The following is a 113,284-nucleotide window of genomic DNA, read 5'->3' as shown; positions in this document are numbered from 1 at the left end:
GATGAAGCCGATTTCGCGATGTTCGCCATCGGCACGGACAGGCTTGTGCCGGAAGCCCGCGCGTTGCTCTCGCAGGTCGCCGAGGCGGTGTCCGAAGTGCCGAACGATGTGATCGTGCGCGGTCACACCGATGCGCTGCCTTATGCCGCCGGGCGCAACATGAATAACTGGCTGCTCTCGTCGTCCCGCGCCGAAGCCACTCGCGCCGTGCTCGCACAGGGCGGCATCGGAGCGGATCGCTTCGCGCGCATCGAAGGCGTGGCGGATCGCGAGCCCTTCGTCGCTGACAACCGGTACGATCCGCGCAACCGGCGCATGTCGGTGATCCTGGCGTGGAGCAAGGACTCTCCCGCCGGGGGGGCGGTCGCCAATGCCGCAGACGCGCAGCCCGCGGCGCCGGCTCCCAAAAGCCCCGAGCAGGCCAAGATCGACCGCCGCATCCTCGTGCGCGATCAGCGCGTCGCTATGGCGGAATCCGAAGTGCGCAAGCTGGACCTCGGCCGAACCGCGCTGCCCCAAGGCGCGACGGTGATCAATGCGGACTCGATTCCAAAGCGCAGTTCCAACACCCCGCCGGGCAAGACCGATCTCACGGCCCGCACGACGGGGCTGATGGACCAGCATTGATGCGGTGAGGGTGCGCTTCACGCCACACGGTTCCGCCCGGTTTGCGATCATGGATAGAGTGGGACGCGACCGATCGGCAGATCGGTCAAACAAAAAGGGCGCCGGGGACGGCGCCCTTTCAAACAGCTATCCGAAGCGCGGGGAAACCGCTGTGCAGCTTCCCCGGCGGGATCAGGCGAACTGCACTTTGGCACTCTTACGGCGCATCGCTGCCCCCGCCAAACCAAGCCCCGCGATCATCATCGCCCAGGTCGTGGGTTCAGGCACCGGTGCCTGGCTGACGCCTTCCACGCGGAACTGACGCGTGCTCGTCACGCCGGGATTGAACGTGAAAGCAAGGCTGGTGATGCCCGTGCCGCTCAGCGTGAACTGGTTGTTGCCATTGCCAATCGTGCAGATGTTGCACGCGGGGCTCGAGAACAGCGCCGAGCCATTGACCAGCAGGTTGAACGTCCCGGTGTCGCCGGCGAAATTGAACGTCACATTGTCCCAGCCCTTGGCGAAGAGGACGCTCAGATCTTCAAGCAGCGGATCGCCATTGATGGTGGCTTCTCCGTTGCCGGTGATGCTCATCGAGCCCGTGCTCGTGCTGAACGTGACACCCGATCCGTCCTGATTGACATAACCGTTCAAGGTCGAGCCAGACTGCGAACCGGACGAATGAACGCCGGTCTGCGCGCCAAACGTACCAGTGTTGAGCGTGAACCCGCTGACCACGACGGCTGCATTGGCAGGCAGAGCCGCAAATGAGGTTCCGCATGCCAGCAGCGCCACTGTCAAAAACTTACCCATGGAAGTGCCCTCTGCATCTCGCAAATCGACAATACCCCAAGCCGATCTGCCTCCCACGACTCAAATGTCGCTGATGCAAACATACCGCTCCTCAGAGGCCGTTTCCATTTTGTTAACTTTGGCTTCCCTGTTGCATCCTGTTCTGGGACATGTTCCCAGCAGGCAGGAATCGGCGTCGATGGCAGGGGCGTCCGGCCATCGCTGACCACCATTTGTCGGTCACCAGTGTGTCTGAGGTCAACGCATAACCAAACGAGAGCGGGTCTTCACGCCAGCGGAAAGCTCAGCTCCGCGACCAGCCCGCCCTCAGGCCGATTGCGCAGTTCCAGTCGGCCCGATTCCGCTGACGCGACCGCGCGAACGATGGCCAGGCCAAGGCCGGTGCCGCCGGTGTCGCGGCTGCGCGACGCTTCCATGCGGGTAAAGGGCTGCAGCATGTCCTCGATGCGGTCCTCCGGGATGCCGGGGCCTTCATCGGCGACGCAGAGCGTGGCGCGTTGGCCTTCGATCCGGAGCGAGACGTGCGCGCGTGCGCCATATTTGACGGCGTTCTCGATCAGGTTGGTGAGCGCTCGCCGCACGGCGCGGGGATGGACGTTGACGATGGCGCGCGGCATGTCGCTTCGCTCTACTGGCACGCCCATATCCTCGAAATCGTCGATGGTCGCATCGGCCAGCGCGGCCAGGTCCATGCGCTGCGGTGGTTCGCGGTCCCGGCCGACGCGCGCCAGCGAGAGGATGTCGTCGAGCATCTTCTGCATGTCTTCGATGGTCGCGACCATGCGCTCGCGATCCGCCCCCTCGGCGACCGATTCCACGCGCACCCGCAGCGCCGTGAGGGGTGTGCGCAGATCATGGCCGATGGCGCCGAGCATATGGTCCTTCTCCTCCAGCATGGAGCGGATGCGGTCCTGCATGGCGTTGAAGGACGCCGCGAGGCGCCGCAAATCCTCCGGCCCGGTTTCGATGACCGGGGAGGCGCCCTCCGGCGTGCCAACCCGAGCGGTGGCCTGGGTGAGCGCGTGGAGCGGCCGGGCTAGGCGTCGGGTGAACCAGACGAGCGGCATCAGCACGATGCCATAGAGGAACAGCGACTGCATCACGATCTGACGCAGGATTGGCTGGGCCACCGGTGCGGCGCGGGTGTAGACGGTGATCCAGCGGTCGGGTCGGAGTTGCACGCTCAATTGCACCTGCAGACGCGGTGCGCGGCGGTTGGGCGGCTGGAGAAGATCGCGCGCCCGCTCGCGCCCGTCCGCGCCGGGCCGGGCTTCCGCAATGGCGACCCGCACCGCGAGCGGCACCAGCCCGGCCGAGCGGAACAGCTCGTTGGCACGCACGGCTACGCGCGGCGAGTCGGCGCCCTCACGGCGGGGCGGCGCGTCGGTGACGACGATGCCGCGGGCCGCCCGCGCGCGATGCCAGGGGGAGGGTGCGTCTCGCTGATCGAGCGCCTCAAGGATGCGGATGACGCCCGGGGCGGCAGCAATCGTCACCCACTGATTGCGCTGCATCATATAGTAGAAGCTGAACCCGATGAGCTGCACGGCAAACAAGGAGGCGGCCACGACCAGGATCGTCTGCCCCGCCAGCGTTCTCGGCCGCAGCCAGCCGGTGAAGGTGCGCAGGCTGAGGGTCATTCGCGCGCCACATCGGCAGCGAACATGTAGCCGCCGCCCCAGACGGTCTTGATGAGCGTCGGTGAGCGGGCGTCATCTTCCAGCTTGCGGCGCAGGCGGCTGATCTGATTGTCGATCGAGCGGTCGAAGGCGTGGGCTTCCCGGCCTTGCGTGAGATCGAGCAACTGATCGCGGCTGAGTACCTGGCGCGGATGCGTGACGAAGGCATGGAGCAGCCGGTAATCGGCCGTGCTGAGTGGGATCGCGACTTCGTCCGGGCCGGTCAGCGTCCAGTCGTCCGCGCTGAGCGTCCAGCCCTCGAAGCGATAGAGAGATGCGCTTGCCTGCGGTTCGCGGGCGGTGCCGTTGCCGGCGCGGCGCAGGATTGTCTTGATCCGCGCCACAAGCTCACGCGGCGAGAAGGGCTTGAGCACATAATCGTCCGCGCCCATTTCCAGCCCGACGATGCGGTCGGTCTCTTCGGTGCGGGCGGTGAGCAGGATCACGGGCAGTTCGCCCTGCTCGCGGATCGAGCGGCACAGGCTGAGGCCATCTTCACCCGGCATCATGATATCCAGCACCACCAGTTCGATGGCGCTGCCGGCGAGGATCTTGCGCGCGTCGGCCGCATTTCCTGCATCGGAAACGCGAAAGCCGGCGCGCTGGAGATATTGCCCCAGCGGCTCGCGAATGGCCGCTTCATCGTCGACGAGGAGGAGATGGGGCCGTGCGGACATCAAAGCGCTTTCGCAAAATCGGTGGGATGCAATTCTCTGCCCTGCTTGGGTCTTGAGGTCCATCCCTCAGCCGCCTGAAAGGGGCAGGCGACCGAGGGCAGTAGGGATGGCCGACCCGGCGGCATGGGAGTTGTCTCCGCCGGATCGGCCGAGGGGGCTCAGCGCACCGGGGGCGTTTGCGCAGGCCGTTGGTCGGTATTGCGGCGCTCCATCATGGCTTTCCGGCCGGCCTGCCGTTCCTCGGGCGAAATCTTGCCGTCACGGTTGGTGTCCATTCGGTCGAAGCCGGCAAGGCCTGCCTGGATGAAGGTGGCGCGGGGGATCGGCTTGTCACGATAGGCAGCGAGCTCGCGTCCCATCAACATCATGCCGCCACCCATACCGGGGCCGCCATGGCCGCGCCGTTTGCCTTCGTGGCCGCGTCGCTGATGGCCGCCGGCCATCGCGCCGGCTTCCGCAAATTCGGCTTTCGAGATTGAGCCGTCCTTATTGGCGTCGAGGCGGGCGAACATCGCATCGCGCATTTTGTCGCGATTCTGCGCCTGATGGGCCTTGCGCTCCTCAACCGAGAGCACGCCGTCCCGATTGGTGTCGGCGGCATCGAACATGGTCGCGAGGCGCTTTTCGAGGGAGGCGCGATCCATCGGCGGACGGGCTTCGCCGCGCTGGGGCGGCTGCGGTGCCGATTGAGCGATTGCCATGGTCCCGATGGACAGCAGGCCGACGCTGGAGAGCGCGATTGCGGTGAGACGTTTCATAGACTTGAATTCCTGGTCTGCCGGCGCCGGGGGGTAGCGCCATGACCATGATATAGCGGGGACTTGTCGCGAGACTTTGTCGCGGGCAGACGCAAATGTCACAAAATGTCGCCAGTTCGCGGCCCATCTCACGGATCAGGCAGCGACCACCCGATTGCGACCGCCGCGCTTCGCCTGGTAGAGCGCGATGTCCGCCTCATGGATGAAATCCTCGGCGCTTTGTCCCTGCCGGTATCGCACGACGCCGCAGCTGATCGCAGCCCGCAGGCTGTTCCCCGAGGGCAGGGCAATGGGCTCGCTGCTGACCGCGGACACGATCCGGCCGCAGATTTCCTGCACGCGATCCCAGTTGGAGGTGGCGAGGAGCACAACGAACTCGTCGCCGCCCATGCGCCCGACCGCGTCGCTCGCCCGGACCTGGCTCGAGATGCGACATGCGATTTCCCGCAGCACGGTATCGCCCATCTGGTGCCCGCTATTGTCATTGATCAGCTTGAATCGGTCGATGTCGATCACGGCCAGGCTGAGCGTGCCCGGTGTCGCCTTCACCAGCGCCTGCTCCAGCCGCTGATGGAAGCCGGCGCGGTTGAGCAGACCGGTCAGGCTGTCCGTCGTGGCGGTGCGGGAGAGCCAAAGCTCCTGCTTCTTGCGCTGCGTGATGTCCTGCACGGTCGCGATCGTTCCGATGCACCGGCCGCTTTCGTCGAAATGGGCGCGGAATGTGGCTTCCATCCAGGCGTCCCGCAGCTTGAGGGTACGGAACTCGGCGATCTGGCTGGTGCTCACATCCTCAAGCGCAGCGCTATGCGCGCGGGTCAGTTCATACTGGCCTTCCTCCGAAATGTCGGAGAGCCCTGCACCGATAAGCGCATCGAACGCGCGGTCGAGCAGCAGTTCGCGCGTGCCCACGACCCGTGTGCAGACGCCTTCGAGGTTGAACGCCAGCAGCAGCACCGGAGAGGCTGAGGCGAGCAGGTTGAGCGACTGCTCGTTCTGGCGCATCCGCTCGATCGTCGCCTGGCGGCTGGCGAGCATGGCAGAGATCGGCACCTGCACCACGATGAGCAGGGCGATGAACATCTGGATGCCGTAGAGGTGATGGGCCGCATGATGGCTGTGCATCACGGGCGAGCCATAGCCGCCCATCATCGCTGCTCCGCCGATGACGGTGACGATGGCGAGGGCGATCTTCGTCGCCATCCACCCACTACGCAGCAGAACGAGCAGCATGGGCGGAACGACGAGCAGCAGATGCGATGATTCCGTCGAGAAGAAGGCGACGCCAGCCGCGCCGGCGGTGAGAGCGAGCAGCGCCGCGACTTCCAGCCTGCGTCGCCGGGTCTGGCTGGCGAGGCTGCGCCTCATCTCGCCGTTGAACATGGCGAGGAAGACCGGCGTGAAGATCAACAGGCCCAGAGCATCCGCCAGGAACCAGCGCGCATAGGCTTCGCTGAGCGGATGGGCATTGTTGGCCCAGGCGCCGATTCCGCCCAGAAATGCGCCGCAAGCCGGACCGACCAGCCCGGCCCAGATCAGCACATGAGGGAGAGCCTCGGGGTCCGAAAAGGCGTGGGCGCCATTCCTGTGCAGCTTGAGACCGGCCACGGCGACGGCGATTTCCAGCCCATTGGCGAGCCCGTAGACCAAGGCCGTCTGGAGATTATTGCCAGCCGGCAGGCCAGACAGCACATTGGCGACCATGCCCGCCATGATGAGGGCAGGGGCCTGCCGCGCGGGCCGGGCGAGCACGAGCGCCAGCAGGAAAGCGTTGGCGATCCAGACGGGCGCGACCATGCCATTCGTGGTCTTGAGCGAGATTGTCGCGTAGGAAATCACGAAATAGCCCAGGCCCGCCAGCACCGGCAGGCCGGCATGGCGGATGAAGGCGTAAAGGATTTGGCGCTGGCTTTGCCCCATGGCCCATCATGGCCCGGCGCAGGTTGTTACCTGGTTAACGCAGCGGGAACAATCTGGCGGCGTTACCCTCGGGCGCCTCAGGCGCCAGCGGCATCCGCTTCGTCGGCGCGCATCTGTTCGTGATGCCGGATCACTTCATCGATGATGAAGCGCAGGAATTTCTCAGTGAAATCCGGGTCGAGATTGGCGTCGACGGCCAATGTGCGCAGGCGGGCGATCTGCCGGGCTTCGCGGTCCGGGTCAGCGGGGGGCAGGGCGGACTGAGCCTTGTGCTCACCGACCGCCTTGGTGATCTTGAAGCGCTCTGCCAGCATGAAGACCAGCGCCGCGTCGATATTGTCGATGCTTTCGCGGTAGCGCCTGAGCGTTTCGTCCATTCCGGGTCGTCTCCCTGAGCTTCTGGGGCATTGTTCCTGTGGCCTGATCTCGCTGGGGCGAACCAGGCTGATGAGGGGCCGGGCAGCGCCCGCAACGGCGCATCACTTGCCGCTCCGGGCGCACAAGGCAAGCCAATTTGCTTGCCAAAGCGCGGCCATCTGGTCAGAGCACCGCGCATGAGCGCCACAATCCACCACCTGCCCCGCCAGGGCGCGCCATCCCTCCAGCCGATGCTGAGCCTCGTTGCGGAGGATATGAACCGCGTCAACGAAGTCATCCTCGCGCGAATGCAATCGCGCATTCCGCTGATCCCGGAGCTGGCCGGGCACCTCATCGCCGGCGGTGGCAAGCGGCTGCGCCCCATGCTCACGCTCGCCTGCGCCCGGCTGCTCGATTATGCCGGCACTCGGCACCACAAACTGGCGGCGACGGTGGAGTTCATTCACACCGCCACGCTGCTGCACGATGATGTGGTGGATGGCAGCGCCATGCGCCGCGGCAAGCAGACCGCGAACATGATCTGGGGCAACAATGCCTCGGTTCTGGTCGGTGATTTCCTGTTCAGCCGGTCCTTCGAGTTGATGGTCGAGGATGGCAGCCTCAAGGTTCTCAAGATCCTCTCCAACGCATCTGCGGTGATCGCCGAGGGGGAGGTCAATCAGCTGACCGCCCAGCGTCGTGTGGAGACCGACGAGGACCAGTATCTCGACATCATCGGTGCCAAGACCGCAGCCCTGTTCGCTGCGGCCTGCCGCATCGCCGCCGTGGTTGCGGAGCGCCCGGAGGCGGAGGAGCTGGCGCTGGATGCCTATGGTCGTAATCTCGGCATTGCCTTCCAGCTCGTCGACGATGCGATCGACTATGTCTCGGACGGCGCGACGATGGGCAAGGATACCGGCGATGACTTCCGCGATGGCAAGATCACGCTGCCGGTAATCCTGGCTTATGCGCGCGGCGGCGAGGCGGATCGCAAATTCTGGAAAGAGGCGATGTCCGGCCTCCATGGCGATAATGCCGATCTCGCCCATGCCCAGCATTTGCTGCGCGAAACCGGCGCGATCGACGACACTATGGCGCGGGCGCGCCATTATGGCCAGCGCGCCATCGACGCCATCGGCATGTACGGCAAGGGTGCCGCCAAGTCTGCGCTGGTGGAGGCTGTCGAGTTCGCCATCGCGCGGGCATACTGATCCGGCTTTTCAGCGGGCGCCAGCGCCTCCCACGTTGCACCGACACCCATAGCGAGATGACGCGCCGCGCTGCCCGATTGGGTGGGGCGGCCGCCTCGCCTAGCCGGTCTCGAATCGGGGCTTGTCGGTGCGGCAGGCCGCCACTTCCCCTATTCTCGCCAGTCCCTTCCCGTCCATTTTCGGGACACGGGGTATATCGGCCACGACCCAAATAATTTTGCACTGCATGGGAACGATGGTGCGTTGCGATGAAGCGACCGCACTGCCCGCCATAGCGTGGTAAATCTGCGGTTAACGGTTGGGAACTTTGGGAACCCGCCCAATTGATTGGTCAGATTAAGTATCTGAAATACAGCAATAAAATATGAGGATTTCGTTGATAATCCGTTAACCGACCAGTATTTCTCTGCTCGAGCGGTCGCCTCATTATCTACTCGGAATGTTCGCCTTTCAGGCGGTGTGGGAGAAGCATGATGAGCCAGCTCAAAAACCGAACAAACAAAGGAGCTATCCATGAGGAAACTGGTATCTTTGGCCGCGCTGGCCACTGCGGCAGCATTTGCGCCGGGTGCGGCCAACGCCGCTACCTGCGTTGCCATGAACTGCACGTTCACGCCTGGCGATGACGAGTTCACCACGTCTGGCGACACCATCCCCCCCATCACCGAAGCCGTTTCGGCCACCATCGGCCGCACCGACATTGGTTCGGGCATCTTCACCGACATTTACCGCTTCATCGTTGACGTTGATGGCGTCGGCAGCGGCGGCATCATCACGACGCTGTCGGGCCTGTCGACCAACATCGACCTGCTGACGGTCACGATCAACGGCAAGGACGTCCCGATCTTCGGTCAGGGCACCGATGTTGAATCGGCTGGCATTTCGGGCTTCCCGATCATGGCCGGCATGCTGAACGAGTTGGTGATCAGCGGCACGTCCGCCGGTCTGGGCTCCTATGGCGGCAACCTCACCTTCACGCCGTCGCCGGTGAGCGCGCCGGTTCCGGAGCCGGCCACCTGGGCACTGATGCTGCTCGGCTTCGGCAGCCTTGGCTACACGATGCGCCGCGCACGTCGCACGAGCGCACGGGTCCAGTTCGCCTGATGATCCTGACCGTCTCCCACGGGACGGCCTCGATAAAGAATGGGGATCAACGGGTGCAGCCGTTGATCCCCATTTTCATGCCATGACAGCGAATGATCCCATTCAGGCGGCGCTGCGCCAGAAGGTGCCGCTCATGCCATTGCGGCTGCGCGGTTCTGCGCAACCCGCATCCCTGTCCCACAAGCGCGCGACGCGCCGTGCGACGTCCTGCTCCTCATCGCGCGAGAAGAAATAGGGGTAGAGCGAGCGGCCGATCTTGTCGGCGCGGCCGGCAAAGCGATTGATCTGGTCGGCGACATCGCAGACCTTGAGGCGCATCAGCTGTACCGGTGTATCTTTGGGCCACCAGGAGACGGACTCATCCATCTTCGGCGGGCCAAGCCGGTCGAAACCGAGCATGGCCTCATAATAGCGCACATGGCGTGGATGCACCTCGATCACCAGATCCGTGCAATCGAAGCGCTGCATACCGTAAATGAAGATGACATGAAAAAGCCCCGCAAGGACGGAGGGGGACTTGGTCATCGGGTCGACCGCGAACTTGGTGAGTTCGCAAAGGCGGGCACCGGGCGCCTCGCGCAAGGCATCCAGTTCCATGCGGAACGTCTGATCGGTCGAAAGGCCGGCTGGTGAGTCCACCGTCAAGGTGAGCGTGGCGATTACGGCATCTTCCAGCGCTGCCGTGAAGACGGCCTGGTGATCGCCATTGTCGGGGAGCAGATGCGCCATGCCATAACCGCGCGATCCATACATGCGGTTCAGGAGATCATGCGCCTGCTCGCGCAGGTCCGGCCGATCGGCCAGCCGGACATCGATGGTGCGCAGCCGCTGGCCGCAGGCAGACGGGATACGGCGCACGGACAGCAACCCGCCGTGCGGTTCCGCCAAAGAGGCGGACACAATATGATCATGCACTTGGACGACCCCCAAAAGGCCCAACCGGGCCAGACGAGCTTTCTATTTTTACGAAGCCTTGCGCCTCAGCGAGACCATGGATGGGTTCGAACGGTTAACAGAGCAATACCTCTTCGCGGCAAAGAGGCGGAGCGTTCGGGCGTTGCGGCAAAAGGTAGATAGTTCCGTGACTTAAGTGAACAAGTGCACGGAACTCGAGCCGTGCGGGTGCAATCGCAGGAGCAGATTGCATCCATGGCGGTGGTTAAGCATTAACCATGTTCTCCATCCTCGGATGACGCTGCGGCGGTCAGGCTTTGCTCCTATCCCTTTACGCCGCCAACCTTGGCATTGGCGGCGACGCCGCATAAGCGGATGACGTGACCGCTGCGCACCCCATCCATGAGGTCCTGCCCGACCTGCTCGCCGCCTTGCGCGCAGGACCGAACGCCGTGCTCGTGGCGCCGCCGGGGGCGGGCAAGACGACGAGCGTTGCGCCCGCTCTGCTGGGCGAGCCGTGGGTGGCGGGCGGGCAGATCTGGCTGCTCTCGCCGCGCCGGCTTGCCGCGCGCGCCGCTGCCGAGCGCATGGCCGATCTGGCCGGTGAAAAGCCCGGCGATACCATCGGCTATGCCACTCGGCTGGAGAGCCGCCAATCCGCCCGCACCCGCATCCTCGTCGTGACCGAAGGGATTTTCCGGCGCCGCACTCAGGCCGATCCGGAATTGACCGGCGTCGCCGCCGTGCTGTTCGATGAGGTTCATGAGCGCAGCCTGGAAGGCGATTTCGGGCTGGCCCTCGCGCTCGATGCGCAATCCGGCCTGCGCGAGGATTTGCGCCTGCTCGCCATGTCCGCCACGCTGGATGGTGCGCGCTTTGCCACGCTCATGGCGGTGGGGGGCAAGCCTGCGCCGGTCATCGAGAGCGCGGGCCGGTCTTTCCCCATCGATCTGCGGCATATCGGCCGGGCGGCGGAGCAGCGCATCGAGGATGGCATGGCGGCGGCGATCCGTCGCGCGCTGGCCGAAGAGCCGCAGGGCGATGTTCTGGCCTTCCTCCCCGGTGTCGGCGAGATCGAGCGCACGGCCGAGCGGCTGACGGGCCTCGCTGACAGTATCGTCCTCCATCGCCTGCATGGCTCGCTCGACCCGGCAGCGCAGCGCGCAGCCCTGCGGCCGGCAGCGGCAGGGACGCGCAAGCTGATATTGGCGACCAGCATCGCCGAGACCAGCCTCACCATCGACGGCGTGCGCATCGTGGTCGATTCAGGGCTCGCCCGTCGGCCCCGGCACGATCTTGCCGCCGGCGTCACGCGCCTGGTGACGGAGCGCGCCAGTCAGGCCGCCGTAACCCAGCGTGCCGGCCGCGCGGGTCGCCAGGCGCCGGGCGTGGCCTACCGCTTGTGGGAAGCAGCGGCGACCGCCGGTCTGCCGCCGTTCGATCCGCCCGAAATTCTGGAAAGCGACCTGACCGGCCTGCTCCTCGATTGCGCGGTGTGGGGCGTGACCGACCCGACCACGCTGCGCTGGCTCGATCCGCCACCGGCGGCTGCTTTGGCCGAAGCCGGACGCCGGCTCGAGGCGCTCGGAGCGCTGGATGGGGAGGGGCGGGCGACGCCGCATGGCCGCGCGGTCGCCGATCTGCCGCTGGAGCCGCGCCTCGCGCATATGCTCATTGCCTCGGCTGAGGTGGGGGAGGGCGCTGCGGCGGCTGACGTGGCGGTGCTGCTCACCGAGCGCGGGCTGGGCGGACCATCGGCGGACCTCGCCCGGCGTCATGCGCTCTGGCAGCGCGAGCGGGGGCAGCGGGCCGAAGCGGCGCGTGGCCTTGCCCGCCGCTGGTTGGGGTTGGTCGCGTCTGGCTCGTCGCGAGGCATTATCGACGATGCCGCGCTTGCCCGCTGCCTGATGCGGGCCTTCCCGGACCGCATCGCCCGGCGACGGGATGCCAGCGGCGAACATTGGATCAGCGCGGGCGGGCGCGGCTTCCGGCTCGATCCCGCCGATCCGCTGGCGCGTGCAGACTGGCTGGCGGTGGGCGATATTCAGGGCAGCGCGGCCGGCGCGCGCATCCTCTCCGCACTGGCCGTGCAGGAGGAGGATGTGATGATCGCTGCCGGGCATCGCGTCATGGATCGCCGCACGGTGCGCTGGCGCAAGGATCTGGCTGGTGTGGAGGCACTGCGCGAGCGGCATCTGGGCGCCATCCGCCTCAGCAGTGGGCCGGATGATGCGCCCGAACGGGCCGCCATCATTGCCGCACTGGCGCAGGCGCTGCGCAGCGAGGGACTGGGGATGCTGCCCTGGGGCAAGGCGGCGCAGGCGTTGCGGACACGGGCTGCCTTTGCGGGCGTGGGCGATGAGATCGGCGATGCGGCGCTGCTTGCCGATGCCGAGGAGTGGCTGGAGATGCTGCTCCCGGCCAATGCCCGGCGCTTTTCCGCGATCGACGGTGGCGCGCTGCATGGCCTGCTGAGTCAGCGCCTGGGATGGGATGCCACGCAGCGCATCGAGGCGCTGGCGCCGGCCGAGTTCCGGAGCCCGGCCGGCAGCACCCACGCCATCGACTATGAGGCGCCGGCCGGCCCGACCGTCGAATTGCGGGTGCAGGCGCTCTTTGGCCTGTCGGAACATCCGGTCATCGGGCGCGAGCGCATCCCGCTCGTCTTGTCCCTGACATCGCCGGCGGGTCGCCCCATCCAGACGACGCGGGATCTGCCGGCCTTCTGGAAAGGCAGCTGGGCGGACGTCGCGAAGGAGATGCGCGGGCGCTACCCGCGGCATCCGTGGCCGGATGATCCCGCCGCGGCCAGCGCGACGCTGCGGACCAAGAAGGCTGATGCCCGTCGGTGATCCTGTTCCGGATGACCTTCCGTTCGTGTCGCCACAGTCCCCCAATCATCTTGACAGGGCCCCCCGCTTTGCGCGACGGCGAAAGCGCTCACATGTTGGGCATTTGCACGATGGGGAAAGCACCGATGTCCGCCCGGATCTACCAGATACCCAAGAACGCCATGCAGTCCGGTCGGGCGCGCACCGGCACCTGGATGCTGGAGTTCGCCCCGGCAGAGGCCAAGAAGCCCGATCCGCTGATGGGCTGGGCTGGCTCTGGCGACACGCAGGAGCAGGTCAAGCTGAGCTTCCCCGACGAGGACGCCGCCCGTGCTTATGCCGAGCGCTATGGCATCGCCTATCACGTCGTGAGAACGCCACCCAAGACGTTGAAGATTCAGGCTTACGCCGACAATTTCCGCTAAGGTCTCGGGCCGTCCCGACCGAGGGGACGGCTAGCGCACTTCAATCGTGAGATGCGCGAGCGTGCAGCGTCCGGCCATGCGGCCGCGAATCGTGTCGCTGCTGACCTCCGGTTGCGCGATGACGCTGACGATCGCGGCATGTGCCTGCGGACCAACGCGCCAGACGTGGAGATCGACCACACGCACATCTCCTTGCTCCTCGACCACCGCGCGGACCTTGCCGGCCAGCACCTCGTCGCTGCGGTCGAGCAGCATGGCCGAGGTGTCCCGCATCAGCCCCCAGGCCCAGCGGGCGATGACCAGCGCGCCGACGATGCCCATCAGCGGGTCCATCCATACCCAATCGAGATAGCGCCCGGCCAGCAGGGCGCCGATGGCGAGGACTGAGGTCAGCGCATCCGCCAGCACGTGGAAATAGGCTGAGCGCAGATTATTGTCATGGCCGTGGCTATGCCCATGCTCATGGCCATCATGGTCATGCGCGTCATGGTCATGGCCGGCGTGATGATGATGCACATGGGCATGATCATGTCCATGGCCATGATCATGCCCATGTGCACCGCCCATCAGCACCAGCGCGCTGGCGATGTTCACCAGCAGGCCGATCACCGCCACGAAGGTCGCCTCGCCGAAAGCGACTCTCGTCGGTTCAAACAGGCGCACCGCCGACTCGCTGGCAATCGCCAGCGCGACGAGACCCAGCGCCATGGCGGAGGCGAAGCCTGCCAGATCGCCGACCTTGCCGGTCCCGAAGCTGTAGGCGGGGTCCTGCGCATGTTTGCGCGCATAGCCATAAGCGAATGCGGCGATGGACAGCGCGCCGGCGTGGGTCGCCATGTGGAAGCCATCCGCTAGCAGCGCCATTGATCCGGTCCAGTAGCCAGCGATGATCTCGCCGACCATCGTCACGACGGTCAGCAGAATGACCCAATGGGTGCGCCGGGCATTCTGGTCGTGCGAGGCGCCGAGGAAGTCGTGGCTCGGCGTCTGGCCTTCAATATCGAGTGTCCGCATCACGGGGTCCTACTTCGCGTAGCGGCGGATGACCGCCAGCAGTTCGTCCGCCCCTATCTGGCGTTCGGCATCGCTCAGGCCAGGCCGCGCGACATGCGCCTCCAGATGCTCGGCAATGATTTCATCGAGCAGCCCGTTCACCGCGCCACGCACGGCTGCCACAAGATGCAGGATGTCCGTGCAGCTTTTGTCAGATTCCAGTGCTCGCTCGATGGCATTGACTTGCCCGCCGATGCGCCGAACGCGGGCAAGAAGCTGCGGGTTGATTTCCAACATGTGCGACATAGGAATACCCCCTATGCCTATGTGTCGATACGGTCAAGATGTCCGGGAGCGTGCGCCGGATCTCTTGCGACAAAAACAAACCCCGGCCTCCAAGGAAGCCGGGGTTCGGAGTTTCATAGCGATGGATCAGGCGAAAGCCATCCTGCGGCTGCGCCGTGCGCGCAGGCCGATGAGGCCGAAGCCCGCGATCATCATCGCCCAGGTGGCCGGCTCGGGCACTGCGGCCGTCTGAGTTGCGAAGCGGCCGGGATTGGCGAGGTCGGACTGCGCGCCCGAGGCGTAGGCCGAGCCAAAAGCATCGCCGGTAGCCGAATAGACGAACTGGCTGTTGGTCGCGGTGCCGGTCAGGCTCGCGGGGCGATTGCGCGAGACGCCGGCCGTCGTGCCGGCGGGATAGGTCACGCTGTCAACAAGCGTGGCGAGCGACTGGCTCGCGGAATTATAGATGTTGATCGTGTCGCCATTGCCGAGGTTGGAATTGCCGCCAATCGAGAAGATGCGCACGCTGCTGTCCAGGTTCCAGTAGCTGCGGAAGGCGTCGGCCGTCATCTCGGTGAGGATGATCGATTCGTTGGCGCCCAGCAGGCCGAAGGCATTGCCGAACGTGACTGGATTGTTCGTGTTATCGTCATTGTAGGACCAGCCGGTGATGTCGATGCCGGCACTGCCAATGTTGGTCAGTTCGATGAACTCGCGATTGCCGTCGCTGGCGCCTTTGTACATGAATTCCGTGATCCGAACCTCGGCGTGCGCCGTCACGGGAGCGATGACCGCAGCAGCGGCCAGCAGGATGGTCGAAATCGAAAAGCGCGTCATAAAAATCTCCCCACATGGTTAACGCAGCAGCGCCTATGGGAAGAATTTGACGCCGTGATTGCCGGATCATGAAGGTTTTGCGTCGGTGGTTGGTTAACGCCGCCGATAGTCCCGCTATGACCCACAAGGCCTGATCTGCCGGTGAGACGAAGGTCGGCGACATCGGATTGGATGGCGAACGGGACAGCGCCCTAACTCTCGGGGCCTAGAAGCTGTCCGCGACGGTCATTAGCGAGACGAGGCGCCGTGGAGCCACGGCCCGCCAGCTCTTTTCGAGCCAGCCGCGCACATGCTCCCAGTCCACGCCCGGGCGGTCGAGGCGGATCGCGATCCAGCCGCTCGCGCCATAATAAGCCGGGCGGTAGTAGATGTCGGGGTCGGCCTCGATCAGCGCGGCCATCTCGTCGGCGCCGGAGGTCTTGACCAGCAGCGCCACCGCATCCTCGCCATGGTGGCGCACCGAGACATAAGCGAAGAACTTGCCCGCAGCTTCGCTGCCCACACGCCAGCCTGCCGCGCCATGCGACTCGCGGGCGTGCGTTTCCGGCAAGGCGAGCGCCAGTTGGCCGACGCGGTCGATGAGCCAGTCCGGGTCCATCTCGCGCCCCACATAGCTGGCCAGCATCCGGGGGTAGAGTTGATATTCGGCATAGAGCACGCGCTGGGCGAGCGTGTCGGCAGTATCTTCGGGCAGGATCGCGACCGGGATCTGCCCCAATACCGGGCCGTCGTCCAGCGCCGGCGTGACGAGGTGGACGGTACAGCCGCCATGGCTGTCGCCAGCATCGATGGCCCGCTGATGCGTATCGAGCCCCTTGAACTTGGGTAGCAGAGACGGATGGGTGTTGAGCATCCGCCCGGCCCATTGGCCCACGAAATCGGCGGTGAGGATGCGCATATAGCCGCACAGCGCCACATAGTCGGCGCCGGATGCCCGCAGCGCGTCGAGCATGATCGCCTCATGGGCCTCGCGGCTCATGCCCTTGTGGCTGTGGGCAAAGGTGGCCACGCCCTCGGCCGCCGCGACGGTCAGCCCGCGCGCTCCCGGCTTGTTGGAGGCGACGAGCACGATCTCATAGGGGCAGTCCGGCAGGCGCGAGGCATAGAGGAGCGACGTCATCGTCGTCCCCGTGCCGGAGAGCATCACCGCGATTTTGGCCTTGGACACGTCAGTTCCCCCAATCCGTTCGGGCGTCTTACCCCAGATGGACCGCGTTCCAGTCTGCCATGGCGCACCACGTCTCTTGCGAGCCGCGCACGGTGCAGCCCTTCTCGCCGGCGCGAATCTCGCCGATGCGGTGGACGGTCTCGCCCGCCTCGCGCAACGCCGCGCTCACCGCGTCGACATCGTCTGGTGCCACGACCACGGCCATGCCGATGCCGCAATTGAACGTGCGCGCCATCTCGCCCGGCTCGATATTGCCCTGCGCCTGCAGGAACGCCATCAGCCGCGGCTGCGCCCAAAGGTCCGCATCGATATGCGCGTGCAGGCCGGCGGGCAGAATCCGCGGGATGTTCTCCAGCAGGCCGCCACCTGTGATATGCGCCATCGCATGGACGAGGCCCTTGCGGACCAGTGGCAGCAGCGGCTTCACATAGATCCGGGTCGGGGCCATCAGCGCATCGATGAGCAGCACTTCCTGATCGAACAGGGCAGGGCGATCCAGCTTCCAGCCCTTGTCCGCCGCCAGGCGCCGCACCAGCGAATAGCCGTTGGAGTGGACGCCCGAGGAGGCGAGGCCCAGAATCACGTCGCCCTCGGCCACCTTGTCGGCGGTCAGCACTTCGTTGCGCTCGACCGCGCCGACGCAGAAGCCGGCGAGATCATAATCGCCATCAGCGTACATGCCGGGCATTTCCGCCGTCTCGCCGCCGATCAGTGCGCACCCGGCCTGCTTGCATCCCTCCGCGATTCCCGCGATCACACGCTCCGCAACGCCGTTGTCGAGGCGCCCCGTGGCAAAATAATCGAGGAAGAAGAGCGGCTCTGCGCCCTGCACGATGAGGTCGTTGGCGCACATCGCCACCAGATCGATGCCCACCGTGTCATGCTTGCCGCTATCGATGGCGAGCTTCAACTTGGTGCCGACGCCGTCATTCGCCGCAACGAGCAGCGGATCGGTAAAGCCCGCGGCCTTCAGGTCGAAGAAGCCGCCGAATCCACCCAGATCGGCATCCGCCCCCGGTCGCCGCGTCGCGCGGGCGAGCGGAGCAATGGCGCGAACGAGCGCATTTCCGGCGGCAATGTCCACGCCGGCCTGCGCATAGGTGTAGCCCTCGGGCTGGTTGTGCTTGGAGTCCATGCGTGGCCCTTACCAAATCGGGCTTGGTTTTCCAGAACAATGCCGCCAAAAGGGCGCCGTGACGCTCTCTCTGCCATCCTTGCGCCCCATTCACTTCGTGTTCGCGCTGGTTCTGGCGGCCTTTGCGGCTGTGCTGGTCGCGCAGATCGAGGGTGAGCGGGGCATTGCGCCGCTGGCCTCTCAGGGCGATTTCGAGGTGAAGGATATCCGCGTCGATGTCGCCGGGCCGAATGCCGATGCGGCGCGGGCGACCGGTTGGCGGCTTGCTCAGCGCCTCGCCTGGCAATCGCTGTGGAAGCGTACGCATGGCGGCAACGGCCCTGCGCTTGGCGACGGTGTGCTGGACGGGCTGGTGTCCGGCATCGAGGTGCAGCAGGAGCAGATCGGCCCCAATCGTTATATCGCCACGCTCTCGGTGATGTTCGATCGAGCTAGGGCCGGGCAGGCGCTTGGCGTTTCCGGGCAGATTCGCCGCTCGCCGCCGCTGCTGGTGATCCCGGTTCTCTGGGATTCCGGCACGCCGATGACGTTCGAGCGGGTGACGCCCTGGCAGAAGGCATGGGCGGAATTCCGCATTTCCGACAGCCCGATCGATTATGTGCGCACCGCCGGCGATGGCCCCGATTCCCTGCTGCTCAATCCCGGTCAGATCGGCCGGCGCGGGCGCAACTGGTGGCGTATCCTCCTCGATCTTTATGGCGCGGCGGATGTGATCATGCCGATCGCGCGGATCGAGCGCAGCTTTCCCGGCGGGCCGATCACCGGCCATTTCAGCGCGCGCTATGGGCCGGACAATAATTTCATCGGGGATTTCACCCTGCGCGCCGCCACGCCTGCCGATCTGCCCAAGATGATGAGCGACGCCGTCGCGCGCATCGACCAGCTTTACGCGGGCGCCCTGGCGGACGGCACGTTGCGGCTCGACCCCTCGCTGGTCATCGAGGAGCCGGTCAACGCGGTCGAGATCGAGAATGCGGTTGGGCTGGAGGCGATCCTCGGTGTCCTGCCGGCTGATACGCCCGGTGCCGCCTCGTTCAGCGTTCAGATCGAGACGCCTACCACGGCCTCAGTCGGGGAAGCGCAGGCGATGCTGCGGGGTATTCCGGGGGTCAGCGCGGCCTCGACCTCAAGCCTGGCACTCGGCGGCACGTCGGTCATGCAGGTCGGCTTCAGCGGCACGATCGAGCAATTGCGCGCGCAGCTTGAAGGACGGGGATATTCGGTCGCCGTATCTGGCAACACGCTGCGGATCGCCCGTCGGAGCGCAAGTCCACCAGCCGGCGGAGGCGGGGGCGGGCAATGACCCAGTTGCCGCTGCCCATCGGCTGGTCGCGGCATGGCGGAGCGGAAAGTCTGCTGGTCCACGATGCCAATGCCGACGCGCTCGCGTTGATACGCGACTGGCAGCGCTGGCCCTCGCCCTGCACATTGCTCGTCGGCCCATCCCGGTCCGGCCGTTCGCTCATTGCCGAGGTGTTTCTGCGCGAAAGCGGTGGCGTGCTGGTCGATGATGCCGACCGCGCCGATGAGACCCACCTGTTCCACCTCTGGAACGAGGCCCGCGATTCGGGCCGGCCGCTGTTGATGGTCGCCAGAGAGGCGCCGCCGACATGGACGATTGCGCTGCCCGATCTGCGCACGCGCCTCGCCACCGCCGCCGTCGCGCGTATCCTCCCGCCGGATGAAGCCGTTACCGCGGCGCTGATCGCCCATGGACTGGAGCGGGCCGGCTCTGCCTTCGCCCCGGACCTCCCGGATTTTCTCGCCCGCCGCACCGCACGCTGTTATGCCGCGATCGATGGCGTCGTGGCCGAGCTGAACGCGCTGTCGCTGGCGCGTGGGCAGAAACTCTCGGTTGCGCTGGCGCGGCAAGCGCTCCGTAACAATGCGCTGCTAGACGGGGCGGATGAGACCGCACCGCATGAGGGAACCCACTGACCGTGTCTGAAGCCGATCCCACTTCTTCGATCACGGGCGCGGGCGCCGCAAACGGGGCGCGCTACTTCAACCGGGAGCTGTCCTGGCTCAATTTCAATCAGCGCGTACTGGAGGAAGCCTGCAATCCGGCGCATCCGCTGCTGGAGCGGCTGCGCTTTCTCTCCATCTCCGGCAGCAACCTCGATGAGTTTTTCATGGTCCGGGTGGCCGGCCTCAAGGGCCAGCAGCTCCAGGGCGTCGAAATGCGCTCGGTCGATGGGCTGACCCCGGCCCAGCAGTTGGAGGCGATCGGCGACCGGGCCGAGGCGCTCATGTCCGCCCAGCAGGTCGTCTGGCATGATCTTCATGCCGCGCTGCGCAGCGCGCATATCAGCGTGATCGGCCCCGAGCCGGTGGATGCGCGCGCGGATAGCTGGATGCGCCAGCATTTCCTCGAGCAGATCTTCCCCATCCTCACGCCCCAGGCGCTCGATCCCGCCCACCCGTTCCCGTTCATCCCCAATAAGGGCCTCAGCCTGTTCTTCGACCTTCTGCGCGAATCGGACAAGGAAGTGGTGCAGGAGCTGGTGATTTTGCCGGCCACGCTGCCGCGCTTCATTCGCGTGCCGGGCAAGAACGCGCGCTACATCGCCATTGAGGCGCTGGTGCGGCGCTATTCGGCCTTGCTCTTCCCCGGCTTCATCGTGCGAGACAGCGGCCTGTTCCGCATCCTGCGCGATAGCGACATCGAGATCGAGGAAGAGGCCGAGGATCTCGTCCGCTATTATCGAAGCGCCATCAAGCAGCGCCGGCGCGGCCGGATCATCCGCGTGGAAATCGAAAGCGGCGTGGCCGAGCCGGTCGAGACCAAGCTGCAGACGATGATGCAGGGCCATGAGGCCATGGTCGTGGATATCGATGGCTTCATGGGCATTGCCGATCTGGCCGAGGTGGTCGAGGAAGACCGGCCGGACCTCAAATTCCCGGCTTACGCCCCGCGCTTCCCCGAGCGCATCCGCGAATATGGCGGCGATTGCTTCGCTGCGATTCGTGCCAAGGACATCGTCGTCCACCACCCTTATGAGAGTTTCGATGTCGTCATCGCCTTCCTCAAACAGGCGGCGGACGATCCCGATGTGGTGGCGATCAAGCAGACGCTCTACCGTGCCGGCAAGCAGAGCGCGATCATCCGCGCGCTGATCGACGCGGCGGAGGCAGGCAAGTCCGTCACCGCCGTCGTCGAGCTGAAGGCGCGGTTCGATGAGGAGCAGAACCTGCTCTGGGCCGCGCAACTGGAGCGCGCCGGCGTGCAGGTCGTCTATGGCTTTATCGACTGGAAGACCCACGCCAAGATTTCCATGGTCGTGCGGCGCGAGGGCAACGGCTTTCGCACCTACTGCCATTTCGGTACCGGCAATTATCACCCGATCACCGCGCGCATCTACACGGACCTGTCCTTCTTCACGGCCGATCCCCGGGCCGGGCGCGATGCCGCCGCCGTGTTCAATTACATCACCGGCTATGTCGAGCCGCAGCATATGGAGATGATCACGCTCTCGCCGCTGCACATGCGCGACAAGCTCGCGGCGCTGATCGAGGCGGAAATCGAGCATGCTCGCGCCGGCCGTCCCGCGACCATCTGGGCGAAGATGAACAGCCTGGTGGACCCCGCGATCATCGAGCAGCTTTATGCCGCCAGCAATGCGGGCGTGAAGGTGGAACTGATCGTGCGCGGCATCTGTTGCCTGCGGCCCGGCGTACCGGGCATGTCAGAGAATATCTCGGTCAAGTCGGTGATTGGGCGGTTCCTGGAACACAGCCGCATTTGGGCCTTTGGCAATGGCAAGTCCCTGCCCAACAATAGCGCCAGGCTGTTCATCAGCTCGGCGGACTGGATGCCACGCAATTTCGACCGGCGGGTTGAGTATATGCTGCCGATCGAGAACCCGACCGTCCATGATCAGGTGCTCGATCAGGTGCTGGTGGCCAATCTGCTCGATGATGAGCAGAGCTGGGCGCTGGGCAGCGATGGCAGCTACACACGCCTCAAGCCGGGGAAGAAGCCGTTCAACCTGCATCATTATTTCATGACCAATCCGTCCCTCTCCGGTCGCGGTGCCTCGCGGCGCTCCGCCCGCGCGGTGCCAAAGCTCTCGCTCTCCGAGCGTGGCTGAGGGGAGGGGTTAGGCCATGACCCTGCTGGATCGCACGACGCGCCGCTCGATGAAGGCGACGCTCAACGGGCCGCATTTCCGCCGCACGGCGATTATCGACATCGGCTCCAACAGCGTCCGCCTCGTCGTTTATGACGGGCCACGGCGCATTCCCTTCGTGCTGTTCAACGAGAAGGTGCTGGCGGGCCTGGGCGCGGAGATCGGCACATCCGGGCGGATCGGCGCGGCGGCGATGGAGCGCGGGCTGGTGGCGCTGGAGCGCTTTGCCCGGCTGTGCGTGGAGATGGAGGTGGACCAGATCACCTGCGTCGCCACCGCCGCCGTGCGCGATGCGTCCAACCGCGATACATTCATCGAACGCGCGGCGGAGATCGGCCTCGAGGTCCGCGTGCTGAGCGGTCAGGAGGAGGGGCTGGCCTCTGCGCACGGGCTGCTCTCCGGCATGCCGCGTGCGGACGGGATCATGGGCGATCTGGGCGGCGGCAGTCTCGAACTGGTGCGCGTGCGGCCCGAGGGCGTGGAGATGCCCGTTTCCCTGCCGCTCGGCATTTTTCGGATCGGTGACGTCCGCGCGCGGGGACGCAAGGGGCTGGTCCAGCATCTCGATGGGCTGCTCAAGGCGCAAGGCCTCGGCGACATCGAGCAGGGCCTGCCCTTCTATCTGATCGGCGGAAGCTGGCGCGCGCTGGCGCGGCTGGACATGCACCTCACCAATTATTCGCTGCCGATCCTGCATCATTACGAAATGACGCCGGATCGCCCGGCCGAACTGCTCAAATGGCTGGAAAACGCGCAGAAGGCGGACCTCAAGGCGGTCGGCGTCTCCAGCGCGCGTTTTCCCACGCTGCCGGATGCCGCGCATCTGCTGTGCGCGGTGGTGGAACGGCTGCGCTCGGCCCATCTCACCGTCTCGGCTTTCGGGCTGCGGGAAGGGCTGCTCTACGAGAGCTTGCCGACCGACATGGCGAATCAGGACCCGCTCCTGATCGCCGCCCGCATCGAGGGTGAGGCGCAGGGGCGCTTTGTGGGCCATGGCGACACGATCAGTGGCTGGATCGCGCCGTTGTTCCACGATGATCCGCCGGAATGGGCGCGCATCCGCTTTGCGGCCTGTCTGCTGGCGGATGTCGGCTGGCGTGCCAATCCGGAGTTTCGCGCCGAACGCGGCATGGAATTCGCCCTGCAGGGTAATTGGGTCGGCGTGGATGCCGCCGAGCGCGCCGCGCTGGGGCAGGCGCTTCATGCGAATTTCGGTGGCGGCACCAACATTCCCGCGCTGCTCGCGGGCCTTGCCCCCGAGCCGCTGCTGCGCCGCGCGATCCAGTGGGGCCTTGCCATCCGCCTGTGCCAGCGCCTGTCCGGCGGCGCGGAAGGCCCGCTGGACGGCTCCTCGCTCGACGTGCGCGACGGCACGGTCATCCTGCGCCTCGACCCGGAACATGCGGCACTCGCCGGCGAATCCATCGACCGCCGCCTGCGCCAGCTCGGCCAGGCCATGGGCATGGGCTATCTGCTCGACGCGTGATGGGCGGCAGTCCAGCCTGTGGGCAGACGTAAGGACGACCGAATTGGTGGTTCCAGGCGATTTCTGGAGGATTTAATTGGCGAGCTCGGCGGGGGAGCGGAAGTCAATCTGTGATGCCAAATGGCGCGATTTTTTCAATCGCGAGGAGATATTCTGTTTGATCGAACGTGAACGGGCCGAACCCTGAATAGTCTCGATTAGGTCGGTGAGGTTGCCTGAAACAATCCCAAAGCACGCGCTCGCCTTCTATGCGGACGTGCGCCATTAGGGGCCAGCAACCGGGCTCACCACAATCGCAGAACAACGCATAGATTTCGCCCGGCTGATCGCCTTCGAATGTTTCCCGCCACCCATAAAAATAGTCCGGGAGAGGGCCGAGGTCGAAATATGCGGGCACTATCCCGCCATAGCCACCTGCGGGATCGTTGAAGTCGTTCGCCCGTTCGAACTCAGCCACAAGGTCGGCGAGGCGGATACCATCAATACAGGGCATAAGTGCAAGTGTTTGCCCATTCACATACTCGCATTCGAAAGTAAGGGTGTGGGGCATGGTCAGCACGTGAGCAGTTCGCTTATCGGCTGTCAATGTTCGCAATGTTGCAGTTTCCAGTCAGAGCGGTCATGGCTGTTATCGGGCCTGGATGTGAAAGCGGACTGAAGCGCTGACGAAAGAGGTGAGCAGCAAGTTCGGGATGGGGAGCGGCCGTCTTCCGAACCCTCTCCCCTCGAGGGAGAGGGATGCGCAGGCTTGGCAGCTTGCTGCCTAGCCGAAGCTGGGAGAGGGGTGTCGATCCGCAGGATCGAGCGGATCAGAGATCCGCACCCCTCATCCAACTGCGCCTAGCCGCCTCACGGCGACAAGGCTCCGTATCCTTCTCCCTCAAGGGGAGAAGAAGGGCTCGCATGACGTCGCGTCCGGACAGTCCGCCATCAGCACGGCTCTACAATGTCGCGCCCGCGAATTTCCCACTCGGCCCAACCGCCCGTCACCCGCAGTTCACCCGCTCGATCATCATCGCGTCATCGTAACTGATGTTCAGCCGGTCCTCGCGATAGTCCATCGTCATGGCGGAGCGCGGCGGGCCCCAGCGTAGGGTGCGGGCGCCGGATTTGGCGAGGAGGTCGGCGCCCAGAGTCGCGGTTGCGCGCTGGCCGATGGCGCTTTGCAGGCCTTCCGCCGAACAGGCGCCGTTGCCGGCCATTGGCGGTTCGCCCACGCTGGTCGTGGCGGTAGCGCAGGCTGTCAGCGGGGCAAGAGCAAGAAGGGGGGCGATCATCCGCATGGGCCGGGCCTTTCATCAAAAGGCCAGCCTAGCATGCGGGCGTCCACCGGTCATCCGGCAGGCGATCAGTCGTTGGGCTCGGCCAGCTTTTCCGTGCGGGTCATCAGCAGCTTGCCATCGCGCACCGCGAAGGCCATGCGGCCTTCCACCAGATCCAGCGCGTCGCGGCCGAACTGCTCGAACCGCCAACCTTCCAGGATCGGCAGGTTGGTCCGCACACCGGCCGCCAGCATCTCCAGATCGTCGGCGCGAGCGAGCAGCCGCGAGGCGACGTTGATCTCCCGCGAGCGGATCTTGAGCAGTAGCTTGAGCAGATCGGCGACCAGCGCGCCTTCCTTGCCGAGACCGGGCCGACCCGGATCGCGCTCGGGCATTTCCTCGCGGGGCAGGGGCGCGGCATTGTCCAGCGCAGCCATCAGCCGTGCGCCGATGTCATTGCCTTTCCAGCTTGCCGAAAGCCCGCGCACCTTGCCCAGATCCTCCTGCTTGCGCGGCGGATGGGAGGCGATGTCGGCCAGCGTCTCGTCCTTGACGATGCGCCCGCGCGGCAGGTTCTTGTCCTTCGCCTCGGTCTCGCGCCAGCCGGCCAGCGCCTTCAGACGCCCAAGCACATCGGCCTTGCGGCTGGAAATGCGCACACGCTTCCACGCCTCGGCGGGATTGACCTCATAATTACCGGGATCGGCGAGCCGCTCCATTTCCTGATTGAGCCACACGCCGCGCCCCGTCTTGCGTAGTTCTTCCAGCATCATCGGGAAGATCGCGGCGAGATGGGTAACATCGCCGATCGCATAATCGATCTGCCGCTTGTCCAAGGGGCGCCGCGCCCAGTCGGTGAACCGCGCGCCCTTGTCCAGGTGAATGCCCAGCCAGCTGTCGACCAAATTGCTGTAGCCGATCTGCTCGCCCTGGCTCAGCGCCATGCTGGCAATCTGCGTGTCGAACAGCGGGTGCGGCGTCTTGCCGGTGAGGTTGAAGACGATCTCGATGTCCTGCCCGCCGGCGTGGAAGACCTTGAGCACATCCTCATTGTTCACCAGCAGGTCGAGCAGCGGGCCCATGTCCAGCCCGGGTGCCTTGGGGTCGATTGCCGCGGCTTCCTTCCCATCGGAGATCTGGAACAGGCACAGTTCCGGCCAATAGGTGTTCTCGCGCATGAATTCGGTATCCACGGCGACAAAGTCGGCCTTGGACAACCGCTCGCACAGCGCGGCGAGGGAAGAGCTGTCAGTGATCAATGGATGGATTTGCATATGGCAGGTGATCTTATTATTGGCCGGTCCTCGGATTGGGGGCCGGCGGCACGCTTGAGCGTATCACCATATCCCCCACAAGTCGTCTTTGTCATCCAATTGGCGCCCTCGCAATGAGGCGCGTGAAAATAAAAGGCCGTTAGACCATGCACGCCTATCGCACGCACACCTGCGGGGAGCTCCGCGCCGCCAATGCCGGCGAGACTGTTCGGCTGTCCGGCTGGGTCCACCGCAAGCGCGATCATGGCGATCTGGTGTTCATCGACCTGCGCGATCATTACGGCATGGTGCAGATCGTCACCGAAGTCAGCGGCCCGGTGTTCGATGTGATCGAGAGTCTGAAGGCCGAGAGCGTCGTTACCATCACTGGCACGGTCGTGGCGCGCGCCAAGGAAGCCGTGAACCCGAACTTGCCGACCGGCGAGGTCGAGGTGCGGGCGGCAGAGGCCGTCGTGCTCTCCGCCGCGCAGGAGCTGCCGCTCCCGGTCGCGGGCGAGCAGGAATATCCCGAGGATATCCGCCTGCGCTATCGCTTCCTCGATCTGCGCCGCGAGACGTTGCATGCGAACATCGTCAAGCGCACCAAGATTATTTCGGACATGCGCCGCCGGATGGAAGGCGCGGGCTTTACCGAATATTCGACGCCCATCCTCACCGCCTCCTCGCCGGAGGGCGCGCGCGACTTCCTCGTGCCCAGCCGCATTCATGCCGGCAAGTTCTACGCGCTGCCGCAGGCGCCGCAGCAGTATAAGCAGTTGCTGATGGTCGCGGGCTTCGATCGCTATTTCCAGATTGCGCCCTGCTTCCGCGATGAAGACCCGCGCGCCGACCGCCTGCCGGGCGAGTTCTACCAGCTCGATCTGGAAATGAGCTTCGTCACGCAGGAAGATGTGTGGAACACTATGGAGCCGGTGATCGCCCAGGTCTTCGAGACCTTTGCCGATGGCAAGCCAGTGACGCCGGCCGGCAGCTTCCCGCGCATTCCTTATGCCGAAGCCATGCTGAAATATGGCAGCGACAAGCCGGACCTGCGCAACCCGATCATCATCACCGATGTGACCGATCATTTCGTCGGCTCGGGCTTTGGCATCTTCGCGAGCATCGTCGAGAGCGGCGGCGTCATCCGCGCCATTCCCGCGCCGGGCGCCGGCGCGGGCAGCCGCAAGTTCTTCGATGAGATGAACAATTGGTCGCGCTCGGAAGGCTTTTCGGGCCTTGGCTATATCAATATCAAGGATGGCGAGCCGGGCGGCCCCATCGCCAAGAATCACGGGCCGGAGGCGACCGCCAAGCTGATCGAAACGCTCGGCCTTGGTCCCAATGATGGCGTGTTCTTCGCCGCCGGCAAGGAGACGCAGGCCGCCAAGCTCGCCGGTCTTGCCCGCATCCGCGTCGGCGAGCAGCTCGACCTGATCGACAAGGACCGCTTCGACCTGTGCTGGATCGTGGACTTTCCGTTCTACGAATATGACGAGGACTCCAAGAGCCTGGACTTCGCGCACAACCCCTTCTCCATGCCGCAGGGCGGGATGGAGGCGCTGGACGGGCCCGATCCGCTTTCGATCAAGGCCTTCCAGTACGACATGGTCTGCAACGGCTTCGAGATCGCGTCCGGCTCGATCCGCAACCAGTCGCCCGAGCTGATGGTTAAGGCCTTCGAGAAGGTTGGCCTGAGCAAGCAGGATGTGGAAGATCGCTTCGGCGGCCTCTACCGCGCTTTCCAATATGGCGCGCCGCCGCACGGTGGCATGGCCGCCGGCGTGGACCGCATCGTGATGCTGCTCTGTGGCGCTGTGAACCTGCGCGAGATCACGCTGTTCCCGATGAACCAGCGCGCCGAGGATCTGCTGATGGGCGCGCCCTCCAACGCGGAGCTCAAGCAGCTGCGCGAACTGCACATCCGCGTCGTCGAGCCGCAAAAGAGCTGAACTCTCGACAATGGCTGGCCGCACGATAGGGTGCGGCCATGACCATCAAGCTCTCCGATTATGAGAAGGGCGCCGATTTCGACGGCGACTTCGACAAGGCGCTGCTCAAGCTCCAGAAGCGGCTGGAGAAGATCCAGGTCGCCCACATCATCCACAAGCGCCGCAGCGTGGTGATGCTGGAAGGGTGGGATGCCGCCGGCAAGGGCGGCATCATCAAACGAATGACGTCGCTGCTCGATCCGCGCTATTTCCGGGTCTGGCCCATCGGCGCGCCGACAGCGGAGGAGCTGGGGCGCCACTTCCTCTGGCGCTTCTGGACGAAACTGCCGGAAGACAGGCACATCGCGATCTTCGACCGGAGCTGGTACGGGCGCGTGCTGGTCGAGCGGGTGGAGGGCTTCTGCACAAAAGCCGAGTGGAAGCGCGGCTATGACGAGATCAATGCGTTCGAGGCCCAGCAGATCGACAGCGGCACCGCGATCGTGAAGCTGTTCGTCCACATCACGCAGAAGGAGCAGGACAAGCAGCTTGCCCAGCGGCTGGACGATCCCTTCAAGCGCTGGAAGACGGGCACGGAGGATTATCGCAATCGCGACAAGCGGGCGGATTATCTCGATGCCATCAAGGACATGTTCGCCAAGACCGACACCAAGCAGGCGCCCTGGCACGTGATCGATGGCAATGATCGCAAGGCTGCGCGGATCGCGGCGCTCACGTGCATCGCCGACCGGCTGGAAAAGCATGTCTCGATGGAGATGCCGGACGTCGATCCCGCCGTCGTGAAACTGGCGCATGAGGCGTTCGGCTATCAGCCGGAGGAGTGAGCGGCTCAGGCCTGATCCATGAGGCTGCGGTACATCACGAGCGCATCGACATAACCGTGAACCGGATGGTGGAACGCGCCGGGAAGCGCCCCGACCACGCTAAATCCCATATGCTGCCATAGGCGCACGGCGCGGATGTTCGTGGAAATCACCAGGTTAAACTGCATTGCGCGGAACCCCTGCGCGCGGGCCGTCTGCAGCGAGTGGCGGCACAGCGCCTGCGCGATGCCTTTCCCACGCTGGTCGGCCTGGACGATATATCCGGCATTGGCGACATGGGCGGCCGGGCCGGTCGAATTTGCGCGCAAGGTGTAGCTGCCGACGATGCCGGTGTCGGATGTCGCGACGAACACCTGCTTGTCCGGCGCGGTCCAGTAGGCGTGGGCACCCGCCTCATCCAGATCGCGGGCGAGGGGAAAGGTCGCGCCCTCGCGGATGACCGGCTCGAAAACGGTCCAGATGCCCCGCCAGTCGGCGGCCGAGGCGGGGCGGATGTCCATCATGGCGAGGCGCTCAGTCCCGCGCGGCTGGGGCGTAGCGCATCGTGCCGTCGCGCCAGTGGAGAACCAGCTTGTCGTCTTCGCGAGTCACCAACGTATCGCGGAAAGCGGCAACGCCCATGTCATTGGGGGTGAGGATGATGTGGACGCGAAGATGCTCCTGCGCGGGCAGAGGGATCACCTCGGATTTGGTGCCGAAAAACACTTCTGAGACCTGAATCGAGCGCGGACGGCGCTCGCCCAGATCGCGGGTCCAGCCGTCGCTCTGGGTATAGTCGGCGATGGTGTCGCCATCCTCGAGGGTGAGCTCAAAGTCGACGGCGGGTACGCCCGCGCCATTGGGCCAGGTGACCAGCAGGGTGAACGGCTCGTTCCCGTCGGTGGCTACATGGGCGAGCGAGAACGCTGCCGGCTTGGGGGTCGGCTCGGTGGTGAGGCGCAGGGTGCCGTCATCCGCGCATTCCCAGCGGCCGGCGGCCGATTCATCGACAGCGCCTGCGGTGAACATGTAGCGGAAGCGACCATTCGGGCCGATTTCCAGTGCCGAGGCTGCATCCGGCCCGGCATCGGCCATGAACAGTCCCGTCGGGCAATCTGCAGCCCATGCCCCCGACCCCGTCCTGGCCAGCAGCGCAATCCCGAGCAAGGCCGTCCGCGCGATCATTGCGGATAGCTGATGGCAAGGATTTCCCATTCCTTGCTGCCGCCCGGCAGGTCGACGCGGCGCAGGTCGCCCACGGCAGCTCCTCTCAGGGCACGCGCCAGCGGCGTGTCCCAGCCGATCCGTGCGGCGCCGGCATCCGCCTCGTCATTGCCGACGATGGTGACGCTGCGCTGATTGTCCTCCTCATCGGCGAGCGTGACCGTGGCGCCGAAGAAGATGCGGCTCTTGTCCGGTTGCTGCGCGGGTTCCACGATCTTGGCGAGCTTCATACGCTGCGCCAGCCATTTCAGGCGTCGGTCGATTTCCCGCATCCGCTTGCGCCCGTAAAGATAGTCGCCATTCTCGCTGCGGTCGCCATTGCCGGCCGCCCAGCTGACGATCTCCACGATCTTGGGCCGTTCTTCCCCGAGAAGCTGGTCATATTCGGCGCGCAGCGCGGCAAAACCGCCCGGCGTGATATAGTTCGGCCGAGGCAGCGCGCTCATTTGCCCCGGCGTTTCGGCCGCTTGCTGGCATACATCAGGGCTGCGGCGAGCGCTGCTGATCCGATGCCGACGCCGGCCCAGAAGGCCTTGGTCCCGCGCTTTTCGTCGGTCTCGGCGGCGTCGGCAGGCCCGGCGATGGGCGTCGATGCGGGCGCGGAACTCGTCTCTCTTTCAGTCATGATCTCTATTCTGTTCTGGGTCGAAAGGTCGGATTAGCTGGATGCGGACGGTCCTCAGCCGGGCAGGGACTTGCCCAGGAACCGGCTGAGCGGCGCCAAGTCGGCGGTGCTCTGCACGGGGCTCAGCATGTCATAGATCACCGCATTCTCCAGCACACGCTGCACATAATTGCGCGTTTCGAAAATGGGAATGTCCTCGATCCACTGGACCATGTCCACGCCGGGCAGACGCGGGTCGCCATTGGATTGCAGCCAGCGGTTCACCCGGCCCATGCCGCCATTATAGGCGGCGATGGCGAGCGGGTAGCTGCCGTTGTAATAGCGCAGCAGCTGCTGGAAATAGGCACTGCCAAGCTGCACGTTATAGTTGGGATCGTAGAGCGAGCTCTGGTTGAAGCTCATGCCGATCTTGCCCGCGACTTCGCGCGCGGTGGAGGGCAGCAGCTGCATCAGTCCATGCGCATTGGCGTGGGACACGATGGCCCGGTCGAACTGGCTTTCCTGCCGGGTGATCGCGTGAATCATCGTCCAATTGGAGCGGTCGCTCAGCGGCACATTCATGCGGGGGAAGCTGTAGTCCGGCGCGGCACTCAGACCATTGCGGCCGGCGCTGCGTGCGGCCATGACGCCAAGATCCGGGCGGCCGAGGACTTGCGCCAGTTCGCCGGCGAGGGCCAACTCCGTATCCGTCTGCGCATTGTCGGCAATGGCGCGGATGAATAGCGACTGGTCGCGGGTCTGCCCGTTGCGCCCGAGCAGGCTGGCAGCGCGCACTACCGGTCGCGCCATGAATGCGGCGCGCTCACTGGCGCTGGGGCGCACGGCACTGGCGAGCGCACCGGGATTAACGCGGCGTTTGAGACGCTCGAGCGCGAGCTGGCCATAATATTGATCGGGATAGCTGCCGGCCTTCTCGAAATGCGCAGTTGCCTGCGCCTGACGACCAGCGGCCAACGCAGCGCGTCCGGCCCAATAGTGGCCCTTGGAGCTGGTCTGGCCCGATTTGGCGCCATTGGCATAGCGATCGAACATCGCTTCGGCGTCGGCGGGGCGGTTCAGCTTGTTGAGCGCGATCATGCCCGCCAGCCATGTGAGGCTGGTATAATCATCGCGTACGCCCAGCGACTGCGCACTGATGTCCGTCCCGCGGGGGAAGGCATCGTCGACCTTGGAAGCGATAGCAAAGGCGGTGCTGAACTGATTGTCATTGTTCGCCGCGCGGGCCTGCGCCAGCAGCACCTCATACCATTTTTCCGGGTCGGTCGGGCGTTGCATCAGCGCCGTGCGGTTGCCGAGCAGGCTGCGCGCCGCAGCAAGGTCGCCATTGTCGGTCAGCCAGCGCGCCTTGTCGGCCAGATAGCCGGCGTCCAGCATCCCGACCGGATCGGCCGGACCCATGAGGGCCGCAGCATTGGGCGATTTGCGCTGGAAGGCGATCCGCGCGGCGACAACCGCCTGGCGGGTCACCGGCACGGAGGCGAGTAGGCGTTCGGCGATCTCCGGGCGGCGTTGCCACAAAGCTGAATCCGCGCGCCGCAAATGATCTTCCGGCGTGAGGGCGGATGCGAACTGCATCCGCAGCCGGTCCTCCCATTTAGCGTCCATGGCGCCAGACGCCCAAGCGTCCCGCGCCATTTTCTGCGCCTCGCTTTGCTTGCCCATCCGCGCCAGCGTCAGCGCGTGAATGGCCTTGGCCTGGGCGGAGCGTGCCGGATATTTCGCGAAGAAGGCGAGAATGACCGACGGCTCGTTGACGTCCGCATCCACCCGACGCTCGGCATAGGAGCGCAGCTTGGATTCCTCGGGCCAGCCGGGATTGGCGAGCAGGAAGTTGGCGTAGACCGAGAAATCGTGGCTGTCGCTGGAGGCAATGCGGCGCCAGTTCTCAATCGCATCGCGGGTGCGCGCTTCGTCATTGGCGCCAGCGGCGAGGCGCTCCTGAACGGCCTGCCAAGTGACGGTCGGCGTGCTCTGCGAGGACGAAGCGGTCGTCGCTGCCGAGGCCATGGCCGCAACAAGAACGACAGCAGATAAGCGAAGGTCTTTTCCCATGGGAAGCATTATGGCAGAGCCTCGATGATCGAACGGTGAACGGGCGCGTGCATTTGCCCCACTATGCCTGTCCGAGCGCGCGCTTTGAAGGAGTTTTTTCATATGTTTTCCGGCTCGATTCCGGCACTGATCACCCCGTTTCGCAATGATCGGCTGGATGAGGACGCATTCCGCAGCTTCGTGGACTGGCAAATCGAGGAGGGATCGAGCGCCCTCGTGCCGTGCGGAACGACCGGCGAGAGCGCCACGATGACCATCGAGGAGCATAATCGCGTCGTGCGGATCTGCGTCGAGCAGGCGGCCGGGCGCGTGCCGGTGATCGCCGGGGCCGGCTCCAACGATACCCGGATTGCGCTGGAACATATGTTCGCCGCGCAGGCCGCCGGCGCCGATGCCGCGCTTGTCGTCGCGCCCTATTATAATAAGCCGAGCCAGGAGGGGCTTTACCAGCATTTCGCCTATCTGGCCTCGCGCTGCGATCTGCCCATCGTGCTCTACAATATTCCGGGCCGTTCCATCGTGGATATCGGCGTGCCGGTGTTGCACCGGCTGGTCGAGGAATTTCCGAGCATCGTGGGCCTTAAGGATGCGACCGGGAATATCGGCCGCGTGACCGCCCAGCGCCTCGCCTGCGGGGCGGACTGGTGCCAGCTGTCCGGCAATGACGAGACGGCGCTGGCGTTCAACGCCATGGGTGGCCGGGGCTGCATCTCGGTCACGGCTAATGTCGCGCCGCGCCTGTGCGCCGATTTCCAGAATGCTTGCCTTGAGGATCGCTGGAAGGACGCGCTGGCGCTGCAGGACCGGCTCTATCCGCTTCACGATGCGCTCTTCACCGATTCTTCACCGGGGCCCATCAAATATGCGCTCTCGCGGGTGCGACCGGAGATGCCGTGCGAGTTGCGGCTACCGATAACGTGGCCATCAGGTGCCTCGCGTGCGACGGTAGACCGCGCTCTTGAGATCGCGGGGCTGGTTTAGGCCGGTCACATCGCCTAAATCTGGCTCTCATTACAGAAAGATTCCAATGGCTCGCCCGCGCCCTGCGACATTCAACAAGGTCAAGACCGTGGCCGAGAACCGGCGCGCCCGTTTCGATTACGCGATTGAGGACGTTTACGAAGCGGGCATCATGCTGCGCGGGACCGAGGTGAAATCGCTGCGCTTTGGCGATGGCTCGATCACCGAGAGCTATGCCGAGGTGAAGGACGACGAGATCTGGCTGATCAACAGCAACATCCCCGAGTTCAGCCACGGCAACCGCTTCAATCATGAGCCCAAGCGCCCCCGCAAGCTGCTGCTGCGCGAGCGGGAGATCGCCAAGCTGCACGGCGCCGTCGCCCGGCAGGGCATGACGCTGGTGCCGTTGAGCGTCTATTTCAACGAGCGCGGCAAGGCCAAGGTCGAGCTGGCGCTGGCCAAGGGCAAGAACGTCCGCGACAAGCGCGAGACCGCCAAGGAGCGCGACTGGAAGCGCGAGCAGGGCCGCATCATGCGGGAGCGGGGCTGATGCCCAAGCGCCGGCTGATCAAGGCCTTCCGCGCGTCCATGCCCAGCCGGGAGAGCCTGGCGGAAAACCGGTTCGTCAAGCCGGTGGCGCATCGCGTGCTGGCCCCCGAGCTGTGGCGCTTCACCCGCAGGTCCGTGCCGCGCGGCGTGGCGTTGGGCTTGCTCGTCGGCATCTTCCTGCTGATCCCCGGGCTGCAGATTGCCGGCGCGGCGCTGCTGGCGCTGCCGTTCCGGGCGAATGTGCCGCTGGCCGCTGCGATGACCTTCCTGTCCAATCCCGCGACGACGCCCTTCATCCTCGCCGCATCCTATTATGTCGGCGCGACCATGTTGGGGCGGTCCGGCGATGTCAGCCAGGTGATGGCGCTCATTCATCACGAGGCGGGGCTGGCGGAATGGACGGCCTGGCTGCTGTCATCGACAGCACCGGTGCTGCTGTTCGGCCTGCTCGTCGTGTCGGTCGTCTCGGCCGCTATCGGCTATTTTGTTTCCTCCTGGCTGTGGAAGAGCCGCATCGGGCGGAAATGGCGCGGGCGTCAGGCGGGGCGCTCGGAAAGCGCTGAGACCGGAGGCGACGGAATTTTGCCGCTGGGAGGGCAGACTTCGTGAGCGATGGGGGAGCGAATGCGCGCAATGGCGATTTGCTCAATCTGACGGCAAATCAACCGCGCTTCCCCATGCTGCTGCTCGTCGCGCTGGTCGCGCTGCTGGCGGGCGCGCCGCTGTTATGGCTGTTCGCCGATCCTGCCGTGGGCGCCGTGTTCGGGGCGTCCGTGCTTGCGGTGTCCGCGCTGCTCTGGGTGACGCAGCGCAGCCTCGCGCCGGTCGTGCCGGCTACGCCTGCAGACCCGGACTGGACGCTGATCCGCGCGGCGGCAAATGCAGCCGGTTGCGCCATCGCCCTGACCGACCGGACGGGCCGCATGGTGTGCGCCAATGATCATTATGGCGACTGGTTCGGTGGCTATCCCGCGCCTGCCGAGATCGACATTTCCCCGAGCGATCTGAACCGCGTGGCGCAAGCCGGGCAGGCGGCCTGGCGCGAGGGCGAAATCACCGTGCGCGGCATATTGCGCGGCAGTCTCCATCTCGATCTGCAGGTGACGCGCACCGGACGGGCGGATGACTATCTGCTCTGGCGTTTCGAGAGCGTCCAGCAGGCCAGCATCGTCGATGATTTCGGTCGCATCATGGCCGGCGAGGCGGGCGAGCGCCTGTCCGATTCCGGCGTGATGTGCGTGATGATCGGTGGGGAGGGGCGCATCCGCGCTGCCAATCCCGCCTTCATCCTGCGCGCTACCGGCCGCGCGGACAGCATCATCCAGGGTCGCGACTTCGCCGGCTATATGCGCGTCGACGCCGAGGGCCGCATCTTCTTCGCGCAGGAAGAAAAGCAGGCGGTGCCCATCCGCATGATCCAGGTGCCGCTGCGCCCGGATGACCCCTCCGGCCAGATCGTGCTGGTCATGGTGGATGAGAGCGTGTCGGCGGTGGAGGGCATTTCCAGCCTCGCTTATGTCGAAGCCCTGCTCTCGCTGCTGCCCTTCGGCCTTGGCATGGCCGACCGGGAAGGGCGGCTGCTGTTCTTCAACAAGGCCTTTGGTCGCGCTGCCGGCATCCCGCCGGGTGAGAAGCCGAGCTATCCGGGCGATATCGTCGTGGTGGAGGATCGCGCCGCCGTGGCCGACACTATCCGCCGCTTTGCCAATGGCCCGCAAATGTCCGGCGACATGCAAGTCGGCCTGCTCGGTGCGCCGGACGAGCCGGTGTCCCTGAGCCTTGCAGGGGTGAGGGGGCTGGGCGAGGCCGCCGTGCTGCTGAGCCTCAAGGACAATAGCGAGGAATCGCGCCTCAAGCGTCAGGTCGCCCAGCAGACGAAGATGCAAGCGGTCGGGCAGCTTGCCGGCGGCGTGGCGCACGACTTCAACAATATTCTGACCGCGATCATCGGCCATTGCGATCTGATGCTGATGCGCCACACGCCCGGCGATAGCGACTATGACGACATCCAGCAGGTCAAGGCCAACTCCAACCGCGCAGCCTCGCTCACGCGGCAGCTTCTCGCCTTCTCGCGCCAGCAGACCTTGCGTCCGCAGGTGCTGCAATTGCCCGATGTCGTGTCCGAGGTCTCCAGCCTGCTCAAGCGGCTGCTCGGCGAGAACATCCGGCTGGAGGTCTTCCACGGCCGCAATCTCGGCCATGTCCGCGCCGATCCCGGCCAGCTTGAGCAGGTGATCGTCAATCTGGTGGTGAACGCGCGCGATGCGATGCCCGAAGGCGGCACGGTGACCGTCCGCACCTTCCCGGTCTCCGCCGCCGATGTGCGCGAGATGAAGAACGAGATCATGCCGATCGGCGATTATACCGGCCTCAGCATCTCGGACACCGGCACCGGCATTCCGCCGGAGGTGCTGGGCAAGATCTTCGAACCCTTCTTCACCACGAAGTCGGTCGGCAAGGGCACCGGGCTCGGGCTCTCGACCGTCTACGGCATCGTCAAGCAGTCCAATGGGTTCATCTTCTCCGATTCGACCGTGGGGCAGGGCACCACATTCAACATCTATCTGCCGGTGCACGCGGTCGCTTCGGAAGGCATGTCTTCCCCCGTGGCCCCGCGCAAGGCGGCGGTCAGCGAGACGTGGGGCACCGGCACCATCCTGCTGGTCGAGGATGAGGACATGGTGCGCAACGTCGCCGAGCGTGCGCTCGCCCGGCAGGGTTACACCGTCGTCACCGCCTCGGATGGCGAGCAGGGACTGGCGCGGCTTGCCGAAGCCGAGCGGATCGATCTGCTGATTTCCGACGTGGTGATGCCGGGGATGGATGGCCCGACGATGGTCCGCCATGTCCGGGAGAGCCATCCCGCTATCCCGGTGCTGTTCATGTCCGGCTATGCCGAGGAGCAGCTTCGCAAGTCCATCGACATCGAGAATGTGGCCTTCCTGCCCAAGCCTTTCTCGGTCTCCCAACTTGCCGAGGCCGCGCGCGATGTGCTGGCGAGCGCCCGCCAGGGCGATCTGCAGGATGATGCGACCGCCCGCGCATAACACGGCCCAGCCGTGCTTCGGCTAACGATATCGTAACCACGCCACTGCTAGTCCCGCTCGGTGGGCGCCGGGCAGACGCCCGGTATCTTTCAGGGGTGGTGGTATTCATGAGTCGCGTTGAAACGATCCTGCGGGCGCGCAGCACGCGCATTGCGCTGGCGGTAGCCTTGCTGAGCACGGGCGCCATTGGCTTTGCGCCTTATGTGTTCAACGATGTGTCGACGCAGGCGGCGGTGAACGCGCCGATCATCCGCCTGACCGCTGCGGCGGACGGGACGGTGGCGGCGCTGCCCGCCGATGGCCAGTATTTCATGAAGCCGACGCCCGTGCATCTGCTCGATCTCTCGCAGGACACCGGCGAGGTCGCGGAACTCAAGGCCCGGGCCGAAATCGCCCTCGCGCAGATCGATCTCGCCAAGCGCCAGCTCGGCGAGCTGACCGCGCAGGAGGTCCGGCTGGGGCGCCGTGCCACGGTGTTCTCCAACGCCACGACGGCGCGCCTCTCCGAGGATCAATCTGCCGCTGGCGCTGCCTTGTCCGGTTGCCAGGCCGAGCGGACGGAGCTTCGCGCAAGCCTAGCCCGAGCGCGCCAGCTCTCCGAGCAGGGCTTCATGTCTGCCTCCGGCGTGGAGAAGGCCAGCGCCTTGCTTGCCGCTAAGGACAGCGAGTGCAGCGGCCTTGGGGCCAAGATCCAGTCCATCGGCATTGCCCGCAACGCCGCGCGCGCCGGGGTGTTTCTGGGCGACAGCTATAATGATGCGCCTTATGCCGTGCAGCAGGCAGATCGCGTGGTGCTCCAGCGCCAGACCATTGAAAAGATGCTCACCGACGCCAATGCCGAATATACCCAGACGCAGCTCCGGTTGAAGGATGCGCAGGCCCGCGCCAATTATGTGGCGCCAGCCGGCACGCTGGTCTGGGCGACCACCGCCAGTTCCGGTACCTCCATTCGTGCCGGCGAGCCGGTTGTCGATCTGGTCGATTGCCGCCGTCGCTTCGTGCAGGTGGCCTTGCCCGAGCGCAAGGCGGAGGTGATCCACGCTGGCTCGCCCGCGAACATCCGGATGATCGGCGCGAGCGAGTGGATGAAGGGCCGGGTCATCGCGATCACCGGCGCTGCCGGTCGCCGACAGGAAGGCCTGCTCGCCGCCTCGACCTATTCCCTGCCGGAAGCGCGCGAGATCATCGTGGATGTCGCGCTGCCCGAGCAGGTGCCGGCCAAGGCCGATGCCGCGCGCAAATGCGATGTGGGGCGTCTGGCCGAGGTGCGGTTCAGCCGCAGCCTCTAAGCCCTATGACCGACGTCGCTTTCACGGCGCCCTGGGCCTCGCTGGCGCTGGTGCTGGGCGCCTTCGTCATATTCGGCGGGCTATGGCCGTCGCGCGTTGGCATCGTGGCGACGATTGCGGCCGCCATCGTCAATTATCTGCACTGGCGGATTGTCTATACGATTCCTTGGGGCGGCAGCTTCAGCGAGCTCTGGTGGCCGGTTTCCTGCCTGATCGTGGAGGTGCTGGCGCTGTTCGATGCCGGCATTCTTCTGGCGATTCTCTCGCGCCCGACGGACCGCTCGGCTGAAGCCGATGCGGGGGAAGCCCGCCTGCGGGCTTTATGGGCGGAGAACGCCGATCTTCTGCCCCCCGTGGACGTCTTCATCGCGACCTATAATGAACCGCGCGAGGTGCTAGAGAAGACGATTCTCGGCTGCCTCGCGATGGATTGGCCGGAGGCGCGCGTCTGGGTGCTGGATGACGGGCGGCGTCCCTGGGTGCAGGATATGTGCCTCGCCAAGGGCGCCGGGTACATCACCCGGCCTGACAACAAGGGCGCCAAGGCTGGCAATATCAACCATGGCCTCACCCAGACGAATGCGCCGTTCGTCGCCGTGTTCGATGCCGACTTCGTGCCTCAGCGCGATTTCCTCATCCGTACCATGGGCTTTTTCGAGAATGAGAAGATCGGAATCGTCCAGATTCCGCACAGCTTCTACAATCACGATCCCATGCAGACCAATCTTGGCCTGCAGCAGGCTATGCCGGATGATCAACGCTTCTTCTTCGAGGCGATCATGCCGGGCCGCGATGGCTGGGATGCCTCCTTCTGCTGCGGCTCCAACTCGGTGACGCGCCGGGCGATCTTCGACGAGATCGGCGGCGGCCTGCCCGAGGGCTCGATCACCGAGGATATGCTGCTGACCCTCGCCAGCCTGCGCAAGGGGTACATCACGCGCTATCTCAACGAGCCGCTGGCTTATGGCCTCGCGCCGGAGAGCACCGCTGCCTTCTTCGTCCAGCGCCAGCGCTGGGCGCAGGGCGCGATCCAGATTCTCTATCTCAACCATGGCCCGCTGGGGGGCACGCTGAAGCTCCGCTATCGGCTGCTGTTCCTTCCCTCCGCGTGGGTGACGCAGGGCCTGCAATCGGTCTTCACAATCCTCGCGCCGATTCTGTTCGCGCTGTTCAATCTGGCGCCGATGGTCGGAGTCGATTTGCCGGGCATTATCTTCTTCCTTCTGCCGATGATCGTCGCGCTGCTCGGTGGCATCAGCATGCTGGCCCCGGGCCGCTATTATCCGCTCGCGGCGCAGATCCTGTCCGTTTTCCAGACCTTCCGCATCCTGCCTGCCGCGCTCAAGACGCTGATCGCGCCGAAGGGGCTGACCTTCAAGGTGACGCCCAAGGGCTCCGGCTCCAAGGGCGGCAAGCGCGGGCCGGGCGATTATGTGCTGTTCGCGTCGCTCACCCTCATGGCGGCGAGTCTGGCCAGCCTCGCCATCAACATGCTGCCCGATTATCGCATCGTCACGCAGGATGGGCTGCTGCCGGTCGTGGCCTTCTGGCTGGCGTTCAACATGGTGATGCTGCTGCTGGTGGCGATGATGTGCCTCGAAAAGCCGCGTGTGCGCGGCGAGGAGCGCTTCGACCTGCGCCAGACGGTGACGCTGATCGGCGACAACGGGCAGATGCTCAGCGCCTCAAGGGGGGATATCTCCATCTCGGGCATCGGCCTGCATCTCGATGCGCCGAGCGGTTTCGCGGTGGGTGAAAGGGTGCAGATCGTGCTGCCGGATGTCGGAATATTGCGCGGCGAGGTGCGCTATTCGGCGCGCCGGATCGGCATCCTGTTCGATTTTCATTCCGAGGAAATCCGCGACCGGCTGATCGTCTCGCTGTTCACCAACGGTATGAACGTGAATGCGCAACGTCCCTCGGCGCTGGCCGTGGCCGGCGCGATCGTTCGGCGGCTCTGGTCGGCAGACCTCAGCATCCGCGCCCAGGTCGCATCCGCGCCGGAAGCTCCGGAGGTGCCGGTCGAGAAACTCAGCGCCGCCACGCGCTGCATCGTGCCCGGCAAGCGGCCGGATTTGCGCGGTCCGGTACTGCTGACGGCGGAGGAGGGGGCTTCCCTCGCCGCTGCCAAGATTGCGGTCGTGCCGGTCCCGGCGGAAGGTCCGCGCCGGGTCGCCTGACCTGCGTTCTTAAATTTCGTTCCCCTCTTGTTCCATAAGAACAAATAGGATACATGGCTCTTGTGACTTTCGGTTCACGAGGATTTGACTTCCATGGGGAGCAGGCACATGACGGCGAGCTTGAAGCTTATCGACGGCGAGAAGAACGTGGGAACCATGGAACGGCAGAAAGCACTCGAAGCAGCACTGGCGCAGATCGATCGCGCCTTCGGCAAGGGCTCGGCGATGAAGCTGGGCTCCAAGGAGGCGATGCAGGTCGAGGCGATTTCCACCGGCAGCCTGGGCCTTGATATCGCGCTCGGCGTCGGCGGCCTGCCGCGCGGTCGCGTGATCGAGGTCTATGGCCCGGAAAGCTCGGGCAAGACCACGCTGGCGCTCCATGTGATCGCCGAGGCACAGAAGACGGGCGGCACGGCAGCGTTTATCGACGCCGAGCATGCACTCGATCCGGTCTATGCCCGCAAGCTGGGCGTGAACATCGATGAGTTGATCGTCTCGCAGCCGGATACCGGCGAGCAGGCCCTGGAGATCACCGATACGCTGGTGCGCTCCAACGCCATCGACGTGCTGGTGGTCGATTCGGTCGCGGCGCTGGTGCCTCGCGCCGAGATCGAGGGTGAGATGGGCGATAGCCATGTCGGCCTGCAGGCGCGGCTCATGTCCCAATCGCTGCGCAAGCTGACCGGCTCGATCAGCCGCTCGCGCTGCATGGTGATCTTCATCAACCAGCTGCGCATGAAGATCGGCGTGATGTACGGCAATCCGGAGACGACCACGGGCGGTAATGCCTTGAAATTCTACGCCTCTGTCCGCCTCGACATTCGCCGGACCGGTCAGATCAAGGATCGTGACGATATCGTCGGCAACGCCACGCGCGTGAAGGTGGTCAAGAACAAGGTCGCGCCGCCGTTCAAGCAGGTCGAGTTCGACATCATGTATGGCGAAGGCATTTCCAAGGTCGGCGAGATTTTGGACCTTGGCGTCAAGGCCGGCGTGGTCGAGAAGTCGGGCGCGTGGTTCTCCTATGATTCCGTCCGGATCGGGCAGGGACGTGAGAACGCCAAGAACTTCCTGCGTGAAAATCCCGAGATGATGGACAAGCTGGAGCGCACCATCCGCGCGCGCACTGAGGCTGTGGCCGAGGGCATGATGACCGGGCCGGACAGTGACGAGGCAAGCGAGGATTGATCTTTTTGGGAACCTGATCGTGCACAAACGCGGTCAGGTCGTCGTCTGCGGTGGCGTCGCATGAGGGACGCGCTGTGCAGTTCGAGCGATCGTGAAGCTGCGCTTGCGACTGGCGATCGGATTTTGGTCGCGATTTTCCGTTCACTCACCGCTTGTCGGCGGCTGCGGCTTCCCCTAATCGCTCGTCCATGACGTCGACCAACGATATCCGCCGCGCGTTCCTCGATTATTTCGGGGCCAATGGTCATGAGATCGTGCCTTCCGCGCCGCTCGTGCCCAATAACGATCCCACGCTCATGTTCGTGAACGCCGGCATGGTGCCGTTCAAGAATGTGTTCACGGGACTTGAGAGCCGCCCCTACAAGACGGCGACCTCGTCTCAGAAATGCGTGCGGGCGGGCGGCAAGCACAACGATCTCGATAATGTCGGCTACACCGCGCGGCACCTCACCTTCTTCGAGATGCTCGGCAATTTCTCGTTCGGCGATTATTTCAAGGAACGCGCCATCGAGTTGGCGTGGACGTTCGTCACGCGCGAACTCGGCCTGCCCAAGGACCGGCTGCTGGTCACGGTCTATCACACCGATGACGAGGCTTTTGGTTACTGGAAGAAGATCGGCCTGCCGGACGAGCGCATCATCCGCATCGCGACCAAAGACAATTTCTGGTCGATGGGCGATGATGGCCCATGCGGCCCCTGTTCCGAAATCTTCTACGATCATGGTCCGGACGTGCCCGGTGGGCCTCCGGGTTCGCCCGATGAAGATGGCGATCGGTTCGTCGAGATCTGGAATCTCGTCTTCATGCAGTTCGAGCAGCTGGGCGGCGAAATCGTCGGCGATCTGCCGCGTCCCTCCATCGACACCGGCATGGGTCTCGAACGCGCGGCCACGGTCATTCAGGGTGTCCACAGCGTCTTCGATACCGACCAGTTCCGGGCACTGATCGATCTGTCCGCCGCGCTGACCAAGACGTCGGCAAAAGGCGAGCAGGCCGCCAGCCACCGCGTCATCGCCGACCATCTGCGTTCGGCGGGCTTCCTGATTGCCGATGGCGTGCTGCCGGCCAATGAGGGGCGCGGCTATGTGCTGCGGCGGATCATGCGCCGCGCCATGCGTCATGCGCATCTGCTCGGTGCCGCCGAACCGCTGATGCACCGCCTCGTTGGCGGTCTCAGCGCGGAAATGGGCGCGGCCTTCCCGGAATTGATCCGCGCCCAGCCACTGATCGAGGAAACGCTGCTGCGCGAGGAAACCCGCTTCCGGCAGACGCTCGACAAGGGTCTCAAGCTGCTGGACGAAGCCGTGGCCGGTCTGCCGACGGGCGCGACGCTGCCCGGTGACACCGCGTTCAAGCTCTACGACACCTACGGCTTCCCTTACGATCTGACCGAAGACGCGCTGCGCGCCCAGGGCCTCACCGTCGACCGCTCCGGCTTCGACGCGGCCATGGCAGCCCAGAAGGCCGCCGCGCGCGCCGCTTGGAAGGGATCGGGCCAGAAGGCATCGGAAGACGTCTGGTTCGATATCGCCGAGAGCGAGGGATCGACCGAGTTTACCGGCTATCTGAGCGAAGCCGGTGAGGGTCGTGTCGTCGCGTTGGTCAAGGATGGTACCCGCGTCGAACAGGCGCAGCCCGGCGAGAGCGTGACCATCGTCACCAATCAGACGCCCTTTTATGGTGAGAGTGGGGGTCAGGCAGGGGATACCGGTCGGATCAGCAAGTCGGATGGGCTCTCGGCGACTGTCTCTGACACCGCCAAGCCCTTGGGCCGTCTTCACGCCCATCAGGCGACCATCGAGGCCGGGCGAATCGCGATTGGCGATATCGTCCACATGGAGGTCGATGCCGCCCGCCGCGCGCGCGTGCGCGCCAATCACAGCGCCACGCACCTGCTGCACGCCGCACTCCGCAAGACGCTCGGCCCGCATGTGACCCAGAAGGGCAGCCTCGTCGCGGAAGACCGGCTGCGCTTCGACTTCTCGCATCCCGAGGCGCTCACGCCGGCGCAGATCGCGCGGGTCGAGGCCGATGTGAACGCGCAGATTCGCGGCAATGCCGAGGTCAGCACGCGCCTCATGTCGCCGGACGACGCGATTGCTGCCGGCGCCATGGCTCTGTTCGGTGAGAAATATGGCGACGAAGTGCGCGTGCTCTCCATGGGCACGGGCGACGAGGGCACCTATTCGGTCGAGCTGTGCGGCGGCACTCACGTGCGCGCGCTGGGCGACATCGCGCTCTTCAAGATCGTCGGCGAAAGCGCGGTTGCCAGTGGTGTTCGCCGGATCGAGGCGCTGACCGGGGAGGCCGCGCGCCTGTGGCTCACGCAGCGCGACGAACAATTGCGCGCCATCGCCACGACCTTGCGGACGACGCCCGAGGACGCAACGGCCCGCGTGGCCGCGCTTGCCGAACAGAGCCGCAAGCTGGAGCGCGAGTTGGCGGAGGCCAAGAAGGCGCTCGCGCTGGCCGGCGCATCGGGCGGCGGCGCTTCGGCTGAGGCTGCGCCCGAGATCGTCAATGGCTACAAGGTGCTCGCCCAGCAGTTCGACGGGCTCGACCCCAAGGGACTGCGCGGTCTGGTGGATGACGCCAAGGGCCGGCTTGCCAGCGGCATCGCCGTTGTCATCGCGGTGAATGACGGGCGCGCGAGCATCGCGGCCGGCGTGACCGACGATCTGACCGGCACGTTCAGCGCTGTCGATCTGGTTCGTCTCGGCGTGGCTGCGCTGGGCGGGCAGGGTGGCGGCGGTCGCCCGGATATGGCGCAAGGTGGCGGTCCGGACGGTGCGGCTGCACCGGCGGCGATCGAGGCGATCAAGGCGCGCATTGCGCAGGGCTGAAACGGGGCGCTGAACGGGGGAGGGCAGACCTGTCGGTCCGGCCGGCTCCTGTGTGGGAGACGATCCATGACGCCGAAGTCGCTCAGTACCTATCCCATCCACCTCGCGCGGGGCGGTAAGGCCGTGGCACAGCCGGCCATGACCTCCGATCCGGCATGGTATGCCGCCTATGATGCCCGCCATGGCGGAGATGGCGCAGATGGCCGCTTGGTCAGCGCCTATCGTTTCAGCAGCAATTGGTCGATGTGGGAGCGGCATCCGCTCGGCGACGAAATCGTCTATTGCATCGCCGGCGCCGTGACGCTGCGGCAGCGCGGCGAGGATGGGACGGAAACCCATGTTGCGCTCTCCGCCGGTGACTATGCGATCAACCCCGCCAATGTCTGGCACACGGCGGATGCGGCCGGAGAGGTGGAACTGCTGTTCATCACCCCGGGGAGCGGAACCGAGCACGAGCCGCGCTAGCGGCGACTTGCGCTCAGGCGGGGCCGTTCGCTTCCCCCAGCCGCCGACTCCGCAGCCGCGGCGCGACGTCGAGTTCCGCCGCCGCCTTGATCTCATTCTGCAGGTCTTCGCGCTTTTGGTGCACGGACGCGATCACGGGCCCCATGGGCAGGCCGAGGTCCACCAGCGCGGTCTCGGCCAGGTGCAGTGAGCTTTCCAGCGTCTCGGGCACCGCGTCGCTTGCGCCGGCCCGATAGAGTTGGGCGGCGTGGGTGGTGTCCCGCGCCCGCACGATGATTGGCAGATCGTCCAGCCAGCCCCGCACGCGATTGGTGACGCGCATCGCCAGCACCGGGTCGTCCATGGTGATGATGAGCGCCTGCGCGCGCCCGAGTCTCAGTCGATCGAGCGTGTCCGGGCGCGACACATCGCCGAACTGGACGGTGTAGCCCTCTGCCCGGGCCTGCGCGACGATATCGATATCGTTCTCCACCGCCACATAGGGCACCTCATGCACCCGCAGGAGATCGGCGACGGTGCGGCCGACGCGGCCGAAGCCGAGGATGATGGCGGCGCGCGCATTGTCGTCGGTCTCGTTGGTGTCCGGCTCCAGCGCATCCCGTTCGACCCGCCGGGCCATGCGATGCCCGAATTTGGCGAGGATGGGTGTGAGGGTGAGGCCGATGGCGGTGGCCATTTGCCAGAAAGCGGCCGTGCCGGGGCTGATGAGATTGGCCGTCACGGCGCTCGCCAGCACGATGAGCGTCGTTTCCGAGGGGCTGCCCATCAGGATGCCGGTTTCCAGCGCCACCCCGCGCCGCGCGCCCGCAAGCCGCAGCAGCAGGCTGGTCACCGCCACCTTGGCGAGAACCACGCCGGTGATCGCGAGCAGCAACCCATCCCATTGCGCGACCAGAGCCACGGGATCGATCGCCATGCCCACGGTGATCAGGAAGACGCCCAGCGCCAGGCCCTTGAACGGCTCGGTCATGCCCTCGACCTGGCCGTGATAGTCGGTTTCGGCGATGAGAATGCCCGCGACCAGCGCGCCGACGATGGGCGAGAGGCCCGCAGCGGTGGTGAGCAGGCTGGAGACCATCACGACGAGCAGGCTTGCCGCCAGAAACACCTCGGGCCGCTTGGCCCGCGCCGCCTGTGCGAAGAGGCGGGGGAGCATGAAGCGCCCGCCGATCAGCAAGGCGAGGACGGCGAGACCGCCGGTCAGCAGGACGGTGGCAAGATTTTCCCAGCCATCGTCTGCGACATTGGGCGCCATGGCACCAAGCGCGAAGACGATCGGCACAAGCGCCAAATCCTCGAAGAGCAACATGCCGAACGCGGATTTGCCGACCGCCGAATGGGTGCCGGCAATCGGCATGACGAGCGCCGTTGACGAGAGGGAGAGGGCAAGACCCAGGCCGATGGCGGCATACAGGCTGCTACCGAGCAGCAGCATCCCACCACCGATCAGCGTGGCGCTGCCGAGCAGTTCCGCCGCACCGATGCCGAAGACGAATTTGCGCATCGACCACAGGCGTTTGAACGACAGTTCCAGGCCGATAGAGAAAAGCAGCATGACGATGCCGAGTTCGGCAAAGGCGGTGATCGCCGATTCCCGCGAAATCGTCACATGGGCGAGCGCCGGATAGGCGCTGACGAACCGGCCGAGACCAAAGGGGCCGACCAGCAGTCCGACGAGGATGAAGCCGATGATCGGGCTGATGCGGAAGCGTGCGAAGGCAGGGATCACGAGGCCCGCCGCGCCGAGAATGACCAGCGCCTCGTTGAAGGTCTGGCTGCCGAACGTGCCGTGGATCATCGGATCAGTCCGCTCGGGCGAGTGGGCGGGAGGCCAGGGTGCGGGCGTACCGCAGGGAGGGAGGAGGGCGCTTCGAGCGTGGTTGACCCCATCGAAGCGCCCCCTTCAGGTCTTTAGGACCAGTTGCTCATTTCAGCTTCGAGGTTCCGGCGGATCGCCTCGAAGAACTGCTCGGTGGTCATCCAGGCCTGATTCGGCCCGATGAGGATCGCGAGGTCCTTGGTCATTTCGCCATTTTCCACCGTCTGCACGCAGACGCGCTCCAGCGTCTCGGCAAAGCGGACGACGTCCGGCGTCTCGTCGAACTTGCCACGGAACTTGAGGCCACCGGTCCAGGCGAAGATGGAAGCGATCGGGTTGGTCGAGGTCGCCTTGCCCTGCTGGTGCTGGCGATAGTGACGGGTCACGGTGCCGTGCGCGGCTTCGGCCTCGACCGTCTTGCCGTCGGGCGACATGAGGACGGAGGTCATCAGGCCGAGCGAGCCGAAGCCCTGCGCCACGGTGTCCGACTGAACGTCGCCGTCATAGTTCTTGCACGCCCACACGAACTTGCCGCTCCACTTGAGTGCGGCCGCGACCATGTCGTCGATCAGGCGGTGCTGATATTCGATGCCAGCAGCCGCGTACTTGTCCTTGAATTCACGGTCGAAAACGTCCTGGAACAGATCCTTGAAGCGACCGTCATAGGCCTTGATGATCGTGTTCTTGGTGGAGAGGTACAGCGGCCACTTGCGGTCGAGCGCATAGTTCATGGATGCGCGGGCGAAATCGATGATCGACTGGTCGAGATTGTACATCGACATGGCTACGCCCGAGCCGGGGAACTGGAAGACTTCGCGGTCAATCACCTTGCCATCGTCGCCTTCGAACACCAGACGCAGCTTGCCGGGGCCGGGCACGAGGAAGTCGGTGGCGCGATACTGATCGCCAAAGGCATGACGGCCGATCACGATCGGGTCGGTCCAGCCCGGCACCAGGCGGGGCACGTTCTTGATGACGATTGGCTCGCGGAACACGACGCCGCCCAGAATGTTGCGGATCGTGCCGTTCGGCGACTTCCACATCTGCTTGAGGTTGAACTCCTCGACGCGCGCCTCATCCGGCGTGATCGTGGCGCACTTCACGCCGACGCCGTACTTCTTGATTGCCTCGGCGGAATCGATGGTGATCTGGTCGTTGGTGCGGTCACGCTCTTCGACGCTCAGATCATAATAGTGAAGGTCGACGTCGACATAAGGCTTGATGAGCCGCTCGCGGATCCATTCCCAGATGATCCGGGTCATCTCATCGCCGTCGATCTCGACGATCGGATTTTTCACCTTGATCTTGCTCATGCGTGCCATGTTCCCTGTTCGATGTCGCTGGGGCCGCCGCGACCGCACGCGGCAGGGCCTTTCAGCATGCCTCTAGGGAAGGTCGCGGCGATGATCAACTGCCCTGGCCATGCATGAGAGGCTGATGTCGGGCGATTTATGCCGCGTGGCAGGCCTGTTTGGGCCGGCGGGGATTGTGCCGGGCGGCGGCTCACCCTAAACAGAGCCCATGACAACAGAATTTTCGGGCACGCAGCCGGTCGCGCCTTCACGGACAAGCGTCAAGTGGAGTTTCCCATCGGTTCACCCGGAGGGGCGGCGCTTTGGGGCGATTGCCGCTGCGATTACCCTCATTTTTGCCTTGATGGGCTGGTCGATCCTGGCCTGGCTGATGGTTGGCGTGACGCTCTGGGTGTTCGCGTTCTTCCGTGATCCCATCCGCGCCGTGCCGCAGGACGAGCGCGCAATCATCGCACCGGCGGATGGGCTGGTGACCCTGATCCAGGTGGTTCCGCCCCCGCCGGAGATGCTCGGACCAGACAAGCTTGGAACCGAACCCATGACACGGGTTTCTATCTTCATGAGCGTGTTCGACGTCCACATCAATCGCACCCCGATCAGCGGCACCATCAAGGATGTCGTCTATATCAGCGGCAAGTTCGTCAATGCGGACCTGGACAAGGCCAGCGAAGACAATGAGCGCCAGCACATTCTGGTCGAGCGCAGCGATGGCGTGCGGGTGGGCTTCACGCAGATCGCTGGGCTGGTCGCGCGGCGGATCGTTCCTTTCGTCAAGCGCGGCGATATCGTCGCGGCAGGCCAGCGCGTCGGGTTGATCCGCTTCGGCAGCCGCGTGGACGTGTATCTCCCTGCCGGCACGGCGCCGCAGGTCGCGCTGGGCACGCATACGGTGGCCGGCGAAACGATCCTGGCGCATCTGGGCGAGAATCAGTCCGCTACGGCTGTGCTGCAATGAGGCCTCGCTCGGTTGGCGCGCCCATTGGTGGACCCGCGCCTGTTTCGGATCTGATATGATGGCGCGACCGCGTCCCATCGCCCGGATGAGCCGCGGCATCACGCTGCGTCAGGTCGCACCGAACGCCATTACGGCGATGGCGCTCTGCTTTGGTCTCACCGCCATTCGCTATGGTATTTCCGGTGAATGGCAGCTTGCCGTCGCGGCGATCATCTTTGCCGGCGTGCTCGATGGCGTGGACGGACGTGTCGCGCGCCTCCTGCGGGCGGACAGCCGCTTCGGCGCGGAACTCGATTCGCTCTCGGACGCGATTGCCTTTGGCGTCTCGCCGGCGCTTCTTGTCTATCTCTGGTCCTTGCAATCCATGCCGCGCTTTGGCTGGATCGTCGCGCTGGTGCTGGCGCTCAGTTGCGCGCTGCGCCTCGCGCGCTTCAATGCCAGCCTTGATGTGATCGATCAGCCGCGCAAGGCTGCGGGTTTTCTCACTGGCGTGCCTGCCCCGGCCGGCGCCGGCATTGCTTTGCTGCCGCTCTATGCCTGGTTCATCACCGGATTGGACGTGTTCCGCGACTGGCGGCTTGTCGCCCCGTGGATCGTCATTTCGGCCTTCCTGATGATCTCCAGCCTGCCGACGCTGGGCTGGAAGGGGCTGCGCGTGCCGCCGGCCTGGCGCCTGTTCGCCATTCTGCTGGCCGGCATCTTCGCCGCGAGCCTGATGGTTGCGCCGTGGCACGCTTTGCTTCTGCTGTCGCTGGCATACATCGCGCTGCTGCCGGTCGGGCTGGTCAGCTACGCTCGAGTCAAGCGGCGGCTCGTGGCGGCATCGCTATCGCAAGGCTGAGGCCCGTCGCGGCGACGGGCTGTGCCGTGTGCCGCTGGCCGGCCCGCTCGGGCGTCCAACCTTCCAGATCCAGCGTCCGCAGGGCGCGCATCATCGCGCCATGGCGCAGGCGCAGTTCATGGACCATGATCGTCGCCGCCAAAGTCGCCGCAACCGCAAACAAGGCACATCCCAGAATATAGAACATCGTCGTCCCTTTCCTGTGTCCACAGCATCGCCATGGCTTGATGTTCACTATTTGTTCTTGTTCTCGCCGCCTGTCAAGCGTGATGTGCAGACTTGTGCTCCTGTCGGGCTTGGTCTAAGGGCGCGCGTCTAACCCACATGGGATTCGCCACATACCGGTGCCGCTTCGCGGTCACTGAATCCCAGAGGCTCAACCGGAAGGAGATATATTATGGCGGCACCCGTCGTCACCCTGCACCAATTGATCGAGGCCGGCGCGCACTTCGGCCACCAGACGCACCGCTGGAATCCCCGCATGAAGCCGTACATCTTCGGCGAGCGGAACGGCATCCACATTCTCGATCTCTCGCAGACAGTTCCGCTCTTCGCCCGCGCGCTGGACTTCGTGTCCGCGACGGTCGCCGCTGGCGGCAAGGTGCTGTTCGTCGGCACCAAGCGCCAGGCGCAGGAGCCGATTGCCGAGGCCGCCCGTCGTTCGGGTCAGCACTTCGTCAATCACCGCTGGCTTGGCGGCATGCTCACCAACTGGAAGACCATTTCCGGCTCGATCAAGCGGCTCAAGACGCTTGAGGAGAAGCTGTCGGGTGACACCCACGGCCTCACCAAGAAGGAAGTGCTCCAGATGACGCGCGAGCGCGACAAGCTCGAGCTGTCACTCGGCGGCATCCGCGACATGGGCGGCATTCCGGACGTGATGTTCGTCATCGACGTCAACAAGGAAGAGCTGGCGATCAAGGAAGCCAACACGCTGGGTATTCCGGTGGTCGCGGTTCTCGACTCGAACGTCGATCCGTCGGGCATCGCCTTCCCGGTTCCGGCCAATGACGACGCCAGCCGTGCCATCCGTCTCTACTGCGAGGCTCTGGCCCAGGCTGCCACGCGCGGCAACCAGAACGCCGCAGCGGCATCCGGCATGGACCTTGGCGCCATGGACGAGCCGCCGGCTGAGGAAGCGCTCGCGCAGGCCTGATCGGCGCCGTCAAACGCACGCAACAATGTGCGGGCAGGGCGCCGGATCGGGAACGATCCTGGCGCCCGCCTGACATCTGGCAATATTGAATTCGAGATTTGAGGAACAAGAGACATGGCAGAGATTACCGCAGCCGCCGTCAAGGAACTGCGCGAGCGCTCGGGCGCTGGCATGATGGACTGCAAGAAGGCGCTTGCTGAAACCAATGGTGACGTGGAAGCCGCAGTCGACTGGCTGCGCGCCAAGGGCCTTGCCGCCGCGCAGAAGAAGTCGAGCCGCACCGCAGCCGAGGGCCTCGTGGTCGTGGCTGTCGATGGCACGAGCGGCGTTGCCGTCGAAGTGAACAGCGAGACGGACTTCGTCGCCAAGAACGATCAGTTCCAGGGCTTCGTCCGCACGGCCGGCGACGTGGCGCTCAAGAACGCCATCGGCGATGCCGAGGCTCTGCTGGCCGCGCCGCACCCGGCCGGTGGCACGATCAACGATGCGCTGGTGACCAATGTCGCCACCATTGGCGAGAACCAGCAGCTCCGTCGCGTGAAGGCTGTTTCGGTCGATCAGGGTCTGGTCATCGATTACATGCACAACGCTGTGGCGCCCTCGCTCGGCAAGATCGGCGTGCTCGTCGCGCTGGAAAGCCCGGCCGGTGCCGACGTGCTCGCCCCGCTCGGCAAGCAGATCGCCATGCACATCGCGGCGGCCTTCCCGGTCGCGCTCAAGGCTGAGGACATTCCGTCCGAGATCCTCGACCGCGAGCGCAAGATCGCGGCTGAGAAGGCTGCCGAGTCGGGCAAGCCCGCCGACATCGTCGCCAAGATGGTCGACGGCGCCGTGGCGAAGTTCGCCAAGGAGCAGGCGCTGCTCTCGCAGATCTTCGTGATGGACAACAAGACGCCGATCGCGGACGTCGTGGCCAAGGCCGCGAAGGATGCCGGCACGACCATCGTCCTCAAGGACTATGTGCGCTTCCAGCTCGGCGAAGGCATCGAGAAGGAAGAGAAGGATTTCGCGGCGGAAGTCGCGGCCGCCGTCGGCGCCTGATCCTTTCCTTCATTTATTACGCACCGGGCGCGCTCGGTGCTTGGCATGGCGGCGCGGGCTTACTAAGGTCCGCGCCGCTCCCGTCTCTGGAATTTGTTAGGCATTCATGACCACGACCGCCCCCAAGCGCATTCTCATCAAGCTCTCGGGCGAGGCCGCGATGGGGGCTCAGAGCTTCGGTATCGATCCGGGTACTGTCGCGCGCGTGGCTGGGGAAGTGAAGGAAGCCAAGGAGTTCGGCTTCGAGATCTGTCTGGTGATCGGCGGCGGCAACATCTTCCGCGGCATGGCCGGCGCAGCGCAGGGCATGGACCGCGCCAATGCCGATTATATGGGCATGCTGGCGACCGTCATGAACGCCCTCGCCATGCAGGATGCGCTGGAGCATCTGGGCGTCGCGACGCGGGTGCAGTCCGCCATTCCCATGGCCAGCGTTTGCGAACCCTATATCCGTCGTCGCGCCCAGCGGCATCTGGAGAAGGGCCGGGTGGTGATCTTCGCCGCCGGCACGGGCAATCCCTATTTCACGACGGACAGCGGCGCGGCGCTACGGGCGGCTGAAATGAGCTGCGATGCGCTCTACAAGGGCACGTCGGTCGATGGCGTTTATGATGCCGATCCCAAGCTCGTCGATTCCGCAAAGCGTTTCGATCGCGTGAGTTACGATCAAGTGCTCACACAAAATCTCAAGGTGATGGATGCCAGCGCCGTGGCGCTGTGCCGCGATAACGCCATTCCCATCATCGTGTTCAACATTCGCGAGCAGGGCAACCTTGCCCGCGTGCTGCGCGGCGAGGGTGTCTCCACCCTGGTCGACAGCGGTCGCTAGGTTCATCGGAGAGGCAAGATGGCGAAATATGACAAGGCTGATCTGGAGCGCCGCATGGCAGGCGCCGTCGACGCGCTCCAGCACGATCTGAACGGACTGCGCACGGGCCGGGCCAATGTGGGCCTGCTCGATCCCATCACCGTAGAGGTGTACGGCGCCAAGATGCCGCTTAACCAGGTCGCGACCGTTTCTGCGCCGGAGCCGCGCCTGCTCTCCGTGCAGGTGTGGGACAAGTCCAATGTCGGCCCGGTCGACAAGGCGATCCGCTCGGCGGGCCTCGGCCTCAATCCGATTGTCGATGGGCAGAACGTCCGTCTGCCGATTCCCGACCTGACCGAAGAGCGCCGCAAGGAACTCGCCAAGCTGGCGGGCCAATATGCCGAGAAGGCGCGCGTCGCCGCCCGCAACGTCCGCCGCGACGGCATGGACAATCTGAAGACCGACGAGAAGAAGGGCGAGATCAGCGAGGACGAGCGCAAGCGCGCCGAAGCCGACGTGCAGAAGCTCACCGATTCGACCATAGCGGATATCGATGCGGCAGCGCAGGCGAAGGAAAAGGAAATCCTTGGCAAATAATCCGTCCTTCGACTGCCGAGGGAGAGGCCAGGGCCATTTATGAGCCTTTTGAGGTCCAGGATGACGCGCAAGGCCGCGCCGACCCCCGCCCAGACCGGCGGGGAAGGGGCGGTGCCGCGCCATGTCGCGATCATCATGGATGGTAATGGTCGTTGGGCGAAGGCGCGCCGGCTGCCACGCGTCGCCGGTCATCGCGCCGGCGCCGAGGCCGTGCGCCGCACCCTGCGCGCTGCGTCCAAGCTCGGTATCGAATGCGTGACGCTCTATGCCTTTTCGTCTGAGAACTGGAAGCGGCCCGAGGATGAGATTGCCGACCTGACCGGCCTGATGAAGCAGTTTCTCCGCTCGGAAGTGGACGATCTGCACGAGGCTGGCATCCGGCTGAAGATCATCGGCAATCACCATGCCTTCGAGCCGGAAGCGGCAGCGATGGTCGATGCCGCCGTGGCGCGCACCGCCGCCAACACCGCGTCCACGCTGGTGGTCGCGCTCAATTACGGGTCGCAGGACGAACTGGCCCGCGCCATGCGCACGCTTGCCCAACAGGTGCAGGCCGGCACGCTGGCGCCAGAGGCGATCACGCCCGCGGTCATCGCGGCCCAACTCGATACTGCTGACCTGCCGCCGCTCGATCTGTTGATCCGCACCTCGGGCGAAGTGCGCCTTTCCAACTTCCTGCTCTGGCAGGCGGCCTATGCCGAGCTGTATTTCACCGAGACGCTCTGGCCGGACTTCGACGAGGCGGCGCTGGCAGCGGCGGTGGAAAGCTACGCCTGCCGCGAACGCCGGTACGGAGGCCGATGATGGCGGAACGCGCGCCTCGCTCCGATCTGGCGGTTCGCACCGGCTCGGCGATCGTGCTGCTGGTCGGCGCCGGGCTCGCGCTATGGGCCGATGGCGCGGTGCTGATCCTGCTGGTGGCGCTGGTGAGCGCCCTCGTTTTCTGGGAATGGCGCGGCCTCGTCCGGCGCTTTCCCGATGGCACGCTCGCCCGGATGCTCTGGCTGCTCTTCGGGCTGATCTATATCGGCGGTGCGGCGCTAGCGCTGCTGTCTCTGGGCGCGGCGACGCGCTGGCTGCTGATCGGCATCGTCATCGCGACGGATGTGGGCGCCTATTTCGCCGGGCGGACGATTGGCGGGCCGAAGATCGCACCGGCGATCAGTCCGTCCAAGACCTGGGCGGGTCTTGGCGGCGGCATGACCGCCTCGGGGCTGCTGGTGGCGGTTGTCGCCAGTGTGAGCCTGCAGCCCGGCTTCGTGCTGGTCAGCGCGCTACTCGGCGCAGCCATCGCTGTGGTGGCCCAGGTGGGCGACTTCTTCGAAAGCTGGATGAAGCGGCGGGCGGGCGTGAAGGATAGCGGCAATCTCATCCCCGGCCATGGCGGCATGTTCGACCGGGTGGACGGCCTGCTGCTGGCCGCCATTCTGGCTGCTCTGGCCAGCGCAGGAGGAATGCTGGGATGATCGTGCCGCGCACCGTTTCCGTCTTCGGCGCGACCGGGTCGGTTGGCACCTCCACGCTCGATCTCATTGCGCGCGAGCCGGAGGCGTTCGAGGTTCTGGCCGTGACCGCCGGGGACGATGTCGACAAGCTCGCCGCGATCGCCATCACGCACCGCGCCCGCCGCGCGGTCATCGCCAATGAGAGCCGTTATGGCGCGCTCAAGGCTGCGCTGGCCGGTAGCGGCATCGAGGCCGCCGCCGGCGGCGAGGCACTGATCGAGGCGGCCCAAATGGGCGCGGACTGGACCATGGCCGCCATTGTCGGCTGCGCGGGACTGGCTCCCACGCTTGCTGCGGTCGCCGGGGGCAAGACCGTGGCGCTGGCCAACAAGGAGGCCTTGGTTTCGGCCGGTGACGTCATGATGGCGGCGGTCGCCCGCAGTGGCGCCGCGCTGCTGCCGGTCGACAGTGAGCACAACGCAATCTTCCAGTGCCTCGCAAGCGGCGGCCTCGACGCCGTGCGCAAGATCACGCTCACCGCCAGCGGCGGCCCGTTCCGCACGCTCAGCCGCGAGGCCATGCGCACGGTGACGCCGACGCAGGCGGTCAAGCATCCCAACTGGTCGATGGGCCGCAAGATCAGCATCGACAGCGCGACGATGATGAACAAGGGGCTGGAGCTAATCGAGGCTTATCACCTCTTCCCCATCGGCCTTGAGCGCTTTTCGATCCTCGTTCACCCGCAATCGGTTATCCACTCGATGGTCGAGTATCGCGATCGGTCGACCATTGCGCAGCTGGGTTGCCCGGATATGCGCATCCCCATCGCCAGCGCGCTGGCCTGGCCGCAGCGCATGGAGACGCCCTGCGAGCCGCTCGATCTGGCCACGCTCGGCCGGCTGGATTTCGAGGCGCCCGATGAGGAGCGCTTCCCCGCGCTGCGCCTTGCGCGCGAGGCGATCCAGGCCGGCGGCGGCGCACCGGCTATTCTCAATGCCGCCAACGAGATCGCCGTTGGCGCGTTCCTCGATGGGCGGATCGGCTTTCTTGATATTGGCCGGATCGTCGAAGACGTGCTAGCCCGCAGCGACGCCGGCCGCATCGCTACGCTCGAGGATGTTCAGGCCATCGACAGGTCGGCGCGTGCAATGGCCGAGCGGCTGACGGCGGAGCTCATCAATTGACCGATAACCCCGGTTTCTTCTTCACGATCCTCGCGTTCCTGCTGGTCATCGGCCCGCTCGTGTTCGTTCATGAGCTGGGACATTATCTCGTCGGCCGCTGGTTCGGCGTTCATGCCGAGACCTTTTCCATCGGCTTCGGCAAGGAAGTCTTCGCCTGGCATGACAAGCGCGGCACGCGCTGGCGCGTCGCTGCGCTGCCGCTCGGCGGCTACGTCAAGTTCGCCGGAGACATGAACGCGGCCAGCCAGTCCGACCCGAGCTGGCTGCAACTGCCGCCGGATGAGCGCAACCGCACGTTCCAGTCCAAGTCGGTCGGCAAGCGGGCGCTCATCGTGCTGGCCGGGCCGCTTATCAACCTGCTGTTCGCCGCGATCATTCTGGGCGGCTTCGCTTATGCCTATGGCGAGAATGTCACCCCGGCGGACGTGACGGCGGTGGAAGCCAATTCCGCGGCGGACCGCGCCGGCATCCTGCCCGGGGACAAGATTCGCGGCGTGGATGGCAAGCCGGTGGAGCTGTTTGGCGAGCTGCGCCAGATCATAGTGACCAAGCTGCCCGGCGAGGAGGTGACCCTCACTGTCCAGCGTGGCGGGGCAGCGCGCCAGATCCCGGTGAAGATCGGCGAGGTCGTGCAGGTCGATCGATTCGGCAATGAGTTCCGTTATGGCGCGCTGGGCGTGCGCAGCCTTGAATCGGTTTCGCGCACTGTCGGGTTGCTTGAGGCACCCTGGGTCGGCGTGCGCCGCACGGGCGAGCTGATCGGCATGATGGCAAGCGGCCTCGCCGACATCGTCACCGGGCGACGCTCTGTCGATGAACTGGGCGGACCGCTCAAGATCGCGCAGATTTCCGGCGAGCAGGCGGCATTGGGTCCGGAGGCGCTGATTGCCTTCGTGGCGCTGGTCTCCATTAACTTGGGGTTCATCAATCTCTTGCCAATTCCCATGCTCGACGGGGGTCATTTGTTCTTCTACGGAATAGAAGCTATTCAGCGCAGGCCAGTCAGTCCACGCTTTCAGGAAATGGCGTTTCGGTCGGGCCTCGCGCTTTTGCTGGGGCTGATGATCTTCGTGACTTTGAACGATCTGGCGTCGTTTGGCGTCTGGCGAGGGCTGAGCGGCTTGATTGGCTGATCGGGTTGGGGCAGGGGAGGCAGCGCGGATGCGGCTTCCCAAGATGAAGTGCATTCAGGACATGTCGAGGAATCTGAGTTTGAGCGAAGCAGCACGCATTTCATCGACACAGGGCCGCCTCGCGCCGTTGCTCCTGTGTGGCACCATCCTGGCGGGCTTTGGCTCCGTGCCGGCGATGGCACAGGCCACCGGGAGCGCTGCGGCGCAGCCGGCCCCCGCGCTGCCTTCCGCGCCTGCGGTTCAGCCGGTGACCGCCGAAGAGCGCACCATCTCCGCCATCACGGTGGAAGGTGCCCAGCGCCTCGAGGCGGACACGGTCCTCTCGTACACCAAATTGCGGATCGGCAACAAATACACCCGCGAGACGCTTGATGAGGCGCTGCGCGAGCTTTACGCTAGTGAGCTGTTCTCGGACGTGCAGATCCGCGACAATCAGGGCGCGCTCACCATTCAGGTGACCGAGAACCCGGTCATCAATCGCATCGTGCTGGAGGGTAACAAGCGCCTCAAGGACGACAAGATCCTCCCCGAAATCCGCATGGCGCCGCGGCAGATCTACACGCGCTCCAAGGTGCGCGCGGACGTCGCCCGGATCATCGAGCTGTATCGTCGCCAGGGTCGGTTTGCAGCGGTTGTCGATCCCAAGCTGGTGCAGCTCGATCAGAACCGCGTCGACATCGTCTACGAGATCACGGAAGGGCCGAAATCCAAGGTCCGCCAGATCAACATCATCGGCAACGACAAATTCTCCGATGGGCAGCTGCGCAGCGAGATGGCGACCAAGCAGTCGCGCTGGTTCCGCGTCTTCTCGTCCGGCACCACCTACGATCCCGACCGGCTGGCCTATGACCAGCAGAAAGTCCGTCAGTTTTACCTGACGCAGGGCTATGCCGATTTCCGCGTCGTGTCCGCGGTGGCGGAGCTGACGTCGAACAAGCAGGACTTCATCATTACTTATGTGGTGGAGGAAGGCGACCGCTACAAATTCGGCGACGTGACCGTGCAAAGCGATATTCGCGACCTCAGTTCCGAGGGCCTGTCCCGCTCGCTGCGGATGAAGAAGGGCGACTGGTACAACGCCAAGGCCGTGGAAGACACGGTCGAGCAGCTCAACCAGACCGCCGGTCTGTTCGGCTATGCTTTCGCCGACGTGCAGCCCGAGTTCAATCGCAGCCGCGAAGACCTCACCATGGGCATCACCTTCCGCATCGCCAACGCGCCGCGCGTTTATGTCGAGCGGATCGATATCAACGGCAACACGCTGACGCAGGACAAGGTGATCCGCCGCGAGTTCCGTCTGCACGAGGGCGATGCGTTCAACACTTTCCAGGTCCGCCGTTCGCAGGACCGGATCAACTCGCTGGGCTTCTTCCAGGAACGTCTGGAGATCGACCAGAAGCCCGGGTCCGCGCCCGATCGCATCGTGCTGGAAACCAATGTCGAGGAAAAGGCGACCGGCGAGCTTCAGCTCTCCGCCGGCTTCTCGAGCCTTGAGCGCTTCATCCTCTCGGCGTCGGTCACGCAGCGCAACTTCCGCGGCATGGGCCAGGAACTGCGCACTTCGGTCAATTATTCGAGCTACTCAAAGTCCGTGAACGTCGGCTTCACCGAGCCCTACTTCCTGGACAAGAACATCGCGCTGGGCGGCGATATCTTCCGGCAGGATACGAACTCGTTCAACTACCTGTCCGGTAATGACCGCAACACGCTGTACAGCCAGGTCCGCACCGGCTTCCAGCTGCGTGCCGGTTTGCCGATTACCGAATATCTCTCGCTGGCGTTGCGCTATGGCCTCTCGTTCGAGGACGTGACGCTGGACAAGGCCAACTATTATTCCGACCGTGAGCAAGCCGGCAACTTCCAGTGCGACCCTCTGCGCGCAAGCCAGTATCTGTGCGATGCCATCGGCAAGCGCACCACGTCGTCGATCGGCTATTCGCTAATTTATGACATGCGGGACAACCGCATCCGTCCGACGCGCGGGCACAGCATTACGTTCAGTCAGGACTTTGCCGGTCTGGGCGGTAACGTCCGTTACCTGCGCAACCGTCTCTCTGCCGATAAATATTGGCCGCTCGGCGGCGGCTTCATCTTCTCGGTGAAGGGCGAGGCTGGCTACATCCATTCGTTCGAAGATGGCGCGGGGCCGAATTCCGACCCCGTCCGCCTCGTCGATCGCTTCTTCCTGGGTGAGCCGCAGTTGCGCGGTTTCGATATTCGCGGCGTCGGGCCGCGCATCGTGCGCAAGCCTTATCTGTACGACGAGAATAATAACGTCATCGGACTGAGTGAAAATCGTGACCAGTGGTCCGATGACGCTCTGGGCGGCCGCGCTTACTATCTCACGCACTTTGAGATCGAGATTCCTCTCGGTGCCGGCGCGCGCGACATGGGCCTGCGTCCGTCAGTGTTCATCGATGCCGGTGCCGTCTTCGGCGTCCGTCGTCCGAACTTGATCGACCTGCCCCAAAACATCGATTTCCCCATCCGGGATGCCAGCGGCTTGAGGCAGTGCATCACGCCTGCGACCGACACGACCGCCAGTTCGCTTTCGTCCATTCCCGATGGCGCTAGCTGTCCTTCCGGTACGACGCCTTACGTAACGTCGATTGGTGGCTTCAAGGAAGTCTTCCTCGGCGACAGCCCCAAACCGCGCGTTTCGGTCGGTTTCGGCGTGAACTGGAATTCGCCCTTCGGTCCGTTCCGGATCGATATCGCCAAGGCCCTGGTGAAGGTCGACGGCGATGATACCAAGCTTGTAACCTTCAACATAGGGACACAATTCTGATGCGTAACTCCATCTTTTCCGCTGTTGCGCTCGCAACGGCATCGGTCGCGGCCCTCAGCGTTTCCGCGCCGGTTTCCGCACAGGTCAAGCAGGCGATTGCCGTCGTCAACATCGACGAGGCGATCGGCCAGTCCAGCGCGGCTACCACGGCCAGCCAGCAGATGCAGGTGACCTACAAGTCGAATATCGACCAGATCAACACACGTCGCACCGCGCTGCAGACCGAGATCCAGCAGAAGCAGACGGCGCTGCAGACCGCGGCTCAGGCCGCTGGCCAGAACCCGCCCGCTGCCACGCAGACCACCCTGCAGAACCAGTATAACGAGCTACAGCGTCGCGCGCAGGAAGCGCAGGCCGAACTGCAGCGTCTCGAGCAGCCGCTCCAGCTCGCCCGTGCCTATGTGCTCGAGCAGATCGGCGCCAAGCTGCCCGAGGCCATGCGCAACGTGATGACCAAGAACAAGATCGACTTGCTGGTGAAGGCGGAAGCCGCAGAAGCCTTCCAGCCCACGGCGGACGTCACCCGTCTGCTCGTGCAGGAGATTAATGCACTGGTCCCGTCCGTCAGCATCACGCCGCCGCAGGGTTGGCAGCCCGGTGGTCAGCAGCAGCAGCCTGCCGCTGCAGCGCCGGCTGCGCGCACGCCGACGGCTGGCGAAGGGCGCTAATCACCGATGAGCGAAGCGGAAAGCGCAGGGGCTGAACAGAGCGGCGGACTCGATATCCGTGGCGTGCTGGCAGCCTTGCCGCATCGTTACCCGTTGCTGCTGGTCGACCGTGTGGTTTCGATGGTTCCCAAGACCTCGATCCACGCGGTCAAGGCGGTGTCGATGAACGAGCAGTTCTTCCAGGGGCATTTCCCCGGGCGTCCGATCATGCCGGGCGTGCTCATCGTCGAGGCGATTGCCCAGGCTGCCGGTATCCTCGCCGTCGAGTCCCTCGGGCTCGCCGGCACGGGCAAGCTTGTTTATTTCATGACCATTGAGGGCGCGAAGTTCCGTGCGCCTGTCGAGCCGGGGCATCTGCTGGACCTCCATGTCGAGTTCACGCAGCTGCGCGGTTCGGTCTGCAAATTCTCCGGCAAGGCCAGCATCGACGGCAAATTGTGCGCAGAAACAAACTGCGTCGCGATGATCGCCGATCCGCCGAAGGACTGAGCGGGACGCAAAGCCCGCAGCGCCTTGCCAAGCCGGCCCTTTCCCGCTAAGGGCCGCGCTTCCCTAACGCCCCGGACCGGTCGGAAACCGGTCATTTCAGGAGCCGACACATGAAAAAAGACACGCATCCCGAATATCATCTCATCACCGTGCAGATGACGGACGGGACCAGCTTCCAGACCCGCTCGACCTGGGGCAAGGAAGGCGACACGATGACGCTGGAAATCGATCCGACGTCGCACCCGGCATGGACCGGCGGTCAGCGCCAGCTCGATCAGGGCGGCCGTGTTGCCCAGTTCAACAAGCGCTTCGGTGGCCTCACGCTCAAGAAGAACTGAGCGGTTCCACCCAACGTTTGAGAGGAAGGCTCCGATTTTCGGGGCCTTTTTCTTTGTCAGGAGCGCCGACGGAGGCCTGGCCGCGCCCGCATAATGCTGACCCTCAGCGCGCTGTATCCATCGGGACCGGCTCGGGCTGGAAAGCTTCCCTAGGCGTCCCATCGACAGCGTAAAGGCGCTCGGTCGGCAATTTGATGATCACGCCGGATTTGGGCAACGCATGATCGTAGATCGCGCCTAGGAGCCCCGCCATCCTGCTGCCTTGCACGCGCGCGCCTATGGCATGCAGGCCTATCGCCAGGCCTTCGCCCATGCTCCCCGTCCAGCGCGAGACCCGCACGAGGACCGGGCCGGCATGATGCTTCCCAGCCAGTGGTAGCACCTGCTCGATCCACTGCCGCGCAATGCCGGTCTCGCGCTCTTCGACGGGCAGGTTGTGAATTTGATAGGCGGTGGGCTGGGTGACGAACCAGCCCATGACCGCCCGCGCCACCGTGGTATTGCCGCCGCTGGCCGTGTCTGTCAGGTCGAGGATGATCGGCTTGCCCGGCGTCAGCGCTGCCATGGCCGTATCGAAGGCGGGGATCGTGTCATCGCGACCGAGGGAATCGTGGAAACGGATGATCGCCGCGCCGCTGGCGTCCTCGGCAACCGAGAGCGGCGGCATATCCGGATGATTGAGGGCGTACAGATTGGGCAGTTCGACCGTGCGCGGTGACCTGCCGCGGGCCTTCACGGTCAGCTGTCGCGGACGGTCGCGACGGCCCGCGGCGAGCACGCGCGCGGCATAGCCGGCATCGCCTTCGCCCGACGCGACGCCGAGGTCGGTCCAGAACGCGTCGACCGCTGCCTGTACAGGCGTTCCGGCAATGGCGATCAGCTCGTCGCCGGCTTGCACACCGGCCTGTTCCGCCGGGCTGCCGGCCCGGACCTGCTCGATACGATAGCCAGCGCCGCGCCGCTCGATCCACAGGTCGCCATAGCTTGGGAAAACCGCCCAGCTGTTGGAGAAGGAGGCCCCCGTGATTGCATGATGGTCGGCGAGAATCATGAGGGCGCGTTCTGCAAGGCGGATGAGGCCATCCTCATCGCGCACCGCCTCGGCTTCCGCCTGGAGCCGGGAGGGCAGGCGATATTCGCCGCCTGCAAGGCGCTCGGGATAGGCATAGGCTTCCGCGATGATGCCCGGAAGTGCACGGGCATCCTCCTGATAGGGATTGGTCTGTCCCAGCGCGCCACTGGCAGAGAGGGCCAGGGCGCCCAAGGTTAGGGCAAGGCGGCAGAGCCTCAGTTTCAGCATCATGTGTCCTGCGGCCAGGGGAGTCGATGCCACAGGATATCGCGTCGGACATCCAAGCAAAAGGCCCGCCGGATCGCTCCGGCGGGCCTCTCTATTCTGTCCCGAAAGGACCTGATGCTTAGTTCATGTCCTCGGTGGTGAAGTCCTCACCCTGCACCTTGCCGAGCGGATCGTCGCCGATGGCGGCTTCCACGGGCTGGCGCAGTTCGGCCTCATGCTCTTCTGCGGCGGTCTGCGGTGCCACGAGGTGAACCTCGTTGGCGACCCGCATGGCAGCACGCAGTGCCGCGTCGCGGCTGTTCGCGGCGATCCGCATCCGGTTCATCGAGGAGCCGGTGCCGGCCGGGATCAGGCGCCCGACGATCACATTCTCCTTGAGGCCGATCAGCGTGTCCTTCTTGCCCTGAACGGCCGCCTCGGTGAGGACGCGGGTCGTTTCCTGGAAGGAAGCAGCCGAGATGAAGCTGCGGGTCTGCAGCGACGCCTTGGTGATGCCGAGGAGCACGGGCTTACCGAACGCCGGTTGCTGGCCGGGCGCGAGGCGGGCGTTCACTTCGTCCATTTCCTCGCGATCGACCTGCTCGCCTGCCAGCAGCGTGGTGTCGCCGCCGTCGGTGATCTCGACCTTCTGCAGCATCTGGCGAACGATCACCTCGATGTGCTTGTCGTTGATCTTCACGCCCTGCAGTCGATAGACCTCCTGGATCTCCGCGACCATATATTCCGAAAGCGGCTCGATGCCGAGCACTTCGAGAATGTCGTGGGGATCGGGCGAACCGCCGATCAGGTTGTCGCCACGCTTCACGTAGTCGCCTTCCTGAACGTCGATCACCTTGCTCTTGGGGATCAGATACTCGACCGGCTCGCCGCCATCCTCGGGGAGGATCGCGATCTTGCGCTTGGCCTTGTAGTCCTTGAGGAACTGAACGCGGCCCGAGACCCGTGCGATGATCGCATTGTCCTTGGGCTTGCGCGCCTCGAACAGCTCCGCCACGCGCGGCAGACCGCCCGTGATGTCGCGGGTCTTGGCAGCCTCGCGGGAGACACGGGCCAGCACGTCACCGGCCTGCACCTGCGCACCATCCTCGACCGAGAGCGTCGCGCCCGGTGCCAGAAGGTAACGCGCTGCCTCGCCAGAGGCATCGTCCAGCAGCGTCAGGCGCGGACGCAGATCGTCCTTGGAACGGGACGGGGCACGATATTCGGTCACCACGCGCTGCGTGATGCCGGTGGCCTCGTCCGCCTGTTCGGTCAGCGTCTTGCCGTCGATCAGGTCCTGATACTTCACGATACCCGGCTTCTCGGTGATCACCGGCTGCGTGAACGGATCCCACTCGGCGATGCGGTCGCCCTGCTTCACCTTGGCGCCATGCTTGAACAGGATGGCGGCACCATAAGGCAGGCGATGGACCGCACGCTCGCGGCCTTCATCGTCGATGATCGCCAGTTCGCCATTGCGGGCCAGCGACAGGTTACGGCCGTGCTTGTCCGTGATGGTCGGCATGTCGCGCAGTTCGATGGAACCGTCGGAAACGGCCTCGAGGTTGGACTGCTCGTTGAGCTGGGCGGCACCGCCGATGTGGAAGGTCCGCATCGTCAGCTGCGTGCCCGGCTCACCGATCGACTGGGCGGCGATCACGCCGACAGCCTCACCGATGTTCACCGGCGTACCGCGGGCGAGGTCACGCCCGTAGCACTTGGCGCACACGCCCATCTTGGATTCGCAGATCAGCGGCGAACGGATCTTGACCGCCTGAACGCCGATGGCCTCGATCTTGGCGACCATCGCCTCGTCCAGCAGCTCGCCCTCGGGGACGATGACCGAGCCATCCTTGCTGTCCACAATGTCTTCGGCCGTGGTGCGACCGAGCACGCGCTCGCCAAGCGATGCGATCACGCTGCCGCCCTGGATGATGGCCTTCATCTCCAGCGCCTTCTGCGTGCCGCAATCCACCTCGACGATGGTGCAGTCCTGGCTCACGTCGACCAGGCGGCGGGTCAGGTAACCCGAGTTTGCCGTCTTGAGCGCCGTGTCGGCCAGACCCTTACGGGCGCCGTGCGTCGAGTTGAAATATTCAAGAACGGTCAGGCCTTCCTTGAAGTTCGAGATGATCGGCGTCTCGATGATCTCGCCCGACGGCTTGGCCATCAGGCCGCGCATACCGGCCAGCTGCTTCATCTGCGCCGGGGAACCACGGGCACCCGAGTGGCTCATCATGTAGATCGAGTTGATCGGCTTCAGGCGGCCCGTATCCGGGTCCTGCGGCATCGAGCGAATCTCGTCCATCATGGCGTTGGCCACACGGTCACCGCAGCCCGACCAGGCGTCGATCACCTTGTTGTACTTTTCCTGCTGGGTGATCAGGCCGTCCTGATACTGCTGCTCGTAGTCGGCCACCAGCGCCTTGGTCTCATCGACCAGAGCCACCTTGCTGTCCGGAATGATCATGTCGTCCTTGCCGAACGAGATGCCGGCCTGGAACGCGTGGCGGAAGCCCAGCGCCATGATGGCGTCGGCAAACAGCACCGTGTCCTTCTGGCCAGTGTGACGATAGACCTCGTCGATAACGTCGCCCACGTCCTTCTTGGTGAGCAGGCGGTTGACGGCGTCGAACGGCACCTTGTGGCTCTTGGGGAGGCACTCGCCGATCAGCATACGGCCCGGCGTGGTTTCCACGCGGCGCATGTAGGTCTCGCCATTCTCGTCCGTCTGCGGCACGCGGCTGATGATCTTGCTGTGCAGCGTCACCGCCTTGGCGAAGAGGGCCTGGTGGACCTCCTGCATGTCGGCGAGGATCATGCCTTCGCCCGGCTCGCCGGCCAGCTCCATCGACAGATAATAGATACCCAGCACCATGTCCTGCGAGGGCACGATGATCGGCTTGCCGTTGGCGGGCGAGAGGATGTTGTTGGTGGACATCATCAGCACGCGCGCTTCCAGCTGGGCCTCAAGGCTCAGCGGAACGTGAACGGCCATCTGGTCACCGTCGAAGTCGGCGTTGAACGCGGCGCAGACTAGCGGGTGGAGCTGGATGGCCTTGCCCTCGATCAGCACGGGCTCGAACGCCTGGATGCCGAGGCGGTGGAGCGTCGGGGCGCGGTTCAACAGCACGGGGTGCTCGCGGATCACCTCATCGAGGATGTCCCAGACTTCCTTGCGCTCCTTCTCCACCCACTTCTTCGCCTGCTTGAGGGTCATCGATAGACCCTTGGCATCGAGACGGGCGTAGATGAACGGCTTGAACAGCTCGAGCGCCATCTTCTTGGGCAGGCCGCACTGGTGCAGCTTGAGCTCCGGACCGGTCACGATGACCGAACGGCCGGAATAGTCGACGCGCTTGCCGAGCAGGTTCTGACGGAAGCGGCCCTGCTTGCCCTTGAGCATGTCGGAGAGCGACTTGAGCGGACGCTTGTTGGCACCGGTGATGACGCGGCCACGACGGCCGTTGTCGAACAGGGCGTCAACGGCTTCCTGCAGCATGCGCTTTTCGTTGCGGACGATGATGTCCGGCGCGCGCAGCTCCATCAGGCGCTTCAAGCGGTTGTTGCGGTTGATGACGCGACGATAGAGATCGTTGAGATCCGACGTCGCGAAGCGGCCGCCGTCCAGCGGCACCAGCGGGCGCAGTTCCGGCGGAATGACCGGCACCACGTCGAGGATCATCCATTCCGGGCGGTTGCCGGAATCGATGAAGCTTTCCACAACCTTGAGGCGCTTGATGATCTTCTTGGGCTTGAGCTCCGACTTGGTCGTCGCCAGCTCTTCCATCAGTGCCTTCTGCTCGCCCTCGAGATCGAGGTCCATGAGCATCTGCTTGACCGCCTCGGCGCCGATACCGGCGGAGAAGGCATCCTCGCCATATTCGTCCTGCGCTTCGACCAGCTCGTCCTCGTTGAGCAGCTGATACTTCTCCAGCGGGGTGAGGCCCGGCTCGATGACGATGTAGCTCTCGAAGTAGAGAACGCGCTCAAGCTGCTTGAGCTGCATGTCGAGCAGCAGGCCGATGCGCGAAGGCAGCGACTTGAGGAACCAGATGTGGGCAACCGGCGCGGCCAGCTCGATATGACCCATGCGCTCGCGGCGGACCTTGGAAACGGTCACTTCCACGCCGCACTTTTCGCAGACGATGCCCTTGTACTTCATGCGCTTGTACTTGCCGCACAGGCACTCATAGTCCTTGATCGGGCCGAAGATGCGCGCGCAGAACAGGCCGTCACGCTCGGGCTTGAACGTGCGATAGTTGATCGTCTCCGGCTTCTTGATCTCGCCGAAGGACCAGCTGCGGATGCGCTCGGGCGACGCAATGCCGATCTGGATCTGGTCGAAGGTTTCCGGCTTGGCCATCGGATTGGCGAAGGTGGTCAGTTCGTTCATGTCTCAATTCCCTGCAGAGGGCTGAAGTTCGTAAAGGGGCGAAGGGGAGGGGCGCCGCGCGAGCAGCGCCCCTTTTCCCATTATTCCGCCGCCTCGGGCAGTTCGTCGTCGCCATCGCTGTCGGAGAGGTCTTCCAGCGCCGCCAGCTCAACATTGAGGCCGAGCGAGCGCATTTCCTTCACGAGCACGTTGAAGCTTTCCGGAATGCCGGCCTCGAAGGTGTCGTCACCCTTGACGATCGCCTCATAGACCTTGGTACGGCCGACCACGTCGTCGGACTTGACCGTGAGCATTTCCTGCAGCGTGTAGGCTGCACCATAAGCCTGCAGTGCCCAGACCTCCATCTCACCGAAGCGCTGACCACCGAACTGGGCCTTACCGCCCAGCGGCTGCTGGGTGACGAGGCTGTAGGGGCCGATGGAACGGGCGTGGATCTTGTCGTCCACAAGGTGGTGCAGCTTGAGCATGTAGATGATGCCCACCGTCACCTTGCGGTCGAACGCGTCACCGGTCCGGCCGTCATAGAGCGTGGACTGGCCCGACGTATCGAGCCCTGCCAGCTGCAGCATGGCCGAAACGTCGGCTTCACGCGCACCGTCGAACACCGGTGTCGCGATCGGAACGCCGGTCACCAGGTTGGAGGCAAGCTCGATGACCTGCTCAGCCGAGCGGGACTTGATCTCGTCCGCATAATCCTCGCCATAGACGGTCAGCAGACGCTCCTTCACCGCTTCCGGCATTTCACCGCCGGCCGCGTTCGGGTTGGCCTCGCGCCAGTCGCGCAGGGCATGCTTGATCTGCTGGCCGAGACCGCGGGCGGCCCAACCAAGGTGCGTCTCGAAGATTTGCCCGACGTTCATGCGCGACGGCACGCCCAGCGGGTTGAGCACGATGTCGACCGGGGTGCCATCCTCCAGGAACGGCATGTCCTCGACCGGCAGGATGCGCGAGATGACGCCCTTGTTGCCGTGACGGCCGGCCATCTTGTCGCCCGGCTGCAGCTTGCGCTTCACCGCAACGAAGACCTTGACCATCTTGAGCACGCCCGGGGGCAGCTCGTCGCCGCGCTGCAGCTTCTCGACGCGGTCCTCGAACTTCTCGACGATAACCTTCACGGCCTCGTCATACTGCGTCTTGACCGCTTCGAGCTGAGACTGGCGGGCATCGTCCGCAACCGCGAACTTCCACCACTCGTGACGCTCAACCTCGGAAAGCAGCTCCTCGGTGATGTCGACGCCCTTCTTGACGCCCTTGGGCGCTGCCGTGGCCGTCTGGCCGATCAACATCTCGCGCAGGCGGTTGAAGGTTGCGCGATTGAGGATCGCGCGCTCGTCCTCGCGGTCCTTGGCGAGACGGTCGATTTCCTCGCGCTCGATGGCCATCGCACGCTCGTCCTTGTCGATGCCGTGCCGGTTGAACACGCGCACTTCGACGATCGTGCCGGCAACGCCCGGGGGCAGACGGAGCGAGGTGTCGCGCACGTCGCTGGCCTTCTCACCGAAGATGGCGCGGAGGAGCTTCTCTTCCGGCGTCATCGGGCTTTCACCCTTGGGCGTGATCTTGCCGACGAGAATATCGCCAGGCTCCACCTCGGCGCCGATGTAGACAATGCCCGCCTCGTCGAGGTTGCGCAGGGCTTCCTCGCCGACGTTGGGGATGTCGCGGGTGATGTCTTCCGGCCCGAGCTTGGTGTCGCGGGCCATCACCTCGAACTCCTCGATGTGGATCGAGGTGAAGACGTCGTCCTTCACGATCCGCTCGGAGATCAGGATGGAGTCCTCGTAGTTGTAGCCATTCCAGGGCATGAACGCGACGAGGCTGTTGCGGCCCAGGGCCAGTTCGCCCAGCTCGGTCGAGGGACCGTCGGCGATCACGTCGCCGGCCTTCACATGCTCGCCCACCTTCACCAGCGGACGCTGGTTGATGCAGGTATCCTGGTTGGAGCGCTGGAACTTCATCAGCGTGTAGATGTCGACGCCCGACTTGCCGGCCTCGATCTCTTCGGTGGCGCGGATCACGATGCGGGTGGCGTCCACCTGATCGACGATGCCCGAGCGCTTGGCCGCGATGGCGGCGCCGGAGTCACGCGCAACCGTCTCTTCCATACCGGTGCCGACGAACGGCGCCTCGGCCTGCACGAGCGGCACGGCCTGACGCTGCATGTTCGATCCCATGAGCGCGCGGTTGGCGTCATCGTTTTCCAGGAAGGGAATGAGCGATGCGGCAACCGAAACAAGCTGCTTGGGGCTGACGTCCATCAGCGTGATGTGGTCGCGCGGCGCCATCAGGAACTCGCCGGCCTCACGGGCGGAGATGAGATCCTCGGCGAAGGTGCCGTCCGGGTTCACTTCGGCGTTGGCCTGCGCGATCGTGTGCTTGGCCTCTTCCATGGCGGAGAGATACACGACCTCGTCCGTCACCTTATTGTCGATGACCTTGCGATAGGGCGTCTCGATGAAGCCGTACTTGTTGACGCGCGAGAAGCTCGCCAGCGAGTTGATCAGGCCGATGTTCGGGCCTTCCGGCGTCTCAATCGGGCAGATGCGGCCATAATGGGTCGGGTGAACGTCGCGGACCTCGAAGCCGGCGCGCTCACGGGTGAGACCACCCGGGCCCAAGGCCGAAACGCGACGCTTGTGCGTGATTTCGGAGAGCGGGTTGGTCTGGTCCATGAACTGCGAGAGCTGCGAGGAGCCGAAGAACTCGCGCACCGCCGCCACAGCGGGCTTGGCGTTGATGAGGTCGTTCGGCATCACCGTCGAGACGTCGACGCTGGACATGCGCTCCTTCACGGCGCGCTCCATGCGGAGCAGGCCGACGCGATACTGGTTCTCCAGCAGCTCACCTACCGAACGCACGCGGCGGTTGCCGAGATTGTCGATGTCGTCGATCTCGCCCTTGCCGTCCTTGAGGTTCACCAGCTCCTTGACCACGGCGAGGATGTCCTCGCGGCGCAGCGTCGTGATGGTGTCCTCGGCGTCGAGGCCAAGGCGCATGTTCAGCTTCACGCGGCCCACGGCCGAGAGGTCATAGCGCTCGCCGTCGAAGAACAGGCCTTCGAACAGGGCTTCGGCGGTCTCGCGCGTCGGCGGCTCGCCGGGGCGCATGACGCGGTAGATGTCGGAAAGCGCGTGGTCGCGGTCTTCGGCCTTGTCGACCTTGAGCGTGTTGCGGATCCACGGACCTGTGTTCACATGGTCGATGTCGAGCAGTTCGAGGCGGTCGATACCGGCCGCATCCAGCTTGGCGAGGTTCTCGGGCGAGACCTCGTCGCCGGCTTCGATGTAGATCTCGCCGGTGCTCTCGTTGATCAGGTCATAGGCGCTGTAGCGGCCATAGACTTCCTCGGTCGGAATCACGAGCGCTTCCAGGCCGTCCTTCGCGGCCTTGAGCGCCGCACGCGGGCTGATCTTCTGCCCGGCTGCGAACACCACTTCGCCGGTCTTGGCGTCGATGATGTCGAAGGTGGGCTTGAGGCCGCGCCAGGCGTCCGCCGTATAGGGGATCTGCCAGCCATTCTCGCCGCGTACATAGGTGACCTTGTTGTAGAACTCGCCGAGGATTTCCTCGCTGTTCAGGCCAAGCGCGAAGAGCAGGGCAGTGACCGGCAGCTTGCGCTTGCGGTCGATACGCACGTTCACGATGTCCTTGGCGTCGAACTCGAAGTCCAGCCAGGAACCGCGATACGGGATCACGCGAGCGGCGAAGAGATACTTGCCGGAGGAGTGGGTCTTGCCACGGTCATGGTCGAACAGGACGCCCGGCGAGCGGTGCATCTGGGACACGATGACGCGCTCTGTACCATTGACGATGAAGGTGCCGTTGCCGGTCATGAGCGGCATGTCGCCCATGTAGACATCCTGCTCCTTGATATCGAGAACCGAGCGGGTCTCGGTGTCCTGATCGACTTCGAAGACGATCAGGCGGAGCGTGACGCGCATCGGCGCGGCATAGGTGATGCCGCGCTGACGGCATTCCTCGGTGTCGTACTTGGGATCTTCCAGCTCATAGTGGACGAAGTCCAGCTCGGCCGTGCCGGCAAAGTCACGGATCGGGAAGACGCTGCGCAGCGTCTTCTCAAGGCCGGACACATAGCCGATTGCGGGATTGGACCGCAGGAACTGCTCATAGCTTTCGCGCTGAACCTCGATGAGGTTCGGCATTTCCACGACCTCGTGGATGTTGCCGAATACCTTGCGGATGCGCTTGGTGGCGCTTTCGCCGGGCTTGATGGGGAGAGCCTTGGTTGCCATGCCAGAGATACCTGACCTTCCTGCGTGTTGTGGTCCCGATAATATTTTTCGCATTGCAGCGAAAATTCAGCCTCTTGCTGCGGCTGCGCACCTCGATTCGAGGGCTGCGAGCACGCAAAAAAGTGCGGGCCGGGGCTGTCCGATCCGCACTTGAGCGTCATATGAACCTCGCCGTCACCCCATATGTGATGCATGTCGTGCGCAACGCGTCATGCTTGCCCGGGTAGCGGAAGGCGACTGGCGGGCAGATGCCCGACCAATCTGAATGACCAGCGATATAAGGCCATCGCGCGGCATTGCAAGGGGCTTGCGGCCCGCTGCAATGCCTTTGCGGCGCTGATCGGAGACGGACCCGGATCTGCGATCAGGATTCCTTGCGGTAGAACACGCCGCACATCACCCGGCCGCCACTATTGCCCGTGGGGTCGGTGCGCATGTCGTCGGCGTCTGCGTGGATCACCAGCGCCGCGCCATCGTCGTCCAGCAGGGTCGCCATGTTGGTGTGCGCCATGAACGTTACCTTGGCAGCGCCGCGCGCGTCAGCGGTCACCATGGGCAGGTCCCCGGCATGGGGGCCTTGCGGGTTCTCGGTGCCGTGCTGCTTGCTTTCGGGGTTGAGGTGGCCGCCGGCCGATACGAAATCGGGCAGGGTGCATTTGCCGATGGCGTGAATGTGCATCCCGTGCGCGCCCGGCGTCAGCCCGCGCGTCACCTCGACGCTGCCGCGCATATGGCCGTCTTCCGGCACCAGCGTCGCGACACCGGTGCGGTTGCCCTGGCCATCATACAGGATCGCCTCGGCGAAAGGTTCGGGCGTGGGCATCGGCCCCGCCGGGGCCTTGGCGCCGCAGCCCTGCAAGGCCAGGCAGAGGCCGGTGGCGGCGAGGAGGAGGGGGGAAGCAGCAAAATGAGCCATCATGTCTCTCTGTGTTGGGGCGATGCAGTGGGTGCAATCTAGCGTGTTGTCCGGCGAGGTCAAAGCAGGTCGAGCACCCGTTCCATGGCAAGCGCGGCCCGGCGGGAGGCGGCGCGGAGGTTGGCGTGGAAATCCCCGGCACTGTCGGGATTGGCATCGTCCGTCGCCGCCTTGATGCCGCCCCAGGGGAGGCCGCACTGGGCGGCATATTGGGCGAGCGCGCCGGTTTCCATGTCGACGATGTCGGCATCCAGCGCAGCAACGAGGTGGGCCGCATAGGCGCCATCCTCGATGAACGCGTCACCGCTGGCGATGCAAGCATGGGGCAGGGCGCTGCCGGGATCGGGCATGGCCGCATAAGGCGTGACATTTGCCGGCCCCATCGGCCAGGCGCCAGCGGGATAGTGCACGAAGGCATCCGGGCGACGCGCGCCATAATCATGCTGGACGGCGCGGGCGAGCCAGAAGCAATCGCCGGCGAGGGCGCTCAGCTTGCCGGCCGTCCCGAAGATCATCAGCATATCCGCTGCGTGAATCGCATGCAGCCGCGCGGCGGCCGCGGCGATGTTGACCTTGCCGATCCCGGTCGTCGCGATGTGCACCAGATGGCGCCCGGTGTCGACGCGGCGCACCAGCGGCCAGTCGCCGTCCAGCCTGTCCCCCGCATCCGGCAGGAAGGCATCGGCCTCTTCGGGCAGGGCGGCGAGCATCAGGATGCGCATGCGTCTCAATGCCCTTCAAAGGTGATGAGGGAGAGGGGCGTGATGCCCACGTCCCTGAGGCGTTCCGCGCCGCCCAGCTCGGGCAGGTCGATGACGAACGCCGCCTGATCGACAATGGCACCTTCGCCCCGCAGCAGGGCAGCGCCGGCGAGCGCGGTCCCGCCGGTCGCCAGCAGGTCGTCCACCAGCAGCACCCGTTGCCCTGGCCGCACGGCGCCCTGATGCATCTCGATCCGGTCGGTGCCATATTCGAGCGCATAATCGATGCCGACCGTCGCGCCGGGCAGCTTGCCGGACTTGCGCAGCATCAGCTTGCCCTTGCCGAGCTTGTAGGAAAGCCCGGCCGCGACGATGAACCCGCGCGCCTCGATGCCGGCGATGAGGTCGACCTGGGCCGGATCGACCATTGCCGCGATCCGGTCGATCGTCGCCCGAAAGCCCTCGCCATCCAGCAACAGGGTCGAAACGTCGCGAAACTGGATGCCGGGAATCGGATAATCCGGGATGGTCCGCACCAGCGCTTTGAGATCGTCATTGTTCGTCGTGGTCAGAGAAGATGTCTCGGCCATGATGATGTGTCCCTTCGATAATCGGCTGGCGCAGGCCGCACGTGTCGGCGCAAGGATCGGGCGGCACAGGGCGCCTTGTGTCCCTCACGCTTTACATTGGCGCGACGATATGCTGATCGCGGTCTGTCCCGAAATGGGTCGGTGGGGTCATAATGAGATTGCCTGTTGTCTTTCCAGGGATGGCGTCGATCGCCTGCCTTCTCGCCGTGAGTCCGGCGGCAGGGCAAGCGGAAACTGCGTTTGCCCGGGCAAGCTCCAGCCTTCTCGATCTCCAGAAGCTCACCAGCCTGCTGCTCCCGCCTGCCTTCGGGCAGGATAATCAGGTGCGGGCGCCGATGCTGATCGCCAATGAGGCGCGGCCCGAGAGCCGGGACCGTCTGGCCCAACCCTCCGCGCGGCCGGAGTCGCGCGACCGCCTCGCGCGGCCGGTGAGCGAATTGCCGGCCTATCGCCCGGAGAGCCGCGATCCCTTGGCGCGCTCCTATGAGGATGTCCGCAAGGCGCGCCCGGAGTTGCTGGACTCTGGTTCAAAGCCGGTGGCTCTGGCGCAGGATGTCGCGCTGGCCGATGAGGGCGCTGCCACGGCGCCTTCCATGAATAGCGCGGATGGGCCACCCGTGCCGATCGCGCTGTCAGCAGTGCCGATGGGCGCCGGGCCGGCCGGACCCACCTTGCAGCGCACGCAGGGCAAGGCCGAGGGCCTCGGTCTGGCGCAATATCTTTCCGCGCCGTGGCAGCAGATCGGCTTCATCGCCGGCCTGGTGCTGCTCGCCAGTCTGCTCTTCTGGCGGCTCGGGATGCGCGGGCGGCAGGGGCCATTGGCCCTGACCGACTATGGACGGGCCGAGCGCTCCGCTGCCCGAGAGGAAGGCGACCGGGCGCGCTACCCGACGCTGCGCGAAGCCATCGAGGCGATGAAGGCCGAGGCTGCCACACGCCGTTGATCGGCCTCCGAGCGCCCATCGATCACACCTGATCCACGCGACGATCCCTCAAACGAAAAAAAGAAGCGCGCCCGGATCGCTCCGGACGCGCTTCTTTTGTCGGGCGGGAACGGCTGGGCCGCTCCCCTCCCATCAAGCTTACTTGATCTCGACGGTCGCGCCGGCTTCCTCGAGCTTCTTCTTCAGCTCTTCGGACTCCGCCTTGTTCACGCCTTCCTTCACAGCCTTCGGCGCGCCTTCGACGAGCGCCTTGGCTTCCGTCAGGCCGAGACCGGTGATGGCGCGGACTTCCTTGATGACGTTGATCTTCTTGCCACCGTCGTTGACGAGGATCACGTCGAACTCGGTCTTCTCTTCAGCAGCGGGGGCATCGCCACCGGCGCCACCGGCGGGCGCAGCAACTGCGACTGCGGCAGCAGCGGAAACGCCCCACTTCTCTTCGAGAGCCTTCGACAGCTCAGCAGCTTCGAGAACGGTCAGCGCGGAGAGCTGGTCGACGAGCGAGTTGATATCAGCCATGTAATTCACTCCATTTTCTAGCGGGGCCGGGTCTGGCCCAAGTCAATTGATTGCAACTGTCTGCCGGGGAGGCAGCCTGAAGATCAGGCAGCGTCCTTGGTGGCATAAGCGTTGAAGACGCGCGCGAGCTGCGCGGCCGGTTCCTTGGTGACGACTGCGAGCTTGGTCGCCGGGGCCTGAATGAGGCCGATCAGCGTTGCGCGCATCTGGTCGAGCGACGGCATCGAAGCCAGCGCCTTGATGCCATTGGCGTCCAGGAGCGTAGTGCCCATGGCGCCGCCGACGATCTCCAGCTTGTCGTTCGTCTTGGCGAAATCGATCGCGACCTTTGCAGCCGCAACCGGATCGGAAGACGTCGCCAGGCCCACCGGTCCAACCAGCATCTCTTCGATGCTGGCATAATCGGTGTCCTTGATGGCGATCTTGGCAAGGCGGTTCTTCGTTACCTTGTAGGTCGCACCGGCATCCCGCATCTTCTGACGGAGCTGGGTCGACTGGGCCACGCTGAGGCCCAGATTGCGGGTCACGACGACCACGCCCATTTCCTTCAGAGATTCGTGAAGCGCGGAAACGACCTCGGTCTTTTCATTGCGATCCATGCCATTCTCCTCTGCGGCAAGGCCCGGAAGGCCCGGCCGCGTTCACACATGTGCCGCGCACGACCCGAGAGGGGCCGCAAGCGGCGAAGCAGTCCGAGGGGAAGGGTTGACTGGTCCGGCACGAGAGTGCGGACAGACCCGGATTGAGCTGCGCATCGAAGCGGAGCGCCGTCCGGCAAGAACTTTTCCCCGTCTCGGCTGGGCATTAAGATGGGCAGATCCCATCACCAGCTGTCTCGGACGGTGCACCGGGACGGGCCCGGTGAGCGAAGGCCCGATAGGCGGGACGGCCGTGAAAAGCAAGCCGTTTCCAATTCCGGCCACGGCGAGGGGCCGGGGAGGGCGGTGGGCACTCAATTTGTGACCCTTTGGCAACGTCCTTAGGCCATCTGCGCAAAGGTGGTTAAGGCGTGGGAAAAGAAGGTTAAAGCGCTTTAATTCTTTCCGCCGCAGGTTTAGCACGGGTTCATGGAAAGCTTATCGACAGACTCGCTCCGTTGGGCGCGCCGTGAAATTGAACGGCACCGGGCTTTGATCGGTCTGGCCGTGGTGGCCAGCGCCTTGATCGCAGCCGCGCCGCACAATGAGCGCCGGATGTTCACCATCCCCGAGTTCGCCTCGGCGTTCGTCGCCGTGCCCGCGCCGGAAGAGACGTCGCTGCGCTCCGCGATCATGGGCTATCTTCGCGATGGCTGCGCGCCTGAGTTCGTCAATTCCAAGGGTGACCTGACCCAGTTGGTCAATCGCGCCGATTGCGGTCCTGGCCGTTCGCGCAACCAAGGCAGCAGCCCATTCGCGCAGAAGCCGACCGCGACGCCGAACAAGTCGCCGGTTGCGCCGACCGCCTTCTTCGCCGAGCCGGAAGCTGCCGATTTCGTATCGAACCTCAACAGCCCGCTGATCGTGACGCAGCCGACGCTGGAGCCCTCCATGGCCTCCTTCACGCCGCCGACAGGTGGTACGGGCGGTGGCGGCGGGTTCATCCCTGGCATTCCCATTCCCTTGCCCGATTTTGTGCCGCCGGTGTTCGGTTCGGTTCCCGAGCCGTCGACCTGGGCGCTGATGATCGCGGGCTTCGGTCTGGCCGGCACGATGATGCGCCGCCGCAATCCGGTGAAGGTTACCTTCGCCGCCAGCTGATGGCCGGCTTTACACGCGTTTCCCGCTGAAAAGGCCAGTCCGGGGGGACTGGCCTTTTCTTTGCCGATTGCGCGGCGGGATCGGTCTGGCTGGGAAGCCCGGTTCAGTGGATCGTCAAGGTGTCGCCGCTCAGGGTGACGGTGCCGAGTTGCTGGAGCGCATTCTGGCCCATCAGCGAAACCGGCAGGGCGCCATCGACCACGGCGGCGCTGATCTGCTCGATGCGCTTGCCGGCCATTTCCATCCGCTCGATCTTCGCCCAGCGCATCGCGGACGATCCGTTGACGGTGCGCATCTGCGCGCGACCGGGCAGGCTCTCATAAGTCAGGCCGAGCTTGGCCGCGTCGGCGCGATTGAGCACGACGACCGTCGCGCCGGTATCCACCACGAAGCGGATCGAGTGGCCGTTGGCCTTCGCCTCGACATAGAAGAGGCCGTCGGCATGGCGCTGCACGGTATTGGCAGGCAGGTGGATGGCCGAGGCGTCCAGGACTGCGGCCTCCGGCACGGCGATGTTTGCGGCGGCTTCCTTCTGGATGTTCTGGTGATCCGTGAACGGGTTGCTCAGGGCGACGGCAATGGATGCCATTGCCGCCATGATGCTACCGAATTCGAGATGGATGCCGATCATGCCGCATCATCACCCCGACTCACCCAAGAAGCGGTTTCGAGATTGAGTTAGCGCGGCATTAAGAAAGGGCGGTCAGGCGGGCGCCTGTGCCGTGCGGGAGGCCTCGATTTCGTCCTCCATCCGCTGCTTCACCTGGCGGCGGCGGCGGCCGAAGATGAAGGCGGCAAGGCCGGAGATCAGGGCTGAAATTCCGAATTCGGCGGCAAGGACGTTGTAGCGCCAGGTCAGCTTGTCGAGCCCACTGAACAGTACGAAGTTATCATCCTCGACGTCATAGCCTGCATGGCGATACAGGTTGACGATCTCGCCTGGCAGGGCCTCGCGCCGCAGAACGCCGTCGAGATAGGGCGTGAAGACGAGGTGCGAGAGGCGGAACCGCCAGACGCGCACCAAATCCTCATCCTTGGGGAAGGTGATGGGATGATAGCCTTCCGGCACATCGTTGCGCCGCACCTCGACGAAGTAGCGCAGCGGCGAGCGGTCGTCCGGCCCGGAGCGAACCGGCGCGAAATAGAGCGAGCGCTTGACCAGCAGCAGATCCTCATTGAACTGCGCCGTCTCGCGCAGATCGATGCTGCCGGTGATGACGGCGCGGCCTTCCACCGGCGCGATCGCATCGGGCGACCCGACGACGATGCTGCGCGGGGTGCCTTCATCGGACGGCAACTGCAGCCGCAGGATCAGCACAATGACCGCCGCAAGCAGGCTGCCGACGCAAACGCCGGCGAAAAAGCCCTGGAGGCGGGCGAGGCGGCCCTTCACGATGCGCAGATCGTCCTGCCGGGCAGGGCCGAAGGATTCGGTGCGGCGCTGCCGCGTGCGCAGCAGCCACACCGCAGCGATCAGCGGCGCGGAGAACAATGCGGTCACCGCGACGAAGGTCAGGGTGGGCCAGTAACGATCGAAATGAAGAAACTGCCATTCGGCCAGTCGCGCGATCAACCCGCGATAATCGAGCGCCTGAAAGAGGAAGAACAGGCTGACAAGAGCGATCCAGAAGCCGAGAAGGCGAACCGCCAGATTGAGCTGTTTCGACACCCGGTCATAGGCATCCTGTCCAGCAGTTGGATGTCGCTTCTTCACCCCAATTTCCCTGTTTTTCATCTGAGTTCTATCGTCGCGTGCCTCGCCAAGCAATGCCATCGCAGGGTTAACAGGCGCTTTACGAACAAACGCCTAATCACACCGCCAATTCAGATCATAACATCGGGCAATAAAAAAGCCCCGCCGCGGTGGATACCGGGCGGGGCGTTTTTAGAATTGGGTGAGATCAGGCCGAGGCGACCTGAGCCACGTCCACCTTTACGCCCGGGCCCATCGAGGACGACAGAGCGATCTTGCGGACATACTTGCCCTTCGAGCCCGAGGGCTTGGCCTTCACAATGGCATCGACGAAGGCGTCGAAGTTCTTGCGCAGGTCGGCTTCGGTGAAGCTGGCCTTGCCGAGACCGGCGTGGATGATACCGGCCTTCTCGACGCGGAACTCGATCTGGCCGCCCTTAGCCGCCTTCACGGCTTCAGCGACGTTCGGCGTGACGGTGCCGAGCTTCGGGTTCGGCATCAGGCCCTTGGGACCCAGCACCTTACCGAGGCGACCGACCAGACCCATCATGTCGGGCGTCGCGATCACGCGGTCGAAGTCGAAATTGCCGTTCTGGATGTGCTCGAGCAGATCCTCGGCACCCACGATCTCGGCGCCGGCTGCCTTGGCGGCATCAGCCTTGTCGGCGCGGGCGAAGACGGCAACGCGCACATCCTTGCCGGTGCCGGCGGGCAGGGTGACGACGCCACGGACCATCTGGTCGGCGTGACGCGGGTCGACGCCCAGGTTCATCGCGACTTCGACGGTCTCGTCGAACTTGGCGGTGGCGTTCTTCTTGATGAGCGCGATGGCTTCATCGACGCCGTGCAGCTTGTTCGCATCGACTGCGGCGGCCATTGCCTTGGCCTTCTTGGTCAGCTTTGCCATGTTCTTAGCCCTCCACCACGGTCAGGCCCATCGCGCGGGCGCTGCCTTCGATGATCTTCGTCGCGGCCTCGATGTCGTTGGCATTGAGGTCGACCATCTTCGCTTCGGCGATCTCGGCGAGCTGGGCACGCGTGATCTTGCCGGCGGAGACCTTGCCTGGCTCCTTGGAGCCGGACTTGAGGTTCACGGCCTGCTTGATGAGATAGGTTGCCGGCGGCTTCTTGGTGACGAAGGAGAAGCTGCGGTCAGCGTAGACGGTGATGATCGTGGGCAGGGGCGTACCCTTCTGCTCCTTCTCGGTCGCCGCGTTGAACGCCTTGCAGAATTCCATGATGTTCACGCCGCGCTGACCCAGGGCAGGGCCGATCGGCGGCGAGGGGTTAGCGGCTCCAGCGGGCACCTGGAGCTTGATATAGCCCGTGATTTTCTTGGCCATTACACTCACTCTGTAGAAGGCGGGGCCAATGGCGCCGCCCGGTTCAAGCTTAGCGGTCAAACGGCTGACCCTGAGGGGTCGTCCTCCCGCAATGGGCTTCCATCAGGCCTGCAAGACCGTCCGGAAGCCGGCGCCTATAGCGGTGACCGGTGCAAAAGGAAAGAGCGGTCTTCTCGATTCACTTTTGCCCGGTGGTGCGCCGCGCCAGCGCATGAAGCTCCGCCTGGGAGAGCAGCAGGGCGAGATCGTCCCGGCTGATGTCGAAACTCTCGTCCATATCCTCCAGCGCCTTGTCGATATCCTCGCTGTGCAGCCCTGATGCCTCTCGCATCTGCGCGCTCTGGATTGCGGGCGCAGCCGGCTGATGCGGATAGCTGTGACCGGTCATGCGATGGAAGAACATGGCAAGTGACACCAGCGCGATGGAATTGAGCCCAACGGGCGCAAAGGCGAAGGCATAGCCGGCATCGTGAATGCCTTGGCTGCCGATCACGGCGGTCAGCGCCGCCGCCCCGCCGGGCGGGTGCAGGCAGCGGCAGAGCGACATCACGAGGATCGCGCCGCCGACAGCCACGCCGGCGGCCAGCGCCATGGGCGGAATCCAGCGGGCCGCCGCCACGCCCACCAGTGCCGAGAGGATGTTCCCGCCCACCACGGACCAGGGCTGGGCGAGCGGACTGGTCGGCACGGCAAAGACCAGAACTGCCGAAGCGCCAATGGGCGCGACAATGATCGGCAGATCGGCGTAAGCGATCGGGAATTGCAGGCAGAGCACGATCGTCAGCCCGATCCCCGCCGTCGCGCCGATCACCGCCAGCAGGCGCGGCATCAGCCGGGCGCCGGCAAGGATCGGTTTGAAGAGGCGCTCTGTGGTCATGGGTTTCGTCGCACCGGCTTGGGAGAGAGGCGCGCTATTGGCGCGGCTTCACCCAGAAAACCAGCGAGCATTTCCCCTTGCCGATCAAGCCTGACTTTTAGGTCGTCGCGCCCCCGCTCATTCGGCCGGCGCGGGCTGTGCCGTGTTCAGCACGTCCGCCGGTGCTTTGCGGCGCTTCACGATCATGCCGATGCCGAGCGCGCACAGTGCCAGAACGGCAGGGCACAGCGCCAGAATGGCAAAGCTGCGAACGATCGGCAGGCCGCTCGCCAGCACGAACGCGCCGATGATCGGCCCTGCAATGCCGCCGATCTTGGCTACGGATGTTGCCCAGCCGGCGCCGTTCGCCCGGATTGCGGAGGGATAGAAGACGCCGGCAATCGACAGAATGCCGAAATGCGCGCCGCCCACGAAGCTGGTCGCGGCGACCGAGACGATCAGGAAGAGCGTCGGCTCCATCGGCACCAGGCCGACAAGCAGCAGCAGCGGGAAGGCGACGGCCGGATAGACCGCGACCGCAAGGGGCCCCTTGCCATCGGTAAAGCGCATCAGCAGCAGGCCTAGCACCGCGCCGGCGATGCCGCCGATGGACGAGACATAGGCCGCCGTCTCGCGCGAGAATTTGAGATCCTCATAGACGATAGGGCCCCAATTGGCCTTGAAATAGACGGCCAGCGTACTGGCGATATAGGCCAGCCAGAGCAGCGGCGTCAGCCATTTGAGGTCGCCCTTGAACAGCTTGGCGGCGGTGAAATTGCTGGTATCCTGCTTCTCGTCGCTGAGCTCGAAGCGGTCCTGCGCGGTCGCGCCGAGCGTGGGATCGACCTTGTTCAACGTCTTGGCGATCAGGTCCGGCTTGAGGTTCTTGCTGGCGAGGAAGCGTACCGATTCCGGCAACCAGAACAACAGGGCAAAGGCGCAGACGATCGTGCCGAGGCCGCCGAAAACGAACACGCCCTCCCAGCCATAGGTGGGGGCAAGCCACACGGTCACCGGCCCGGCCAGCGAGGAGCCGAGGCTGTAGCCGACCATGATCACCGTCACCACGGTCGAGCGGTATTTGGTGGGCACATATTCGATGTTGAGCGCCCAGGCGAGCGGCAGCATGCCACCAATGGCAAAGCCATCGAGGAAGCGCAGGATGAGAAGGGCTTCATAGCTCTGCGCCAGCGCGGTGGCGGTGGTCAAAATGCCGAATGCGAAGGCGGCGCCGATGATCGTCTGTCGCCGGCCGATCCGATCGCCAATGTATGCGAAGGCAAAACCGCCGACCATCATGCCGAACAGACCGGCAGAAAACACATTGCCCAGCTGGTGGGTGGAAAGGCTCAACTCATCGCGCATCCAGGGCGCGGTGAAGCTGATCAGCATCATGTCGAACCCGTCGAACACCGTGATCAACCAAGAGAGAACGATCAGCCGGAAATTGAACGGGCCGAGCTTCCGCTCATTGATGAACGTGGCGATATCGATCGAGCGGGGCGCGCTGGCCATGCTGGCTGTCCTCTCCGGCTGTGCCTCGAATCGTTCGTAAGGCAACTATTCTTTTAATGGTTAGCAATCTATCGGGCGGCGGCAAGCGATACCTGCTGCGCCGCCCGGTTCAGATATCGGTCGAGAGCACGAAGCCACGCAAGGCGCGGGCGTCGTGAAGGGCATTATGCGGCACCTGGCTGTTGCGCGCGCTGCTGAACCCGGCGGCATTGACCAGCTCGAAGCGGAGGCCGCGCACGTCGATCATCTCGCCGGGGCCGGTCATCAGCAGCGTCGCGAAATGGGCGATGTCCTCGGGCCAGTCTGCGACGATCATCGGCTCATTGTCGCCGGCGAGATAGGTGGCGACCAGCTCGGACGCATTGGCCCGCTCCACGGCATAATCCAGCCCGGTCGGCACATGGCGCAGATAGGGGATCACATTGTGCTCGACCCAGGGGTGGAGCGGTTCTGGAAGCGGCAGAAGCGAGAGATACAGCTCCTGATCGCCATATTCGGGCACCAGGGCCAGGCTGATCAGGGCGCCGCCAAAACCATTATATTCGGTATCGAGAAAGTAACGCATGAAGCTCCGGGGATTGGATTGGGGGGAGAGTCGCGCGGAGGCATACAGTGCCGGGACCGTTTGCGCGATGCCTCCGGGTCTGCCAGAGGGACGGCTCGGTTGAAAGGAACGATATGAAGCCCCGCGAACATCTCGGCACGGCAAAGGTGCCCGGCGGCGAGGATCTGCGCCTGTTCCGGCGCGGCGACGATTTCATGATCGTGCTGGACCGCAACGAACTGATGAACAGCCGGATGAGCGGATCGGAAAAGGCGCTGGCGCTGATGACGCTGGAGCGGCTGCCGTCCCGCGCGGGGCGGCATCTGCTGATCGGTGGCTATGGCATGGGCTTCACGCTGCGCGCGGCGCTGGGCGCGCTCGATGCGCAGGCGAAGGTCACGGTGGCCGAGCTGGTGCCGGAGATCATCGAATGGGCGCGGGGGCCGATGGCCGAATTGGCCGCCGGCTGTCTCGATGATCCGCGCGTGGATCTCGTCCACAGCGACGTCGCCGAGCTGATCGAGGAAGGGCAGGGGCGCTACGATGCCATCTTGCTCGACGTCGATAATGGTCCCGACGGCCTCACCGTGCCGGCCAATGACCGGCTCTATGCCGCGCGCGGCCTCTCCCAGGCGATGCGGGCGCTCAAGCCGGGCGGCATTCTCGCCGTCTGGTCCGCCGGCTCGGACGAAGCCTTCACCCGCCGGCTGAAGAGCGCCGGGTTCATCGTCGACGAGGTGGCGGTGAAGGCGCGGGAGAACGGCAAGGGGCCGCGCCACGTCATCTGGTTCGCCCAGCGGCGCGGCTAGGCCGCACGAACTAGCCCCTCATTGCCGCACGGCATCGTCCTGCCAATCCTCATTGCCGCGCGCGATGAGGTAGGCGTGGATCGCCTCCGCCTGTGTCTTGTCCAGCACGCCCTTGAAGCTGGCCATGCCCAGATCGGCCTTGGTGCCCTCCAGCACGATATCGAGGAAGTGCGCGCGCGTGTCGGGCGTCATGTAGCGCAGGTCCTTGAGGCCACCGCGCGCATTCTCGCCATGGCAGCGGGCGCAGGTCTCGCCATAAAGTTGCGCGCCCAGCCGCACCTGCGCTTCGGTGGCGCGGAGGAAGGGCGGGCGGGGCAGGGCCGTCGGCGGCGGTAGGGGCGGCAGCGTCACGCCTTTGGCATCCAGCCTGAACACCAGCAACCGCGCCGGTGACACCCGGAAGCCGCCGGGAATCTTGCTCAGCCCCGCGACGATCGATCCGCCCCAGCCGACATTCACTGCGACATATTGCACGCCGTCGATGGCGTAAGTCACGGGCCCGCCGATGGCGACATTGTCGACATTCATGTCCCAGAGCTTCTGCCCGGTGTCGGCCCGGTACGCCGCGAAGGTCTTCTCGATCGTGCCCTGAAAGACGAGATTGCCCGCCGTCGCCAGCGTGCCACCCGAGCCGGGGAGTGAATAGGGCACGCGCCACACTTCTTTCTGCGTCACCGGGTTCCAGGCGAGCAGATAGCCTTTCTCCATGGCATCCGCCTCTGCCTGCAAGGCCTTGCGCTGCGCGGCCCATTCCGGCGTGGCGCCGGCATAATCGAAGCCGGCATTGTTGCGGAACGGCACGAAGGTAAAATCCTCGTCCCGCTGCCGGGCATAGACGATGGATTGTTCCATGGCCGGGAAATAGACCAGCCCGGTCTTCGGGCTGAACGACATGGGGTGCCAGCTATGCGCGGCGAGCAGGCTCGGCGTGATGCGCTGGGGCGTCGTTGTCAGATGCACGCCCGGATACAGCACCGGCCGCCCGGTCTTCATGTCGATATGGCTGGCCCAGTTGCTCGGCACGAATTTCTCGGCCGAGAGCAATTCCCCGGTCTTGCGGTCGAGCACGTAGAAAAAGCCGTTCTTGGGCGCCTGCATGATGACCGGGCGGGTCTTGCCCTTGATCTTCAGGTCCGCGAGCATCATCGGCTGGGTGCAGGTAAAGTCCCAGTCTTCCTCCGGCACCGCCTGATAATGCCAGCGATAGGCGCCAGTGTCGGCATCCACCGCCACGATGGAGCACAGGAACAGATTGTCACCCTTGCCCGCGCTGCGGAAATGCCAGCTGATCGGCGATCCGTTGCCGGTGCCGATATAGACGAGGTTGAGCGCCGGATCGTAGACGAAGCTGTCCCACGCAGTCCCGCCACCGCCATATTTCCACCACTCCCCGTGCCAGGTCGGCAGCGCGATCTTCATCGCCGCGTCCGAGGCTTCGCCGTCGGGGCCATCGGCGGGGTCGCCGGGCACGGTGTAGAACTTCCATAGCTGTTTTCCGGTCTCCGCATCCCAGGCGCTGACGAAACCGCGCACGCCATAGTCGGCGCCGCCATGGCCGATCACCACCTTGCCATCGAACACGCGCGGCGCGCCGGTGATGGAATAGGGATGCGCGCGGTCGAAGGTCTGCACCGTCCAGACCGCCTTGCCGGTCTGCGCATCCACGGCGATCAGCCGGCCGTCGAGCGCGGCGACGTAGATCTTGCCGTTCCACGCCGCAATGCCACGGGTCGAGGGGCCGCAACAGGCCAGCCGCGCCCATTGCCGCTCGACCTGCGGATCATAGGTCCACAGCTTGCGGCCGGTCCGTCCATCATAGGCGGTCACGATGTTGAAGGCGGAGGCGTTGTAGATCACGCCATCGACCACCAGCGGTGTCGCCTGCACGCCGCGGTAGGTGTTCAAATCATCGTACCAGGCCAGTCCAAGCCGCTGGACGGTCTTGTCGTTTATCTGGGTGAGCGGCGAATAACGCTGCTCGTCATAGCTGCGCCCATAGGCCATCCAGCTGCCGGCGCTGGCGGGTGCGTCCGGCGCCCGCATCCGCTCGCTGGTGACATGGGCTGGCTGCATGCCGCCTGATCGGGCGTCCTGTCCCGCGAGGAGCAGCGGCGCCGTCATCAGCGCCATGCCTGCGATCCACGATCTCCTGCTCCCTGCCACGTCTAATCTCTCCTGATGCGGCACCGTTGCGGTGCTTGCGCAATCAAGGGATTATTCGCCGCGCCAACGCAATCGCCCTGCGCGATGGTCAGGTTGGATGAGGTGGAAGAACGGCTGAGACCGGCGCGGCGCGTTTGTGCCTTTTCGGCGTTTCCTGCCCGTCATTCCCGCGTTCGACACAAGAAAAGAGCCGCCGATCAGGGACCGGCGGCTCGAAAAATTGGCTGTCGAAGGCCTTATTTGGAAAGCTCGACTTCCTCGAAGTCCAGTTCCACCGGCGTCGCGCGGCCGAAGATCGAAACCGAGACCTTCACGCGGCTCTTCTCGAAATCCAGTTCCTCGACGGTGCCGATGAAGCTGGCGAACGGGCCGCTCATCACCTTCACGCTGTCGCCGATCTCGTAATCGACATTGACCTTGTGACGCGGCTGGGCGGCGGCTTCCTCGCGCGCGCCGAAGAAGCGGGCGGCTTCCGCCTCGCTGATCGGCTGCGGCTTGCCGGAATTGCCGAGGAAGCCGGTGACCTTGGGCGTGTTCTTGATGAGGTGGTAGATATCATCGTTCATGCTGAGCTTGGCGAGCACATAGCCCGGCATGTTCTTGCGCTCGACCTGAACCTTCTTGCCGCGCTTCACTTCGGTCACGGTCTCGGTCGGCACCTCGACCTGCTCGATGAGCTGGGCCAGACCCATGCGCTCGGCTTCGGACAGGATGGACTCGCGGACCTTGTTCTCGAAGCCCGAATAAGCGTGGATGATGTACCAGCGCGCCATAATTTTATCGTTTCCTCAATTCGTCTTGGTCGGGAGAGCGGCGATCAGCTCTGGCCCGCGGCCAAACCCAGCAGCGTGCGAACGATCCAGCCAAAGAACGTGTCGATGCCAAAGAAGAAAAGTCCGAGCACCGTGGTCAGGATCACCACCATGATCGTGGTCATCACCGTCTCGCGCGAGGTCGGCCAGGTGACCTTGTTCCACTCGGCCTTGACCTGGTTCACGAATTCGATGGGGGAGGTTTTCGCCACGCTCAGCCTGCTCTTTCAGATGAAACCAGAACTCTTTGAAACACAAGAAAGCGGACCGCACCCGGAGCTTTCTCCGGCCGGCCCGCCGCCTGCATTTCGCAACCGTCCTTGCCTCTACGCGCTCGGGCGCCTCGGGGCAAGTTTTGGCAGGGGCGATAGGATTCGAACCTACGACATTCGGTTTTGGAGACCGACGCTCTACCAGCTGAGCTACACCCCTGTGCCGGTGAAGGCGCTGCCCTTAACGCGACCCGAAGGCGGGCGCAAGCGGTCAACAGCGCTTTCCGCAACTTGTCGTCATTCGTCCTTCGCCGCGTCCTCGAGGAGGATGCGAGTGATGCCGGGGAGATCGTCGTCCCACATCATGTGGCTGGTGGGGAGTTCGTGGACGTCCCAGGCCGGGTCTGCGGTGCAGCGCGCGCGGAACGGCGCGAACGAGCCGAGCGGGCTGGCGGACGCAAAGACGTACGTCCGCCGCGCAACCGCGTCCTCCTCGCCACCAAGCTTGACCGGTTCGAGCAGGGTGAGGAGCGGGTGGCCCGAGACGCGCCCGGCCCGCCCCGGCGGGATCGGGAAGATCGGCTGGACGAGGCCCGGCGTCTGCCGCTGATTCTCGATATACATCGCCCGCGTCCCGTCATCGACGATGTCCCAGAGCATTTCGCCGTCCTTCGGCAGGAAGGCGTCGAGATAGATGAGGCTGCGGATGCGGCTGCCGCGCAGGGCAGAGACACCGGTGATGACCATGCCGCCATAGCTATGGCCGACGAGGATGATGTCGCGCAGGCCCTCGCAATCGATGAGGCCGACAACATCGGCGATATGATCGCTGAGCGTGATGCCGCCATGCGCCAGATGAGCACGCTCCCCAAGGCCGGTGAGCGAGGGCACATGAACCTCATGGCCGGCGGACCGCAGTTCGCGGGCGAGGGGGCCATAACCCCAGCTGCCGCCCCAGGCGCCATGAACCAGCACGAAAATTGCCACAGGCTTGCTCCTCTCCAGACTGTGCCGGATCGCTATCGCCTCCCGGTGGCGCCTGCCAGCCCTTTTTGCCCCAAGGGACGGGCGCGACAAACGCCGGTGGGGATGCTAAAGGCCGGGAATGGCGATCGATTTACCGATCCTGTTGCGCGCTTATGCGGTCGGGCTGTTCCCCATGGCCGACGACCGTGCCGCCAATTCGGTCTTTTGGGTGGAGCCTGAGCGGCGGGCGATCTTGCCGCTCGATGGCTTTCACCTCTCCAAATCCTTGCGCAAGACCGTACGCGCCAACCGGTTCGAGGTCACGGCGGATACCGCGTTCGAGGAGGTCATCGCACTATGCGCGCAGAGCGCCAGCGATCGCCCGACGACGTGGATCAATCGGGACATTGAGGAAGCCTTTGTGCGCTTGCACCACGGCAAGCTGGCGCACAGCGTGGAAGTGTGGAGCCACGAGGATGGCGAGCGCCATCTCGTCGGCGGGCTCTATGGTCTGGCGCTGGGGCGGGCCTTCTTTGGCGAGAGCATGTTCAGTCGGCGGCGCGATGCCTCAAAGGTGGCGATAGCCTGGCTGGTCGCCCGGCTGCGGGTCGGCGGGTTTACGCTGCTCGATTGTCAGTTCATGACCCCGCATCTTGCCTCCCTGGGCGCGGTGGAGATTGACGCGCAGGCCTATTCGGGATTGCTAGGCGCAGCGCTTTCGGCCGGGGCGGATGGCGTTGCGGGTGCTTCTGCCGCGTTCGATGCGCTCGATTCGTTGCCGGATGCGCCGGCCGACCGTGCGCTGCGATCCGCCACGCGCACCGTGTCTGGCCCGGTCTCCGGCCAGCTCATCGCGCAGCTGATCACCCAGACGTCGTAGATCGGGTGCAGCACTACATTACGGTCAGGCCGTTCCTTGAACAGCCAGCCGGAGAAGGTGCGGTGCCATTTGTTGTCGCGGCTTTCGAGCACGTCGAGCTGCACGAATGCGCCGGTTTCCTTGTCCATTTCCCACGGCGCGGTGGTTTCGCAGGCGCGCAGGCGGATGATGGCATTGCCCGAGCGCAACGCCACGCCCGGCTTCATCGTGAATTTCTGGGTGATCCCGTTGCGCTTGTTGAGCAGGCCGATCTCCGCGACGCGCTCTGCCATCGGCGTTCCGGGCAAGCCGGTCTCGACCTTCACGGGGCGCTCGTCCTGCGTGCGCTCTTCCGGCACAACCGCGACATTGCGGGCAGCCTCGGGGTCTCCGCAGGCCGTCAGCGGTCCAATGATGCCGAGCGCGAGCAACCATCGGCCCGGCCGCGCGGACCGGAGAATCGTCACGTATTCGGCGTCCAGGCTTCGTAATCGCCCGTCGCCATCTGGCGGCGACCGCCGGCAGCGATGGCGCCGGAAGGCAGATGGGCCTGCGGCGTGCCGGTCTGGTTGGGCGTGAATTCGGTTTCCCAGATGCGGGGCGGCGGCAAATGGCTCTCAGGCGTGCCGTCGATGCTGTGATGCAGCCAGCCATGCCATTCTGCAGGCACGCGGCTGGCATCATTGGCGCCCTTATAGATCACCCAGCGGCGCGTGAGGCCATTCGGGTCCGTGCCGCCTTCATAATAGACATTGCCCTGATGGTCCTCGCCCACTTTCGTGCCTTTGCGCGAAGTGAACAGCGAGGTGCCGATGGTGGCGCCGTCCCACCAGGTGAAGATCTTGCCGAGCAGTCCCATGGCCAGAGCGCTTAGCCGCACTCACGGGGGATTGGCAACGTGGAATCGAATGAAGACGGCTCAGCGCTGCGACGAGGGGCAGAAGCGATCCGCTCGCCACACGGGCGCGCGACCGGCACCGGCGCCTGCATCCGTGGTACAATCGCCCCATTCGATCCGGTCACCCTTGGCGATGCCGAGCGCCTCTGCACGTCCCTGCCGGATTTCCAGCACCGCCGTCACCGGCTCATTGGCCGCGAGCGGGCGCAGGCTGTTCGGCTCGCCCTGCAGGATGTCGGCAATCGTACCGTCGGTGCGGATGAATAACAGGTCCAACGGCACGCGCGTGTCCTTCATCCAGAAGGATGCCATGTTAGGATAGGCGAACGGAAAGATCATGCCGGCATCGGCGGCCAGCGTCTCGCGGCCCATCAGGCCGTGCTGCTGCGCGTCCTTGTCCACCGCCATTTCCGCGACGAAGCGATGGGTCTGGCCGCTGGACGTGCGAATGCGAACTTCGGTGCTGCCAGCGGGCAGGGCCGCGCTATTGGCAACCGCTGAGGTGTTAGCGCTGTCCTCCGGCGCCGCATGGCAGGCGGAAAGCACGAGCGCTGCCGCCAGCGCGCCGATGTCCAGGCTACGCCCGATCCGCCACCTCTTCGTCATTCCCAATCCTCTGCTGACAGGGTCTCCGGTCGCTCGGGCAACTCGCCCGGTGCGCTTTCGATCCAGTTGCGGGCGGTCTGCATGCTGTGGCCGGCCCGTAAAAAGGTCGCGATCTGTTTTTCCCGCAGCGGCCGGTCGGCCGGCTCGGCGGCGAAGGGCCCGATTCGCTTGCGGCGGGCCAGTCGTTCGGCCGCATCCCATTGGGCGGCAGCATCGGGCGCGGCCTGCTCGGATGTTGTCTCGTCGATCCCGTCCTGCCTCAGCGTTTGCGCGATGCGGCGTTGCCCGAGGCCCCGCCGCTGCATCGCCCCTGATTTCATCTCGGCATAAGCCCGGTCGTCCACATAGCCGAGATCGACCAGCTTCTGCGTGATCCGCTCGGTCGGGGGCGGGGCATCGCCAGCCCAGCCACGCTCGCGCAGCTTGCGCGCGAGATAGGCCGTGAGCTTGCCCCGGCTGGTCGCAAAGCGCCCGACATAGTGGAGAGCCAGCGCCTCAAGGCTCGCTTCGACAAGCGGTTTTGGCGGCGATTTTTGCGGGCGCGGCGTCATACGCCATTTTTGTGCCACACTCCCTGTCTTAAAGTAAACGCGCCTAACTCGCGCAAGAACGAGGTAGGGCCGGGCATAGAATGCGGCTTTTCGGTTCAGACAAGCGCAAGCCAGCCAGGCGTAGACGCAAGAGAACTGCCGCCGTGCCCTGAGCTAAGGGGATGATTTCTGGCGGAAAAAGAAGGGTCATTTGTGATGCAGCCAACACCGACGGAAGATCGGCTTGAGCGGCGCTTTGCCGATTTCGATACTTTGGGCGCCGCGCTCGATTATGCGGCCCAAGGTGTTCGTGGAGTTAACTTTCACGATGCGCGCGGCAATCTTGCGCGTCCTTATCCCTTTTCGGAAATGCGCGGCGATGCACTGGCCTGCGCCTATCGGTTGATCGCGCGGGGTGTTCAGCCCCAGCAGCGGATCGCCCTGATCGCCGAGACCGGCCCGGAGTTCGCCCAATTGTTCTTCGGCATCGTCTATGCCGGTGCCTGGCCCGTGCCGCTGCCCTTGCCGACCAGCTTTGGCGGTAAGGAAAGCTATATCGACCAGCTTTGCGTCCAGCTCGACAGCTGTGACCCGATCATGCTGCTCTTCCCCGCCGAACTGAGCGAAATGGCCGGTGAGGCCGCGCGCCGCAAGGGTGTGGAGCCGCTCAGCTTCGATGACTTCCTTGCGGCCCCGGTGAAGCCTTGTGTGCTGCCGCAGGCGAGCGCGGATGACATCTGCTATTTGCAGTATTCCAGCGGATCGACGCGGTTTCCGCATGGCGTGGCGGTGACGCACAAGGCACTGCTCAGCAATCTCGCGGCGCATAGCCACGGCATGGAGCTGATCGATAGCGACCGCTGCATCAGTTGGCTGCCCTGGTATCATGACATGGGTCTGGTCGGCTGCTTCCTGTCGGTCGTCGCCAATCAGGTTTCCACCGATTACCTCAAGACCGAGGATTTCGCGCGCCGTCCGCTGGCGTGGCTGGACATGATCTCGCGCCATCAGGGCACCGCGATCAGCTATTCACCCACCTTCGGCTACGATATCTGTTCGCGCCGCATGTCGAGCCAGACCCGGGCCTCGGAACGCTTCGACCTGTCGCGCTGGCGGCTGGCTGGCAATGGCGCGGACATGATCCGCCCGGATGTGATGCAGCAGTTCGTTGATGCTTTTGCGGAAGCCGGCTTCTCGCCCAAGGCCTTCCTGCCGAGCTATGGCCTGGCTGAAGCGACGCTGGCCGTGACCATCATGCCGCCGGGTGAAGGCATCATGGTGGAGCTGGTCGAGGAAACCGAACTGTCCGGCGGTCATGCCGTGGAGGATCGCCCGCAGCGCTTCCGCGCGATCGTCAATTGCGGCAAGCCCGTGATGGGCATGACTGTCGAAATCCGCGACGAATTCGGCGGCCCGCTGGCCGAGCGGACCATCGGCAAGGTGTGGACGACCGGTCCCTCGCTCATGGTCGGCTATTTCCGCGATCAGGAATCGACCGATGCCTGCATGGCCGATGGCTGGCTGGACACCGGCGACATGGGCTATCTCTCGGATGGCTATCTGTACATCGTCGGCCGCGCCAAGGACATGATCATCATCAACGGCAAGAATCACTGGCCGCAGGATATCGAGTGGGCGGTAGAGCAGCTTCCGGGCTTTAAGCAGGGAGACATTGCCGCCTTCGCCATCACCACCGCTGGAGGCGAGGAAGCGCCCGCCGTCCTGGTGCATTGCCGCGTATCCGACAATGTCGAGCGCGCACGGCTGCGGGAAGAGATTCGCGAGCGCGTCCGTTCGATCACCGGTATGAACTGCGTGGTGGAACTGGTGCCGCCGCGCTCGCTGCCGCGCACCAGCTCGGGCAAACTCAGCCGCTCGAAGGCGCGGACCCTGTATCTGACCGGGGAAATCGTGCCCTATGACATCGCAGCCTGATCGGGGGCGGTTGACGCGGTAAAAGACTGCGAGCGCTTGCTTACGGGTTGATAACCTGCGCGCGATACGACCGCGCCGTGACCAAGCGTTCAACCGTCCCAGACCAGCGCGCAGCGCCCGCCACGGAAGTCGTTTCGCTCGGCTTGTTGTGCGGATTCCGCCCGCTTCCCGGGGCGCAGGGGCGCCTTGTATGCGGGAGCCAGTTGCGCTCCGCAGACCGGATGCTGGGGCTCTTCACTACGATCACGGCCATCTCGGCCATGCTCGTGGGCGCGCGGTTTTACAACCATATCAATATCTGGATGTTCGTTGTCTGGATGTTGGTGCTCGGTATTTCACAAGCGCAGTTGCTGCGGTTGCGCCGGGTCAATGTGGCGTCGGATTATGCCGATGCGACGCGGGCCGCATTGTTGCGACATGGCGCGATCTGCTGGCTGCAGGGCGCCATATGGGTCGCCGCAATGGTGCTCTTCACCGGCGAAGCCAGGCCGGAAGAAGTGGTCACATTTTGGACCATCGCCTGCTGCCTGATGGCTTCGGTGGCCATTTCTTTCCAGTCCACCGCATTGTCCGCCAGTGGCTTCATCCTGTCGATCGGCGCGGGCACCGTCTGGATGATGCTGCGACATGCCGATCCCTTTCTGGCGGGTGTCGTGGCGATCTATGCTCTGCTCGCTTTGGCGACAAGCCTCTGGCAGGCGCACCAGTTCGGCGTGCAGGTCTCGACCAGCAAGGCGCTGGCCGAAAAGCGCGAGGTTGTCAGTCTCCTGCTGCGCGAGCATGATCGCGACGGGGCCGATGTGCTGTGGCAGACCGACACCGCCCGTCGCCTGACCGGGGTTTCCCCGGCCTTTGCGCGGATGCTCGGCAAGACGGTGGAGGAGGTGGACGGGCAATCCATCCTCCAAGTGCTGGCAGGATCGACCTGGACGAACGGGGATTTCGACCCGGCCCTTCATGTGCTGGCGGAGAAGCTCAAGGACCGGGTGTCCTTTTCCGACCTGTGCCTGTCCGGCACGGTCGACGGTGCGCGTCGCTGGTGGTCATTGTCCGCATCTCCCCGGCTGGATGAGGCCGGCAATTTCCTGGGATTTCGCGGCGTCGGCTCTGATATCACGGTGCAGAAGGAGACGAACGAGCGCATTTCGCAACTCGCCCGGCTGGATACGCTCACCAATCTTCCCAACCGCCTCAATCTGGGCGAGGAACTGGCCAAATCCGTCGAAGACACGCAGACGTGGCAGACGCGGTGCGCCTTCATGATGATCGATCTCGATCGGTTCAAGTCGGTGAACGATACGTTGGGTCACCATGTCGGCGACCAGCTTCTGGCTCAAGTTGCCGAACGTTTGCGCGGCGTCTGCTCGCTCAACGAAGTCTGCGGTCGGCTCGGCGGCGATGAGTTTGCCGTAGTCGTGCGCGAGGTGGCCGATCCCATCTATGTCGACCGGCTGGCGAGCGCGATCATCGAGGTCGTGTCCAGACCCTATGTGCTCGATGGGCAGACGCTGTTCATCGGCGCCAGCATCGGCTCGGCCATGGCACCGCAGGACGGCACGGATGCGGACATGCTGATGCGCAGTGCGGATCTGGCCATGTATCGCGCCAAGGAGGCAGGGCGGGGCAAGCATCTGCGCTTTACGGCATCGATGCACGCCGATGCAGAGGAGCGCCGCAATCTCGAACTGGCGTTGCGCAATGCGATCGAGGCCGGTGAATTCCATCTGGTCTACCAGCCCATCGTCAATGCGCGCTCCCGCCATGTCATCGGCTTCGAGGCATTGTGCCGGTGGACGCACCCCCAGCTTGGGCCGATTCCGCCCAGCCGCTTCATTCCTATCGCCGAGGATACAAGGCTGATCTCCCGCCTTGGCGCTTGGGTGCTGGAGACGGCATGCAAGACCGCCTGTCACTGGCCTGACGCGGTGAGCCTCTCGGTCAATGTGTCGGCCCAGCAGCTGTGCGATCCCGAGATCGTCCCGCAGATCAGCGCAGCTCTGGCGCAGTCCGGACTTCCCGCTAGCCGGTTGGAGCTGGAGGTGACCGAGAGCGTGTTCATGCAGGAGGAGACGGGCGCGTCCCAGGCGCTCGATCGGTTGGCGAAAATGGGCATCCGGCTTTCGCTGGACGATTTCGGGACCGGCTACTCGTCGCTCGGCTACCTTTCCCGCGCACGGTTCGACACCATCAAGGTCGATCAAAGCTTCATTCACGGCGCCGCTCGCGGCCAGCGTGAGAGCCTCGCCATCATCAACGCGGTGGTGGCGATGGCCACCAGCCTTGGGTTGGAGACCACCGCCGAGGGCGTGGAGACCGAAGGGGAATATGACATCATCCGGGCGCTGGGATGCTCGAAGATCCAGGGCTATTATTTCGGCCGGCCCATGTCGCGAGACGAGAGCATCGGCCTGTTCGGCCGCTCAGCGACGCAGGTCGCCTGATCCCTTCGCCTCACCCTTTGGCGAGACGGCGCTCGATGGCTTGCCAGATCGTAGCGAATTGCTCGGCCGGCTGGCTCTGAGCTGCAAAGGTGGCCAATGGCGCGCGCCGGGCGCCCATCTGCTCGACAAGGCTGGAATAGCTGACGATTGGCCAGTCGGGATGGGCTCCGAGCGCCTCGGCATGGAGCTTGCGCCGCCGGTCCACCATAGAGAACACCGGCAGGATCGGGGGATGCCATCCGCCGCGCCGGATCAGGATGCCGGCCAGATCATCGAGCGATTTGCGCGCGAGCGGTGAGGGGATCACCGGCGCCACGACAAGATCTGCGCCCCGCAGCACCTGCTCGGCTGTCTCGGTGAGCCCGGGCGGGCAATCCAGGATGACGCGGTCGTAACGTTGTGCAAGCCCGGCGAGCAGTTTCGCCAACCGGCGCTTTTTACCCAGATCGAAGAGCAGCCGCTCCAGACCGTGAAGGGACATGTCTGCGGCCAAGAGATCGAGGCCGGGGATGGCGGTGGGCTGGCAGATGTCTTCCGGTTCCAGCTGCCGCGCAAAGACCGCGCGGGCGGCGTCGCGCGTTTCTGTTTGCGCGGCCAGGAGCCAGGTCGCTGCGCCCTGCGGGTCGAGATCCCACAGCAATGTTCGCCGCGCAGAGAGGCTTGCCGAGGCCCATGCCAGATTAACGGCAAAGGTGGATTTGCCGACGCCTCCCTTGAGGCTGAACACCGCGATTGTCTTCATCTCGGGTTGCGCTGCCATGATCCTGTGATGGATCGATGACAGAAATGTTGCAAATTAAAGTCATGCGATGGGCCTGTCCGCGCCATCCGCCGGGCGCTCGCACGCGATCCCCGCTTGCAAGATCGCCCGCCGCTGCGCAAAGGTCACCAGCGAAACAGGAGCAGAATTCCCATGCAATGGCAGTTGCCGGCCCTTGTCGCGCTTGTCGGCTATCTTCTGGGGTCCATCCCCTTCGGCATCATCCTTACGCGGCTGGCTGGGGCAGGGGACCTGCGCGCGATCGGCTCCGGTAATATCGGCGCGACCAATGTGCTGCGCACCGGACGCAAAGGCCTCGCGGCTGCGACGCTCCTGCTGGATGGCGCGAAAGGTGCCGTGGCGGCGATGGTCGGCGCATGGCTGATGCCGGTCGGTGATATGGCCCTCAGCGGCGCCACTATTGGCGGCGTCATGGCCTTTGGGGGGCATTGTTATCCGGTCTGGCTGCGGTTTCGCGGCGGCAAGGGCGTGGCGACGATGCTGGGCGTATGTCTTGCACTGTCCTGGATCGCCGGACTGGTCTTTGCGGCGGTCTGGCTGGCCGCGCTTGCCCTGTTTCGGATCAGTTCGGTGGGCGGCATGAGCGCGGCCATCAGCGCGCCGGTGGCAGCGTTGCTGATTGGCCGGCCCGATCTGGCGGCGCCCATCGCCGGCATGGCGCTCGTGGTGCTGTGGCGGCATCGGTTGAACATCGCGCGCCTGCTGCGCGGGGAAGAACCGCGCGTGGGAAGCTCCCGCGCCGCATGACGACGCTCAACGCAGATCGGTACGATCGCCTGCGGCTCATCCGGACGCCGAATATCGGCCCGGTCGCCTATCGGCAACTGCTAGCCCGCTTCGGCACGGCGGGACGCGCTCTGGAGGCGCTGCCCGATCTCGCCTCGCGCGGCGGAAACCGGCGCTTCAAGCCCTGTGATCGCCACAGCGTCGATGCCGAAATCGCGCAGGTCGAGCGGCTGGGCGCGCATTATCTGTTTCTGGGCGAGGCGGATTACCCGGCTCTGCTCGGCCAGGCCGAAGGTGCCCCGCCGGTGCTCATCGCCCGGGGCAACGCGGGGCTGGGCGTTGAGCGCTGTGTCGCCATCGTCGGTGCGCGCAATGCCTCCGCCGCAGCCTGCCGATTTGCGCGAGAACTGGCCCATGCCCTGCAAGAGGCCGGCATCGTCGTGGTCTCCGGTCTCGCGCGCGGCATCGACACCGCCGCGCATCAGGGGGCCGGGATCGCGCGGACCGTTGCGGTGATCGGGTCCGGCATCGACGTCAATTTCCCGCCGGAAAATGCCGATCTGCAGGAGCGGGTTGCGCGCGAGGGCTTGCTGCTCACCGAACTGCCGCCCGGCGCTGAGCCGCTTGCCCGCCACTTTCCCGCCCGCAACCGGATCATCGCCTGGATGAGCCTGGGTACGGTGGTGGTGGAGGCTGCGCCGCGCTCGGGCTCGCTGCTGACTGCGCGGCTGGCGGGCGAGGAGGGGCGGGAGGTGATGGCCGTGCCCGGCTTTCCGGCCGATCCGCGCGCCCATGGCTGTAATGCCCTCATTCGCGACGGCGCCACGCTGGTGCAAAGCGCGCAGGATGTCGTGGAGGCGATCGCGTCGCTCGATCCGCGCGCGCTGCGCTCGGGGCAGCGCGACTTCCTGTCGCAGCCGCCATCTGACGATCTGGGGGAGGCGGAACGGCAGCGCGTGACGGGCTTGCTCAGCCTCAGCCCGGTGGCGGTTGACGAACTGATCCGGCAGAGCGGCTTAGCACCGGCGAGCGTGCAGACGGCGCTGCTGGAGCTTGAGATTGCCGGTCGTCTGCAGCGCCATGCCGGGGGACGGGTGAGCTTTGCCTGAGGTGGCATCGCCTGACACGCCGCCCGCCTGGCAGGGGCGAGGACTGCCCGGCGCGATGATGCGCCGGCTGCTATCCTTGTTGCTCCTTGCGCTCATCGCGGTGCAGGCATGGCCCGACGGTGCCGCGACATTCCAGCCGCGCAACGGCTCGGCTTTCAGCGCTTCGACGGTGGAAGTTGCGCTGGTCCCGCCGGGGCGGAGCGAGTTTACCAAGGCGGAGTTGCATCAGGCGCTGCCGCCGCTCCCCTATGCGCCCGATGTCGTGGCGGCAGGGCACACAGAGGCGGTCCTCCAATTCTTGCCGCGGCTGGACCGCACTGACCCAACCCACGATCAGGCGGCGCGCCGCAACCAAGGCCCACGCCCGCCTCCCTCTGTCTGAAGCTCGGTAATCGCGCCTTCTCGGCGCCCTATCTCACCCGAACTTCGGACAATTATCATGAAACAACTGACGACCCCCGACTCCGGGGCTGTCGCTGCGCAGGCGCGCATCGACGCCTTGATCGCCGCATATCCTGACCTGAACGAGGACGATTTGCGCCGCCTTCTCCACTGGTATCGCAAGGAGGCCTCCTCCTATGATGTCGCGATGCTGTCCGCTCGCGATGACCTGCGGCCCGGCTATGAGCGCTTCTACAAGGATCATATCGAGCGGATTTCGCCCTTCGGCTATACGGCGATATCGATAATTGTTCTGCTCTGCGCCATCGGCGTTTATGCGATCATCAACTATTTGCGCTGATGGGTGTTGAGGCAGGGCGGGTCTGCGTGTTGCAGATCCGCCCGTCTCCTAACGCTAACGCGCGCTGGACTGGAGTTTTCAATGCAGGATTGGGTGTTTGATATCGTGGAGAGCACCGGCCTGTTCGGCGTGTTCCTGCTCATGCTTCTGGAGACCGTGTTCCCCCCAATCCCATCGGAAGTGATCATGCCGGTCGCGGGCGTGCTCGCCGCGCGGGGTGGCATGGGGCTGGGCGGCGTGATCCTGGCCGGTACTGCGGGCGCGATGGCCGGCAATCTGTTCTGGTATGCGCTGGCGCGGATGATCGGCCTGCATCGATTCCGCCCCCTCATCGAGCGATACGGCCGCTGGCTGACGCTCGACTGGCCTGAAGTCGAGCGCGCGCAGGGCCTGTTTCGGCGCTTCGGCGGGCCGATCGTGATGATCGGCCGAGTCCTCCCGACCATTCGCTCGGTCATTTCCATTCCCGCCGGCGTTCTGCGGATGCGGCTGGTCCGCTTTTTCGTGTGGTCGACAGTCGGCACTGCGGCATGGAGCTCCGGCCTGGCGATTGCCGGCTGGGTGCTCGGGCGGCGGTTCAGCAATATTGAGCAGTTCCTCGGGCCGCTGTCGACGGGCATCATCCTGTTGATCGTGCTGATCTATATCTGGCGGCAGGCGACGTGGCACCGCCGGCATGTGGCAGCCGACAAGCCCGATGTCGGCGAGTAAGCATTTCGCTTGACGTTGCGGCCGAGCCGTTTCCAGACTCGCGCGTACACGTAAGGATCGTTAGCGGAACTCTATGCAACTCGTCATCGTCGAATCACCGGCCAAGGCCAAGACCATCGAAAAATATCTGGGAGGCGACTTCCGGGTGTTGGCGTCCTACGGCCATGTTCGAGATTTGCCGGCCAAGGACGGCTCGGTCGATCCGGACGATGGCTTCTCGATGGCCTGGGAGAATTATGGCGACAAGGCGCGCCAGCTCAAGGCGATCACCGACGAGGCCAAGAAGGCCGACCGTCTGATCCTCGCGACTGACCCTGATCGCGAAGGCGAGGCGATCAGCTGGCATGTGCAGGAAGTGCTGCGCAACAAGAAGGCGCTGCCCAAGCTGGTCGATCGCGTGACGTTCAACGCCATCACCAAGGCCGCCGTGACCGAGGCCATGAAGGCGCCGCGCGCGCTCGATGAAGATTTGATCGATGCCTATCGCGCCCGTCGCGCGCTGGATTATCTGGTCGGCTTCACGCTCTCGCCGGTGCTGTGGCGCAAGCTGCCCGGCGCCAAGTCCGCCGGGCGCGTCCAGTCGGTTGCGTTGCGCATCATCGTCGAGCGCGAGCGCGAGATCGAGGCATTCACGCCGCAGGAATATTGGTCCGTCACCGCCGATCTGGAGCAGGCCGGGCAGAGCTTCGAGGCGCGGCTGGTCCGCTGGCGTGGCGAGAAGATAGACCGGCTGACCATCGGCAAAGAAGGCGATGCCAAGGCCGCCAAGGCTGATGTGGAAGCCGGGCGCTTCACCGTCGCCTCGGTCGAGACCAAGCCGGCCACCCGCAATCCGCCGCCGCCCTTCACCACCTCGACGCTGCAGCAGGAGGCCGCGCGCAAGCTCGGTCTTTCAGCCAACGAAACCATGCGCGTCGCCCAACAGCTCTACGAAGACGGCGCGATCACCTATATGCGGACCGACGGCGTACAGATGGATGGCAGCGCCATCTCCGCCGCGCGCAAGGCCATCGCGGACCGCTATGACGGTGGCTATCTGCCGGACAAGCCGCGCATGTACCAGACCAAGGCCAAGAACGCGCAGGAAGCGCACGAGGCGATCCGCCCGACCGAGTTCACGCGCGAGAGCGTGGGTTCGGGCGTTCATGCCAAGCTCTATGATCTGATCTTCAAGCGCGCGCTGGCGAGCCAGATGGCCTCGGCGCGGCTGGAGCGCACGGCGGTCGAGTTCACCGACGGCACCGGCCAGCACGCGTTGCGGGCGACCGGGCAGGTCGTGCTGTTCCCCGGCTTCCTGGCCCTGTACGAGGAAGGCCGCGACGATGTGGCGGATGAGGACGGCAAGCTGCTGCCTGCCATGTCCGCAGGCGACCAGCCGGCCAAGCGCGATGTGCGCGCCGAGCAGCACTTCACCCAGCCGCCGCCGCGCTACAGCGAGGCGAGCCTGGTCAAGCGCCTGGAGGAACTGGGCATCGGGCGCCCGTCCACTTACGCCTCGACGATCCAGACGCTCAAGGATCGCGATTATGTCCGTGTCGAGAAGAACCGGTTTTTTGCCGAGGAGAGCGGGCGGCTGCTGACGGCCTTCCTCGAGCGCTTCTTCGAGCGCTACGTGGCCTATGAGTTCACCGCCGGTCTTGAAGATGAGCTGGACGAGATTTCCGGCGGCCGGGCCCAGTGGCAGGCGGTGCTGGAAGCCTTCTGGCGAGACTTCAAGCCCAAGACGGTCGAGATCATGGATCGCAAGCCGTCCGAGATCACCGCGGAGCTGGACGAATTTCTCGCGCCGATGCTCTTCCCGGAGAGGGCCGACGGCAGCGATCCGCGTGCCTGTCCGCTGTGCGCGGACGGGCGCCTGTCGCTACGCGGCGGGCGCTTCGGCGCATTCATCGCCTGCTCCAATTATCCCGAGTGCAAGTTCACCCGCAAATTCGGCCAGCCTGGGGGCAGCGGCGAGGCAGACACCGGGCCCGAAGAGCTTGGCAAGCATCCCGAGACCGGTGAGCCGATCCTGCGCAAGTCGGGTCGCTTCGGGCCTTATGTCGAAATGGGCGATGGCAAGGAAGCCAAGCGCGCCTCGATCCCCAAGGATCTGCCGGATGGCGAACTGACGCTCGACTGGGCGGTCAAGCTGCTCTCGCTGCCGCGGACGATCGGCGACCATCCCGAGACCGGCAAGCCGATCGTCGCCAGCCTCGGCCGCTATGGTCCCTATCTGGCGCATGAGGGTAAATATGCGCGGCTCGGCTCTACCGTGGAGATTTTCGAGACGGGCATGAATGCCGCCGTCGCGAAGCTGGCGGATGCCGCCAATCGCGGCGGCGCCCGCAAGGCCGCCGAGCCGCTCAAGGTTCTGGGCGCACATCCCCGCACCGAGGCCGAGATCAAGCTGATGGAAGGCCGCTATGGCCCCTATGTCACCGATGGCACCACCAATGCGACTCTGCCCAAGAGCGTGGCGCCGGACGCGCTGACGCTGGAGGAAGCGGCTCAGCTTATCGATGCGCGCGCGGCCGCCGCGCCGGCCAAGAAGAAGGGCAAGAAGGCACCGGCCAAGAAGAAGGCCGCGACCGCCAAGGCGCCTGCCAAAAAGGCCGCCGCCAAGAAGCCTGCCGCGAAGAAAGCGCCGGCAAAGAAGAAGGCGGCAGAAGAGGCTTAAGGGCCCGCTTCTCACGGGGCAGTCGCAAACTCAGGCGCGACTGCCCAAGCCAAACTGTGGCGGATCGTAGGAAAAGCTTGCTGCACCGCCTCTGGTGCTGGGCTAGCAGCGTGGCCAGATTAATCGGCCAAGATTAATCGACATGCCACCGGCCCATCCAGTCCAGGACTTTCCATGACCCGTACGCTCACGCATCTCGAACGCCTCGAAGCCGAGAGCATCCACATCATGCGTGAGGTGGCGGCCGAGGCGGAAAAGCCGGTGATGCTCTACTCGGTGGGCAAGGACAGCGCGGTGATGCTGCATCTGGCGCGCAAGGCCTTCTATCCCTCACCGCCGCCCTTTCCGCTACTCCATGTCGATACGACCTGGAAGTTCAAGGCGATGTACGAGCTGCGCAACCGCATGGCGGAAGAAAGCGGGATGGAACTGCTCGTATACCAGAATCCCGAGGCCAAGGAGCGGGGCATCAACCCGTTCGATCATGGCCCGCTGCACACGGACATGTGGAAGACCGAGGGCCTCAAGCAGGCGCTCAATCTCTACGGCTTCGACGTCGCCTTCGGCGGCGCGCGTCGCGATGAGGAAAAGAGCCGCGCCAAGGAGCGCATCTTCTCCTTCCGCACCGCCAGCCATGGCTGGGACCCCAAGAACCAGCGCCCGGAGTTGTGGAACCTCTACAATGCGAAGAAGGCCAAGGGCGAGAGTATCCGCGTCTTCCCGATCAGCAACTGGACCGAGCTGGACATCTGGCAATATATCCAACTCAATCGCATCCCCATCGTGCCGCTCTACTTTGCGCAGCCGCGCCCGACCGTGGAGCGGGACGGGATGCTGCTGATGGTCGATGACGAGCGCTTCCCGCTGCTTCCCGGCGAGGAACCGGTGATGCGCTCGATCCGCTTCCGCACATTGGGCTGCTATCCGCTCACCGGCGCGGTCGAGAGCGAGGCGAGCACGCTGTCCGAGGTTATTCAGGAAATGCTGCTCACCACCACCAGCGAGCGGCAGGGCCGCATCATCGACAAGGATGGCGGTGCCGCGAGCATGGAGAAGAAGAAGCAGGAGGGCTATTTCTGATGGCTGACGCCACCCTCGAGACGCCGGTCTACCAGACCGATGCCCTCATCGCGCAGGATATCGATGCCTATCTGGAGCAGCATCAGCACAAGTCGCTGCTGCGCTTCATCACCTGCGGCAGCGTGGACGACGGCAAGTCGACCCTGATCGGGCGGCTGCTCTACGACAGCAAGATGATCTTCGAGGATCAGCTTGCCGCGCTGGAGGCCGACAGCAAGCGCGTCGGCACGCAGGGGCAGGAGATCGACTTCGCGCTGCTGGTGGATGGTCTCGCCGCCGAGCGCGAGCAGGGCATCACCATCGATGTCGCCTACCGCTTCTTCACGACGGAAAAGCGCAAGTTCATCGTCGCCGACACGCCGGGCCATGAGCAATATACCCGCAACATGGTGACGGGTGCTTCCACGGCCGACCTCGCCGTGATCCTCATCGACGCGCGCAAGGGCGTGCTGACCCAGACGCGGCGGCATAGCTATCTCGCGCAGCTTGTCGGCATCCGCCACATCGTGCTTGCCGTGAACAAAATGGATCTGGTCGGTTACGACCGCGCCGTGTTCGACAAGATCGTCGCGGATTATGGTGCTTTCGCCAAGGAAATCGGCATCGAGCAGTTCGTGCCCATGCCGATCTCCGGCTTCAAGGGCGACAACATCACGACCCTCTCGGCCAACACGCCCTGGTATCAGGGGCCGACGCTGGTCGATTATCTGGAAACGGTCGAGGTTGATAACAGCGCCGATCAGGCCCGTCCGTTCCGCATGCCGGTGCAATGGGTCAATCGGCCGAACCTGGATTTCCGCGGTTTCTCGGGCCTGGTCGCCAGCGGCGCGATCAAGCCGGGTGATGCCATCCGCGTGCTCCCCTCGGGCAAGACCAGCACGGTCACGCGCATCGTCACGCTGGATGGCGATCTGGACGAAGCCGTTGCCGGCCAGTCGGTGACGCTCTGCTTTGCCGATGAGGTCGACTGCTCGCGGGGCGACGTGATCGCGTCCGCCGAAAATCCGCCGCAGGCCGCCGATCAGTTCGAATCCACCGTCGTGTGGATGTCCGACGATGCCCTGATTCCGGGCCGGGCCTATTGGCTGAAGATCGGCACGCAGACCGTCTCCGCAACGGTCCAGCCGCCCAAATATGTCGTCAACGTCAACACCATGGAGCATCTCGCGGCCAAGACGCTGGAGCTGAATGCCATCGGCGTTGCCGAGCTGACGACCGACAAGGCTATCGTGTTCGAGCCTTATGCCGAGAACCGCACGCTGGGCGGCTTCATCCTCATCGACAAGATCACCAATTCCACCGTTGCGGCGGGAATGTTGAACTTCTCACTGCGGCGGGCGCAGAATGTCCACTGGCAGGCGATGGATGTCAGCCGCGAGGCCCATGCGGCGCAGAAGGGCCAGCAGCCTGCGGTGCTGTGGTTCACCGGCCTGTCCGGCTCGGGCAAGTCGACCATCGCCAACATCGTCGAGAAGAAGCTGTTCGCGCTGGGCCGCCACAGCTTCCTGCTCGATGGCGACAATGTCCGCCATGGCCTAAACAAGGATCTGGGCTTTACCGAGGCCGACCGGATCGAGAATATCCGCCGCGTCGGTGAGGTCACCAAGCTGATGGCCGATGCCGGTCTGATCGTGATCACCGCCTTCATCTCGCCCTTCCGCGCCGAGCGGGACATGGTCCGCGCGATGTTGCCGGCGGGCGAGTTCATCGAGGTGTTCGTGGACACCCCGCTGGCCGAGGCGGAGCGCCGGGACGTCAAGGGCCTCTACAAGAAGGCCCGTGCCGGCGAGCTCAAGAACTTCACCGGGATCGACAGTCCCTATGAAGCGCCCGAGAAGCCGGAAATCCGCATCGACACCCAGGCCCTCACGCCCGAGCAGGCGGCGGACCTCATCGTCGAGCGCATCGTGGGCGTGTGGAGCCCGGATCTGTGACGGACGCAGAGCTGGCCGCGCACCTCGCGGAGGAAGCGGGCCGGCGGCTGCTCGCCTTGCGGGATGAAGCGCGCTTCGACGGAAAGGCGCTCGGCGATGAGGGCGATGCCCTCGCCAATGCCTATCTGTGCGAGGCGCTCCGGTGCGAGCGACCGGACGACGGCCTGCTCTCCGAAGAGAGCCGTGACACAAAGGATCGGCTCGCCAAGTCCCGCGTCTGGATCGTCGATCCGGTCGATGGCACGCGCGAATATGGCGAGGCGCGGGCGGACTGGGCGGTCCATGTCGCGCTCGCCGTAGATGGCGTGGCCACCCTTGGCGCCGTCGCCCTGCCGGATGTGGGACTGGTGATGCGCTCGGACCGGCCGATCGATGTGCCGCCATCGCCTCCGACACCGCGCATGGTCGTCAGCCGCACTCGCCCGGCGCCCGAGGCGCTGTCGGTCGCGCAGGCGCTGGGTGCCGAGCTGGTCCCGATGGGCTCGGCCGGCGCCAAGGCCATGGCGGTCGTGCGCGGCGCGGCGGATATCTACCTGCACAGCGGCGGCCAATACGAGTGGGACAGTTGCGCACCGGTCGCCGTCGCGCTGGCCCATGGTTTGCATTGCTCGCGCATCGACGGGACGCCGCTGCGCTACAATCAGGCCGATGTCTACATGCCCGATCTGCTGATCTGCCGCCCGGACTATGCCGACCGTGTGCTGGCCCTGGTCGGCACGAAGCCGGGGTGACGGGCGGGCTTACCGCTTGATGATCAGCGATTCCGGGCGCTTGCGGGGCACCCATTCGCCCTTGCCGGGGAAGTTCTTCAACACTTCGCCATCCCAAAGGCGCACGGTGCGGCGATGGAACAGCCAGCCCCCGTCCGCGCCCTTCACGGCATGGTCGTCATACCAGCCGGCGAAGCGCAGCAGATAGGGCGGCTCGCCCTCGCATTCGGTCACGAAGGCGAAGGAACGCATCTTTACCGATCCGTCCGGCTGCGGCAAGAACTGCGTCTGGGTGACATGATGCTGCCGGCCCGGAAAGCCCGGCGCATTGCGATAATGCTCGGCAATGCCGCGAATGCCCTCATGGCCCTCCCAGATGTCGGGATCTTCGAAGACTTCTTCCACCATGCGCGCATCGGGTGTGAAGCAGGCGACCAGCCCATCGACATCGCCGGTATCCAGCGCCCAGCTATAGTTGGCGATAAGATCCTGCAGGCCGAGCCTGTCTTCGATCGGCAAAGTCATTGCGCGCCTCTCCTCATATGCTGTGCCATCCCCGCTACGGGCAGGGTGACATTTTAGTACAAATTGCAGGATTGAAGGCGGCGGCGGCATTTTGCAATGCGGTCTTGGCGGACAGGCCAGAAATGAACCCGTTTCGCTGTTTGCCACCCCCATCCGGTCGAGCCTCGGCTCTCCCTCGTTCTGAAGGTTTCTATGCCCGCCAACCGACGCACTGCCGCCGCTCTGTTCCTGGCGACCTCGTCCTTTGCCCTGATGCCCGTAGCGGGAGCGCAAGAAGCGGATACCCACCTCGATGAGGGCGTGGGGACGGATATCGAGGAGATCGTGGTCAGCGGTCAGCGCGAGCGGGGCGCGGTCATCGGCAATGCCACCCCTGAGTTGCAGCTGCGCCCAGCGGACATCCGGGCCCTGGGCGTCAGCACGATCAGCGACCTGCTGACCGAACTCGGTCCTGAGCTGCAGAGCGCGAGCGGAAAGCCGCCGGTGACATTGCTCGAAGGGCACCGCATTTCCGGCTTCCGCGAGATCGCCCGCCTGCCGGCCGAAGCCATCGCGCGGATCGACATCCTGCCGGAAGAGGTTGGCCTTCGCTATGGTTACGGCGCCGACCAGAAGGTGATGAACATCGTCTTGCGCCAGCGCTTCCGCGCGGTCACGGCTGAGGTCGACGGCCGGGTGCCGACCGCGGGCGATGGCGCTTCGCTGGAGCTGGAGGGCGGGCTCTTCCTGATCCGCAACAGCCAGCGGGTGAACATCAGTGCCGAGCATGAGAGCATCGATCCGATTCTGGAGAGCGATCGCGGGCTGGACCGTGCAGAGAGCCCGGCGCGCAGTCTCCAGGCCGCGCAGGAGACGCTGACGCTCAATGCCAGCTATAGCCGCCCTCTGGGCGAACGCACCAAGGCGACACTGAGCGGCGAGCTGGTCACCAATCGGCGGGACAGCCTCGTTGGCCTTACCCTGCCGGGCGTGACGATTCCCGCCGGAACGCCTTACGCGCCGGGCGCGGACGATGTGCTGTTCTACCCGCAACTGGCGGGTGCCAGCGCTCTGGGGCGCGCCTCCAAGAGCCAGACCGGCACGGTCGGCCTCACCGTCAATGCCGAGCGCAGCACGGGGCAATGGACGCTGACCGCCAATTATGCGCGTGCCGAGAGCCGCGTCATCACGGGCCGCCCGTTCGATCTCACAGATTATGCCGACGCGCTGGCGGCAGGCGATGCGGCGGCCGACCCTAGCCTGCCGATCGATGCCGCCTTTCTCAACGCGCGCGCTGCGGACCTCACACGCAGCACCTCGGACACGGCGGACATCACCTTCATCCATAACCGGCCGCTGTTCAGGTTGCCGGCCGGCGAGGTCATGGCCACGATGAAGCTGGGCGGCGCGCTCACGCGGATCGAGAATATGCGTGAGCGCGATCTGGTCCCCTCGGTTCGCGACCTTGGACGGGACAGTGCGACCGGGTCGCTCACCGTGGATATTCCCCTCGTGCCCGCCTCGTCGGGCATCGGGCGCATGTCCGCCAATGCCACGCTCGGGCTCGATCATTATTCGGATGCCGGCACGTTGCGGAACTTCGGGCTGGGTCTCAACTGGTCGCCTCTCGGCTTCCTGTCCCTCTCGGCCGGTTACAGCGATGAAGACTCCGCCGCGACGGTGGCTCAGATCGGCGATGCGCAGACCTTTACGCCCTTCGTGCCGATCTTCGATTTCGCGCGCGGCGAATCCGTGCTGGTGACGACGATCACGGGCGGCAATCCCGATCTCGACAAGGCGCGGGTGAAGACATTCCGGCTCGGAGCCGAAATCTCGGTTCTGCGCGAGCCGCGCCTGCGGTTCGACATATCCTACAATCACCGCGCGACCCAGGGTGGGGTGTCGGCCTTTCCGGGCGTGACGGCGGACACGATCGGCGCTTTCCCGGAGCGGTTCCTGCGCGATGAAAGCGGCCGCCTCACACAGGTGGACCTGCGCCCGATCAACATTGCCGAGCAGACGCGGGAAGTGCTCCGTTGGGGTTTCAGCTTCAGCAAGCGCCTTGCCACCCCGCAGAGCCAGATCGATGCCATGCGGGCTGCCTTCCAGCGGCGGCAGGCCGAGCGGGCCGCGCGCGGGGAGACGGGTGGTACGGATCGGCCGGGCAGAGACGGACAGGCCGGAGCCGAGACGCCACCTGGCGCGGATGGACCCCCTCCGGGCGCTGGACCCGGTCCCCGGCCGGGCGGCTTTGGTCCCGGTGGCCCCGGTGGACGGGGCGGCGCAGGCGGCGGCGGACGTGTCGATTTCTCCATCCATCACGAATGGGCGCTGACCAACACCACGCAATTGGCCCCGAGCCTGCCCGTGCTTGATCTGCTGGACGGCGATACGCTGGGCGACACCAGCGGGCCGTCGCGGCATCTGATCGAGCTGCGCACCGGGATCTCGCAGAGCGGCTACGGTCTGCGGCTGACCGGCAGCTGGCGCAGCCCCTCGCGCGTCAATGGCACCGCAGGGCTGCCGGCCAGCCAGCTGCGCTTCGGTGCGCTGGCCAAGGTGGACGTGCGGGCGTTCGTGAACTTCAATCAGATGCCCGGCCTGATCGAGAAAGCCTCGTTCCTGCGCGGCGCGCGGCTCCAGCTGGGGGTCGAGAATGTCTTCGATGCACGCCAGCGCGTCACGGATGGCAATGGCGCGGTGCCCTTCGCCTATCAGCCCGCCTTCATCGATCCGCTGGGCCGCACCGTCCGGCTGAGCTTCCGCAAGCTGTTCTAGGCGCTACAGGTTGCGGGACCAGAACTGCATCGGGTGGCTGGTCTCGTCCGTCTGGTCGATGTCTTTCCAGCGATATTCCGCTATGACGCCCTCCAGCGGCTGATAGCCCCGCTTGCGCCAAAATGGGCCAAGGTCGCGGGCCTCAGCGGGGCGGAGCGGATGATCGGCAGGGCGAATGACGCCGCAAAAGCAGGTCGCCATCGCGCCAGCCTCGCGTGCGGCCGCTTCGCGCGCATCGAAAAAGGCGTGGCCGAGCCCATGCCCACGATAGGCACCGAGCAGCACGGACTCGCCGAAGTAGAAGAGCCGATCCACCTCGATGCCCTGCGCGCGGAATGGCGCCTGCAGCGGTTCGTCCTGCCCGCTCAGGGGCGAGGCGGTGGCGGCGCCGATGATGGCGCTGCCATCCCGTGCGATGACCAACGCCGCATCGGCGCCGTCGAGAAACGCGCTCAGATAGCGCTGCTCGTAATCGACCGAGCCGTCATAGAGATAGGGCCATTCGCGAAAGACGGTGATGCGCAGGCGGGCGAGATCGTCGATGGCGGCATGGCGTGCCTCGCGGTCCCGTAGCGTCTCGACGGTCAGGTTGCTCACGCTGGCGCGTCTTCCCGGCTGACCTGCGCGATCCAGTCGGCGAGATTATAGTAGACGGTGACACGGCGGATCAGCTCGTCCCGCACCTCGAAAAAGGCCGCGGCCGGCAGCACATAGCTTTGGCCATGCGCGGGAGGCAGGCCGTCCTCGCCGACGAGATACTCACCATGGACGACGAATTCCGCCGCGGCGCGACTGCCATCCTCATTCACCATCAGCGCGATGTCGGCGAGGCGCTCGCGATAGGCGCGGTCCATCCGGCCCAGAAAGGCGCGGAAGGCGTCCTTACCGGATTCCCGTTCGCCCTGATTGATATCATGCACCACATCGTCGGCGAGGCAGGCCAGCATGGTCTCGGCATCGCCGGCATTGAAGGCGTCATAATAGCGCGCGAGGAGGGCGCGGGTCTGGCTTGCTGAGATCATCGCAGGTCTTTCGTGATCCATGGGAGGCGGATCGCAAACCTATTCACGGTTCAACAATCGAGCGCAAGACATGGGCGAACTGGGTGCGCCTTGGCGTCAGTGGCAATAAGTCTGCTTGAGGGTCACGCCATCGATCATCAGGCCGCCCACGATCATCACCGCGCCGCAACAGCTGGCGTAGAGCAGATAGCCCGGAAAGCCGGGGTAAACCTCAAGATAATGGGCGCCGCGTGCGGTCGCGCCCATGGCGACGCCGAAGATCGCCAGATAGGCCTCGAACTTGGTGCGGATGGTGAAGAGGCGGGCGATCTTGCGCATCTCTGGTCCTGTGCATCGCGAGTCCGACGGGCGAGATGCAAAGGTAAGGATCGCGTTAACCATGCGCAATCGCAGGCGGCGGGCGCGTGCTGCAGTTGTTTCAGGATGGGACGGTGCGGGCGTGCCTGCCGGCCCCGATTTTTAGAGCAGGTGCGCAAATTCCTGCACGACGGCGCGATAGACAGGGCGCTTGAACGGCACGATCAGATCCACCAGTCGGTCGGACGTGACCCACTGCCACGCCATGAATTCCTGATGCTCGGTGGCAATGTCGATATCGCTATCCTCGCCCTTGAAGCGCAGCAGGAACCAGCGTTGCGTCTGGCCGCGATATTTGCCGCCCCACAGCCGGCCCATCAGCTCTTCGGGCAGATCGTAAAGATGCTCTTCGGTCGAGCGGGCGATGATGTCGACGAGATCGGCCGCAATGCCGGTTTCCTCGCCCAGTTCGCGCAGCAGCGCCTGCTCAGCCGTCTCGCCCTTGTCGATGCCGCCCTGCGGCATCTGCCAGGCATCGCCCTCCTTGGAATCGAGTCGCTGGCCCACGAACACCTCGCCCTGACGGTTCGCCAGCATGATGCCGACGCAGGGGCGGTAGGGGAGAGAGGCGGGGTCGATCTTGGTCATGACGAGGTCGCGATTTCATCCGTTAAAAGAAGTTCACGGCCGCGATGGCAAGCCGGAGAGAAAAAGGCAATGCTCTGTCGCGCGCAGCTTTTCTACTTTGCTCGGCTGGGCTCGACGGACTAGGGGCGATGCAACCACTGCATTACTAGAGTCTGAGCATGGCATCTGCCGCACCCACATCGACCATAACTCACAGCAGCGAAGAGGCTGCGCCCGAAGCCGTTGTCGTCCGTTTTGCGGGAGACAGTGGCGATGGCATGCAGCTCACCGGCGGGCAGTTTACCCTGTCCACCGCACTGGCAGGCAATGACCTTGCGACCTTCCCCGATTTTCCGGCGGAAATCCGGGCGCCGCAAGGCACGCTGTTCGGCGTTTCGGCGTTCCAGATCAATTTCGGCTCGTCCGAGATCACGACGGCGGGCGATGCGCCCGATATCCTGATCGCGATGAACCCGGCCGCGCTCAAGACCAATGTCGTGGATTTGAAGCCCGGCGGCCTCATCATCGCCGACACCGGCGAGTTCAACGAGCGCAATCTTGCCAAGGCGAAATATGAGAGCAATCCCCTGGAGGATGGCTCGCTGGCGCGCTGGCAGGTGCTCGCGTTCGATATCTCCGCGCTGACCCTGGAAAGCGTGAAGCCCTTCGGCCTTGGCAACAAGGAAGCGCTGCGCTCCAAGAACATGTGGACGCTGGGCCTGGCGCTGTGGATGTTCGATCGCAGCCGCCAGCCGATCATCGACTGGCTGAAGGCCAAGTTCGCCAAGGCGCCGGAAATTGCCGATGCCAACATCGCCGCGCTCAATGCCGGCCATGCCTATGGCGAGACCGCCGAGCTGGCCGCGCCGCTCAAGCAGCTCCATGTCGCCCCAGCGCCGGCACCCGAGGGTCTCTATCGCACGGTGACGGGCGCCGAGGCGATCTCGCTCGGCCTCGTGGCCGGTGCGCAGCTGGCCAGCCTGCCGATGTTCTTCGGCGGCTACCCGATCACCCCGGCCAGCTCGATCCTGCATCATCTCTCGCGCCTCAAGGAATATGGCGTGACGACGTTCCAGGCCGAGGACGAGATCGCCGCCATCGCCAGCGCGATTGGCGCGAGCTATGCCGGTTCGCTGGGCGTCACCAGCTCGTCCGGCCCCGGCATCGCGCTCAAGGGCGAGGCGATGGGCCTTGCGATCATGACCGAGCTGCCGCTGGTGATCGTGAACTCACAGCGTGGCGGTCCGTCCACGGGCCTGCCGACCAAGACCGAGCAATCCGACCTCTATCAGGCCGTCTACGGCCGCAATGGCGACGCGCCGATGCCGGTCATTGCCGCGCGCTCGCCCGCCGATGCGTTCGATTGCGCCATCGAGGCCTGCCGGATCGCCATCGAATATATGACGCCGGTGATGCTGCTGACCGACGGCTATATCGCCAATGCCGCCGAGCCGTGGAAGGTGCCGGATATGAGCGGCTACACGCCGTTCCCGGTGAAGTTTCAGGATGCGGTGCCGGAAGGCGGCCTCAAGCCTTATGCCCGCAATGAGAAGCTGGCGCGGCCGTGGATCAAGCCGGGCACGCCCGATCTCATGCACCGCATCGGCGGCATCGAGAAGGAAGTGAACACCGGCCACATCAATTATGCGCCGGCCAACCACCAGGCGATGACCGAACTGCGCCGCGGCAAGGTGCTGGGCATCGCCAAGGGCGTGCGGCAGGAGGTGTCGCTGGGCGAGGAGAGCGGCAAGCTCGTCGTCGTCGGCTGGGGCTCCACCTACGGCCCGATCCATCAGGCGGTCCGGCGCGCCCGGCGCAAGGGGCTGGATGTCTCGCACATCCACATCCGCCATATCTGGCCGCTGCCGGAAAATCTGGGTGAGCTGCTCGCTGGCTACGAGAAGATCCTCGTGCCGGAGATGAACACCGGTCAGCTCAAGACCGTGCTGCGCGACCAGTATCTGCTGGATGCCCGCCCGCTCAACAAGATCTCGGGTCAGCCCTTCCGCATCGCGGAAATCGAGGCGGCCATCGAGGGGATGCTCGCATGAACGACATGACCACATTGACCAAGCCGCGCGTCGAGACCAGCCTCAAGGACTGGGAGACCGATCAGGAGGTGCGCTGGTGCCCCGGTTGCGGTGACTATGCCATCCTCAAGGCCGTGCAGCGCACGTTGCCGCAATTGGGCGCGGACCCCAAGAACACCGTGTTCGTCTCGGGCATCGGCTGCTCATCGCGCTTCCCTTATTATGTCGAGAGCTATGGCTTCCACACCATCCACGGCCGCGCGCCCGCGGTGGCGACGGGCGTGAAGCTGGCCAATCCCGAGCTGGACGTGTGGATCGTCACCGGCGACGGCGACGGCCTCTCCATCGGCGGCAACCACACGATGCACATCCTGCGTCGCAACCTCGATTGCCAGATCCTGCTGTTCAACAACGAGATCTACGGCCTCACCAAGGGGCAATATTCGCCGACCAGCCGGGAGGGGACCAAGAGCCCGTCCACGCCC

103 protein-coding genes, 1 tRNA gene and 1 pseudogene (2 of these 105 cut by a window edge) are annotated in these 113,284 nt (G+C 64.9%); 52 read left to right on the top strand and 53 right to left on the bottom strand.

Annotated elements, in window-relative coordinates:
* On the top strand, nucleotides 1-627 hold the 3' portion of the coding sequence (locus M2339_RS07385; RefSeq protein ID WP_264587046.1) for a flagellar motor protein MotB. It extends 522 nt beyond the left edge of the window; only the last 627 of its 1,149 coding nucleotides appear in the window; its start codon lies beyond the left edge, outside the window; its stop codon occupies nucleotides 625-627.
* A 171-nt stretch (nucleotides 628-798) separates the two neighbouring features.
* On the opposite strand, the gene M2339_RS07380 is transcribed toward M2339_RS07385, so the two are convergent.
* From M2339_RS07380 to M2339_RS07355, 6 genes are all read right to left on the bottom strand, one after another.
* A complete protein-coding gene (locus M2339_RS07380; protein WP_264578701.1) occupies nucleotides 799-1,419 on the bottom strand; it encodes a PEPxxWA-CTERM sorting domain-containing protein in 621 nt (206 codons plus the stop codon).
* Between the two features lie 266 nt (nucleotides 1,420-1,685).
* On the bottom strand, nucleotides 1,686-3,059 hold the full coding sequence (locus tag M2339_RS07375) for an ATP-binding protein (protein ID WP_264587047.1): 1,374 nt from the start codon (nucleotides 3,057-3,059) through the stop codon (nucleotides 1,686-1,688).
* Nucleotides 3,056-3,775, bottom strand: a complete 720-nt coding sequence (locus M2339_RS07370) for a response regulator (protein WP_264575982.1) — start codon at nucleotides 3,773-3,775, stop codon at nucleotides 3,056-3,058. The genes M2339_RS07375 and M2339_RS07370 overlap by 4 nt, the downstream gene beginning before the upstream one ends.
* Before the next feature lie 158 nt (nucleotides 3,776-3,933).
* Entirely contained in the window at nucleotides 3,934-4,533 is a 600-nt protein-coding gene (locus tag M2339_RS07365) for an EF-hand domain-containing protein (protein ID WP_264587048.1), read from the bottom strand.
* A gap of 135 nt (nucleotides 4,534-4,668) precedes the next feature.
* Nucleotides 4,669-6,450, bottom strand: a complete 1,782-nt coding sequence (locus tag M2339_RS07360; RefSeq protein WP_264587049.1) for a diguanylate cyclase — start codon at nucleotides 6,448-6,450, stop codon at nucleotides 4,669-4,671.
* A gap of 77 nt (nucleotides 6,451-6,527) precedes the next feature.
* A complete protein-coding gene (locus tag M2339_RS07355) occupies nucleotides 6,528-6,827 on the bottom strand; it encodes a chorismate mutase (protein ID WP_264570091.1) in 300 nt (99 codons plus the stop codon).
* 177 nt (nucleotides 6,828-7,004) lie between these two features.
* On the opposite strand from M2339_RS07355, the gene M2339_RS07350 reads away from it, so the two are divergent.
* The gene (locus M2339_RS07350; RefSeq protein WP_264570092.1) at nucleotides 7,005-8,018 is read left to right on the top strand and encodes a polyprenyl synthetase family protein; all 1,014 of its coding nucleotides are present in this window, start codon (nucleotides 7,005-7,007) and stop codon (nucleotides 8,016-8,018) included.
* A 513-nt stretch (nucleotides 8,019-8,531) separates the two neighbouring features.
* The gene (locus M2339_RS07345; protein WP_181559422.1) at nucleotides 8,532-9,122 is read left to right on the top strand and encodes an FxDxF family PEP-CTERM protein; all 591 of its coding nucleotides are present in this window, start codon (nucleotides 8,532-8,534) and stop codon (nucleotides 9,120-9,122) included.
* A gap of 102 nt (nucleotides 9,123-9,224) precedes the next feature.
* Here the strand turns inward: M2339_RS07345 and M2339_RS07340 are convergent, their stop codons facing one another.
* Nucleotides 9,225-10,022 (bottom strand): N-acyl amino acid synthase FeeM domain-containing protein, encoded by a 798-nt coding sequence (locus M2339_RS07340; RefSeq protein ID WP_264572621.1) that lies wholly within the window; start codon nucleotides 10,020-10,022, stop codon nucleotides 9,225-9,227.
* 374 nt (nucleotides 10,023-10,396) lie between these two features.
* Here M2339_RS07340 and hrpB point away from each other — a divergent pair, with 374 nt between their 5' ends.
* The gene (gene hrpB / locus M2339_RS07335) at nucleotides 10,397-12,868 is read left to right on the top strand and encodes an ATP-dependent helicase HrpB (protein ID WP_264587050.1); all 2,472 of its coding nucleotides are present in this window, start codon (nucleotides 10,397-10,399) and stop codon (nucleotides 12,866-12,868) included.
* Nucleotides 12,869-12,993: 125 nt separating this feature from the next.
* Nucleotides 12,994-13,272 carry an ETC complex I subunit gene (locus tag M2339_RS07330; RefSeq protein ID WP_181559425.1) on the top strand — a complete coding sequence of 93 codons (279 nt, stop codon included), beginning with the start codon at nucleotides 12,994-12,996 and terminating at the stop codon, nucleotides 13,270-13,272.
* Nucleotides 13,273-13,302: 30 nt separating this feature from the next.
* Here M2339_RS07330 and dmeF read toward each other — a convergent pair whose 3' ends face one another.
* The 5 genes from dmeF to purM form a co-directional block, all read right to left on the bottom strand.
* A complete protein-coding gene (dmeF, locus tag M2339_RS07325) occupies nucleotides 13,303-14,286 on the bottom strand; it encodes a CDF family Co(II)/Ni(II) efflux transporter DmeF (protein WP_264587051.1) in 984 nt (327 codons plus the stop codon).
* 9 nt (nucleotides 14,287-14,295) lie between these two features.
* Complete coding sequence (locus M2339_RS07320; protein ID WP_264587052.1) at nucleotides 14,296-14,571, bottom strand: metal/formaldehyde-sensitive transcriptional repressor; 276 nt, start codon at nucleotides 14,569-14,571, stop codon at nucleotides 14,296-14,298.
* A 126-nt stretch (nucleotides 14,572-14,697) separates the two neighbouring features.
* Nucleotides 14,698-15,387 (bottom strand): lamin tail domain-containing protein, encoded by a 690-nt coding sequence (locus tag M2339_RS07315; RefSeq protein ID WP_264587053.1) that lies wholly within the window; start codon nucleotides 15,385-15,387, stop codon nucleotides 14,698-14,700.
* A 205-nt stretch (nucleotides 15,388-15,592) separates the two neighbouring features.
* Nucleotides 15,593-16,555, bottom strand: coding sequence for a phosphoribosylglycinamide formyltransferase (purN, locus tag M2339_RS07310; protein ID WP_264587054.1), 963 nt, complete (start codon nucleotides 16,553-16,555; stop codon nucleotides 15,593-15,595).
* 28 nt (nucleotides 16,556-16,583) lie between these two features.
* Nucleotides 16,584-17,690 (bottom strand): phosphoribosylformylglycinamidine cyclo-ligase, encoded by a 1,107-nt coding sequence (purM, locus tag M2339_RS07305; protein ID WP_264587055.1) that lies wholly within the window; start codon nucleotides 17,688-17,690, stop codon nucleotides 16,584-16,586.
* A gap of 58 nt (nucleotides 17,691-17,748) precedes the next feature.
* On the opposite strand from purM, the gene M2339_RS07300 reads away from it, so the two are divergent.
* The 4 genes from M2339_RS07300 to M2339_RS07285 are packed head-to-tail and all read left to right on the top strand — an operon-like array spanning nucleotide 17,749 to nucleotide 23,306.
* Nucleotides 17,749-18,993 carry a heavy-metal-associated domain-containing protein gene (locus M2339_RS07300; RefSeq protein WP_264587056.1) on the top strand — a complete coding sequence of 415 codons (1,245 nt, stop codon included), beginning with the start codon at nucleotides 17,749-17,751 and terminating at the stop codon, nucleotides 18,991-18,993.
* Nucleotides 18,990-19,628, top strand: coding sequence for a DnaA/Hda family protein (locus M2339_RS07295; protein WP_264587057.1), 639 nt, complete (start codon nucleotides 18,990-18,992; stop codon nucleotides 19,626-19,628). The genes M2339_RS07300 and M2339_RS07295 overlap by 4 nt, the downstream gene beginning before the upstream one ends.
* Nucleotides 19,629-19,630: 2 nt before the next feature.
* Nucleotides 19,631-21,781 (top strand): RNA degradosome polyphosphate kinase, encoded by a 2,151-nt coding sequence (locus tag M2339_RS07290; RefSeq protein WP_264575970.1) that lies wholly within the window; start codon nucleotides 19,631-19,633, stop codon nucleotides 21,779-21,781.
* A 16-nt stretch (nucleotides 21,782-21,797) separates the two neighbouring features.
* Nucleotides 21,798-23,306 carry a Ppx/GppA family phosphatase gene (locus tag M2339_RS07285; RefSeq protein ID WP_264587058.1) on the top strand — a complete coding sequence of 503 codons (1,509 nt, stop codon included), beginning with the start codon at nucleotides 21,798-21,800 and terminating at the stop codon, nucleotides 23,304-23,306.
* A gap of 103 nt (nucleotides 23,307-23,409) precedes the next feature.
* Here M2339_RS07285 and M2339_RS07280 read toward each other — a convergent pair whose 3' ends face one another.
* From M2339_RS07280 to rnd, 3 genes are all read right to left on the bottom strand, one after another.
* Complete coding sequence (locus M2339_RS07280; protein ID WP_264606278.1) at nucleotides 23,410-23,865, bottom strand: hypothetical protein; 456 nt, start codon at nucleotides 23,863-23,865, stop codon at nucleotides 23,410-23,412.
* 427 nt (nucleotides 23,866-24,292) lie between these two features.
* Nucleotides 24,293-24,589, bottom strand: coding sequence for an I78 family peptidase inhibitor (locus M2339_RS07275; RefSeq protein WP_264587060.1), 297 nt, complete (start codon nucleotides 24,587-24,589; stop codon nucleotides 24,293-24,295).
* A gap of 65 nt (nucleotides 24,590-24,654) precedes the next feature.
* Nucleotides 24,655-25,842, bottom strand: coding sequence for a ribonuclease D (gene rnd, locus M2339_RS07270; RefSeq protein WP_264587061.1), 1,188 nt, complete (start codon nucleotides 25,840-25,842; stop codon nucleotides 24,655-24,657).
* A 146-nt stretch (nucleotides 25,843-25,988) separates the two neighbouring features.
* Here rnd and aspS point away from each other — a divergent pair, with 146 nt between their 5' ends.
* Both aspS and M2339_RS07260 read left to right on the top strand, forming a co-directional pair.
* A complete protein-coding gene (gene aspS / locus M2339_RS07265) occupies nucleotides 25,989-27,770 on the top strand; it encodes an aspartate--tRNA ligase (protein ID WP_264587062.1) in 1,782 nt (593 codons plus the stop codon).
* A gap of 38 nt (nucleotides 27,771-27,808) precedes the next feature.
* Complete coding sequence (locus M2339_RS07260) at nucleotides 27,809-28,594, top strand: polyphosphate kinase 2 family protein (RefSeq protein ID WP_264587063.1); 786 nt, start codon at nucleotides 27,809-27,811, stop codon at nucleotides 28,592-28,594.
* A gap of 5 nt (nucleotides 28,595-28,599) precedes the next feature.
* Here M2339_RS07260 and M2339_RS07255 read toward each other — a convergent pair whose 3' ends face one another.
* From M2339_RS07255 to M2339_RS07235, 5 genes are read right to left on the bottom strand one after another with little or no spacing between them, the layout of a single operon-like run.
* Entirely contained in the window at nucleotides 28,600-29,097 is a 498-nt protein-coding gene (locus M2339_RS07255; protein WP_319801006.1) for an N-acetyltransferase, read from the bottom strand.
* A 10-nt stretch (nucleotides 29,098-29,107) separates the two neighbouring features.
* Nucleotides 29,108-29,758 (bottom strand): hypothetical protein, encoded by a 651-nt coding sequence (locus tag M2339_RS07250; RefSeq protein ID WP_264587064.1) that lies wholly within the window; start codon nucleotides 29,756-29,758, stop codon nucleotides 29,108-29,110.
* On the bottom strand, nucleotides 29,755-30,243 hold the full coding sequence (gene greB / locus M2339_RS07245; protein ID WP_181559438.1) for a transcription elongation factor GreB: 489 nt from the start codon (nucleotides 30,241-30,243) through the stop codon (nucleotides 29,755-29,757). Before greB ends, M2339_RS07250 begins: the two co-directional genes overlap by 4 nt.
* Complete coding sequence (locus M2339_RS07240; RefSeq protein WP_264587065.1) at nucleotides 30,240-30,422, bottom strand: hypothetical protein; 183 nt, start codon at nucleotides 30,420-30,422, stop codon at nucleotides 30,240-30,242. Before M2339_RS07240 ends, greB begins: the two co-directional genes overlap by 4 nt.
* Before the next feature lie 54 nt (nucleotides 30,423-30,476).
* Nucleotides 30,477-32,429, bottom strand: a complete 1,953-nt coding sequence (locus M2339_RS07235; RefSeq protein WP_264587066.1) for a lytic transglycosylase domain-containing protein — start codon at nucleotides 32,427-32,429, stop codon at nucleotides 30,477-30,479.
* Nucleotides 32,430-32,576: 147 nt separating this feature from the next.
* Here M2339_RS07235 and dapA point away from each other — a divergent pair, with 147 nt between their 5' ends.
* The 9 genes from dapA (at nucleotide 32,577) to M2339_RS07190 (ending at nucleotide 44,995) form a co-directional block, all read left to right on the top strand.
* Entirely contained in the window at nucleotides 32,577-33,455 is an 879-nt protein-coding gene (dapA, locus tag M2339_RS07230) for a 4-hydroxy-tetrahydrodipicolinate synthase (protein ID WP_181559441.1), read from the top strand.
* Between the two features lie 46 nt (nucleotides 33,456-33,501).
* Nucleotides 33,502-33,984, top strand: coding sequence for an SsrA-binding protein SmpB (gene smpB, locus M2339_RS07225; protein WP_264570111.1), 483 nt, complete (start codon nucleotides 33,502-33,504; stop codon nucleotides 33,982-33,984).
* Nucleotides 33,984-34,592, top strand: coding sequence for a DUF2062 domain-containing protein (locus tag M2339_RS07220; protein ID WP_264584887.1), 609 nt, complete (start codon nucleotides 33,984-33,986; stop codon nucleotides 34,590-34,592). The genes smpB and M2339_RS07220 overlap by 1 nt, the downstream gene beginning before the upstream one ends.
* 68 nt (nucleotides 34,593-34,660) lie before the next feature.
* On the top strand, nucleotides 34,661-37,030 hold the full coding sequence (locus M2339_RS07215) for a response regulator (protein ID WP_264588341.1): 2,370 nt from the start codon (nucleotides 34,661-34,663) through the stop codon (nucleotides 37,028-37,030).
* Between the two features lie 107 nt (nucleotides 37,031-37,137).
* Nucleotides 37,138-38,319: an HlyD family efflux transporter periplasmic adaptor subunit gene (locus M2339_RS07210; protein WP_181559444.1), complete on the top strand. Its 1,182-nt coding sequence runs from the start codon at nucleotides 37,138-37,140 to the stop codon at nucleotides 38,317-38,319.
* Between the two features lie 5 nt (nucleotides 38,320-38,324).
* Nucleotides 38,325-40,499 (top strand): glycosyltransferase, encoded by a 2,175-nt coding sequence (locus M2339_RS07205; RefSeq protein WP_264587067.1) that lies wholly within the window; start codon nucleotides 38,325-38,327, stop codon nucleotides 40,497-40,499.
* A gap of 108 nt (nucleotides 40,500-40,607) precedes the next feature.
* Nucleotides 40,608-41,687: a recombinase RecA gene (recA, locus tag M2339_RS07200; RefSeq protein WP_181559446.1), complete on the top strand. Its 1,080-nt coding sequence runs from the start codon at nucleotides 40,608-40,610 to the stop codon at nucleotides 41,685-41,687.
* A 188-nt stretch (nucleotides 41,688-41,875) separates the two neighbouring features.
* On the top strand, nucleotides 41,876-44,530 hold the full coding sequence (alaS, locus tag M2339_RS07195; RefSeq protein WP_264587068.1) for an alanine--tRNA ligase: 2,655 nt from the start codon (nucleotides 41,876-41,878) through the stop codon (nucleotides 44,528-44,530).
* A gap of 66 nt (nucleotides 44,531-44,596) precedes the next feature.
* Nucleotides 44,597-44,995 (top strand): cupin domain-containing protein, encoded by a 399-nt coding sequence (locus tag M2339_RS07190; protein WP_264587069.1) that lies wholly within the window; start codon nucleotides 44,597-44,599, stop codon nucleotides 44,993-44,995.
* 13 nt (nucleotides 44,996-45,008) lie between these two features.
* Here M2339_RS07190 and M2339_RS07185 read toward each other — a convergent pair whose 3' ends face one another.
* Nucleotides 45,009-46,793 (bottom strand): cation:proton antiporter, encoded by a 1,785-nt coding sequence (locus M2339_RS07185; protein ID WP_264587070.1) that lies wholly within the window; start codon nucleotides 46,791-46,793, stop codon nucleotides 45,009-45,011.
* A 113-nt stretch (nucleotides 46,794-46,906) separates the two neighbouring features.
* A complete protein-coding gene (locus M2339_RS07180) occupies nucleotides 46,907-48,127 on the bottom strand; it encodes an NADP-dependent isocitrate dehydrogenase (RefSeq protein ID WP_264570116.1) in 1,221 nt (406 codons plus the stop codon).
* A 208-nt stretch (nucleotides 48,128-48,335) separates the two neighbouring features.
* Between M2339_RS07180 and M2339_RS07175 the strand changes: the two genes are divergently transcribed.
* Nucleotides 48,336-49,082, top strand: coding sequence for a phosphatidylserine decarboxylase (locus M2339_RS07175; protein ID WP_264570117.1), 747 nt, complete (start codon nucleotides 48,336-48,338; stop codon nucleotides 49,080-49,082).
* A 58-nt stretch (nucleotides 49,083-49,140) separates the two neighbouring features.
* Nucleotides 49,141-49,923 (top strand): CDP-alcohol phosphatidyltransferase family protein, encoded by a 783-nt coding sequence (locus M2339_RS07170; protein ID WP_181559452.1) that lies wholly within the window; start codon nucleotides 49,141-49,143, stop codon nucleotides 49,921-49,923.
* Here M2339_RS07170 and M2339_RS07165 read toward each other — a convergent pair.
* The gene (locus M2339_RS07165; protein WP_181559453.1) at nucleotides 49,883-50,110 is read right to left on the bottom strand and encodes a hypothetical protein; all 228 of its coding nucleotides are present in this window, start codon (nucleotides 50,108-50,110) and stop codon (nucleotides 49,883-49,885) included. The genes M2339_RS07170 and M2339_RS07165 overlap by 41 nt on opposite strands.
* 210 nt (nucleotides 50,111-50,320) lie before the next feature.
* On the opposite strand from M2339_RS07165, the gene rpsB reads away from it, so the two are divergent.
* The 12 genes from rpsB to rpmE all read left to right on the top strand — a co-directional run bounded on the left by rpsB (nucleotide 50,321) and on the right by rpmE (nucleotide 61,570).
* Nucleotides 50,321-51,079, top strand: coding sequence for a 30S ribosomal protein S2 (gene rpsB, locus M2339_RS07160; protein ID WP_181559454.1), 759 nt, complete (start codon nucleotides 50,321-50,323; stop codon nucleotides 51,077-51,079).
* A 114-nt stretch (nucleotides 51,080-51,193) separates the two neighbouring features.
* Entirely contained in the window at nucleotides 51,194-52,120 is a 927-nt protein-coding gene (gene tsf / locus M2339_RS07155) for a translation elongation factor Ts (RefSeq protein WP_264587071.1), read from the top strand.
* Nucleotides 52,121-52,226: 106 nt separating this feature from the next.
* Complete coding sequence (gene pyrH / locus M2339_RS07150) at nucleotides 52,227-52,949, top strand: UMP kinase (RefSeq protein WP_264570121.1); 723 nt, start codon at nucleotides 52,227-52,229, stop codon at nucleotides 52,947-52,949.
* An 18-nt stretch (nucleotides 52,950-52,967) separates the two neighbouring features.
* Nucleotides 52,968-53,525: a ribosome recycling factor gene (frr, locus tag M2339_RS07145; protein WP_264570122.1), complete on the top strand. Its 558-nt coding sequence runs from the start codon at nucleotides 52,968-52,970 to the stop codon at nucleotides 53,523-53,525.
* Between the two features lie 60 nt (nucleotides 53,526-53,585).
* Nucleotides 53,586-54,329 (top strand): isoprenyl transferase, encoded by a 744-nt coding sequence (locus tag M2339_RS07140; RefSeq protein ID WP_264575953.1) that lies wholly within the window; start codon nucleotides 53,586-53,588, stop codon nucleotides 54,327-54,329.
* Entirely contained in the window at nucleotides 54,326-54,991 is a 666-nt protein-coding gene (locus M2339_RS07135; RefSeq protein WP_264570124.1) for a phosphatidate cytidylyltransferase, read from the top strand. Before M2339_RS07140 ends, M2339_RS07135 begins: the two co-directional genes overlap by 4 nt.
* Nucleotides 54,988-56,154, top strand: a complete 1,167-nt coding sequence (locus M2339_RS07130; RefSeq protein WP_264570125.1) for a 1-deoxy-D-xylulose-5-phosphate reductoisomerase — start codon at nucleotides 54,988-54,990, stop codon at nucleotides 56,152-56,154. The genes M2339_RS07135 and M2339_RS07130 overlap by 4 nt, the downstream gene beginning before the upstream one ends.
* The gene (locus M2339_RS07125) at nucleotides 56,151-57,287 is read left to right on the top strand and encodes a M50 family metallopeptidase (RefSeq protein WP_264587072.1); all 1,137 of its coding nucleotides are present in this window, start codon (nucleotides 56,151-56,153) and stop codon (nucleotides 57,285-57,287) included. Before M2339_RS07130 ends, M2339_RS07125 begins: the two co-directional genes overlap by 4 nt.
* A gap of 175 nt (nucleotides 57,288-57,462) precedes the next feature.
* Nucleotides 57,463-60,075: an outer membrane protein assembly factor BamA gene (gene bamA / locus M2339_RS07120; RefSeq protein WP_413714896.1), complete on the top strand. Its 2,613-nt coding sequence runs from the start codon at nucleotides 57,463-57,465 to the stop codon at nucleotides 60,073-60,075.
* Nucleotides 60,075-60,743: an OmpH family outer membrane protein gene (locus M2339_RS07115; RefSeq protein WP_264575948.1), complete on the top strand. Its 669-nt coding sequence runs from the start codon at nucleotides 60,075-60,077 to the stop codon at nucleotides 60,741-60,743. The genes bamA and M2339_RS07115 overlap by 1 nt, the downstream gene beginning before the upstream one ends.
* Before the next feature lie 6 nt (nucleotides 60,744-60,749).
* Nucleotides 60,750-61,232 (top strand): 3-hydroxyacyl-ACP dehydratase FabZ, encoded by a 483-nt coding sequence (gene fabZ, locus M2339_RS07110; protein WP_264572650.1) that lies wholly within the window; start codon nucleotides 60,750-60,752, stop codon nucleotides 61,230-61,232.
* 110 nt (nucleotides 61,233-61,342) lie between these two features.
* Complete coding sequence (gene rpmE, locus M2339_RS07105; protein WP_181559464.1) at nucleotides 61,343-61,570, top strand: 50S ribosomal protein L31; 228 nt, start codon at nucleotides 61,343-61,345, stop codon at nucleotides 61,568-61,570.
* A 103-nt stretch (nucleotides 61,571-61,673) separates the two neighbouring features.
* Here rpmE and M2339_RS07100 read toward each other — a convergent pair whose 3' ends face one another.
* The 6 genes from M2339_RS07100 to M2339_RS07075 all read right to left on the bottom strand — a co-directional run bounded on the left by M2339_RS07100 (nucleotide 61,674) and on the right by M2339_RS07075 (nucleotide 73,705).
* Nucleotides 61,674-62,834, bottom strand: coding sequence for a S41 family peptidase (locus tag M2339_RS07100; RefSeq protein WP_264606277.1), 1,161 nt, complete (start codon nucleotides 62,832-62,834; stop codon nucleotides 61,674-61,676).
* Nucleotides 62,835-62,988: 154 nt separating this feature from the next.
* Complete coding sequence (gene rpoC, locus M2339_RS07095; protein WP_264575945.1) at nucleotides 62,989-67,245, bottom strand: DNA-directed RNA polymerase subunit beta'; 4,257 nt, start codon at nucleotides 67,243-67,245, stop codon at nucleotides 62,989-62,991.
* An 80-nt stretch (nucleotides 67,246-67,325) separates the two neighbouring features.
* Entirely contained in the window at nucleotides 67,326-71,498 is a 4,173-nt protein-coding gene (rpoB, locus tag M2339_RS07090; protein ID WP_264587075.1) for a DNA-directed RNA polymerase subunit beta, read from the bottom strand.
* Between the two features lie 364 nt (nucleotides 71,499-71,862).
* A complete protein-coding gene (locus M2339_RS07085) occupies nucleotides 71,863-72,417 on the bottom strand; it encodes a superoxide dismutase family protein (RefSeq protein WP_264606276.1) in 555 nt (184 codons plus the stop codon).
* A gap of 56 nt (nucleotides 72,418-72,473) precedes the next feature.
* A complete protein-coding gene (locus tag M2339_RS07080; RefSeq protein ID WP_264587077.1) occupies nucleotides 72,474-73,136 on the bottom strand; it encodes a purine phosphorylase in 663 nt (220 codons plus the stop codon).
* A 5-nt stretch (nucleotides 73,137-73,141) separates the two neighbouring features.
* On the bottom strand, nucleotides 73,142-73,705 hold the full coding sequence (locus M2339_RS07075) for an adenine phosphoribosyltransferase (protein WP_264587078.1): 564 nt from the start codon (nucleotides 73,703-73,705) through the stop codon (nucleotides 73,142-73,144).
* 179 nt (nucleotides 73,706-73,884) lie between these two features.
* Here M2339_RS07075 and M2339_RS07070 point away from each other — a divergent pair, with 179 nt between their 5' ends.
* On the top strand, nucleotides 73,885-74,649 hold the full coding sequence (locus M2339_RS07070; protein WP_264587079.1) for a hypothetical protein: 765 nt from the start codon (nucleotides 73,885-73,887) through the stop codon (nucleotides 74,647-74,649).
* 138 nt (nucleotides 74,650-74,787) lie between these two features.
* Here M2339_RS07070 and rplL read toward each other — a convergent pair whose 3' ends face one another.
* Entirely contained in the window at nucleotides 74,788-75,168 is a 381-nt protein-coding gene (gene rplL, locus M2339_RS07065; RefSeq protein ID WP_181559472.1) for a 50S ribosomal protein L7/L12, read from the bottom strand.
* A gap of 83 nt (nucleotides 75,169-75,251) precedes the next feature.
* Complete coding sequence (gene rplJ, locus M2339_RS07060; protein ID WP_181559473.1) at nucleotides 75,252-75,767, bottom strand: 50S ribosomal protein L10; 516 nt, start codon at nucleotides 75,765-75,767, stop codon at nucleotides 75,252-75,254.
* Between the two features lie 549 nt (nucleotides 75,768-76,316).
* Between rplJ and M2339_RS07055 the strand changes: the two genes are divergently transcribed.
* Nucleotides 76,317-76,907 (top strand): PEPxxWA-CTERM sorting domain-containing protein, encoded by a 591-nt coding sequence (locus M2339_RS07055; RefSeq protein ID WP_264605298.1) that lies wholly within the window; start codon nucleotides 76,317-76,319, stop codon nucleotides 76,905-76,907.
* 103 nt (nucleotides 76,908-77,010) lie between these two features.
* Here the strand turns inward: M2339_RS07055 and M2339_RS07050 are convergent, their stop codons facing one another.
* The 7 genes from M2339_RS07050 to M2339_RS07020 form a co-directional block, all read right to left on the bottom strand.
* Complete coding sequence (locus tag M2339_RS07050; protein ID WP_264570134.1) at nucleotides 77,011-77,538, bottom strand: TIGR02281 family clan AA aspartic protease; 528 nt, start codon at nucleotides 77,536-77,538, stop codon at nucleotides 77,011-77,013.
* Between the two features lie 72 nt (nucleotides 77,539-77,610).
* Nucleotides 77,611-78,642 (bottom strand): hypothetical protein, encoded by a 1,032-nt coding sequence (locus M2339_RS07045; protein WP_264606275.1) that lies wholly within the window; start codon nucleotides 78,640-78,642, stop codon nucleotides 77,611-77,613.
* A 166-nt stretch (nucleotides 78,643-78,808) separates the two neighbouring features.
* Nucleotides 78,809-79,507, bottom strand: coding sequence for a 50S ribosomal protein L1 (gene rplA / locus M2339_RS07040; protein ID WP_181559477.1), 699 nt, complete (start codon nucleotides 79,505-79,507; stop codon nucleotides 78,809-78,811).
* Nucleotides 79,508-79,511: 4 nt separating this feature from the next.
* The gene (gene rplK, locus M2339_RS07035) at nucleotides 79,512-79,943 is read right to left on the bottom strand and encodes a 50S ribosomal protein L11 (protein WP_181559478.1); all 432 of its coding nucleotides are present in this window, start codon (nucleotides 79,941-79,943) and stop codon (nucleotides 79,512-79,514) included.
* 178 nt (nucleotides 79,944-80,121) lie between these two features.
* Nucleotides 80,122-80,820 carry an HPP family protein gene (locus M2339_RS07030; RefSeq protein ID WP_264587080.1) on the bottom strand — a complete coding sequence of 233 codons (699 nt, stop codon included), beginning with the start codon at nucleotides 80,818-80,820 and terminating at the stop codon, nucleotides 80,122-80,124.
* A gap of 117 nt (nucleotides 80,821-80,937) precedes the next feature.
* Complete coding sequence (locus M2339_RS07025; protein WP_264572661.1) at nucleotides 80,938-82,314, bottom strand: MFS transporter; 1,377 nt, start codon at nucleotides 82,312-82,314, stop codon at nucleotides 80,938-80,940.
* Between the two features lie 109 nt (nucleotides 82,315-82,423).
* Nucleotides 82,424-82,879, bottom strand: a complete 456-nt coding sequence (locus M2339_RS07020; protein WP_181559481.1) for a hypothetical protein — start codon at nucleotides 82,877-82,879, stop codon at nucleotides 82,424-82,426.
* 113 nt (nucleotides 82,880-82,992) lie between these two features.
* Between M2339_RS07020 and M2339_RS07015 the strand changes: the two genes are divergently transcribed.
* Nucleotides 82,993-83,667, top strand: a complete 675-nt coding sequence (locus M2339_RS07015; RefSeq protein WP_264572662.1) for a spermidine synthase — start codon at nucleotides 82,993-82,995, stop codon at nucleotides 83,665-83,667.
* 18 nt (nucleotides 83,668-83,685) lie between these two features.
* Here M2339_RS07015 and M2339_RS07010 read toward each other — a convergent pair whose 3' ends face one another.
* The 5 genes from M2339_RS07010 to M2339_RS06990 all read right to left on the bottom strand — a co-directional run bounded on the left by M2339_RS07010 (nucleotide 83,686) and on the right by M2339_RS06990 (nucleotide 87,841).
* Nucleotides 83,686-85,797, bottom strand: a complete 2,112-nt coding sequence (locus M2339_RS07010; protein ID WP_264587081.1) for a PQQ-dependent dehydrogenase, methanol/ethanol family — start codon at nucleotides 85,795-85,797, stop codon at nucleotides 83,686-83,688.
* A gap of 269 nt (nucleotides 85,798-86,066) precedes the next feature.
* Nucleotides 86,067-86,603: a transcription termination/antitermination protein NusG gene (nusG, locus tag M2339_RS07005; RefSeq protein WP_181559484.1), complete on the bottom strand. Its 537-nt coding sequence runs from the start codon at nucleotides 86,601-86,603 to the stop codon at nucleotides 86,067-86,069.
* 44 nt (nucleotides 86,604-86,647) lie between these two features.
* Nucleotides 86,648-86,854, bottom strand: coding sequence for a preprotein translocase subunit SecE (secE, locus tag M2339_RS07000; RefSeq protein ID WP_181559485.1), 207 nt, complete (start codon nucleotides 86,852-86,854; stop codon nucleotides 86,648-86,650).
* A gap of 144 nt (nucleotides 86,855-86,998) precedes the next feature.
* A tRNA-Trp gene (locus M2339_RS06995) sits at nucleotides 86,999-87,074 on the bottom strand.
* Nucleotides 87,075-87,151: 77 nt separating this feature from the next.
* On the bottom strand, nucleotides 87,152-87,841 hold the full coding sequence (locus M2339_RS06990) for an alpha/beta fold hydrolase (RefSeq protein WP_181559486.1): 690 nt from the start codon (nucleotides 87,839-87,841) through the stop codon (nucleotides 87,152-87,154).
* Between the two features lie 118 nt (nucleotides 87,842-87,959).
* Here M2339_RS06990 and aat point away from each other — a divergent pair, with 118 nt between their 5' ends.
* Entirely contained in the window at nucleotides 87,960-88,700 is a 741-nt protein-coding gene (aat, locus tag M2339_RS06985; RefSeq protein WP_181559487.1) for a leucyl/phenylalanyl-tRNA--protein transferase, read from the top strand.
* A 35-nt stretch (nucleotides 88,701-88,735) separates the two neighbouring features.
* On the opposite strand, the pseudogene M2339_RS06980 reads toward aat, so the two are convergent.
* From M2339_RS06980 to M2339_RS06965, 4 genes and pseudogenes are all read right to left on the bottom strand, one after another.
* A pseudogene (locus M2339_RS06980) lies at nucleotides 88,736-88,906 on the bottom strand (DUF2155 domain-containing protein); the annotation flags it as partial.
* A 236-nt stretch (nucleotides 88,907-89,142) separates the two neighbouring features.
* Nucleotides 89,143-89,538 (bottom strand): NADH:ubiquinone oxidoreductase subunit NDUFA12, encoded by a 396-nt coding sequence (locus M2339_RS06975; protein ID WP_181559488.1) that lies wholly within the window; start codon nucleotides 89,536-89,538, stop codon nucleotides 89,143-89,145.
* A 60-nt stretch (nucleotides 89,539-89,598) separates the two neighbouring features.
* Nucleotides 89,599-90,183 (bottom strand): DUF192 domain-containing protein, encoded by a 585-nt coding sequence (locus M2339_RS06970; protein ID WP_264587082.1) that lies wholly within the window; start codon nucleotides 90,181-90,183, stop codon nucleotides 89,599-89,601.
* On the bottom strand, nucleotides 90,180-90,734 hold the full coding sequence (locus M2339_RS06965) for a regulatory protein RecX (protein WP_264606274.1): 555 nt from the start codon (nucleotides 90,732-90,734) through the stop codon (nucleotides 90,180-90,182). Before M2339_RS06965 ends, M2339_RS06970 begins: the two co-directional genes overlap by 4 nt.
* Nucleotides 90,735-90,929: 195 nt before the next feature.
* Here M2339_RS06965 and M2339_RS06960 point away from each other — a divergent pair, with 195 nt between their 5' ends.
* Both M2339_RS06960 and M2339_RS06955 read left to right on the top strand, forming a co-directional pair.
* A complete protein-coding gene (locus M2339_RS06960; RefSeq protein WP_264587083.1) occupies nucleotides 90,930-92,648 on the top strand; it encodes a fatty acyl-AMP ligase in 1,719 nt (572 codons plus the stop codon).
* A gap of 77 nt (nucleotides 92,649-92,725) precedes the next feature.
* Complete coding sequence (locus M2339_RS06955; RefSeq protein WP_264587084.1) at nucleotides 92,726-95,089, top strand: putative bifunctional diguanylate cyclase/phosphodiesterase; 2,364 nt, start codon at nucleotides 92,726-92,728, stop codon at nucleotides 95,087-95,089.
* Nucleotides 95,090-95,099: 10 nt separating this feature from the next.
* Here the strand turns inward: M2339_RS06955 and M2339_RS06950 are convergent, their stop codons facing one another.
* A complete protein-coding gene (locus M2339_RS06950) occupies nucleotides 95,100-95,849 on the bottom strand; it encodes a ParA family protein (protein WP_264587085.1) in 750 nt (249 codons plus the stop codon).
* Nucleotides 95,850-96,002: 153 nt separating this feature from the next.
* Here M2339_RS06950 and plsY point away from each other — a divergent pair, with 153 nt between their 5' ends.
* The 9 genes from plsY (at nucleotide 96,003) to M2339_RS06905 (ending at nucleotide 105,562) form a co-directional block, all read left to right on the top strand.
* The gene (plsY, locus tag M2339_RS06945) at nucleotides 96,003-96,617 is read left to right on the top strand and encodes a glycerol-3-phosphate 1-O-acyltransferase PlsY (RefSeq protein ID WP_264587086.1); all 615 of its coding nucleotides are present in this window, start codon (nucleotides 96,003-96,005) and stop codon (nucleotides 96,615-96,617) included.
* A complete protein-coding gene (dprA, locus tag M2339_RS06940) occupies nucleotides 96,614-97,705 on the top strand; it encodes a DNA-processing protein DprA (RefSeq protein WP_264587087.1) in 1,092 nt (363 codons plus the stop codon). The genes plsY and dprA overlap by 4 nt, the downstream gene beginning before the upstream one ends.
* Nucleotide 97,706: 1 nt before the next feature.
* The gene (locus tag M2339_RS06935) at nucleotides 97,707-98,087 is read left to right on the top strand and encodes a hypothetical protein (RefSeq protein WP_264587088.1); all 381 of its coding nucleotides are present in this window, start codon (nucleotides 97,707-97,709) and stop codon (nucleotides 98,085-98,087) included.
* 57 nt (nucleotides 98,088-98,144) lie between these two features.
* Nucleotides 98,145-98,447 carry a hypothetical protein gene (locus M2339_RS06930; protein WP_264570147.1) on the top strand — a complete coding sequence of 101 codons (303 nt, stop codon included), beginning with the start codon at nucleotides 98,145-98,147 and terminating at the stop codon, nucleotides 98,445-98,447.
* An 81-nt stretch (nucleotides 98,448-98,528) separates the two neighbouring features.
* Nucleotides 98,529-99,158: a DedA family protein gene (locus M2339_RS06925; protein WP_264570148.1), complete on the top strand. Its 630-nt coding sequence runs from the start codon at nucleotides 98,529-98,531 to the stop codon at nucleotides 99,156-99,158.
* Nucleotides 99,159-99,231: 73 nt separating this feature from the next.
* Nucleotides 99,232-101,817, top strand: a complete 2,586-nt coding sequence (gene topA, locus M2339_RS06920; RefSeq protein ID WP_264570149.1) for a type I DNA topoisomerase — start codon at nucleotides 99,232-99,234, stop codon at nucleotides 101,815-101,817.
* 174 nt (nucleotides 101,818-101,991) lie between these two features.
* A complete protein-coding gene (gene cysD / locus M2339_RS06915) occupies nucleotides 101,992-102,897 on the top strand; it encodes a sulfate adenylyltransferase subunit CysD (protein ID WP_264587089.1) in 906 nt (301 codons plus the stop codon).
* A complete protein-coding gene (gene cysN / locus M2339_RS06910) occupies nucleotides 102,897-104,831 on the top strand; it encodes a sulfate adenylyltransferase subunit CysN (RefSeq protein ID WP_264587090.1) in 1,935 nt (644 codons plus the stop codon). The genes cysD and cysN overlap by 1 nt, the downstream gene beginning before the upstream one ends.
* Nucleotides 104,828-105,562: a 3'(2'),5'-bisphosphate nucleotidase CysQ gene (locus M2339_RS06905; protein ID WP_264587091.1), complete on the top strand. Its 735-nt coding sequence runs from the start codon at nucleotides 104,828-104,830 to the stop codon at nucleotides 105,560-105,562. Before cysN ends, M2339_RS06905 begins: the two co-directional genes overlap by 4 nt.
* Before the next feature lie 9 nt (nucleotides 105,563-105,571).
* Here M2339_RS06905 and M2339_RS06900 read toward each other — a convergent pair whose 3' ends face one another.
* The gene (locus M2339_RS06900) at nucleotides 105,572-106,066 is read right to left on the bottom strand and encodes a nuclear transport factor 2 family protein (RefSeq protein ID WP_264587092.1); all 495 of its coding nucleotides are present in this window, start codon (nucleotides 106,064-106,066) and stop codon (nucleotides 105,572-105,574) included.
* A 192-nt stretch (nucleotides 106,067-106,258) separates the two neighbouring features.
* Between M2339_RS06900 and M2339_RS06895 the strand changes: the two genes are divergently transcribed.
* The gene (locus tag M2339_RS06895; RefSeq protein ID WP_264587093.1) at nucleotides 106,259-108,823 is read left to right on the top strand and encodes a TonB-dependent receptor; all 2,565 of its coding nucleotides are present in this window, start codon (nucleotides 106,259-106,261) and stop codon (nucleotides 108,821-108,823) included.
* 3 nt (nucleotides 108,824-108,826) lie between these two features.
* Here the strand turns inward: M2339_RS06895 and M2339_RS06890 are convergent, their stop codons facing one another.
* The 4 genes from M2339_RS06890 to M2339_RS06875 form a co-directional block, all read right to left on the bottom strand.
* A complete protein-coding gene (locus M2339_RS06890) occupies nucleotides 108,827-109,420 on the bottom strand; it encodes a GNAT family N-acetyltransferase (RefSeq protein WP_264584929.1) in 594 nt (197 codons plus the stop codon).
* A complete protein-coding gene (locus tag M2339_RS06885) occupies nucleotides 109,417-109,845 on the bottom strand; it encodes a ketosteroid isomerase-related protein (protein ID WP_264587094.1) in 429 nt (142 codons plus the stop codon). Before M2339_RS06885 ends, M2339_RS06890 begins: the two co-directional genes overlap by 4 nt.
* Nucleotides 109,846-109,941: 96 nt before the next feature.
* A complete protein-coding gene (locus tag M2339_RS06880) occupies nucleotides 109,942-110,163 on the bottom strand; it encodes a hypothetical protein (protein WP_264575917.1) in 222 nt (73 codons plus the stop codon).
* Between the two features lie 141 nt (nucleotides 110,164-110,304).
* Nucleotides 110,305-110,790, bottom strand: a complete 486-nt coding sequence (locus M2339_RS06875) for an RNA pyrophosphohydrolase (protein WP_181559507.1) — start codon at nucleotides 110,788-110,790, stop codon at nucleotides 110,305-110,307.
* Between the two features lie 158 nt (nucleotides 110,791-110,948).
* Between M2339_RS06875 and M2339_RS06870 the strand changes: the two genes are divergently transcribed.
* Entirely contained in the window at nucleotides 110,949-112,820 is a 1,872-nt protein-coding gene (locus M2339_RS06870; protein ID WP_264587095.1) for a 2-oxoacid:acceptor oxidoreductase subunit alpha, read from the top strand.
* Nucleotides 112,817-113,284 carry the 5' end (the start) of a 2-oxoacid:ferredoxin oxidoreductase subunit beta gene (locus M2339_RS06865; protein ID WP_264570157.1) on the top strand. Its footprint extends 579 nt past the window's final position, so the window shows 468 of its 1,047 coding nt (coding positions 1-468); its start codon is at nucleotides 112,817-112,819; its stop codon lies off the right edge, out of view. Before M2339_RS06870 ends, M2339_RS06865 begins: the two co-directional genes overlap by 4 nt.

This window comes from Sphingobium sp. B2D3C (genome assembly GCF_025961835.1).
Classification (GTDB): Bacteria; Pseudomonadota; Alphaproteobacteria; order Sphingomonadales; family Sphingomonadaceae; genus Sphingobium.
Note: the sequence above shows the minus strand (reverse complement) of the source record. Positions and strands in the feature narration are given on the sequence as shown.

What these genes read in the sequence shown, in the direction of transcription:
- M2339_RS07380 (WP_264578701.1), bottom strand. Translation starts at nt 1,419, where the DNA reads ATGGGTAAGTTTTTGACAGTGGCGCTGCTGGCATGCGGAACCTCATTT.
- M2339_RS07375 (WP_264587047.1), bottom strand. Translation starts at nt 3,059, where the DNA reads ATGACCCTCAGCCTGCGCACCTTCACCGGCTGGCTGCGGCCGAGAACG.
- M2339_RS07370 (WP_264575982.1), bottom strand. Translation starts at nt 3,775, where the DNA reads ATGTCCGCACGGCCCCATCTCCTCCTCGTCGACGATGAAGCGGCCATT.
- M2339_RS07365 (WP_264587048.1), bottom strand. Translation starts at nt 4,533, where the DNA reads ATGAAACGTCTCACCGCAATCGCGCTCTCCAGCGTCGGCCTGCTGTCC.
- M2339_RS07360 (WP_264587049.1), bottom strand. Translation starts at nt 6,450, where the DNA reads ATGGGGCAAAGCCAGCGCCAAATCCTTTACGCCTTCATCCGCCATGCC.
- M2339_RS07355 (WP_264570091.1), bottom strand. Translation starts at nt 6,827, where the DNA reads ATGGACGAAACGCTCAGGCGCTACCGCGAAAGCATCGACAATATCGAC.
- M2339_RS07350 (WP_264570092.1), top strand. Translation starts at nt 7,005, where the DNA reads ATGAGCGCCACAATCCACCACCTGCCCCGCCAGGGCGCGCCATCCCTC.
- M2339_RS07345 (WP_181559422.1), top strand. Translation starts at nt 8,532, where the DNA reads ATGAGGAAACTGGTATCTTTGGCCGCGCTGGCCACTGCGGCAGCATTT.
- M2339_RS07330 (WP_181559425.1), top strand. Translation starts at nt 12,994, where the DNA reads ATGTCCGCCCGGATCTACCAGATACCCAAGAACGCCATGCAGTCCGGT.
- dmeF (WP_264587051.1), bottom strand. Translation starts at nt 14,286, where the DNA reads ATGCGGACACTCGATATTGAAGGCCAGACGCCGAGCCACGACTTCCTC.
- M2339_RS07320 (WP_264587052.1), bottom strand. Translation starts at nt 14,571, where the DNA reads ATGTCGCACATGTTGGAAATCAACCCGCAGCTTCTTGCCCGCGTTCGG.
- M2339_RS07315 (WP_264587053.1), bottom strand. Translation starts at nt 15,387, where the DNA reads ATGACGCGCTTTTCGATTTCGACCATCCTGCTGGCCGCTGCTGCGGTC.
- purM (WP_264587055.1), bottom strand. Translation starts at nt 17,690, where the DNA reads ATGGACTCCAAGCACAACCAGCCCGAGGGCTACACCTATGCGCAGGCC.
- M2339_RS07295 (WP_264587057.1), top strand. Translation starts at nt 18,990, where the DNA reads ATGACCCAGTTGCCGCTGCCCATCGGCTGGTCGCGGCATGGCGGAGCG.
- M2339_RS07285 (WP_264587058.1), top strand. Translation starts at nt 21,798, where the DNA reads ATGACCCTGCTGGATCGCACGACGCGCCGCTCGATGAAGGCGACGCTC.
- M2339_RS07275 (WP_264587060.1), bottom strand. Translation starts at nt 24,589, where the DNA reads ATGCGGATGATCGCCCCCCTTCTTGCTCTTGCCCCGCTGACAGCCTGC.
- rnd (WP_264587061.1), bottom strand. Translation starts at nt 25,842, where the DNA reads ATGCAAATCCATCCATTGATCACTGACAGCTCTTCCCTCGCCGCGCTG.
- aspS (WP_264587062.1), top strand. Translation starts at nt 25,989, where the DNA reads ATGCACGCCTATCGCACGCACACCTGCGGGGAGCTCCGCGCCGCCAAT.
- M2339_RS07260 (WP_264587063.1), top strand. Translation starts at nt 27,809, where the DNA reads ATGACCATCAAGCTCTCCGATTATGAGAAGGGCGCCGATTTCGACGGC.
- M2339_RS07255 (WP_319801006.1), bottom strand. Translation starts at nt 29,097, where the DNA reads ATGATGGACATCCGCCCCGCCTCGGCCGCCGACTGGCGGGGCATCTGG.
- M2339_RS07250 (WP_264587064.1), bottom strand. Translation starts at nt 29,758, where the DNA reads ATGATCGCGCGGACGGCCTTGCTCGGGATTGCGCTGCTGGCCAGGACG.
- greB (WP_181559438.1), bottom strand. Translation starts at nt 30,243, where the DNA reads ATGAGCGCGCTGCCTCGGCCGAACTATATCACGCCGGGCGGTTTTGCC.
- M2339_RS07240 (WP_264587065.1), bottom strand. Translation starts at nt 30,422, where the DNA reads ATGACTGAAAGAGAGACGAGTTCCGCGCCCGCATCGACGCCCATCGCC.
- M2339_RS07235 (WP_264587066.1), bottom strand. Translation starts at nt 32,429, where the DNA reads ATGGCCTCGGCAGCGACGACCGCTTCGTCCTCGCAGAGCACGCCGACC.
- dapA (WP_181559441.1), top strand. Translation starts at nt 32,577, where the DNA reads ATGTTTTCCGGCTCGATTCCGGCACTGATCACCCCGTTTCGCAATGAT.
- smpB (WP_264570111.1), top strand. Translation starts at nt 33,502, where the DNA reads ATGGCTCGCCCGCGCCCTGCGACATTCAACAAGGTCAAGACCGTGGCC.
- M2339_RS07220 (WP_264584887.1), top strand. Translation starts at nt 33,984, where the DNA reads ATGCCCAAGCGCCGGCTGATCAAGGCCTTCCGCGCGTCCATGCCCAGC.
- M2339_RS07215 (WP_264588341.1), top strand. Translation starts at nt 34,661, where the DNA reads ATGCTGCTGCTCGTCGCGCTGGTCGCGCTGCTGGCGGGCGCGCCGCTG.
- M2339_RS07210 (WP_181559444.1), top strand. Translation starts at nt 37,138, where the DNA reads ATGAGTCGCGTTGAAACGATCCTGCGGGCGCGCAGCACGCGCATTGCG.
- M2339_RS07205 (WP_264587067.1), top strand. Translation starts at nt 38,325, where the DNA reads ATGACCGACGTCGCTTTCACGGCGCCCTGGGCCTCGCTGGCGCTGGTG.
- recA (WP_181559446.1), top strand. Translation starts at nt 40,608, where the DNA reads ATGACGGCGAGCTTGAAGCTTATCGACGGCGAGAAGAACGTGGGAACC.
- alaS (WP_264587068.1), top strand. Translation starts at nt 41,876, where the DNA reads ATGACGTCGACCAACGATATCCGCCGCGCGTTCCTCGATTATTTCGGG.
- M2339_RS07190 (WP_264587069.1), top strand. Translation starts at nt 44,597, where the DNA reads ATGACGCCGAAGTCGCTCAGTACCTATCCCATCCACCTCGCGCGGGGC.
- M2339_RS07185 (WP_264587070.1), bottom strand. Translation starts at nt 46,793, where the DNA reads ATGATCCACGGCACGTTCGGCAGCCAGACCTTCAACGAGGCGCTGGTC.
- M2339_RS07180 (WP_264570116.1), bottom strand. Translation starts at nt 48,127, where the DNA reads ATGAGCAAGATCAAGGTGAAAAATCCGATCGTCGAGATCGACGGCGAT.
- M2339_RS07175 (WP_264570117.1), top strand. Translation starts at nt 48,336, where the DNA reads ATGACAACAGAATTTTCGGGCACGCAGCCGGTCGCGCCTTCACGGACA.
- M2339_RS07170 (WP_181559452.1), top strand. Translation starts at nt 49,141, where the DNA reads ATGGCGCGACCGCGTCCCATCGCCCGGATGAGCCGCGGCATCACGCTG.
- M2339_RS07165 (WP_181559453.1), bottom strand. Translation starts at nt 50,110, where the DNA reads ATGTTCTATATTCTGGGATGTGCCTTGTTTGCGGTTGCGGCGACTTTG.
- rpsB (WP_181559454.1), top strand. Translation starts at nt 50,321, where the DNA reads ATGGCGGCACCCGTCGTCACCCTGCACCAATTGATCGAGGCCGGCGCG.
- tsf (WP_264587071.1), top strand. Translation starts at nt 51,194, where the DNA reads ATGGCAGAGATTACCGCAGCCGCCGTCAAGGAACTGCGCGAGCGCTCG.
- pyrH (WP_264570121.1), top strand. Translation starts at nt 52,227, where the DNA reads ATGACCACGACCGCCCCCAAGCGCATTCTCATCAAGCTCTCGGGCGAG.
- frr (WP_264570122.1), top strand. Translation starts at nt 52,968, where the DNA reads ATGGCGAAATATGACAAGGCTGATCTGGAGCGCCGCATGGCAGGCGCC.
- M2339_RS07140 (WP_264575953.1), top strand. Translation starts at nt 53,586, where the DNA reads ATGACGCGCAAGGCCGCGCCGACCCCCGCCCAGACCGGCGGGGAAGGG.
- M2339_RS07135 (WP_264570124.1), top strand. Translation starts at nt 54,326, where the DNA reads ATGATGGCGGAACGCGCGCCTCGCTCCGATCTGGCGGTTCGCACCGGC.
- M2339_RS07130 (WP_264570125.1), top strand. Translation starts at nt 54,988, where the DNA reads ATGATCGTGCCGCGCACCGTTTCCGTCTTCGGCGCGACCGGGTCGGTT.
- bamA (WP_413714896.1), top strand. Translation starts at nt 57,463, where the DNA reads ATGGCACAGGCCACCGGGAGCGCTGCGGCGCAGCCGGCCCCCGCGCTG.
- M2339_RS07115 (WP_264575948.1), top strand. Translation starts at nt 60,075, where the DNA reads ATGCGTAACTCCATCTTTTCCGCTGTTGCGCTCGCAACGGCATCGGTC.
- fabZ (WP_264572650.1), top strand. Translation starts at nt 60,750, where the DNA reads ATGAGCGAAGCGGAAAGCGCAGGGGCTGAACAGAGCGGCGGACTCGAT.
- rpmE (WP_181559464.1), top strand. Translation starts at nt 61,343, where the DNA reads ATGAAAAAAGACACGCATCCCGAATATCATCTCATCACCGTGCAGATG.
- rpoC (WP_264575945.1), bottom strand. Translation starts at nt 67,245, where the DNA reads ATGAACGAACTGACCACCTTCGCCAATCCGATGGCCAAGCCGGAAACC.
- rpoB (WP_264587075.1), bottom strand. Translation starts at nt 71,498, where the DNA reads ATGGCAACCAAGGCTCTCCCCATCAAGCCCGGCGAAAGCGCCACCAAG.
- M2339_RS07085 (WP_264606276.1), bottom strand. Translation starts at nt 72,417, where the DNA reads ATGATGGCTCATTTTGCTGCTTCCCCCCTCCTCCTCGCCGCCACCGGC.
- M2339_RS07080 (WP_264587077.1), bottom strand. Translation starts at nt 73,136, where the DNA reads ATGCGCATCCTGATGCTCGCCGCCCTGCCCGAAGAGGCCGATGCCTTC.
- M2339_RS07075 (WP_264587078.1), bottom strand. Translation starts at nt 73,705, where the DNA reads ATGGCCGAGACATCTTCTCTGACCACGACGAACAATGACGATCTCAAA.
- M2339_RS07070 (WP_264587079.1), top strand. Translation starts at nt 73,885, where the DNA reads ATGGCGTCGATCGCCTGCCTTCTCGCCGTGAGTCCGGCGGCAGGGCAA.
- rplL (WP_181559472.1), bottom strand. Translation starts at nt 75,168, where the DNA reads ATGGCTGATATCAACTCGCTCGTCGACCAGCTCTCCGCGCTGACCGTT.
- rplJ (WP_181559473.1), bottom strand. Translation starts at nt 75,767, where the DNA reads ATGGATCGCAATGAAAAGACCGAGGTCGTTTCCGCGCTTCACGAATCT.
- M2339_RS07050 (WP_264570134.1), bottom strand. Translation starts at nt 77,538, where the DNA reads ATGATCGGCATCCATCTCGAATTCGGTAGCATCATGGCGGCAATGGCA.
- M2339_RS07045 (WP_264606275.1), bottom strand. Translation starts at nt 78,642, where the DNA reads ATGAAAAACAGGGAAATTGGGGTGAAGAAGCGACATCCAACTGCTGGA.
- rplA (WP_181559477.1), bottom strand. Translation starts at nt 79,507, where the DNA reads ATGGCAAAGCTGACCAAGAAGGCCAAGGCAATGGCCGCCGCAGTCGAT.
- rplK (WP_181559478.1), bottom strand. Translation starts at nt 79,943, where the DNA reads ATGGCCAAGAAAATCACGGGCTATATCAAGCTCCAGGTGCCCGCTGGA.
- M2339_RS07030 (WP_264587080.1), bottom strand. Translation starts at nt 80,820, where the DNA reads ATGACCACAGAGCGCCTCTTCAAACCGATCCTTGCCGGCGCCCGGCTG.
- M2339_RS07025 (WP_264572661.1), bottom strand. Translation starts at nt 82,314, where the DNA reads ATGGCCAGCGCGCCCCGCTCGATCGATATCGCCACGTTCATCAATGAG.
- M2339_RS07020 (WP_181559481.1), bottom strand. Translation starts at nt 82,879, where the DNA reads ATGCGTTACTTTCTCGATACCGAATATAATGGTTTTGGCGGCGCCCTG.
- M2339_RS07015 (WP_264572662.1), top strand. Translation starts at nt 82,993, where the DNA reads ATGAAGCCCCGCGAACATCTCGGCACGGCAAAGGTGCCCGGCGGCGAG.
- M2339_RS07010 (WP_264587081.1), bottom strand. Translation starts at nt 85,797, where the DNA reads ATGGCGCTGATGACGGCGCCGCTGCTCCTCGCGGGACAGGACGCCCGA.
- nusG (WP_181559484.1), bottom strand. Translation starts at nt 86,603, where the DNA reads ATGGCGCGCTGGTACATCATCCACGCTTATTCGGGCTTCGAGAACAAG.
- aat (WP_181559487.1), top strand. Translation starts at nt 87,960, where the DNA reads ATGGCGATCGATTTACCGATCCTGTTGCGCGCTTATGCGGTCGGGCTG.
- M2339_RS06975 (WP_181559488.1), bottom strand. Translation starts at nt 89,538, where the DNA reads ATGGGACTGCTCGGCAAGATCTTCACCTGGTGGGACGGCGCCACCATC.
- M2339_RS06970 (WP_264587082.1), bottom strand. Translation starts at nt 90,183, where the DNA reads ATGACGAAGAGGTGGCGGATCGGGCGTAGCCTGGACATCGGCGCGCTG.
- M2339_RS06965 (WP_264606274.1), bottom strand. Translation starts at nt 90,734, where the DNA reads ATGACGCCGCGCCCGCAAAAATCGCCGCCAAAACCGCTTGTCGAAGCG.
- M2339_RS06960 (WP_264587083.1), top strand. Translation starts at nt 90,930, where the DNA reads ATGCAGCCAACACCGACGGAAGATCGGCTTGAGCGGCGCTTTGCCGAT.
- M2339_RS06950 (WP_264587085.1), bottom strand. Translation starts at nt 95,849, where the DNA reads ATGGCAGCGCAACCCGAGATGAAGACAATCGCGGTGTTCAGCCTCAAG.
- plsY (WP_264587086.1), top strand. Translation starts at nt 96,003, where the DNA reads ATGCAATGGCAGTTGCCGGCCCTTGTCGCGCTTGTCGGCTATCTTCTG.
- dprA (WP_264587087.1), top strand. Translation starts at nt 96,614, where the DNA reads ATGACGACGCTCAACGCAGATCGGTACGATCGCCTGCGGCTCATCCGG.
- M2339_RS06930 (WP_264570147.1), top strand. Translation starts at nt 98,145, where the DNA reads ATGAAACAACTGACGACCCCCGACTCCGGGGCTGTCGCTGCGCAGGCG.
- M2339_RS06925 (WP_264570148.1), top strand. Translation starts at nt 98,529, where the DNA reads ATGCAGGATTGGGTGTTTGATATCGTGGAGAGCACCGGCCTGTTCGGC.
- topA (WP_264570149.1), top strand. Translation starts at nt 99,232, where the DNA reads ATGCAACTCGTCATCGTCGAATCACCGGCCAAGGCCAAGACCATCGAA.
- cysD (WP_264587089.1), top strand. Translation starts at nt 101,992, where the DNA reads ATGACCCGTACGCTCACGCATCTCGAACGCCTCGAAGCCGAGAGCATC.
- cysN (WP_264587090.1), top strand. Translation starts at nt 102,897, where the DNA reads ATGGCTGACGCCACCCTCGAGACGCCGGTCTACCAGACCGATGCCCTC.
- M2339_RS06900 (WP_264587092.1), bottom strand. Translation starts at nt 106,066, where the DNA reads ATGACTTTGCCGATCGAAGACAGGCTCGGCCTGCAGGATCTTATCGCC.
- M2339_RS06895 (WP_264587093.1), top strand. Translation starts at nt 106,259, where the DNA reads ATGCCCGCCAACCGACGCACTGCCGCCGCTCTGTTCCTGGCGACCTCG.
- M2339_RS06885 (WP_264587094.1), bottom strand. Translation starts at nt 109,845, where the DNA reads ATGATCTCAGCAAGCCAGACCCGCGCCCTCCTCGCGCGCTATTATGAC.
- M2339_RS06880 (WP_264575917.1), bottom strand. Translation starts at nt 110,163, where the DNA reads ATGCGCAAGATCGCCCGCCTCTTCACCATCCGCACCAAGTTCGAGGCC.
- M2339_RS06875 (WP_181559507.1), bottom strand. Translation starts at nt 110,790, where the DNA reads ATGACCAAGATCGACCCCGCCTCTCTCCCCTACCGCCCCTGCGTCGGC.
- M2339_RS06870 (WP_264587095.1), top strand. Translation starts at nt 110,949, where the DNA reads ATGGCATCTGCCGCACCCACATCGACCATAACTCACAGCAGCGAAGAG.